This is a genomic window from Polaribacter sp. 20A6 (assembly GCF_011378915.1).
GTDB lineage: Bacteria > Bacteroidota > Bacteroidia > Flavobacteriales > Flavobacteriaceae > Polaribacter > Polaribacter sejongensis.
Map to the genome: position 1 here is coordinate 1 of NZ_WTPZ01000008.1, position 115,343 is coordinate 115,343.

General features: G+C 31.0%; 89 protein-coding genes and 1 riboswitch (1 of these 90 running past the window's edge). Of the genes, 39 read left to right on the forward strand and 50 right to left on the reverse strand.

What is annotated here, in order from left to right:
- The first annotated feature begins 353 nt into the window (after nt 1–353).
- The 6 genes from GQS57_RS15920 to hemG all read left to right on the forward strand — a co-directional run bounded on the left by GQS57_RS15920 (nt 354) and on the right by hemG (nt 12,115).
- Nucleotides 354–2,498 (forward strand): ATP-binding protein, encoded by a 2,145-nt coding sequence (locus GQS57_RS15920; RefSeq protein ID WP_165733856.1) that lies wholly within the window; start codon nt 354–356, stop codon nt 2,496–2,498.
- 252 nt (nt 2,499–2,750) lie between these two features.
- Nucleotides 2,751–2,876 (forward strand): hypothetical protein, encoded by a 126-nt coding sequence (locus GQS57_RS19015; protein ID WP_290247752.1) that lies wholly within the window; start codon nt 2,751–2,753, stop codon nt 2,874–2,876.
- Between the two features lie 89 nt (nt 2,877–2,965).
- A complete protein-coding gene (locus GQS57_RS19020; protein ID WP_165733857.1) occupies nt 2,966–6,688 on the forward strand; it encodes a sigma 54-interacting transcriptional regulator in 3,723 nt (1,240 codons plus the stop codon).
- Nucleotides 6,689–7,279: 591 nt separating this feature from the next.
- Nucleotides 7,280–9,169 (forward strand): T9SS type A sorting domain-containing protein, encoded by a 1,890-nt coding sequence (locus GQS57_RS15935; protein WP_240915502.1) that lies wholly within the window; start codon nt 7,280–7,282, stop codon nt 9,167–9,169.
- A gap of 2 nt (nt 9,170–9,171) precedes the next feature.
- A complete protein-coding gene (locus GQS57_RS15940; protein ID WP_240915503.1) occupies nt 9,172–10,641 on the forward strand; it encodes a hypothetical protein in 1,470 nt (489 codons plus the stop codon).
- Nucleotides 10,642–11,560: 919 nt separating this feature from the next.
- Nucleotides 11,561–12,115: a menaquinone-dependent protoporphyrinogen IX dehydrogenase gene (hemG, locus tag GQS57_RS15945; protein WP_165733859.1), complete on the forward strand. Its 555-nt coding sequence runs from the start codon at nt 11,561–11,563 to the stop codon at nt 12,113–12,115.
- A gap of 230 nt (nt 12,116–12,345) precedes the next feature.
- Here hemG and GQS57_RS15950 read toward each other — a convergent pair whose 3' ends face one another.
- The 5 genes from GQS57_RS15950 to GQS57_RS15970 all read right to left on the reverse strand — a co-directional run bounded on the left by GQS57_RS15950 (nt 12,346) and on the right by GQS57_RS15970 (nt 16,166).
- Complete coding sequence (locus tag GQS57_RS15950) at nt 12,346–14,418, reverse strand: hypothetical protein (RefSeq protein ID WP_165733860.1); 2,073 nt, start codon at nt 14,416–14,418, stop codon at nt 12,346–12,348.
- 287 nt (nt 14,419–14,705) lie between these two features.
- Nucleotides 14,706–15,110, reverse strand: a complete 405-nt coding sequence (locus tag GQS57_RS15955; protein WP_165733861.1) for a thioesterase family protein — start codon at nt 15,108–15,110, stop codon at nt 14,706–14,708.
- A 79-nt stretch (nt 15,111–15,189) separates the two neighbouring features.
- On the reverse strand, nt 15,190–15,579 hold the full coding sequence (locus tag GQS57_RS15960) for a NifB/NifX family molybdenum-iron cluster-binding protein (RefSeq protein ID WP_165733862.1): 390 nt from the start codon (nt 15,577–15,579) through the stop codon (nt 15,190–15,192).
- Nucleotides 15,576–15,755 carry a DUF5320 domain-containing protein gene (locus GQS57_RS15965; protein WP_165733863.1) on the reverse strand — a complete coding sequence of 60 codons (180 nt, stop codon included), beginning with the start codon at nt 15,753–15,755 and terminating at the stop codon, nt 15,576–15,578. Before GQS57_RS15965 ends, GQS57_RS15960 begins: the two co-directional genes overlap by 4 nt.
- A 3-nt stretch (nt 15,756–15,758) precedes the next feature.
- Nucleotides 15,759–16,166, reverse strand: a complete 408-nt coding sequence (locus GQS57_RS15970) for a DUF134 domain-containing protein (protein WP_165733864.1) — start codon at nt 16,164–16,166, stop codon at nt 15,759–15,761.
- A 155-nt stretch (nt 16,167–16,321) separates the two neighbouring features.
- On the opposite strand from GQS57_RS15970, the gene GQS57_RS15975 reads away from it, so the two are divergent.
- The gene (locus GQS57_RS15975; protein WP_165733865.1) at nt 16,322–17,281 is read left to right on the forward strand and encodes an L-threonylcarbamoyladenylate synthase; all 960 of its coding nucleotides are present in this window, start codon (nt 16,322–16,324) and stop codon (nt 17,279–17,281) included.
- Between the two features lie 24 nt (nt 17,282–17,305).
- Nucleotides 17,306–18,976: an RluA family pseudouridine synthase gene (locus GQS57_RS15980; RefSeq protein WP_165733866.1), complete on the forward strand. Its 1,671-nt coding sequence runs from the start codon at nt 17,306–17,308 to the stop codon at nt 18,974–18,976.
- On the opposite strand, the gene GQS57_RS15985 is transcribed toward GQS57_RS15980, so the two are convergent.
- On the reverse strand, nt 18,973–19,509 hold the full coding sequence (locus GQS57_RS15985) for a hypothetical protein (RefSeq protein WP_165733867.1): 537 nt from the start codon (nt 19,507–19,509) through the stop codon (nt 18,973–18,975). The two genes, GQS57_RS15980 and GQS57_RS15985, sit on opposite strands and share 4 nt — an antisense overlap.
- 73 nt (nt 19,510–19,582) lie before the next feature.
- Nucleotides 19,583–20,209, reverse strand: coding sequence for a leucyl/phenylalanyl-tRNA--protein transferase (gene aat / locus GQS57_RS15990; RefSeq protein ID WP_165733868.1), 627 nt, complete (start codon nt 20,207–20,209; stop codon nt 19,583–19,585).
- 123 nt (nt 20,210–20,332) lie between these two features.
- Between aat and GQS57_RS15995 the strand changes: the two genes are divergently transcribed.
- Both GQS57_RS15995 and GQS57_RS16000 read left to right on the forward strand, forming a co-directional pair.
- The gene (locus GQS57_RS15995) at nt 20,333–20,956 is read left to right on the forward strand and encodes a YqaA family protein (RefSeq protein WP_165733869.1); all 624 of its coding nucleotides are present in this window, start codon (nt 20,333–20,335) and stop codon (nt 20,954–20,956) included.
- A gap of 30 nt (nt 20,957–20,986) precedes the next feature.
- Nucleotides 20,987–21,232: a DUF1456 family protein gene (locus GQS57_RS16000; protein WP_068449322.1), complete on the forward strand. Its 246-nt coding sequence runs from the start codon at nt 20,987–20,989 to the stop codon at nt 21,230–21,232.
- Nucleotides 21,233–21,394: 162 nt separating this feature from the next.
- Here GQS57_RS16000 and GQS57_RS16005 read toward each other — a convergent pair whose 3' ends face one another.
- Together GQS57_RS16005 and GQS57_RS16010 are read right to left on the reverse strand one after the other, a co-directional pair.
- Entirely contained in the window at nt 21,395–21,766 is a 372-nt protein-coding gene (locus GQS57_RS16005) for a DUF3127 domain-containing protein (RefSeq protein ID WP_165733870.1), read from the reverse strand.
- A gap of 5 nt (nt 21,767–21,771) precedes the next feature.
- A complete protein-coding gene (locus tag GQS57_RS16010; RefSeq protein ID WP_165733871.1) occupies nt 21,772–22,632 on the reverse strand; it encodes a flavin reductase family protein in 861 nt (286 codons plus the stop codon).
- Nucleotides 22,633–22,827: 195 nt separating this feature from the next.
- Here GQS57_RS16010 and GQS57_RS16015 point away from each other — a divergent pair, with 195 nt between their 5' ends.
- Both GQS57_RS16015 and GQS57_RS16020 read left to right on the forward strand, forming a co-directional pair.
- Complete coding sequence (locus tag GQS57_RS16015; RefSeq protein WP_165733872.1) at nt 22,828–23,979, forward strand: HAMP domain-containing sensor histidine kinase; 1,152 nt, start codon at nt 22,828–22,830, stop codon at nt 23,977–23,979.
- Nucleotides 23,980–24,235: 256 nt separating this feature from the next.
- Nucleotides 24,236–29,011, forward strand: coding sequence for a T9SS type A sorting domain-containing protein (locus tag GQS57_RS16020; protein ID WP_165733873.1), 4,776 nt, complete (start codon nt 24,236–24,238; stop codon nt 29,009–29,011).
- Nucleotides 29,012–29,216: 205 nt separating this feature from the next.
- Here the strand turns inward: GQS57_RS16020 and GQS57_RS16025 are convergent, their stop codons facing one another.
- From GQS57_RS16025 to greA, 3 genes are all read right to left on the reverse strand, one after another.
- Nucleotides 29,217–29,552 (reverse strand): hypothetical protein, encoded by a 336-nt coding sequence (locus GQS57_RS16025; RefSeq protein WP_165733874.1) that lies wholly within the window; start codon nt 29,550–29,552, stop codon nt 29,217–29,219.
- A gap of 22 nt (nt 29,553–29,574) precedes the next feature.
- Nucleotides 29,575–29,964: an HIT family protein gene (locus GQS57_RS16030; RefSeq protein ID WP_165733875.1), complete on the reverse strand. Its 390-nt coding sequence runs from the start codon at nt 29,962–29,964 to the stop codon at nt 29,575–29,577.
- Between the two features lie 306 nt (nt 29,965–30,270).
- Complete coding sequence (gene greA / locus GQS57_RS16035; protein WP_165733876.1) at nt 30,271–30,744, reverse strand: transcription elongation factor GreA; 474 nt, start codon at nt 30,742–30,744, stop codon at nt 30,271–30,273.
- Nucleotides 30,745–30,938: 194 nt separating this feature from the next.
- Here greA and GQS57_RS16040 point away from each other — a divergent pair, with 194 nt between their 5' ends.
- The 3 genes from GQS57_RS16040 to purE are packed head-to-tail and all read left to right on the forward strand — an operon-like array spanning nt 30,939 to nt 33,115.
- Nucleotides 30,939–31,358, forward strand: a complete 420-nt coding sequence (locus tag GQS57_RS16040; protein WP_165733877.1) for a Rieske 2Fe-2S domain-containing protein — start codon at nt 30,939–30,941, stop codon at nt 31,356–31,358.
- A 58-nt stretch (nt 31,359–31,416) separates the two neighbouring features.
- Nucleotides 31,417–32,580, forward strand: a complete 1,164-nt coding sequence (locus tag GQS57_RS16045; RefSeq protein WP_165733878.1) for a 5-(carboxyamino)imidazole ribonucleotide synthase — start codon at nt 31,417–31,419, stop codon at nt 32,578–32,580.
- A gap of 55 nt (nt 32,581–32,635) precedes the next feature.
- Complete coding sequence (gene purE, locus GQS57_RS16050) at nt 32,636–33,115, forward strand: 5-(carboxyamino)imidazole ribonucleotide mutase (protein WP_165733879.1); 480 nt, start codon at nt 32,636–32,638, stop codon at nt 33,113–33,115.
- A 69-nt stretch (nt 33,116–33,184) separates the two neighbouring features.
- On the opposite strand, the gene GQS57_RS16055 is transcribed toward purE, so the two are convergent.
- On the reverse strand, nt 33,185–35,677 hold the full coding sequence (locus GQS57_RS16055) for a LamG-like jellyroll fold domain-containing protein (RefSeq protein ID WP_165733880.1): 2,493 nt from the start codon (nt 35,675–35,677) through the stop codon (nt 33,185–33,187).
- Between the two features lie 164 nt (nt 35,678–35,841).
- Here GQS57_RS16055 and GQS57_RS16060 point away from each other — a divergent pair, with 164 nt between their 5' ends.
- Nucleotides 35,842–37,857 (forward strand): M3 family metallopeptidase, encoded by a 2,016-nt coding sequence (locus GQS57_RS16060; protein WP_165733881.1) that lies wholly within the window; start codon nt 35,842–35,844, stop codon nt 37,855–37,857.
- A gap of 96 nt (nt 37,858–37,953) precedes the next feature.
- On the opposite strand, the gene GQS57_RS16065 is transcribed toward GQS57_RS16060, so the two are convergent.
- The 10 genes from GQS57_RS16065 to GQS57_RS16110 form a co-directional block, all read right to left on the reverse strand.
- Complete coding sequence (locus GQS57_RS16065; protein WP_165733882.1) at nt 37,954–39,162, reverse strand: exo-beta-N-acetylmuramidase NamZ domain-containing protein; 1,209 nt, start codon at nt 39,160–39,162, stop codon at nt 37,954–37,956.
- A gap of 9 nt (nt 39,163–39,171) precedes the next feature.
- Nucleotides 39,172–40,638, reverse strand: a complete 1,467-nt coding sequence (locus tag GQS57_RS16070) for a glycosyl hydrolase family 18 protein (RefSeq protein WP_165733883.1) — start codon at nt 40,636–40,638, stop codon at nt 39,172–39,174.
- Nucleotides 40,639–40,692: 54 nt separating this feature from the next.
- Nucleotides 40,693–42,384, reverse strand: coding sequence for a glycoside hydrolase family 3 protein (locus GQS57_RS16075; RefSeq protein ID WP_165733884.1), 1,692 nt, complete (start codon nt 42,382–42,384; stop codon nt 40,693–40,695).
- 9 nt (nt 42,385–42,393) lie between these two features.
- Entirely contained in the window at nt 42,394–43,500 is a 1,107-nt protein-coding gene (locus GQS57_RS16080; RefSeq protein ID WP_165733885.1) for an acyltransferase family protein, read from the reverse strand.
- Between the two features lie 14 nt (nt 43,501–43,514).
- The gene (murQ, locus tag GQS57_RS16085; protein ID WP_165733886.1) at nt 43,515–44,336 is read right to left on the reverse strand and encodes an N-acetylmuramic acid 6-phosphate etherase; all 822 of its coding nucleotides are present in this window, start codon (nt 44,334–44,336) and stop codon (nt 43,515–43,517) included.
- Complete coding sequence (locus tag GQS57_RS16090; protein ID WP_165733887.1) at nt 44,326–45,783, reverse strand: sodium:solute symporter; 1,458 nt, start codon at nt 45,781–45,783, stop codon at nt 44,326–44,328. The genes murQ and GQS57_RS16090 overlap by 11 nt, the downstream gene beginning before the upstream one ends.
- Nucleotides 45,784–45,834: 51 nt before the next feature.
- Nucleotides 45,835–47,844: a T9SS type A sorting domain-containing protein gene (locus GQS57_RS16095; RefSeq protein ID WP_165733888.1), complete on the reverse strand. Its 2,010-nt coding sequence runs from the start codon at nt 47,842–47,844 to the stop codon at nt 45,835–45,837.
- 8 nt (nt 47,845–47,852) lie between these two features.
- Entirely contained in the window at nt 47,853–48,356 is a 504-nt protein-coding gene (locus tag GQS57_RS16100) for a hypothetical protein (protein ID WP_165733889.1), read from the reverse strand.
- 190 nt (nt 48,357–48,546) lie between these two features.
- On the reverse strand, nt 48,547–50,043 hold the full coding sequence (locus tag GQS57_RS16105) for a SusD/RagB family nutrient-binding outer membrane lipoprotein (protein ID WP_165733890.1): 1,497 nt from the start codon (nt 50,041–50,043) through the stop codon (nt 48,547–48,549).
- Between the two features lie 11 nt (nt 50,044–50,054).
- Entirely contained in the window at nt 50,055–53,243 is a 3,189-nt protein-coding gene (locus tag GQS57_RS16110; protein ID WP_165733891.1) for a SusC/RagA family TonB-linked outer membrane protein, read from the reverse strand.
- A gap of 375 nt (nt 53,244–53,618) precedes the next feature.
- On the opposite strand from GQS57_RS16110, the gene GQS57_RS16115 reads away from it, so the two are divergent.
- Nucleotides 53,619–54,368, forward strand: coding sequence for a DeoR/GlpR family DNA-binding transcription regulator (locus GQS57_RS16115; protein ID WP_165733892.1), 750 nt, complete (start codon nt 53,619–53,621; stop codon nt 54,366–54,368).
- A 47-nt stretch (nt 54,369–54,415) separates the two neighbouring features.
- Nucleotides 54,416–56,038: a glycoside hydrolase family 10 protein gene (locus GQS57_RS16120; protein WP_240915504.1), complete on the forward strand. Its 1,623-nt coding sequence runs from the start codon at nt 54,416–54,418 to the stop codon at nt 56,036–56,038.
- Between the two features lie 145 nt (nt 56,039–56,183).
- On the opposite strand, the gene GQS57_RS16125 is transcribed toward GQS57_RS16120, so the two are convergent.
- Nucleotides 56,184–57,449: a glycosyltransferase family 4 protein gene (locus tag GQS57_RS16125; protein WP_240915505.1), complete on the reverse strand. Its 1,266-nt coding sequence runs from the start codon at nt 57,447–57,449 to the stop codon at nt 56,184–56,186.
- Between the two features lie 162 nt (nt 57,450–57,611).
- On the opposite strand from GQS57_RS16125, the gene lpdA reads away from it, so the two are divergent.
- Nucleotides 57,612–59,012 (forward strand): dihydrolipoyl dehydrogenase, encoded by a 1,401-nt coding sequence (gene lpdA, locus GQS57_RS16130; protein WP_165733893.1) that lies wholly within the window; start codon nt 57,612–57,614, stop codon nt 59,010–59,012.
- A gap of 38 nt (nt 59,013–59,050) precedes the next feature.
- On the opposite strand, the gene GQS57_RS16135 is transcribed toward lpdA, so the two are convergent.
- Nucleotides 59,051–59,659, reverse strand: coding sequence for a DUF4230 domain-containing protein (locus tag GQS57_RS16135; RefSeq protein ID WP_165733894.1), 609 nt, complete (start codon nt 59,657–59,659; stop codon nt 59,051–59,053).
- Nucleotides 59,660–59,770: 111 nt separating this feature from the next.
- Between GQS57_RS16135 and GQS57_RS19025 the strand changes: the two genes are divergently transcribed.
- From GQS57_RS19025 to GQS57_RS16190, 10 genes are all read left to right on the forward strand, one after another.
- On the forward strand, nt 59,771–60,994 hold the full coding sequence (locus GQS57_RS19025) for an acyloxyacyl hydrolase (protein WP_240915506.1): 1,224 nt from the start codon (nt 59,771–59,773) through the stop codon (nt 60,992–60,994).
- A 67-nt stretch (nt 60,995–61,061) separates the two neighbouring features.
- Nucleotides 61,062–62,363, forward strand: a complete 1,302-nt coding sequence (locus tag GQS57_RS16150; RefSeq protein WP_165733895.1) for an anthranilate synthase component I family protein — start codon at nt 61,062–61,064, stop codon at nt 62,361–62,363.
- 30 nt (nt 62,364–62,393) lie between these two features.
- On the forward strand, nt 62,394–63,710 hold the full coding sequence (locus tag GQS57_RS16155) for a serine hydrolase (RefSeq protein ID WP_165733896.1): 1,317 nt from the start codon (nt 62,394–62,396) through the stop codon (nt 63,708–63,710).
- A gap of 16 nt (nt 63,711–63,726) precedes the next feature.
- Nucleotides 63,727–63,963, forward strand: a complete 237-nt coding sequence (locus GQS57_RS16160; RefSeq protein ID WP_306772168.1) for a hypothetical protein — start codon at nt 63,727–63,729, stop codon at nt 63,961–63,963.
- A 1-nt stretch (nt 63,964) separates the two neighbouring features.
- Nucleotides 63,965–64,426, forward strand: a complete 462-nt coding sequence (locus tag GQS57_RS16165; protein WP_165733897.1) for a hypothetical protein — start codon at nt 63,965–63,967, stop codon at nt 64,424–64,426.
- Between the two features lie 40 nt (nt 64,427–64,466).
- Nucleotides 64,467–65,777: a tRNA lysidine(34) synthetase TilS gene (tilS, locus tag GQS57_RS16170; RefSeq protein WP_165733898.1), complete on the forward strand. Its 1,311-nt coding sequence runs from the start codon at nt 64,467–64,469 to the stop codon at nt 65,775–65,777.
- 18 nt (nt 65,778–65,795) lie between these two features.
- On the forward strand, nt 65,796–67,178 hold the full coding sequence (locus tag GQS57_RS16175) for a TlpA disulfide reductase family protein (protein ID WP_165733899.1): 1,383 nt from the start codon (nt 65,796–65,798) through the stop codon (nt 67,176–67,178).
- A gap of 366 nt (nt 67,179–67,544) precedes the next feature.
- Complete coding sequence (locus GQS57_RS16180) at nt 67,545–70,124, forward strand: phosphoenolpyruvate carboxylase (RefSeq protein ID WP_165733900.1); 2,580 nt, start codon at nt 67,545–67,547, stop codon at nt 70,122–70,124.
- 103 nt (nt 70,125–70,227) lie between these two features.
- On the forward strand, nt 70,228–70,611 hold the full coding sequence (locus GQS57_RS16185; RefSeq protein WP_165733901.1) for a hypothetical protein: 384 nt from the start codon (nt 70,228–70,230) through the stop codon (nt 70,609–70,611).
- A gap of 30 nt (nt 70,612–70,641) precedes the next feature.
- A complete protein-coding gene (locus tag GQS57_RS16190; RefSeq protein WP_165733902.1) occupies nt 70,642–72,177 on the forward strand; it encodes a YifB family Mg chelatase-like AAA ATPase in 1,536 nt (511 codons plus the stop codon).
- A 4-nt stretch (nt 72,178–72,181) separates the two neighbouring features.
- On the opposite strand, the gene GQS57_RS16195 is transcribed toward GQS57_RS16190, so the two are convergent.
- The 3 genes from GQS57_RS16195 to ahcY form a co-directional block, all read right to left on the reverse strand.
- On the reverse strand, nt 72,182–73,024 hold the full coding sequence (locus GQS57_RS16195) for a DMT family transporter (RefSeq protein WP_240915507.1): 843 nt from the start codon (nt 73,022–73,024) through the stop codon (nt 72,182–72,184).
- 121 nt (nt 73,025–73,145) lie between these two features.
- The gene (locus GQS57_RS16200; RefSeq protein ID WP_165733903.1) at nt 73,146–73,952 is read right to left on the reverse strand and encodes a DNA/RNA non-specific endonuclease; all 807 of its coding nucleotides are present in this window, start codon (nt 73,950–73,952) and stop codon (nt 73,146–73,148) included.
- A 527-nt stretch (nt 73,953–74,479) separates the two neighbouring features.
- A complete protein-coding gene (gene ahcY / locus GQS57_RS16205) occupies nt 74,480–75,793 on the reverse strand; it encodes an adenosylhomocysteinase (RefSeq protein WP_165733904.1) in 1,314 nt (437 codons plus the stop codon).
- A 62-nt stretch (nt 75,794–75,855) separates the two neighbouring features.
- On the opposite strand from ahcY, the gene GQS57_RS16210 reads away from it, so the two are divergent.
- Nucleotides 75,856–76,482: a 4'-phosphopantetheinyl transferase superfamily protein gene (locus GQS57_RS16210; RefSeq protein WP_165733905.1), complete on the forward strand. Its 627-nt coding sequence runs from the start codon at nt 75,856–75,858 to the stop codon at nt 76,480–76,482.
- A 68-nt stretch (nt 76,483–76,550) separates the two neighbouring features.
- On the opposite strand, the gene GQS57_RS16215 is transcribed toward GQS57_RS16210, so the two are convergent.
- Nucleotides 76,551–76,901, reverse strand: a complete 351-nt coding sequence (locus tag GQS57_RS16215) for a DUF983 domain-containing protein (RefSeq protein ID WP_165733906.1) — start codon at nt 76,899–76,901, stop codon at nt 76,551–76,553.
- Nucleotides 76,902–76,995: 94 nt separating this feature from the next.
- On the opposite strand from GQS57_RS16215, the gene GQS57_RS16220 reads away from it, so the two are divergent.
- The 5 genes from GQS57_RS16220 to arfB all read left to right on the forward strand — a co-directional run bounded on the left by GQS57_RS16220 (nt 76,996) and on the right by arfB (nt 80,805).
- Nucleotides 76,996–77,871 carry a helix-turn-helix domain-containing protein gene (locus GQS57_RS16220; protein WP_165733907.1) on the forward strand — a complete coding sequence of 292 codons (876 nt, stop codon included), beginning with the start codon at nt 76,996–76,998 and terminating at the stop codon, nt 77,869–77,871.
- Nucleotides 77,872–77,946: 75 nt separating this feature from the next.
- Complete coding sequence (locus tag GQS57_RS16225; RefSeq protein WP_165733908.1) at nt 77,947–78,669, forward strand: geranylgeranylglyceryl/heptaprenylglyceryl phosphate synthase; 723 nt, start codon at nt 77,947–77,949, stop codon at nt 78,667–78,669.
- Nucleotides 78,670–79,063: 394 nt separating this feature from the next.
- Nucleotides 79,064–79,696 (forward strand): nicotinamide riboside transporter PnuC, encoded by a 633-nt coding sequence (pnuC, locus tag GQS57_RS16230; protein ID WP_165733909.1) that lies wholly within the window; start codon nt 79,064–79,066, stop codon nt 79,694–79,696.
- Entirely contained in the window at nt 79,657–80,337 is a 681-nt protein-coding gene (locus GQS57_RS16235; protein ID WP_165733910.1) for an AAA family ATPase, read from the forward strand. The genes pnuC and GQS57_RS16235 overlap by 40 nt, the downstream gene beginning before the upstream one ends.
- 63 nt (nt 80,338–80,400) lie before the next feature.
- On the forward strand, nt 80,401–80,805 hold the full coding sequence (arfB, locus tag GQS57_RS16240) for an alternative ribosome rescue aminoacyl-tRNA hydrolase ArfB (RefSeq protein WP_165733911.1): 405 nt from the start codon (nt 80,401–80,403) through the stop codon (nt 80,803–80,805).
- Here arfB and GQS57_RS16245 read toward each other — a convergent pair.
- From GQS57_RS16245 to GQS57_RS16265, 5 genes are all read right to left on the reverse strand, one after another.
- Complete coding sequence (locus GQS57_RS16245; protein ID WP_165733912.1) at nt 80,802–81,773, reverse strand: phosphotransferase; 972 nt, start codon at nt 81,771–81,773, stop codon at nt 80,802–80,804. The genes arfB and GQS57_RS16245 overlap by 4 nt on opposite strands.
- 1 nt (nt 81,774) lies before the next feature.
- On the reverse strand, nt 81,775–82,686 hold the full coding sequence (locus GQS57_RS16250) for a nucleoside hydrolase (RefSeq protein ID WP_165733913.1): 912 nt from the start codon (nt 82,684–82,686) through the stop codon (nt 81,775–81,777).
- A gap of 108 nt (nt 82,687–82,794) precedes the next feature.
- Nucleotides 82,795–84,243 (reverse strand): SusD/RagB family nutrient-binding outer membrane lipoprotein, encoded by a 1,449-nt coding sequence (locus GQS57_RS16255; protein ID WP_165733914.1) that lies wholly within the window; start codon nt 84,241–84,243, stop codon nt 82,795–82,797.
- Between the two features lie 4 nt (nt 84,244–84,247).
- Nucleotides 84,248–87,508, reverse strand: coding sequence for a SusC/RagA family TonB-linked outer membrane protein (locus GQS57_RS16260; RefSeq protein ID WP_240915508.1), 3,261 nt, complete (start codon nt 87,506–87,508; stop codon nt 84,248–84,250).
- Nucleotides 87,509–87,571: 63 nt separating this feature from the next.
- A complete protein-coding gene (locus tag GQS57_RS16265) occupies nt 87,572–88,264 on the reverse strand; it encodes a DUF2064 domain-containing protein (RefSeq protein ID WP_165733915.1) in 693 nt (230 codons plus the stop codon).
- Between the two features lie 298 nt (nt 88,265–88,562).
- A riboswitch (TPP riboswitch) is annotated at nt 88,563–88,654 on the forward strand.
- Between the two features lie 120 nt (nt 88,655–88,774).
- Here GQS57_RS16265 and GQS57_RS16270 point away from each other — a divergent pair.
- The 3 genes from GQS57_RS16270 (at nt 88,775) to GQS57_RS16280 (ending at nt 92,501) form a co-directional block, all read left to right on the forward strand.
- Nucleotides 88,775–91,111 carry a TonB-dependent receptor gene (locus tag GQS57_RS16270; protein ID WP_165733916.1) on the forward strand — a complete coding sequence of 779 codons (2,337 nt, stop codon included), beginning with the start codon at nt 88,775–88,777 and terminating at the stop codon, nt 91,109–91,111.
- 305 nt (nt 91,112–91,416) lie between these two features.
- Nucleotides 91,417–91,608 (forward strand): hypothetical protein, encoded by a 192-nt coding sequence (locus tag GQS57_RS16275; RefSeq protein WP_165733917.1) that lies wholly within the window; start codon nt 91,417–91,419, stop codon nt 91,606–91,608.
- Between the two features lie 29 nt (nt 91,609–91,637).
- A complete protein-coding gene (locus GQS57_RS16280) occupies nt 91,638–92,501 on the forward strand; it encodes an RNA polymerase sigma factor RpoD/SigA (RefSeq protein WP_165733918.1) in 864 nt (287 codons plus the stop codon).
- 154 nt (nt 92,502–92,655) lie between these two features.
- Here the strand turns inward: GQS57_RS16280 and GQS57_RS16285 are convergent, their stop codons facing one another.
- On the reverse strand, nt 92,656–93,156 hold the full coding sequence (locus tag GQS57_RS16285) for a hypothetical protein (protein ID WP_165733919.1): 501 nt from the start codon (nt 93,154–93,156) through the stop codon (nt 92,656–92,658).
- A 370-nt stretch (nt 93,157–93,526) separates the two neighbouring features.
- Nucleotides 93,527–94,003 (reverse strand): Hsp20/alpha crystallin family protein, encoded by a 477-nt coding sequence (locus GQS57_RS16290; protein ID WP_165733920.1) that lies wholly within the window; start codon nt 94,001–94,003, stop codon nt 93,527–93,529.
- Nucleotides 94,004–94,384: 381 nt separating this feature from the next.
- Between GQS57_RS16290 and GQS57_RS16295 the strand changes: the two genes are divergently transcribed.
- The gene (locus GQS57_RS16295; protein ID WP_165733921.1) at nt 94,385–94,681 is read left to right on the forward strand and encodes a DUF4298 domain-containing protein; all 297 of its coding nucleotides are present in this window, start codon (nt 94,385–94,387) and stop codon (nt 94,679–94,681) included.
- Between the two features lie 194 nt (nt 94,682–94,875).
- On the opposite strand, the gene GQS57_RS16300 is transcribed toward GQS57_RS16295, so the two are convergent.
- From GQS57_RS16300 to pbpC, 14 genes are all read right to left on the reverse strand, one after another.
- Nucleotides 94,876–96,849: a DUF3857 domain-containing protein gene (locus GQS57_RS16300; protein ID WP_240915509.1), complete on the reverse strand. Its 1,974-nt coding sequence runs from the start codon at nt 96,847–96,849 to the stop codon at nt 94,876–94,878.
- An 88-nt stretch (nt 96,850–96,937) separates the two neighbouring features.
- Nucleotides 96,938–98,863 (reverse strand): transglutaminase-like domain-containing protein, encoded by a 1,926-nt coding sequence (locus GQS57_RS16305; protein WP_165733922.1) that lies wholly within the window; start codon nt 98,861–98,863, stop codon nt 96,938–96,940.
- 95 nt (nt 98,864–98,958) lie between these two features.
- Nucleotides 98,959–99,225: a heavy-metal-associated domain-containing protein gene (locus GQS57_RS16310; RefSeq protein WP_165733923.1), complete on the reverse strand. Its 267-nt coding sequence runs from the start codon at nt 99,223–99,225 to the stop codon at nt 98,959–98,961.
- A gap of 5 nt (nt 99,226–99,230) precedes the next feature.
- Entirely contained in the window at nt 99,231–99,596 is a 366-nt protein-coding gene (locus tag GQS57_RS16315) for a rhodanese-like domain-containing protein (RefSeq protein WP_240915510.1), read from the reverse strand.
- A gap of 5 nt (nt 99,597–99,601) precedes the next feature.
- Nucleotides 99,602–101,008 carry a rhodanese-like domain-containing protein gene (locus GQS57_RS16320; protein WP_165733924.1) on the reverse strand — a complete coding sequence of 469 codons (1,407 nt, stop codon included), beginning with the start codon at nt 101,006–101,008 and terminating at the stop codon, nt 99,602–99,604.
- Between the two features lie 83 nt (nt 101,009–101,091).
- On the reverse strand, nt 101,092–102,819 hold the full coding sequence (locus tag GQS57_RS16325; protein ID WP_165733925.1) for a SulP family inorganic anion transporter: 1,728 nt from the start codon (nt 102,817–102,819) through the stop codon (nt 101,092–101,094).
- Between the two features lie 103 nt (nt 102,820–102,922).
- Nucleotides 102,923–103,945 (reverse strand): Holliday junction branch migration DNA helicase RuvB, encoded by a 1,023-nt coding sequence (ruvB, locus tag GQS57_RS16330; RefSeq protein ID WP_165733926.1) that lies wholly within the window; start codon nt 103,943–103,945, stop codon nt 102,923–102,925.
- Between the two features lie 105 nt (nt 103,946–104,050).
- Nucleotides 104,051–107,986 carry a T9SS type A sorting domain-containing protein gene (locus tag GQS57_RS16335; protein WP_165733927.1) on the reverse strand — a complete coding sequence of 1,312 codons (3,936 nt, stop codon included), beginning with the start codon at nt 107,984–107,986 and terminating at the stop codon, nt 104,051–104,053.
- Nucleotides 107,987–108,058: 72 nt separating this feature from the next.
- On the reverse strand, nt 108,059–108,397 hold the full coding sequence (locus GQS57_RS16340; RefSeq protein WP_165733928.1) for a hypothetical protein: 339 nt from the start codon (nt 108,395–108,397) through the stop codon (nt 108,059–108,061).
- Nucleotides 108,398–108,600: 203 nt separating this feature from the next.
- Entirely contained in the window at nt 108,601–110,427 is a 1,827-nt protein-coding gene (locus tag GQS57_RS16345) for a M1 family metallopeptidase (RefSeq protein WP_165733929.1), read from the reverse strand.
- 67 nt (nt 110,428–110,494) lie between these two features.
- A complete protein-coding gene (locus GQS57_RS16350) occupies nt 110,495–112,126 on the reverse strand; it encodes a S8 family peptidase (protein WP_165733930.1) in 1,632 nt (543 codons plus the stop codon).
- A 4-nt stretch (nt 112,127–112,130) separates the two neighbouring features.
- Nucleotides 112,131–112,976, reverse strand: coding sequence for an MBL fold metallo-hydrolase (locus GQS57_RS16355; protein ID WP_165733931.1), 846 nt, complete (start codon nt 112,974–112,976; stop codon nt 112,131–112,133).
- Nucleotides 112,977–113,212: 236 nt separating this feature from the next.
- Complete coding sequence (locus GQS57_RS16360; RefSeq protein WP_165733932.1) at nt 113,213–113,374, reverse strand: hypothetical protein; 162 nt, start codon at nt 113,372–113,374, stop codon at nt 113,213–113,215.
- 115 nt (nt 113,375–113,489) lie between these two features.
- Nucleotides 113,490–115,343, reverse strand: the 3' portion of a protein-coding gene (pbpC, locus tag GQS57_RS16365) for a penicillin-binding protein 1C (protein ID WP_165733933.1). It continues 495 nt past the right edge of the window; the window shows 1,854 of its 2,349 coding nt (coding positions 496–2,349); its start codon lies off the right edge, out of view; the stop codon is at nt 113,490–113,492.

Below are 115,343 nucleotides of genomic sequence, written 5' to 3' on the forward strand. Positions count from 1 at the left end.
GACCTTCAAAATTATCCATATATCAATGTTTTAAAGCTATAAGATACGGAAACTAAATGACTAACTCAATAAAATTAATTTAGCTAATAAGATCAATTAAGGATACTAATCGTAAATTATTAATTGGAATTATTAAAGATATCACAAAACGTAAAAAAGCCAAAATAGAATTAGTTAAGTTTAGAAATGAGGTGGTTAATTCTAAAAACACTAAACTACAATGAATGAATAAACTATTTATTGGAAGAGAGTTAAGAATGAAGGAACTGAAAAAGGTAATTAAAGAATTGAAGTTAAAAAATGATGAATAAAATTAATAAAAACATAAAAAGAACCTTTTAACTTTGTTAAATATGAAACGTAGTGCTTTTTATTCTTTTTTTAAAAAACCTATTGTATTGGGTTCTATAACTTTTATAGTACTACTTGTAGTTACGCAATATATAGCGTATCAAAAGTATTTATTAAATGAAAATGAGCAAAAAAAAGAAGTAAATAATAGAGTAGATTTAATTAAAGAAAAACTACAAACCTTAGTAATGTATAGCTACTCTGCAACAAAAACACTAGAGTACATTGTTGAAAGAAATGGAGTGCCAAACGATTTTGATAACATAGCTATAGAGTTATTAGATAGAAACAAATATTTTAACGTTGTAGAACTTGTTGATAGTAATGGTGCTATTACACATGTTTATCCGTTAAAAGATAATGAAGTAATTGGTTATAATATTATAAAAAGCATTGAAACTAGTAGTGGTGCGCTAGCTACTATAAAAAAGAAAGATTTTTTTATTGCTGGTCCAATTCGTTTAAAACAAGGTGGTGTCGGTATGGTTAGCAGACAGCCTATTTTTATTGAGAACAAATTCTTAGGGTTTTCTGCCGTAGTTACTACCTTATCTGCTTTTTTTAATGATTTAAATATAGATACCGTTCTTGATAATAGTTATACTTATCAATTATCAAAAGTAAATAACGTAACAGGTGAAGAAAATTATTTTTTAGATGAAGATGTAACGTTGTTTAAAGAATATGCTGTTCCCATAGAAATATCATCTGGTGAATGGAAACTATATGTAATACCAACAACAAAAACATTTGATATAGCAATAGGTTTTGCTATATTTGGTTTAATTATTACCTTTTTAGGCGGCTGGAGCGTTTGGTATTTCACAGGGCAATCTATACGTCTAAACGAACTAATTAAAGAGAAATTACTAGAACAAGAAGCACAATTAAAATTAGTTCATGAAACCTCTAGCGCACAAATAGAAAAAAGTGAATTGTTGTATCGTAGTCTTACTTCTAACGCGCCAGTTGCTATTTTTAATACAGATAAGCTTGGTGCTTTTACGTATGTAAATGAAGAATGGACAAAGTATTCTGGAATAAATCTTGCCGAAGCTTGTGGTTTTGGTTGGCAAAAGGCAATTTATCCCGATGATAGAGACAGAGTAACTAAAGAATGGCAAGAAACCATTGTAAAAGATACCGAGTTTAAATCAGAACTTAGATTTCAAGATAAAAAAGGTAAAATTACTTGGCTTCAAGCAAAAGCTGTTAAACTTGTAGATGCAAATAATAACATGTATGGCTATATAGGTATTGCATCAGACATTACAGAAAGAATTAATTACGAAAAAAAATTACTAGTTTATAAATACGATTTAGAAAAACAAGTGGACTTAAGAACCAAAGAGCTTCATGATAGTAAAGAAGCCTTGCTAAACCTTCTAGAGGATATAAATTTTCAATCGACTCAACTAGAGAAAGAAAAAGTAAAAGCGCAGTCGGCAGATTTAATGAAGTCTGCCTTTTTAGCAACCATGTCGCATGAATTAAGAACACCAATGAATTCGATAATTGGTTTTACAGGAATATTATTAAAAGAATATCCAGGACCACTAAACCAAGATCAAAAAAAACAACTGTCTATGGTTAAAAACAGTAGTAAACACCTATTAAGCTTAATTAATGATGTATTGGATATTTCTAAAATAGAAGCTGGAAAATTAAAAGTATCTTATTATCCTTTTAATTATTTAAAGACCTTAGAAAAAACAATAAATTTCTTGTTACCACAGGCATCTAAAAAAGGACTTACCATAAATTCAGAAATTTCTGAAATAGATATAACTATAAATAGTGATGAACGAAGAGTAGAACAGGTATTACTTAATTTACTATCTAATGCTATAAAATTTTCATATAACGGCACAATACTAATTAAGGTAGATGTGGTAGATAATTTAATTATTACTCAGGTAATTGATCAAGGTATTGGTATGGATAAAAAAGATCTTAATAAATTATTTATGCCATTTATACAACTAGAGGGAGGTTTAAGTAGAAGTCATGAAGGCATAGGTCTAGGTTTGGCAATTTGCAAAAGTTTAGTCGAGAAATTAGGCGGAACAATAAAAGTGCAAAGTGAAATAGATAAAGGAAGTAACTTTACATTTACACTACCTTCAAATAGTGATGAAAACAAATAACCTCTTAAAAACCTAAAAATTTAATAATTTATTTAATTTTAGTATATTTATAATTGAAGCATTTGGTAATAAGAACTCTATGTAGATTATTTTATGAAACAAACTATTTTAATAATTGAAGATAACGAGCAGAACATGTATATGTTATCTTTTTTGCTTAATCAAAATAATTATACCATAATTAAAGCATATAATTGATTAGATGGCCTAAAGTTTGCAAATGAAAATAATCCTGAAATTATTTTAATAGACATTCAACTTCCAGATATGGATGGTTATGAAATATGTACTAAACTAAGACATAACGGCCTACCTACAAATACAACTATCATAGCAGTTACATCCTATGCTATGGGGGCGATAGAGAAAAAGCAATAGAGGCAGGAGCGAATGGCTATTTAGAAAAACCCATAGATCCAGATACCTTTGTAAATCAAATGAAAAGCATTATTAAGACAAAATAAAAAATGAATAAAAAGACTATTTTAATAGTAGATGATACTTTTGAAAACCTCTACTTACTTAGAGTAATCCTTAAAGAAGAAGGTTATAACGTACTTGAAGCAACTAATGGTAGTGAAGGATTAGAAAAACTACAAAAAAATAGTAATGTAGATCTTATTATTTCAGATATTTTAATGCCTATTATGGATGGGTACTTGTTTTGTCAAGCATGCCAAAAAGAAAAGTTGTTTGAAAGTATTCCGTTTGTTTTTTATACCTCAACCTACACAGAACGTTCCGATGAAGAATTGGGCTTAAAATTAGGGGCTGCGCAATTTTTAAGAAAACCAATTGACCACGACGAATTACTTTTAACCGTAAACCATATTTTTAATAATAAAGAAGAGCATGAAGAGCGAGTAAAAAAAGAAAAGATTTCTGAAAATGAGGTTTTAAAACTCTATAGTGAGCGACTCATTAATAAGTTAGAGCAAAAAAGTTTAGATCTCGGTAATGAAGTTCTAGAACGAGAAAAGGCACAGAAATTATTAATACATAAAAATGAAATTTTAGATTTAATTTCTGTAAACACTCCTTTAAACGAAATATTTGATCAATTACTTTTAAATTTTCAATCTATATACCCAGATTATATTGGCTCTATTAGTTTGTTAGATGAAGATGGTAAACACCTTAATCTAGAGTCTGCACCTTCCCTACCGATATCTTATAGTTTAGCTATAAAAAGGCTTTTAATTGGTAAAAGTGCTGGTTCTTGTGGCACTGCTGCATTTACTAAAAAACCCGTGATTGTTGCAGACATAAGTACAGATAAGTTGTGGTTAGATTATAAAGACCTTGCATTAAAACACCATTTAAAGTCTTGCTGGTCTATTCCAATATTCTCAAAAGACAAAAAAGTATTAGGTACTTTTGCTATATATAGTAAGCATATAAAGGCTCCGTCTCTAGAAGATATTCACGAACTTAATTTTACGGTAAATTTAGTATACATAGCCATTGAAAAATCTTTAATTGAAGCAGAAATAAAAAAGAAAGATGAGTCTTATATAGCATTAATAGATCAAGCTAGCGATGCTATCATTTCCTACTCTTTAGATGGAGAAATACACCTCTTCAATAAAGCAACTTATATAAATTTAAGCTATACCAAAAGTGAGTTTTTAAAATTAAAAATTCAAGATCTAATTGTTGGAGACTTCATGCATAAAGCAAAGAATCACAATAAATTACTTTTAGGAGAAGCTGTAATTTTTGCTAGAAAACTTAAACGAAAAGACAGGTCCCTATTAGATGTAGAAGTGTCTGCAAAACTTCAAAAAGACGGTAAAATACTTGCCATTGCTCGTGATGTAACGAAACGTAAGGAAGCAGAAAGAAAGCTTAAAGAAAGTGAATACTATTTAAGGCAATCTCAAACAGTTGCCAATATTGGCTCGTATGTATTAGATTTAAATACTGGTATCTGGGAAGGTTCTGCAGTATTGAATAATATTTTTGGTTTCCCAGAGTCCTATGTAAAAACAATAGAAAGTTGGAGCCATCTTATTCATCCGGATGAGAAGGACGAGATGTTAAATTATTTTAAAAAAGGCATTGGAAGTAATGTAAGATTTAATAAAGAATATAGGCTGTTGAAGCCTAATACAAAAGAAGAAATATGGATACATGGTATAGGAGAGTGGATTTTTGATAAGGAAGGAAATGCCATAAAGTTAATTGGTACCATGCAAGATATTACCGAACGCAGAAAAGCAGAAACAGACTTAAAACTTGCTAAAGAATTTAATGACAAGCTAGTTATGTCTATGCAAGAAGGCTTACTAATTCTTGACATGTCTGGTAACATTATTAAAGTAAACGATTCTTTGTGTAAGCTTCTTGGCTACTCAAAAAAAGAACTTATTGGTTTAGAGTTTCCACATCCCTTTTCTAATTTAGAAAACTACGATAAAATTCAGGAATTAAAAGAAAAAGTAGCAAAAGAAGAAGCCCCTTTCTTTCAATTAGAATTAGTGAGGAAAAATGGCACACCATTTTTGGCCTCTTTTTTATCGGGTACTATTAAAAATGATAATGGAGATGTAATAGCTATTTTTACAACCATTAAAGATATCTCTGAAGAAGAAAAAGCAAAGAGAGTTTTAGAAGATAATGCCAAAAAATCATTAGAAAGAAAAAATGTTATTATTGAACTAGCTAGCCTAGTAGGTTCAGACTATAAAGACGCATTAAATAAAATTACTGCACTTTCTGCAAAAACATTAAATATAGAAAGAGGAAGTATTCATAAATTTAATAAACAAAAAACTGCAATGATCTGCGAAAAATTATACACTCGAAAAAGTGATGATTTTGAAAGCGGACAAGTACTTAGTAAAATAGGAAACGAAAGATTTTTTGATACCTTAATAAAAAATACAATAGTTACCGCTTCCCATGCCTTAACACATGAACTTTCAGCAGGGTTTCTTAAAGATTATCTTATTCCATTAAATATAAAATCTAAATTAAGTATTCCTATTCAAGGTATCGATGAAGTCTACGGAATTTTATGTTTCGAAGAAGTAGATAATACACATCTATGGACTACAGATGAAGAAGAATTTGCAACTTCTATTGCTAACTTAGTGTCTTTAATGATTCAGAGTGCAGAAAGAAAATTGGCAGAAAAATCATCTGTTTTAGCAAACAATCAACTTACAATAGCCAATAAGGAATTACATCGTTTACGTAACCAATTAGAACAAGAAAATGTATACCTAAGAAATGAGTTAGATCTAGTATTTAACTATGAAGAAATGATTTATGGTAGTAATGAGTTTAGTAATGTTTTAACAGAAGTAGAAAAGGTAGCACCAACAAATGCTACAGTTTTGCTTTTAGGAGAATCTGGAACAGGAAAGGAATTGCTAGCCAGAGCTATTCATAATACTAGTTTACGTAACAATAAGCCATTAATTAAAGTAAATTGTTCTGCAATTCCTAGAGAACTAATTGAAAGTGAATTGTTCGGACATAAAAAAGGGTCTTTTACAGGTGCAATTAGTGATAAAATAGGAAAATTTGAATTAGCAGATAAAGGAACTTTGTTTTTAGATGAAATAGGAGAGCTACCATTAGATATGCAACCTAAAATATTAAGATTTTTACAAGAGGGAGAAATTGAAGTTGTTGGTGGCACCACAGGATTAAAAAAATTAGATGTTAGAGTTATTGCTGCTACCAATCGAAATCTAAAAGACGCTATTGAAAAAAAGGAGTTTAGGGAAGATTTATATTTCCGTTTAAATGTGTTTCCAATAGAAGTACCTCCTTTAAGAGGTAGAAAAGATGATATTCCTTTACTGATAGAACATTTTGTAGATAAATTTAATAAAGCTTACGGAAAAAGTATTAAGTATATTACGGATGATGCAATGAGTCAGTTAAAAGCATATAAATGGCCCGGAAATATTAGAGAGTTAGAAAATCTAATTGAGCGAGCCTCTATTTTATCAAACACAGATACACTGGCTATCCCAGGTTTTGAGTCTTCTATACAAAAAGCAAAACCAATCAATAATAAAAACTTAAGTTTAGATGCTGTACAACGTAATCACATCATACAAGTACTAGAACAATGTAAATGGAAAATTAGTGGACCTCATGGAGCTGCAGTTGTATTAAATTTAAAAGCAAGTACCTTACGCGATAGAATGACCAAACTGAACATAAAAAAATAAATAAAATTAACGGAATACCGTGAATAAATGCATCTCATCTAAAACCTACACGGTATAGCAATTTTACCTTTATCCGTTAAAAAACAAATAACACCCACAAACAACTGAAAATCATTATTTTGTGTTTTTTTTTGTTTTTAAATGATTTTTGGCATTTAAATTGAAATCTGTTTTTAAAACATAATAATAACAATGGAAAACTATTGGTTTTAATACTTCCTTTAATTTTCTAGCTAATAAATCAAAAAATGAAGAAGGAAGTGCTTTGATACACTTTCTTTGTTAATTCTTATTATTTAATCCCCCATTTTTATTCCTTCAAAATTTTATGCAAACATCAATTCCCCCAGATGCAGTTTTTAAAAACCTTTTAAGCTGCAGTGCGCTATTATACTAACTACAACACAGTATATAACTAGCTTAACTAATTTATGGTAAAACCTTTTTTACTATAAATTAACTATGGCAATCTGCCATACATAGTACTAACCCCCAACCCCCTAATCCATGAGAAGTAAACACTTTCTTTTTTACTGCCTGCTTCTATTTAACTTTTTATGCAGTTATGCACAAATAGTAAATAAAGGCATATTGCAGATTACAGCATCTACAGATGTGTATTTTAAAAACGAATACACGAATAAAAGTACTGGAACCCACAAAAGCAACGGAAACCTTTATTTAAACAATAATTTTATAAATAACGGAACCACGACATCCGCATCAGGAACCACGTATTTTAAAAGCATCACAAACCCATTAGTAACTATTTCGGGTACTTCAAAAGCTATTAATTTTAATAATCTAGAAATAGATATAACAGCGACAAATACAAAAGGAGTATCTGTAGCAGATGGTTTTGCTTTAAATATAGTGAACTCCTTAAATTTAAGGAGTGGAGATGTTCGGTTAACTGGTGAAGCCCAACTTATTCAAACACATGTAGGTGCAGACGCAAATACAATAGGCTCTGGTAAGGTTTTAATAGACCAACAAGGATACGCCTCGGCTTATAAGTTTAATTACTGGTCGTCACCAATAAATAATAGTGGTGTATTTTCTTTAGTAAGTGGCAAGTTTGATGGTACAGATGCTAGTATTAATCCATTTAATCCGCAGGAAATGTTATTTAGCTCTGGTTCACCATACAATGGCTCACCATCGGTAGTCGATGGTAGCAATAACGTCAACACTGCATTGACCATAAACACCAGATGGATTTATAAATACTTACAAAGCGGTGGCTGGGTTTCTTTAAATAATAATAGTGGTTTAAATCCTGGTGAAGGCTATATTATGAAAGGAACAAATACGCTTTTGGTAGATCAAAATTACACCTATTATGGCGCACCAAATAATGGCGAGTATATAGTGCCAATAAATTCTGGAGAAGAATCTTTGTTAGGCAACCCATATCCTTCTGCTTTAGATGCAGATCAATTTATTAATGATAACATATTGCTTTTTGATACGCTTTATTTTTGGGTAGATGGAGGTTCAACCTCACATAATAAAACAACTTATTTAGGTGGTTATGCTATGCGTAATTTATCTGGAGGCACACCTCCATCGATTGCATTATCGTCCCCAGGAGGTTTAGGTAATTCCTCTAGTGTAGCACCACCTTCACAATATGTATCAGTAGCTCAAGGTTTTTTTGTTTCTGGCTATGCAAACGGGTCTATTGTTTTTAATAATTCGCAAAGGGCATTTAAAACAGAATCTTCAGAAGATGCCCATTTTTATAGAGCTGATGACACAGAAGTAAATACAAAAGAAAATAAAGCGATTGGTGCTGATAATCAATACATCAGATTAGGCTATCAAGATCCCGAAGGATTTCATAGACAATTACTTTTGGCTTTTTTACCAGATACTAGTGCAGATATTCACTATAATTTTGGCTATGATGCCATAATAATTGACAACAGAGCAGACGATCTATTTTTTGTAATTGACAACGACTTAAATAATACGTTCGCTATTCAAGGTGTTCATAATTTTAATAAAGCATTAGAGTTTCCTTTAGGATTATTTATTTCGGAAACTGGTTCTCATGAAATTATGATTGATGAAGTAGATAATTTTGAAAACACCATTTATTTAAAAGACAATGTTTTAAACACTACACATAATTTAAGCGATTCCAACTTTCAAGTGAATTTACCAATAGGAGAGTATTTAGATAGGTACTCTTTAGTTTTTTTACCCCAAGAATCTTTATCGGTTTCCGATGATAAACTCTTGAGTATAGGTGTTTTTTATGATGGTAATAAACACATTGTACTGAATAATACCGCTAGAGTTAAAATAGAAAGCATAAAAATATTCAACGTTCTAGGGCAAGAAGTTTTAGGCAGAAATAAAAATCTAAACAATAAAGATAAGCTGCAAATACCGTTTAACCAAAGCAAAGGAATTTATATAGCAAATATAAAAACGAGTAACGGCAAATTAACTAAAAAAATATTAAATTATTAATTATGAAAAATTTAAACTTAAAAATAGCCATATTAACAATAATAACGGTTATTAGCTTTAACTATAACGCCTTCTCTCAAGTTGGTATAGGTACAGTAACACCAGACGCTTCCTCTATGTTAGATATTAGTTCTACAGAAAAGGGTATGTTAGCACCAAGAATGACAACAGCAGAAAGAGTAGCAATAACAACCCCTGCTAATGGTTTGTTAGTCTACGATATTTCTGAAAATGCATTTTATTTTTATCAATCAAGTACTTGGGTAAAAATGAAGTCAGAGTCGGCTTCTAGAGTAAATCATAAAATAATCAAATCTGCAGCAGACTTAAGCGAAGAACTTGCAGCTGGCAGCGGCAATAAGTATTTATTAACCACCAATACATTATATGAAATAAACGGAACAGTTACTTTAGCACATTCCATCGATTTAAATAATGCCTATTTAATTGGTTTAGATACTAATGAAGATATATTAGTAAATTCTGGAGGAACTATGTTTGTAAGTTCTAAGGGAGGAACAATAAAAAGCTTAACGCTAAAGGCTTCTGGAGGAACTATTTTTAATATGACAGGTAATAGCACTTATAGTTTTGTTTTTAGAGATTCTATTGTTGTTAATTCTGCTTCTATAGGTACTATTGATGGCTATGGACTCGTATTTTTTAGTATCGTTCAGTTTTCTGGAAATACCACAGGAATAACATATAGTAATATTTCAGATTTGTTATTAAGTAATATTGGTTGGTTCTCTAACAACTCAGGAACCTATGAAACATTAACGGGAACTTTTGACATTGTAGAAAAACAAGGTGGATTTTCAGAGTTAAATGGAGCTGCTATTGGTTTAGATGTGAGTTCTAATCCCACAGTAGGGAAAGGTATATTAACAGGTGCCAGTTTTAGTGGTACTAGTACTCAATATGTAAAAAAATATACCGTTGGGTCTTATTCAGGATATAGTTTTAATAATGCATGGACCGTAGATTGCCCTGGGTTACCTGTAGAATCAGACCAAGTGGCATCTGGTAATATTTATTATAACGGAAGTATTACTAATGGATTTGGGCAAAGCCTATCTAATTATATCCCAATAAATTTGTCAGGAAATAGTAGTACAAACTCAACAACTGCAGTTAATTTATTAAGAATGTCTTCTCCTCAAGATAATAGATTAACCTATTTAGGACAAAAAACAAGAACGTTTCAAATAAATGCAACTCTGTCTGTTAGAGGTGATAATAGTATTGGTAATTATTATGCATTTTTTATTAGAAAAAATGGTTCAGAAACTTTAACGGAAACAAATACTTTAATGCGTGTTAATAATACATCAGATATTTCTAGTAACGCTATTTCCGGTACTGTAAAGCTAGCTCCAAATGACTATATAGAAATTTGGGGAAAACGACTAACTGGAAGTACTGGTAATACTTTAATATCAATATTTTCTTTAAATATGAATATCAAATAAAGTAGTAGTTCCTTAGTGTAAAGTATCTTCTATTTTAAAAATAAAATAGAAGATGTTTTTTTAGTTTTAGATAAGTGTAAACTTGACTTCTAAATTTATAAGACAATCATTTATATTTATATTATTACCTCAAAAATATTACTAATTTAGATCTGCTTCGGCTTGGGTGGTACTTATAATTTATTTGAGTGTTTTAAGCTTATAAGAAATTAACGGTATACCGTCAGTCAACTCTTTTTGTACTCAAATTGTACAATATATTGTTATCTAGTAGTTCTAAAAACTTTAAAACCTAAGAAACGAAACAACAAGTGCTTATAAATAGTTTTTTGCATTTCTATTGGCATTAGCTTACAAGAATACAAGGGCATAGCAAAAAGCACTAATAATATAAGTATATCCTAGAATAGTAATAAAATTTTTTTAATCGCAGTTAGGCCCCCAAACCTATTTAACAAAAAATCCCGATTCAATTGAATCGGGATTTTTATTTTTACTGACATTTGAAATCACGTAATTAAAAGAGGTAATCTAAAAAAAGGTCAACCTATACACATATATTATAGTCTTATAGACGGATAATCTTAAGGATATGGAAATCATTAAAGATTGAACCTAGATCAGAATAATGCTCTTAATTCAACAATTCTGGATTGTTAAGAATCAATTCTATCTTTTTTATTATTACAGTAATTTCATTCATTTGTGCTTCTATATTTCTAAAGAAGCTCCTTTAAACTTATTAGAAAGGCCTGAGTTTAACAACGAGTAGAGTCTTTTTTACTTTATCTACAGAAAGTGCTTCTTTATTTTTAAATAACAAAAAACTCCACTGAATTTTGTAAATTAGTAGTCTGTAAAACAGGAACATTTTGCTGTAATAAAGTAATAATTAAAAGCAAAGTGGCAAAAGAATGTTATGGAAAGAAAAATCGGAATTATTTACTCTTCTATAGACGGACAAACAAAAAAAATTTGTGAAGAACTAAGTGCTCATTTCAAGAAAGATCAAATAAAATCAGTACTATTTTCAATTGAGAATTTTAATGGTAATTTACCTGAATTTGACACTTTAATAATTGGAGCAAGCATTAGATACGGAAAACACAACAAACAAGTTTATGACTTTATCTTAAAAAACAAAGCGCAGCTTAAAGAGGTAAAAACGGCTTTTTTCTCCGTTAATTTGGTTGCAAGAAAAGAAGATAAAAATACTCCTTCTACAAATCCTTATCTCATTAAATTTATAAAAGAGATAAACTGGACTCCTGATTTATTAGAAGTGTTTGCCGGAAAATTAGATTATAAATCATATTCATTAATTGACAGGATTATGATTAAATTAATTATGAGATTAACTGATGGGCCTACAAAATCTAAAGAACCAATAGAATTTACAAACTGGAAAAAAGTAAACGATTTTGGTATTAAAATAAGTCAGGGTTATAAAAATATTACCAACTTAACTATTTAAAGTCGCTTTAAAATACTTTTTTAGTTTTTGACTATTATAATTATAAAAACAACATGTCTCTCCGTAGCTTTTGAGTACTTTATTTTGGTTACAGAATGTCCTTCGACAAGCTCAGGAAGACATTTAGATTTTCAATTGATTTAGCGATGACAGAATAAAGTTAAATTGGTACAACAAACACATTACCCTGTAAGTTTAATCACAAAGTAATGGTTTAATACATTAAAAAATTATTTCAATAATTCTGGAGTATTAAGAATCAATTCTATTTTTTTGATAATTACAGTAATCTGACTCAATTGTGCTTCAATATTTCTAAAATAAAGACTGATATCTCTATTTACCCAACTTTCAGAAATTACTCTAGCACCTAAGCTAATTCTTAAAACTGCACTCTGTATATCGTCTTCAAACTTTACGTTTACGGCCTGCCCAATATGACATTTTTGTGCTGCAAGTCTTACAACTTCTAAAGGAGCTCCTTCAAATTTATTGGAAAGATCAGAATTTAAAAGTGTATAAAGTTTCTTTACCTTATCCACAGGTAAAACTTCTTTATTTTTAAGTATGAAAAAAGGAAAAATAGTTCGGATATTTCTTATTCCAAATTCTTCGTTATTATTTGTATTTAAATTAGACTCATAACCATAAACAGGTTCTAAGAAAGCAGCCTCTTTAATAGAATCTTCTACAAAATTACAAAACATTTCTATCCCCATATTTCTATATAAAATAGGTGTTTTATAATATCTTTCCATCTCTACAATTGCAGCATTCCAACGCATATAAGATCCATAATTAAATCCGTCCGATAATTCTTTAGAACAAAACCAATTAACTGGCCAATCAGAATGATTAAAATATTGCGTTAATCCTTTAGGCAACTTCTTTTTGGCATCAGTAATTTGCTGACTCACACATTCCGGAAAAATTAATGCTCCAGAATACGGAGGTCCTGTAAAATATTTACTTCCAGTAATACTAACAATATATCCCTTATTTAAATAATTCTGAATGTCTGTAGGATCTAATCTTAACTGCGCAGCATCAATAATTACTTGCAATGAAAGGTCTTTAAGATCATCTATTTCTTGCATCATTTTTACACTAGGTGACTGATACCCTAATTTAGAATGATCCATCACGTGTAATACAACCTGTCTTCCTAATTTATGAGTTTCTGTAATTGCGGTATAAACTTCTGCATCTAATTTTTCAGTTGATTTTAAAGCTCCTTTTTCATCTCTAAACGGAATTTTAATCAAATCGACGTCTCTAAAACCTTCCAGTTTATCGCCTTTGTTCACTGGGAAATTTAAAGCTGTATTATTTTCGAAATGACATCCTTTTAATGCTGCTGGTACTCCACTGCCCGTTTCATCGGAAGCAACTAAAATATGTGTAATTTCTTTGTCGGTCACAATTTGACTAATAGCGGCTATTTGAAGTGATGAATCTGTACCAGAAGGAGAAAAAATAATTTCACAAGCATCATTTAAAGTGAAAATTTTCCTCAAATTACTTTTCAATAATTCAGAGAACTCAATCGCACTTTCTTTAAATCCATTTTTTAAGCTATTCTTAATTAAAATACTTCTAGCTTTATCCGTTTTATCAAATGCAAAATTAGACACACTCGTAGCAGTAGATGAGGCAAACGTAAAAGCTTCTGGTCTTGGAAATGGTCTGCAGCCATATTTATTTAATAAAGCTATTTCATCAATATTTAACCTATGGTCTCCTCCATCCATTAATAAATATTCTGTTGGTTTTGCTAGATTATCAACAATAGGTTTCCAAGATTTTTCAAATACTTTATTCCCTGTATTTAATCCATGAAACGCTTCTAATTCTTCATGCTCTAATAAAGATTCAGCACTTAGACTGTCTTCATTTTTAATCAAATTAATTAAAAAATAATCAACATTTTCTAACTTTTCTTTATCCTCTTTAGGTAATAACTTATAAAAAATTCTAGTTACTTCTAAGGCAGCAATATTACATAAAGAAGTATCTTTCTTCTCACTATCTAAAGACTTATACCAAAGCTGCCATTCTATTCCGTATCGTAAATAAACCAATGCCAAAACTGGGTTTCTTAGATATAAAGCACCAATTATTATCGATTCATTCGGAACAATTTTAAAAACTTTTGGTACCGTATTAGAAGTAATAATATTAATGTTATTTATTTTGGGCACTGTATTAAATCTCTTTAAAACATGAACTAGATAATTAATATTTTCTTTTTCAAATAAAGAAGTTCTTTTATATTGATCTTCTATCGCTATATTATTTGTCATAAGTGCTTTATTTTAAACGTTTATTACAACGTCGCTTTCTCTAATGAGAATATTTCACAGATTATTTAATCTGTAAATATTTAGTATTTTTTCAGTTGCAAAACTCTGAAAAAAAAGGGTTAATTAATGAATTACTTTGTTAATTTTTTATTTATATAAACTGTAATACCACAGAACTGTTTCAGTTTTTAACTCTGTATTATTAAATCAATTACAAAAAGAGACCGTATAGGTTTCTAACTAGAAATAATTAGCTTTTAAAATCAATTATTTTACACAGTTACATTTTAAAAATAAGTAGCTAATTTCTTTTCAATAAAACTTGGAATTCTTTTAGGCAAACGAGACTGAATATCTACAAAAACAACATCTAATTTAGCTTTACTTAGCAACTCATTTTGTTCATTTGTTATTTCAAATTCAAAACTGAAACGAACCTTTGGCATTTCTTTGATAATTGTTTTTATGGTAATCAACTCATCAAAGTGAGCTGGTTTTCTGTATTTTATATCAAAAGAAATTACAGGTAACATTATTTGATTTTCCTCTAACTTAACTTCATCTAAATCCAATTTCCGCAATAATTCATTGCGTGCTTGATGACAATAAATTACATAATTGGCATGGTATACATATCCCATTTTATCGACTTCCCCATAACGAGGTCTTAATTGAAAAAGATCAGTTATCATAACAATTCTGTTCTGGTTTCTCACCATTAAGTTGATGCCTCACCTTACGCTTTTTAATCTTTAAATAATGTAATAATTACTAATGATGACATGCATGTGCATGTCCTTTTTTATGTTTGTGATCATGACTTGCACAACTAACATCAGTATCAGAAATTTTTCCTTCAACAAATTCTAAAATTACGTCTGCAGATTTACCAGAACAACCGCGTACTACGCCAATACCAGCAACCACTAATTTACTCATTGCACTATCACCAATATTACCTGCCAACATAAATGTTACACACTCTTTTACTAAAACACTAACAATATTAGACTTACAACCACACTTACCATCCGACTCTAACAATTTTAAGTCTAAAATTTCATTTGTATTAGAAAAAGTATAGATTTCATAATACTTACATCTTCCAAAATGGTCTGCAACCTTGTTGTCTTTTGTTATTGGTATTGCTATTTTTTTCATAACGAATCATTTATTTTTACTATTATTCTCCTATTGTCTTTTTTACGTCTTCCTTTTCTAAAGGGCCTATTTTCTGTAGATTGATTAACATCAGATTTGTTTTTTCTACATTCCCCTAATTTCATTCCTGTTTTTGGTCCTAAACCTTGTGGACCATTGTTATCAAAATTCGGCATATTCTATTCATTTAGATTCACTAACTCATCTTTATCATTGGTAGGGCAATCACCACATCTTGTAGGATTTGTAACACCGTCAATTAATTTAAAACACGTTTTGCATTTGTACCAATCTTTTTCAAATTCGAAGTTCCCTCCTTTAATAACAATCGATTTACCCTCTACAAAACCTTGTGCAATTTTTTTTAAGGCACTGTTATAAATTCTAGTAAGCGTAGGTCTAGAAACCTCCATTTTTTCTGCCGCAGCATCCTGAGAAAGATTATCATAAATAACCAGCTTTACCGCCTCATATTCTTCATACTGCATATCGACATGCTCCGTATCACAAAACCGAATTCCAAACGGTTTAAAACCCAGCATTTTTGGTGGATGATTTACTTTTCTTTTCTTATGAGGTCTAGGCATCTCTTAAATTTTACACAAAGCTAATGAACCTACGTTCATAACAAAACAAAAACAGCATTAATTATCAAAAAAAATTAGAACTTTATTTCTTATCAAACTAACTAAACCTATTTGTGCTATTTTATAATTAAATTTGCGGTCTATAAGAATAATCAATGAGCATCATTTCTAAAGACATACAAAAAGCGATACAATTATTAACCAACGAAGAGCTGGTAGCCATACCTACGGAAACAGTTTATGGTTTAGCTGGAAATATTTTTAGCGAAAAGGCAATAAAAAGCATTTTTTCGACTAAAAAGCGTCCGTTTTTCAATCCATTAATTGTACACATTCCTTCTGTTGATGCTTTAGAAGGAGTTGTAACGCACATTCCTGAAAAAGCAAAGTTATTAGCAGCTGCTTTTTGGCCAGGATCTATGACTTTGGTCTTAAAAAAAGACAAAAATATTCCTGATATTATTACTGCAGGTAAAGATACGGTTGCTGTTCGCGTACCAAATCATCCTGTAACTTTAGAGTTATTAAGACAATTACCGTTTCCTTTAGCAGCACCAAGTGCAAATCCTTTTGGAAGTATCAGTCCTACAAAACCCGCACACGTAGAACGTTATTTTAAAGACGATATTAAAATGGTGTTAGATGGCGGTTCTTGCACAAACGGAATAGAATCTACCATTATTGGTTTTATAAATGATGAACCAATTATATACCGATTAGGCGCCTTGGCTTTAGAAGATATTGAAGCAGTTGTTGGTAAAATTATCATTAAAAATAAAGAAGAAATAAGTCCGGATGCTCCAGGAATGTTGGCAAGACATTATGCACCTGCTACTCGTACTTTTTTGGTTGATGATATTGCGAATGAAGTTAAAAAGCATGTTGGTAAAAAAATTGGAGTGTTACCTTTTAAAAACTCTTTAAACGATGCTTTACTAACAGAAATTATTTTATCAGAAAAAGGATCTTTGCATGAAGCTGCTTCTAAATTATATGATTCTTTACACGAATTAGATCATCTAAAATTAGATGTAATTATTGCAGAACGGTTTCCTGAACATGGTTTAGGAAAATCTATTAACGACCGTTTACAACGTGCAACTTTTAGCCTTTAATCTCTTAAATTTTAAATTTTAAATTTGAATTATTTCCAAAATTTTAAAGCGGATGTTTCTGGCATTGAACTTCCAGAAAAATTTACGTTTCCGTTTTATTATCAACCTCATCAGCTAGCAACCATTGCCACAAATGAATTGCAAGAATATTTAGAAAATCAGACAGATTTTGAACATAATTTTGGCCTAACAGAAGAGGAAAACGAATTGCCAATTGGTAAAATGTTTGGGGTTTTAGTAGTTAAAAACAAAAAAAATGAAATTGGTTATTTGGCTGCCTTTTCAGGAAAATTAGCAGATAAAAGTTTGCCTATAAAATTTGTTCCGCCTGTTTTTAACATGAGAACAGAAGGAAGTTTCTATATTAAAGGTGAAAAAGAAATAGACCAAATAAATGCGGAATTATCTCTTTTAAAAAAGGATAGAAGTTATTTAAAACTAAAGAAAACCTTTTTTAAATTATCGAAAGAAATTGAAGAAGACTTAACACAGGAAAGGAAAAAATTAAAACTTCAGAAAAAGGATAGAAAATCTAGAAAAACAAACGGACAAGCAACTTTAAATGAAGTTGATTTTAACAACCTCAACAAAGAATTAGTCCAAGAAAGTTTTAACGACCAATTTTATTACAAAGAACTAGTAGAATACTACGAAGATAAAATTGCAAAAAAAAGAAGTGAATTAACTCTTTTTGAAGACAAAATTGCAGCCTTAAAAAAGGATAGAAGAGAAAAGTCTAATTATTTACAACAAACGCTTTTTAGTAAATATGCTTTTTTAAATCAAGAGAAAAAGCTGCGTAGCTTATTAGATATTTTTAACAATCCAGCAATAAAACCACCTGCTGGTTCTGGTGAATGTTCTGCTCCTAAATTACTACAACATGCTTTTTTAAACGACTATACTCCTATTTGTATGGCAGAATTTTGGTGGGGAATTTCGCCAAACTCAGCTATTAGAAAACACAAAAACTTTTATCCTGCCTGCCAAGGCAGATGTAAACCTATTTTAGCACACATGTTAGATGGTATTATTATGGATGAAAATTTATTGTTAGAAAATTTAGCAGAAAAACAAGAATTAGAAATCATTTATGAAGATGACGTTTTATTGGTTGTAAATAAACCAACGGAGTTTTTATCTGTCCCAGGGAAAGATATTTCCGACTCTGTGTACACACGAATTAAAGAAAAATATCCAGATGCTACAGGGCCATTAATTGTACATAGATTAGACATGTCTACTTCTGGAATTTTATTATTAACCAAAACAAAAGAAGCCAATAAAGTTTTACAAAGTCAGTTTATAAACAGAACTGTAAAAAAGCGTTACGTTGCTTTATTAGACGGAAACTTAACCGAAGAAAGTGGAAAAATAAAACTTCCTTTACGTGTAGATTTAGACGACAGACCCAAGCAATTAGTAGATTTTGTACATGGGAAAAATGCTGAAACAGATTGGAAAATCATCAAAAGAGAAAATGGAAAGACAAAAGTCCATTTTTACCCAATTACAGGACGAACACATCAATTAAGGGTTCATGCTGCTCATATAAACGGATTAAACACCCCAATTGTTGGTGATGATTTGTATGGAAACAAAGAAAACAGGTTGCATTTACACGCAGAGTTTATAGAATTTTCGCACCCAACAACTCACAAGAGAATGAGCTTTACAGTGGCACCAGATTTTTAGAAAAACGAAAATCCGATTCCTAAAGAAACACTATTTAACCTGTTATTTTCGAATCCGATTATTCCTTTTCTATGAAAGTCTAATCGAACAACTGTGTTCCATCTTTCTTCTCCTGCAACTTGAGTTCCTATTCCTAAACCAAAATAATTTCCATCAGGATAATTGGATGAAGGCGTCCACATTTTCCCATATCTCGCTTCAACAAAAAAAGTGTCATCATCATTTTCAGTAATATTATACTTTAAACTTCCATACGTAGGAAAAGCACTTACAGCATAGTTCCAATGATAATCTAAACCTGTATTAAAAGCGATTGCTAATCTTCGCTTAAATTCGTAACCAAAACCAACTCTAAGAAATACTGCAGAAGGTACAATTAAAGGACCATTATCATCATCCGGACCTATTTCATAATTTTCATTAATTCCAAAAGTTAAATTAACATCTCCTGTAAAAAAAGGTCTTCCAAATTTCTCTTGAGACCAAGATTGTAATGCACATAATAGTACAATTAATACAAGTATTTTCTTCATAAAAAAGTTTTGATTATTAAAACATTAGCAATAATTATTCTTTTATTTCACTTTCTAAAAATAGTAAAAAAATTTAAGCCTTTAATATCTCTAAAAATGCATTTCTTTCAATTTCTCTTGCTCCCAAACTCGCTAGATGATCATTATACATTTGGCAATCTATTAAAGTGTATTCTTTCTTTTTAGCGAGATGAATAAATGCCAATTTAGAAACATTAGAAACTTTACTAAACATACTTTCTCCACAGAAAATATTGTTAATCTCTAAACCGTACAAACCACCCACTAATTGATTGTCTTGCCAAACTTCTATAGATTTAGCAATGCCTTTATGATGTAAATTAATGTAAGCCTGCTCCATATCATCAGTAATCCAAGTACCAAAACCATCACTCCTCTCTATATTTTTACAGTGGTAGATTACTTCTCTAAACGCTTTATTTTCTGTGATAGTAAACTCACCTTTATTAATGATTTTTCGCATCGATTTAGACACTTTAATTTCACCGGGAAACAACACCATTCTTTCCAACGGACAATACCAAACAATAGGTTCTCCTTCTGAAAACCAAGGAAAAATTCCATTTTTGTAGGCACAAATTAACCGTTCATCAGATAAATCTCCACCTAAAGCGATAATTCCATCATTTGTGGTAAATTCATAAGGTGGAAATTCAATTTTATCTGTAAGCCAAATCATAAAAATTTATTTGTTGCTAAATTAAGGAATTCATAAAAGAGTAGGAATATAAATTATTGTTCACTTTATAAAAATTAAGTCCTTATTTTTGTACTCTGTTTAAAGAAAAAGAGAAATCTAAAAATGGCAAAAAAAACAAAACAAAAAACAAAAACGCATAGAGCTAAACTGATGCACTCCTATTTCCATAGAACAGGGTTCTATATGTTTATATGGGAGAGTTTAAAGAAAGCTTTCTGGCCAATTGTAATTGTTGTTGCATGTTTATTTCTTTTTAACGAATATGTATACAACATCAATGATGGATTACATCATTTTACAGAAACGGTTTCTAGACTTACAGTTTTAATATTCTTCTTTGTTTCTGAAACCTTGTTAGGCTTAGTGCCTCCAGAAATATTTATTGCGTGGTCTAAAAAAACACCTGATCCAATATTAAACTTAGCAATTTTAGCTACTTTATCATATTGTGGTGGTTTAGTTTCTTACTTTATAGGTAAAACTGCATTAAGAATTAAATCTGTTAAAGAATATTTAGAAGTAAAAATGGCTAAGAATTTAAAAAACACTCGCAAATGGGGTGGTATTTTAATTCTTGTAGGTGCTTTATTTCCATTACCCTTTTCTATTGCTTGTATTGCTGCAGGAATGATAAAATATCCATTTAATAAAGTTATCTTTTTTGGTTTATTTCGTTTTATTAGATTTGCAATATATGCTTGGGCAATTTTTCAGGTTGTAGATTAAATTCAGATTAAAAATAATTATATTAGTATTATGGGATTAACAAATAATGACATTTTAAAAAAACTACGTGTAGCTCATAAATTACGAGATACAGATATTGTAGAAATTTGTGCTTTGGTAGATTTTAAAGTAAGTAAAGCAGAATTAGGAGCCTTGTTTAGAAGTGAAGAACACCCAAAATATGTTGAATGTCAAGATCAAATATTACGTAATTTCTTAAACGGATTGGTTGTTCATTTACGTGGACCGATGCCTAAAAAAGGTGAGAAGAAATAAGTTTTTATTTTTTAGATGTTTAGATTGCTTCGCTTTTAGACGCAAGAAACAAGACTAACAAAAAAATAAACAAACCTTTATAAAATATAAAAGAGAGATTTCAGTAATGAAATCTCTCTTTTTATTTGTCTTGATTTTTAATACTAAAAATCTTGATGCTATTTAAAACGGTAAATCGTCTGGCTCCTCATCTGTAACTTTAGATGCTGGCTGAAATTGATCTACTGGAGGCAAATTACCACCACCTGCAGCTGCTTGAGATAAATTCTCTATTCTCCACCCAACTATTGAGTTAAAATATTTAGCTTCACCTTGTGGGTTAATCCACTCTCTACCTCTTAAATTGATAGATACTTTTACATCTTGCCCAACTTTGTAATTGTTTAATAAATCAGTTTTATCTTGTTGAAACTCGATATTAATCATTTGCGGATATTGATCATCTGTTGTAACCACTAATTCTCTTTTTTGAAATCCGTTTGATCCAAATGTTTGAACGTCTCCAATTAATTTTACTTTACCAATAACTTCCATAATTTCTAATTTAATAAAAGTACTTTCCAAGCACTTTCTACATCATTCTTTTTTAAATACTCTTGGGCAAATGTATGTTTTTTTGTGGTTTCTAGTCCAATAAACTCTAAATGATCTTTCTTAAAGTTATTAACATCTACTTCTGTTGGCAATTGTTCAACATTACCTAACATCCCTAAATTATTACCCGTTAACACCGTACTATTCCGTATTTCTAAAGGTATTTTATCAACTCCAATACCTAAAGTACTTACTGGTTTGGGTATCTCAAAAAAACCATCTTTTGCTCTTGTGTAAAAATTACCTCCTGCTCTTGCCACCAAGTCTATTTTATGCTGATCTATGCTTCCATCAGCAGCTAAAACGTCTTCAGAAATATGTACTTTAACCACCTCACAAACTATTAAATTTCCAGCTCCACCTTCATCACCAGTAAAAATAACATCATTTACTTTGCATTCTAATTGTACTGGAGATTCTGCAACTCTAAATGGTTTTATAAGATCTGAAGGCAACATGGTAAACCCTGCTTTTTCAAACTCATTTACACCTTGCGGATATTCTGTACTACTTAAAGACATTTGCTGTACCATGGCATAATTCACCACATTTATAACCACTTCTTTAGTAGCCAAAACATTTTCTAACGTGTGTTTTGTAGTATTACCTTTTACCCTTCTGGCAGGAGAAAAAACTAATATGGGAGGATTTGCTCCAAAAATATTAAAAAAACTAAAAGGAGATAAATTCGGATTTCCATCGGCATCAACCGTACTTGCAAAAGCAATAGGTCTTGGTGCAATGGCACCTAATAAATAACCATGTAATTTTTGTGTAGAAATCTCTTTTGGATTGATAGATAGCATACTTATAAATTTTACTAAATGCCATTTAGAGCACAACTAAAAAGTTTAACGAAATAATATATCTTCGTTTGATACTTTTATCAGAATAAAATTTTGAAAAAAGTAAAAATGCTAACTGGCAAATATTATTTGCTTTGTAAAGATACTATCTAATCTTTAAATGAGTTATACAGAGGAAACCTTATATTTGTTTTGATGAACTTTTTTTCTAATACCCTTTTATTTAAACGAATTACCATTCTTGTTTCGTTTATTATAGTTTCTTTAATTTTATGGAACACCTATACTTTCTTTCAAAAATTTAAACAAGAAGAGCGTATTAAAATGGAAATTTTAGCAACTGCACAAAAAGAAATTGCTAGCGATACCAACTTAGATGCCAATGTAGATTTACCCTTAAAAATTATTGAGAATAACAATAATATTCCCATGATTCTGGTAAATGACAAAGGAGAAATAGAATATTTCCAAAACTTAGATTCTGTAAAAGCGTTAAATCCTAAATATCTAGAAAAGCAATTGATAGAAATGAAGGCCGAAAACCTACCTATTGAGGTTAGTTATAAAGGAAAAAACAAACAGTTTATTTATTATCGGAATTCAGATTTACTAAACAGATTAACGTATTATCCTATTGCGTTAATTTTAATTTTATTTCTATTTTTGAGTGTTATTTATATGTTTTACAGCTCTAATAAAGTTGCAGAAACCAATAAACTTTGGACAGGTATGGCCAAAGAAACAGCGCATCAAATTGGTACGCCTTTGTCTTCTCTTTTAGGATGGATTGCCATTTTAAAAATGGAAAAAATAGATGATAAATATGTAGAAGAAATAGAAAAAGACGTTAGCAGATTAAATACCATTGCAAATCGTTTTTCTAAAATTGGTTCTACACCAGAGCTTGAAAAAGAAAATGTAGTTGCCATAACAAAACAAGCTTTCGATTATTTAGAATCTAGAAGTTCTAAACAAATTTCTTTCTCTTTTACAACTTCAGACACTGAGATTTACACCCATTTAAACACAGAGTTGTTTGGTTGGGTTATAGAAAACCTCATCAAAAATGCTATTGACGCCATGTTAGGCAAAGGTCAGCTAGATCTAAACATAGAGAATACATCTAAAAAAATAAAAATTACGGTTTCAGACACCGGAAAAGGAATGCCGAAAAAACTATTTAGACAGATTTTCAAACCCGGTTTTACTACAAAAAAACGTGGATGGGGATTAGGTTTATCACTATCCAAACGTATTGTTTCCGATTATCATAAAGGGAAAATATTTGTGCAAAAATCTGAAATTGGAAAAGGAACTACTTTTGAGATTTTATTGAATAAAGTGTAGTTTTTTTCAACCCAAAACACAAATATCTTTCATAAAACGAGAAAAAAAAGCTTTAAAACACTACAAGCAGCTACTATTACTCTTTTTTTATCAGCAGAAATACCGTTTAAAGAAAGTAACTTGCAATTCGTCTAACCTATAAACCGAATCAAATAATAATATCCTAATTTTAAAGAGTCTTCTATAAATTTGTATCGCAATAGTTTAATTTATAACAATTTGCACAGTGTTATACAAATTTTAAAAGACTTATAAAATGAAACATAATTTACATAAAATATTTATCTGTATAGTTTTATTAACCATAACACAAGTTGGTTATAGTCAATTAAGTGATTTACATTTCCTTCCACCATTAAAGCAAGACACTAACAACCAAGCTATTCAGCAACAAACCATCTATTTATCTACACCAGAAACTTCAAGTTTCAATATAAAAGTATATAGAGGTACAAATACTACAGAAATTACTACTTTATCACTATCAAAAGCAACTCCCAAAACCTATAACCCAGGTAATGGAGACAACAATATAACCCTAGTAACCAATGCCAATACAGGAATCATTTTATCTAACAGTGGTTTGCGTTTTGAATCTGAAAATGGAGAAAAATTTTATGTGAATTATAGAGGTAGATCAGCTTCACAAGCGGCTTCAATTACCTCTAAAGGTAGAGCTGCTTTAGGTCAGAAATTTAAATGGGGAGGCGCTCCTATTGAAGCAAATCATAAAACTATGAGTGCTACATTAGGTATTATGGCTACTGAAGACAATACCCAAATAAAAATAAGTGGTTATAATACAGAATGTAAATTTAGAGCTACAAATAATGTAGGTGGAATTACTGATAATACTATTAATATTACATTAAACAAAGGTCAATCTTATGTGCTTGAAGCTGCAAAAGACGCAACCACAGCCAATATAGACGGATGGATTGGTGCCTCTATTGATGCTGACAAAGATATTGCCATTAGTAACGGAATGTTAAATTTTGGGGTAAACCCAAGTAGTGGAAGTAGAGATGCGGGAGCAGACCAACCTGTACCTGAAGACAAATTAGGAAAAGAGTATGTTTTTGTTCGTGGTAACGGTGGTACAACTAATGAGTTTGTAATTATCATAGGAACCCAAGCAAATACAGAAATTTATGTAAATAATGAGAGTACACCTTTTGCTACAATTGGTGTTGGGGAGTATGCAGAAATACCATCTTCTAAATATTCTGGTACTACATCTGGTAAAAACATGTTTGTATCTTCAACCAAAAACGTATATGCTTACCAAGTAATTTCAGGTAGTTCATCTATTATTACGGTAAGTTTAAATTTTGTAGCTCCTGTAAATTGTTTATTGCCTGACGCAGTGGATTATATTTCTAATATCGAAGATATTTCTGGAATTACGGCTTCAGGAGGTTTATACATTATAGCATCAACAACAACAGCTAATTCTAATATTGTTGTTACTGATGACAGTGGTGTAGTTGCTTTACCTACAGAAGAAGCCATTTCAGGTACAGCAGACTGGAAAACATTTTATATTACAGGACTTACAGGAGATGTATCTGTAAATTCTTCAGGTCCAATATCTGTAGGGTTTTTAGGGTTTAACGGTGCTAGAGGTATCGCTGGTTATTTTTCTGGGTTTGATACTGTACCAGTTACAGAATTAGCTATAACAGGTGGAGGTTGTTTACCAGGCGGTGCCATTGAAGTAGTTACTAAAAATTTTGAATCTTACCAATGGTATGACAATGGTGTTTTAGTCCCTGGTGAAAACGGACCTACATATACCCCAACAACATCTGGAGACTATTACGTACGTGTTTCTAAAGGAGGTTGTACCTATGATTCTCAACCAATTTCGGCTTATTATTGTAACCCAGATATCATTGTTAACAAAACTGCTGACAAGAGTGATGTTATGGAAGGAGAAAGCATTACTTTTAAAATTATAATAGAAAGTAAAGGTGTTAATCCTGTTACAAATATTAATATTTCTGATGTAATGCCTAATGGATTAACAGTTGTTAGTGCAAGCCCAAGTATTGGTTCTTGGACAACTCCTAATTGGACATTAGGAAATCTTACAAGTGGCCAAGTAGAAACAATTACAATTGTAGCAAAAGTAGATCCAATGACAGGAACTAACTCAACTGTTGCCAAAACAAATACAGCTAGAAACACACAAGATCAAACAGACAATAATATCACCAGTGATTCTCCTTCTGTTTCTTTTAACATCTTAAGAGATTATGATGGAGATGGTATAGCAGACATATATGATATTGATGATGATAATGATGGAGTTTTAGACACCACTGAAGGAAATAACGATACCGATAACGACGGTATACCAAATCAATTAGATTTAGATTCTGATGGAGATGGTTGCCCAGATACTATAGAAGCTAGTGTACCTACTGTATTAGGAAGTGCAAACGTAATTAATACCACCACCACAAATACGGCAGATGCTGTAGTAAACATTACAAATAACCCTGTTGGAGATAATGGATTAGCGGCTAGCCTAGAAACTAATGATAATACTACAACCTCTATAAACTATACATCAACCTACAATACGTATGCATTAGATAAAAACACAAATGTCTGTGGAGTTGCTATGATTACACAAGTATATCAAACAGCCACAGAACGTTGGATAGAAATTACCAATAGTCATGCTGTAAATATCATTGCACCAAATGCAACTATTATTGCGCTCTTTAAAAATACTTCTGGAGATCAAACAGGTAACACTCCTACTGCTTTTACTTCTAACACTAGTGTTATTAACCCAGGTGAGTCTATACTAATATCTGCAGGAACTGTTTCTAATAAGCTTTCTACAGCATCAGAAATAGTAAATATAAATGTAACCAATTTTGATGCTGCAAATGATATTTTAGCCTTAACAAGAATATCTAATACGAATGCTTGGGCATCAAGAATTGATGTGATAGCAGCTATAGAAGACAATACAAGCTATGTACGTATTGATGAAGTTTCTGCACCAAATAAAACTGCAGATGCAACAGAATGGGTTGCTTTTATAGACGATGACATTATTACTTATTCAGATGACGCAAATGATAATGCTATAGAACGTCATGCACACGATCCTTTATTATCTGAAATAGCTACTGCTAATGATGAAACCAATATAAAACCAGGTTTACATAGATTCCAATTTACAGACAGAACTACCGTATTAGGCAGTAGTGTTTGGACAAACGGATACCCAGATAGATCTAGAAATGTAAAGGTTTCTGAAGATTATAATCATACAGGTAAGTTAAGTGCTAGAAAATTAGAAGTTAAAGAAAGTAGTATTTTTACGATTACAGATAATCTATTAGTAGTTACAAATGAAATAATTATTAAAGATACAAACGATGAAATACGCTTAATTAGTTCAGACAACACTAATAAGGCACAGTTAATTCAAACACATAAAACAGCATCTAAAGTTACTGGAAATGGTAAATTATTAGTAGACCAAAACTCTACAGTACCAAGTAAGTACAGATACAATTATTTGAGTTCTCCTGTACGTACTCTTAATGCTACAACATTTACCATAGAAGATGTTTTAAAAGACGGTACAATACCAACCTCTGCAACTTCTGCAATTACAGACATTAATTTTGTGAGTGGGTATGATGGCAATACTACATCTCCTATTTCTATAGCAGGTTATTGGGTATACACATATGCAACAGGATCTAACGGAAGATCTGGTTGGACTCACAAATACAAAGGTGGAAACATTTCACAAACAGATGGATTTACTTTTAAAGGATCTGGTGCTGCGCAAAACTATACTTTTGTAGGTACGCCTAAAGACGGTGAATTAACAACTTATATTAGTGCTGGAGATTCTTATTTAGTTGGTAATCCTTATGCATCTGCAATAAGTGCTAAAAAGTTTATCGAAGATAATTTAGAAGTTACTAACGGTAGTTTATATTTTTGGGAGCATGTAGGAGAAGAAAGTTCTACAAATGGTTCTGAAGGCCATAATTATGGCGGATATGTTGGTGGATATGCTGTTAGAAACTTATCTGGAGGCGTTGCTGCAAACAGTGTAGTTGACAATAATAACAGTAATAATGGCACACCTACTTTGGGTAATGGATCTTATACAGAGCCAAAATCTTTTATAGCAATCGGACAAGGATTTTTTATAGAAGGAGACGATGTACTCTCTGGACCTATTGTTTTTAACAACAGCCAAAGAGAATATGTACAAGAAGGAACAAATTCTCATTTCTTTAAAAGTGAAAACAGAAAATCAAAAGCTAAAAAAAGCTTTACAAATACATTGCCAATTATTAAATTAGGAATGAGTTATACCGATGATAATAACGTCAATTTACATAGACAATTAGCTATTTCATTTAAAGACAATAACTCTTTTAACTTTGATAAAGGATACGATACTGAAATTTATGATGTAGGAACTACGGATATCTATTGGAAGTTTCCTAATACTAATGAAAAATATGTAATTACTGGTGTACAAAGTATTTCTGAAGAACTAGAAATTCCTTTAGAGTTGATTATTTCTAAAGATGGACAAGTAACAATTAGCTTAGATGAATGGAATGAAATTGACAGAAACATCTACATAACAGATAAATTAACAAGAACATCTTATTTACTTAATAATGAAAGTATTGTTTTAACACTTGCAAAAGGAACCTACACAGACCGTTTTGTACTTGCTTTTTCTGAAATTATTAAAAGCAAAGTATTAGGTATAGAAGATGCAATTTTAGAGAACAACGTTTCTATTTACTTAGATAATAACGCTAAAGAATTGGTAATTGATAACAACAGTAATTTAGAATTAAAAAAGGTAACTTTATTTAATTTATTAGGTCAAAAAGTGGCTGAATGGAATACAATTGAAACCAATACAATCCAAAATAGATTGAAAATTAATACTATTTCTAAAGCTATTTACATTGTAAATATTGATACAGAAAATGGAAGAGTTACTAAAAAAATAGCAGTAGAATAATTTATTTTTAGGAAATAAAAACTAATTTCTAAACATTAAAAAGCCTACTATATATAATAGTAGGCTTTTTAATTAGAAGCTATTTCCCGCTTTCTCTACTCGCTTTTATTGCCGAAAAAAATGGCAATAAAGAGCTCAAACATACCGTTCAATCAGGGCTAAACTTGTTTGCCAACTAATTATTTGTAATTTATACAGTATAGTTTTAAAGCAAGAAATCTAATATTTTATAAATACCAAAACCTAAAATCATTCCTATTAACATCCAATAAAAACGTTGTTTTTTGTCTGTTTTTACAATTCGCTTATCTAACAATTCTTCATTATTTTTCAATTCAAGTATAATTTCTTTTTTATCGAATTGTTTATAATTTGATTCTAATGTTAAATCGCTATATTTTAGTTTTACTTTATGCTTAATTCCAGAAAAAGAGAACTTCTTAGATATTATTTTTCCATTTAACAAAACACTTTCAACTCCAAAGAAAGAATTTAAAAACTCAATTTTATTAGATTCTATATTAAATTCAGCGTATTTCATTTTTAGTTAGAGTTATTAGTTTTTATTCAAATTTAGATAAAATACTTGCCGCCAAAGCAACAAACTCTTCATTTGTTAATTTTACTTTTTGATTAAATTGCATGTCTGCCATTGCATTTGTTGGCACTAAATGTACGTGTACATGAGGCACTTCTAAACCAATAACACTCATACAAACTCTTTTACAAGAAACTGCTTTTTCTAAAGCTTCTGCAACTCGGTAAGAGAAATCCATCAAACTTAAGTAATCTTCTTTAGACAAATCGAATAATTTGTTTTCTTCCTTTTTAGGCACTACCAATGTGTGTCCTTTTGCATTTGGGTTGATATCTAAAAAAGCAATATAATTATCGTCTTCTGCTACTTTGTAACAAGGAATTTCTCCTTCTATTATTTTTGTGAAAATGCTCATTTTGTTTATTGAATTGATTTATAAATTAGATCTCAACTGCGCTCGATCTTACAAACAGTAGTAAAGGTAAAAAAAGAATTCGGGTTCTAGCAATGCTAAAACCCGAATTTATAATTTAATATGCTATAAGAATGCTACTAACTTACAAATAAGTCTAGCCCTGATTAACTCCGCTTTAATATTACTTTGAGTCATTGAATGCTTCGCATTTGAAACAGCATCCTTTTTTTGTTTTTCTCAAAAAAAAAGATAGTCTTTCGACTCCGCTCAAGATAAATTCCAAGCAGGAAACAGCTTATAAAAAAATTATCTAGAAATGTTTACAATTTCGAATTTCATAATTCCGTTTGGTACTTTAATTTCTGCAACATCACCAACTTCTTTACCTAACAAACCTTTACCTATTGGTGAGTTTACAGACAATTTACCGTTTCTAACATCGGTTTCTGAGTCTGCAACCAACGTGTAAGAAAACTCCATTTTGTTAGCTATATTTTTTATTTTAACGATAGAGTGAATCAATACTTTAGACGTATCTAATTGAGATTCATCTATAATTCTTGCACTAGAAATAACGTTCTTTAACTTGGCAATTTTAAATTCTAAGTGAGATTGTTCTTCTTTTGCAGCATGATATTCTGCATTTTCACTTAAATCTCCCTTATCTCGTGCATCTGCAATTTCTGTAGTTACTCTTGGGCGCTCAACTTGCTCTAGTTGCACCAATTCATCTTTCAATTTCTTTAATCCTTCTGCTGAATAATAAGATATCTCGCTCATTTTTTTTTATTTTAATTTCTAACCTCAATTTAATAACTTCTTAATTTTATTAAAAACAAGTTGCTTTTACACTAAAAAAACCCAACACGGGTTTATATTAAAAAATCCCATTGCCCTAACAGGAATGAGATTGAATAACAAATATACAAAATATTTGTAACTTGCGAACGTTTTAAATAAAATGAAACTTTTGTATGATTAAAAAAATAGTATTATTCTGCTGCTTTATGATTGTTATGTCATGCTCAGATAACACCCAAATTAATGATTGTTTTTTAGATGTAAACGTCTCTGAAGTTTTAAATACGAGGCTTCCATCTTACCAATTATTAACTATTAATGGTACTAGCAAAACATATTCAATTGGTGGTAGGCAAATACATATTATTAGAAATAATGCTTCAGATTTTATAGCTTTTGATTTAGAATGTCCGGATAGAAACTGCAATGCACCCTTAGATATCATTACAAATGCGCCAATTATAACTTGTACTTGCCATGATAGAAATTATAATTATTTACAAGGTGGTAAACTAATTGGAGAAGAAGGTTGTGGCATGCTAATGTACACTGTTAACCTAATTGGGAGCGACGGGGTTCAAATAAGAAATTAAAATTGTAGATTAGTTAAATTGAGTTGCTTATTTTTGCCTAAACACAACAATTCTCAACGTGAAAAACTATTATTCTTCAGATTTTAAATTAGGCGTTCTTGGTGGAGGTCAATTAGGTAGAATGCTTTTAGCAGAAACTCAAAAATTAGACATTCATACTTCTATTTTAGAAACGAATAAAAATGCACCTTGTGCCGAAATTTGCAACACGTTTATGGTTGGAGATTTATTAGATTTTGATGCCGTTTACAACTTTGGTAAAACCGTAGATGTTTTAACTATTGAAATTGAAAATGTAAACTTAGATGCTTTAGACAAACTAGAGGATGAAGGTTTAACCATTTTTCCGAAACCGAAAGATTTACGCATTATTCAAAATAAAGCAAGACAAAAGAATTTTTATGTAGACCATGAAATTCCTACTGCAGAGTTTTCTCATTTTGCACATTCTACAGAGATTAAACATTCTTATGAAAATAATACGATAGATTTTCCTTTTGTTTGGAAAGCTGCTCGTTTTGGTTATGATGGTAATGGTGTTAAAATTGTTAGAAATATAGAGGATTTAGAATCCTTACCAAATGTTGAATGTATTACTGAAAAACTGATTCCATTTAAAAATGAATTGGCAGTAATTGTTGCAAGAAATGCAGATGGTGCAGTAAAAACCTACCCGGTTGTAGAAATGGAATTTCATCCAGAAGCAAACCAAGTAGAATATGTTATCTGTCCTGCAAGAATAGATGCTCAAGTAGCAGAAAAAGCGAGAGAAATAGCTTTAAAAGTAGTGAGCGATTTAGATTTTGTTGGTTTATTGGCGGTAGAAATGTTTCAGACAGTAGATGATAAAATCTTGGTAAATGAAGTAGCACCAAGACCTCATAATTCTGGACATTATTCTATAGAGGCAAGTTATACCAATCAATTTGAGCAACACATTCGCTCAATCTTAAATCTTCCGTTAGGAAATACAGATAGTAAAGTTGCCGGAATTATGGTGAATTTAGTAGGTGAAGAAGGTTTTTCTGGTGATGTAATTTATGAAAACATAGAAGAAATTCTAAAAATTGACGGAGTTACGCCACATATTTATGGAAAAAAAGAAACACGTCCGTTTAGAAAAATGGGACATGTTACTATTGTAAATAAAGATATTGAAGTTGCTAGAAAAGTAGCACAAGAAGTAAAAGAGACTCTTAGAGTGATTAGTAAAAATAATTAACAGTAAACAATATATCAGTTATCAATGATAACTGATAATTGATAATTGAAAAAATATGGTAGGAATAATAATGGGAAGTGATTCTGATCTTCCAATAATGCAAGAAGCAATTGACATTCTAGAGAGTTTTGATATTAAAATAGAAGTAGATATTGTGTCTGCTCACAGAACTCCAGAAAAATTAGTTGACTATTCTAAAAACGCACACAAAAGAGGTATAAAAGTAATTATTGCAGGTGCAGGTGGCGCAGCGCATTTACCAGGAATGGTAGCTTCTATGAGTCCGTTGCCAATAATTGGGGTTCCTGTAAAAAGCAGAAATTCTATTGATGGTTGGGATTCTGTTTTATCAATTTTACAAATGCCAGGTGGCGTACCAGTTGCAACCGTTGCTTTAGATGGTGCAAAAAATGCAGGTATTTTAGCAGCACAAATTATTGGTGCTTCAGACGAGCTTGTTTTAAATAAAATTATTGCTTACAAAGAAGAGTTGAAACTGAAAGTTGAACAAGCTTCTGCAAGAGTTAGAAAATAATTCTTTTTAAAATAAAAAAAACTCAGAATTTCTATAAATTCTGAGTTTTTTTTATGCCTCTAAAATAAACTAATTTGCAATTAATATTTTTTTATTCAAGCTGCTACTATCTTTCAATTTTACTTTTACAACATAAAACCCAGGTGACAAATTAGAAGTGTTTTTTTGCTGACTTCCTTTATAAGAAGCTACTTTTCTTCCCTGAACATTAAACAAAGAAACCTCATCAATATCATCTTTACTATTATTGTATATTACTATTAATTCTTTTCCAGCATCGAGATACACAGAAAGTTCTTTGGCTTCAATCTCAATAGATTCTTTACTTAGTGTTTTTAATTTGCTTTTAGAATAAACTACTTTAAATCTGGTATTATTTTCACCAACAGCATCAATAATAAAATCATATTCTGCTTGCTTTAAATCTACAGTTATTTCTTTTTCTGTATCTACCAAATAAATATTATAGCCTTCTTCTATTTGCTCTTCTTGAATACCTATAGAGTAATCCCCCATTTCATCTGCCACATACCCTACTCTAATTATTTTAGTATCCTCTTTTAAAACAGGTAAACCTTGTATGGTTGCCTTGTATACATCTTCTACAAATGAGTAAAAGCCCATAGATTTTTTCTCTACATCAAAAGGAGCATCATACAACCGATCAAAACTCTCTGTTGCTCCTTCTAAGAAACCTATTAATATTGTTTTTGTAATATCATTATGATTAAAAGTAAACCAAGAACGACCTTTCTTTTTTACATTACCATCATTATTAGTACTACTTCTAAGAAATTTTGTATTTAAACCAGCAACCTGATGTGTTGTTTTAAAGGTAATTTTTAAATTAGGGTTTGCACTTGTTGTTTTTATAAAAAAACCTTGCCCCGAACCTATAACACTATTTACTGAAGGAATTGAACCACCCGTTGAATTGTACTCTACATAATCTGCTTCTCTATTTTCACCTACATGAACCGAATTTTGATCCCAAAGGTACATCGTTCCCTCTATTTCAGTATTATCCGGATCTGCAACAACTAACTCCCAATCTATCGCTGCAGCATATGGGTTTCCAACTAAATTATCACCCTTTATAGACCACGCAGTTCCATCAAAATCTGTTCCTGCTAAATTTGAGGTATTGTAAATATCTACTTCTATATCACCTTTATTAATATTCCCTATAAAAGTTCTTAATTGTCCTCCCGTACTTTCATTACGAACAGCGTAGCCAATACCTGCATTAAAATCTGAAGTACCTGTAGAAACCCAATCTGAATTTGCAGCAGCAGCATCGAATTTATAAATAAGTGAAGCATCTGAAAAAACGGTTGCAATATTAGAGTCCGTACTAATTACAGGAGAACTCCAATATGAATAAAACTTATTACTGGCATAAGTTGGCGTAACTTTTTGAATATTAAACGTACCTGTACTTACAACTACATCTTTCTCTCTTAAAATTAAACTAGCATCATCTAAAACAGTAATAGTACCATTATTTGTTAAATCATAAGAAACTTCCATCGTTCCGCCTGCATTAACGGTTATACTAGCTCCAGTATCAACTATTAAATCCCCTACAACAATATGGGTTGCTATTTCTGGATAATTACTAGAAACTTGTATTTGTGCACTTTCTTTTTTTAATGAATTTGGTACAATACCACCAACCCAATTAGCCCCCGTATTCCAATCTACCGTAGCAGCTGTAGCACTCCAAATAATAGTTGAAACAGAAGAAACGGTCGCTTCAGAGGTAGTTGAATTGTCATTATTTAAATATGAAAAAGTATCTCCATCTAAGATAGCAACTAAGTCATCTGTACCTACAGTTGTTATAATGTCTGCTTTATAAGCATCTATTTCTGTAGGAGTTCTAACTCTATTCCAAAGCCTAAATCCCCATAAATATCCTTTAAAATAATTAGTCCCTGAATAACTTGTTAAAGCTGCTGATGTATAGAAATACTCAGAATTTAATTGACTCACCCAAGTTGCTGTGGGGCTAGGCAACCTAACATCTGCATCTTTATAGCCAAGTCTAACAGTGTTATGAGGTCCAAATTCATATCCCGAATTTTCACCAATTAAAGTACCATCTAAATAAAATTTTAAAGCAGTATTTTCATTAGCTCCCATAAGATTTGTAGTAGTATTAGCAGCTAAAGCATTATCTAAAACCATGGCAACATGATACCACGTACCTGCAGAAATAGCTTTTCTTAAAAAAGTACCTTCCCATCGTGGTGTATAATCGGCTCTATTATAGCCTCCAATAATTAAATATCCATTTTCTATATAAACAACAATTGCTCTTGTACCAGCCCCTTCTTTCATAATAAATTGCCTAGAAGTAACTGCATCTGCTTTAAACCATGTCTCGTAAGTTCTGTTGTTAGTTGTTGTACTATTAATGTTTGTTATATTAGTATTCGTAGCACCACCTACATTTATAAAATCATCTACACCATCAAAATAAAAGCCATCATTAGCTGTCTGTCCATAACTAAAACAAGTAATTAAAATTATTATTAAATTAATAAATACATTTTTCATAATTAGGGGATATTAAATATTCATCTAAAGGTAACTCTAAAGCAAACCTTAATTTGTAAAATCTCGATAAAGTTAATAGTTTCTTTGGTAAATGGAAGTTTTTATAAGGATATTAACTATAAAATTGATAGAATTTCTATCTTTGAACTATATACAAAGAACCTATGAATCCACTTTTACAAGATTTTAATACGCCTCCTTTTTCTAAAATTTCTAATGATGATTACAAACCTGCAATTAAAAAAGGGATTGAAATTGCAAAAGCAGAAATCGATGAAATTATAAACAATTCTGAGGCTCCAACTTTTGAAAACACAACAGTTGCTTTAGATTTTTCTGGTGAAAAACTGAATAAAATTACTAGTGTTTTTTTCAATTTGAATTCTGCGGAAACCAATGATGAGATTCAGAAAATAGCACAAGAAGTTTCTCCTTGGTTAAGTGAGTTTAGTAATGATATTACTTTAAATGAGGAATTATTTAAAAGAGTAAAATCTGTTTTTGATGCTAAAGAAAATTTAGATTTAACCACAGAACAAACCATGCTTTTAGAGAAGCAATATAAAAGTTTTGCTAGAAATGGTGCTAATTTAAAGGAAGACAATAAAATTAAACTACGTGAAATTGATGCGCAACTTTCTAAATTATCTTTAAAATTCGGAGAAAATGTATTAGCAGAAACGCATGCTTTCGAAATGCATTTAACGGATGAAAAAGATGTAGCTGGTTTGCCAGAAAGCGAAAAAGAAGCAGCCAAAGAAGTAGCAAAATCTAGAGATAAAGAAGGGTATGTTTTCACTTTAGACTACCCAAGTTACATTCCTTTTTTAACGTATGCAGACAACAGAGAATTACGTAAAGAAATGGCTATTGCTGCTGGTAAAAAAGGATTTCAGGATAATGAATTTAATAACGAACAAGTTGTTTTAGATATTGTTAATCTTCGTCAGAAAAGGGCTAATTTATTAGGTTATAAAACACATGCTCATTTTGTTTTAGAAGAAAGAATGGCAGAAACGCCAGAAAAAGTAATCGAATTTTCTAACAACCTTTTAGAAAAAGCAAAACCTGCTGCTTTAAAAGAATTTGAAAATTTAGAAAACTTTGCTAAGAAATTAGACGGAATAGATCAACTTCAAAAATGGGATGGTTCTTACTATTCAGAAAAACTGAAGAAAGAATTATTCGATTTAGATCAAGAAGCTTTAAAACCTTATTTTAAATTAGAAAATGTAATTGATGGTGTTTTTGAAATTGCCAGCAGATTGTATGATTTAAAGTTTGAAGAAATAAATAACATCGACAAATACCACGAAGATGTTAAAACATATAATGTAACAGATGCAGACGGAAATTTTGTATCGCATTTTTATGCTGATTTTCATCCTAGAAAAGGAAAAAGAAATGGTGCGTGGATGACAAGTTACAAATCGCAACAAATTAAAAACGGAATTAACGAAAGACCACAGGTTTCTATTGTTTGTAACTTTACCAAACCAACCGCAACCAAACCGTCTTTATTAACGTTTAATGAGGTTACCACCTTATTTCATGAATTTGGACATGCGTTACACGGAATGTTAGCAAACACCACTTATAACAGCTTATCTGGAACGTCTGTTTCTTGGGATTTTGTAGAATTACCAAGTCAGGTTTTAGAGAACTGGTGTTTCGAAAAAGAAGCATTAGAATTGTTTGCAAAGCATTACGAAACCGGAGAAGTTATTCCGATGAAATATGTAGAGAAAATTAAAGAATCTGCTAGTTTCCATGAGGGAATGCAAACATTGCGTCAGCTTAGTTTTGGTCTTTTAGATATGCAATGGCATGGACAAGATCCATCAGAAATAAAATCTATCAAAGAGTTTGAAAATACAGCTTTTGAAGATACAAAATTATATCCTGATGTTGCAGAAAACTGCATGAGTACTGCTTTTTCTCATATTTTTCAAGGAGGATATTCAGCCGGATATTACTCTTACAAATGGGCAGAAGTTTTAGATGCAGATGCTTTTGAATATTTCTTAGAAGAAGGGATTTTTAATAAAGAAGTAGCTACAAAATTTAAAGACAACGTACTTTCTAAAGGAGGAACAGAAAAACCTATGGAATTGTACAAACGTTTTAGAGGAAAAGAACCAAAACCAGATGCACTTTTAAGAAGAGCAGGGTTAATTTAATATTTAGTTTTCAGTCGCAGTATTCAGTTATTTACATACTGAAAACTGCGACTGAATATTTTTACTTTCTATCTTTTTGTATTTAACAACAAGTTGTTAATATAACACATACATTTTACGAACTTCCTTAAAAAAGGTCAAGTCATTTTGCCAACTTAATTGTATTTCTTCAGACGATAAACCTGCTTCAATTTGCTGTTGTAATTCTTTTGTACCTGCTAGCTTTAAAAAGAATTTATTAAAAAACTTTTCTTTATCAGCTGTTTGCGCATAAGATTCTATAAGCCACTCTAAATTTAAACTGCTTAATTTTTTATAAGTACGTAAATCTCTACCAAAACAAACTTCACCTTCGTGCTTTGGATGTTTTGCCCCAAAATTAGGTTGTGGTGTAAAACTAAAATCAAAAGAATCTTTTGCTAAAAATGGCGAACCAAAAATTTGAAATTGCATTTCTGTACCTCTACCTGCACTTACATTTGTCCCTTCAAAAAAACATAAACTAGGATACAAATTAATAGATTGTGCATTTGGTAAGTTTGGTGATGGTAAAATTGGTAAATCGTACTCAGAATTATGTGTGTAATTTTTTAAAGGAATTACTGTTAAATCACATTGAATTCCGTTTTCTAACCATTTTTCACCATTAATCATTTTTCCATACTCACCAATTGTCATTCCGTACACCGTAGGAACTGGATGCATTCCTACAAAGCTTTTTGCTTCTTCTTTTAACATCGGTCCATCTATATAATGGCCGTTAGGATTAGGACGATCTAGCACAATAAGCGGAATATTTAACTCCGCACAAACCTCCATAACATTATGCAAAGTAGAAATATAAGTATAGAAACGCACACCAACATCTTGTATATCGAACAACATAACATCTAAACCTTTTAAATGCTCATGAGATGGTTTTCTATTTGTGCCATATAAAGAAATAATTGGTAAACCTGTGGTCGCATCAATACCATCCTCTACATGTTCTCCTGCATCTGCCTTCCCTCTAAAACCATGTTCTGGAGCAAAGACTTTTGTGACATCCACACCTAAAGAAACTAAAGAATCTACCAAATGAACATTTGTATCACCTTTAAAGATAACACTTGTTTGGTTGGCAACAACCCCAACTTTTTTACCTTTTAATAAATCTAAGTATTCTACTGTTTGGTTAGCAGCAACAATAATTTTAACATCTTCTTTTACCTCAGTTAAATTAGTAATTTCAGTTTCCTTTTCTTTATTTGGCTTAGCACTGCAGGAAACTAAAACAAGAAATATTAGTATTATTAAATTTTTCATGATTGTAAATTATAAAGATGATTTTAAAATTTTTAATGTTGCTTGTTTTCCAGATTCATCAACAATTTTTAAGAAGTACACTCCATTTGAAAAATTAGAGATATCAATAGCTGTTTTTTGCAAACCGACTTCTTTAACTAATTCGCCTAAAGTATTATAAACTCCAATTTTAGCGAATTTTATATTTTTTTCATTTGAAATATGAATACTATTATTAGTAGGGTTAGGATATACAGATATGATGTCATTCAAATAAGAATTCACATTAGCAGTTGAGCCAAACTTAGTATTGATTAATTCCCAAAGCTCTGGTCTTGTTCCATCATAATTTAATGCCCAAATACCAACACCTCCTAAATTATTTTCTATTGCCAAATCGTATTTTTTTGAAATACTCAATTCATTATCTGCCCAAATCTGATTCCAATTTACACCATCATTCCAAGTATACCACGGAACCTCAAAATCACTGTTCCAAATCCAACCTCCATAAGCACTTGCATCTACAGAAGTATCTTTATATCTGGTTGATTTTACATGAGAAACTGTTGCTGACTCAGAAACATTGGTTTCAGTTTTCCAATGTTGACCATAATACGGAATTGCCATTACCAACTTTTCTGGATTGTCTGTAACAGGCACTTTATAAGTTCCTGTTTCTATAGTTCTTTTAACAAATCTTTTCCAAGAAGTATGATGAGTTAAAGGAGCTACTGGACCTGCATTAGCAGAAGATCCAGAAGTATAATCGTATGCCATTATAATTAAATAATCTACACTATCTACTAAATCATCCATAATCCAACCTCCCCAATTTACTGCCGGACCATCAAAAGAAACTTCTTTCCCTGGTAATTCTTGATGAATGTAAGCAGTTAAAGCAGCCATAAACGTGTTTAACTCAGCACCTCTATGCGCACTTGCTATTCCTTCAAAATCTATATTAACTCCATCTAAATTATACGTTTCAATTAAATTTTTAACATTGGTAAAAAAAATATTTTTCTTAGCCGTATTTGTAAACAACTCCCAAGCCACTGCATCTGCACCGTCTGCTCCACCAAAATTTACAACAGTCATTATCACTTTTGTACCTGCTGCATGTGCTGCATTAATCTCTGTAGTCCAAGGCCAACCTGGAGGTGTAGAAATAGCAGCATCTAATTGTACTCTAAAATCAAAACAAGCCAAATGCGTTAATAAATTATACTGAATATTATTGTGAGCGCCACTACTCTGCTCCCAGTAAGGTAAAAATCCAAAAACTTTTTTAGACAATGCTTTAGCACTTTTGCTTTGCAATGGAATAATTTCTGAAACAATTTTACCTGAACTTTTTTGATGTTTGGCAGAACCACCAAACTCTTCTGCTTGTAATTCATGAATTCCTTTCTTAATAATTTCTTGTGATAAAAGGCTATTACAAGAGAAAAAGACAAACAAGGAAAATACTGTGAAATGTAATAATTGTTTCATAATTCTTGGTTTTAAGTTTTAGTTTTTTACAATACAAATCTGTTTAAGTTATTTTTATTCTAAAATTTCAATTCCAGCACCTGCAATAAAATTTTCATTTAGCGATGCCGATAATTTCCCTTTTGTATCCTTATTCCCGATAATAATTTCTGCGGATACCTTTTGGGCTATATCTGTATTTTCATAAGAAATAATAGCTGCTTCTATATTTTCGAAGTCTAAGTTTTCTAGACTGTATTGACTTGCAAATACATCTAAAACAACCTTATTACTTTTTGCTATTTCTTCTATCTTTAATTTATCCTCATCCGATATTTTTTTAGTCAACCGGCTATTCAATCTATGGTAACTAACAATTACTTTATCATACGTTTTAAGTTTTATTAGCAATTCAGGCTGTTTTAAATCAGAAAAATCATCAACTTCTAAATGTGATTTTAAAGCGTTTAAAAAAGTAGCAGAACCTCCATCACCTAAACCTACAAATGCTATTTTTTTATTAGCATCCTTTTTAAGAGGAAGTATATTGTCATTCTTTAAAGCAGTAATGGCATCTATAAAAACAGCTTCATTTAAAACATCATTTGTATCATCATTTAAATCGCTGATAAGACTTTCTATTTCAATTGGTTTAAAATTATTTAAATCAACATCAAACTTAGACGCTAAAATCTTCTTTACAGAATGTGCCAATCTTTCTTCTGTCACCTCCTTATTATCATAAGCTTCTATAATTTTAGAAATTCCTTTAGAAACATCTTCCCCCATTAATAAAACATCATTCCCTGCTTTAAATGCCGCTAAATCTACATCACCAGGTTCTTTAAAAGTAGACACGCCTTTCATCTCTAATGCATCTGTAAATATTAACCCTTTAAATTGAAGTCTTTCCTTTAAAATATTGGTTACAATTTCGTGAGACAAAGAAGAAGGCAAACCATCGTTTTTTTCTAAACTTGGTACATTTAAGTGGCCAACCATAACACCTGCCATATTGTTTTTAAATAATTTTTTATACGGATACATTTCTACCGAATCTATTCGTTCTTTAGATAGCGTAACAGTTGGTAGCGTTTTATGAGAATCTTTATCGGTATCTCCATGTCCTGGAAAATGTTTTGCACACGCCAATACATTCTGACTCTGCATCCCTTCTGTATAAGCCAATGCTTTCTCTGTTACATTGTATTTATCCTCCGAAAAAGAACGCACACCAATTATTGGGTTTTTAGAATTTGTATTGATATCTACCACAGGAGCAAAATTTATATGAACACCTAAACGACTACAATGTTCGCCAATTTTCTCACCAACTTTCATTACCAAATCATTGTCTTGCACAGCACCCAATGTCATGTTATACGGAAACCTTGCTGTGCTATCTAAACGCATATTTAATCCCCATTCTGCATCCATTGCAATTAACAAAGGCACCTTAGAAGTAGCTTGATATAAGTTTGTTTGCTTTGCCTGCCTTACTGGTCCTCCTTGAAAAAACACCAACCCTCCAATACCGTGTTCTTTAATTATTTTATTAAGATCATCTGTATGCTGTTGGTCTTTATTAGAATAAGCTGCAATCATAAATAATTGCCCAACTCTTTCTTTTAAAGTCATTGTATTATAAATGCTATCTACCCATTTTGTTCGTTCTGTATTTTCTGATGATTTGTTTACAGTTTGTTTTTTATCGCAACTTAAAACAACGAATAATAAGACTAAGAGTGTAGGAATTAATTTTTTCATTTTTAGTAATTAAATTTTTATAAATATTTTATTTCTGTGTAATAGGTACACTAAACACCAGAAAAAGACAATATGAGCAATTGCAAAAAGAAGTGACCCATTCATATTTCCGGCAATAGGGACAAATATATCTTGATACAAATATTGTTTTGCTGATACTATTTCTCCTTTTGAATTGGTTATTTTTATTAAATAAATGATCGTTTTTGCATACAAACCAGAAAACACAAAAATGAATAAAGGATTTGTACCAAAATGTATAAATGGTTTAGACCACGTTGTATATTTTTTTTCGTCGATAATCCATATTAAAAATGCCAAAAATAGCATTGCCCATCCTGCGGAAAAGCAAACAAACGTACTTGACCAAAGCGATTTATTAATAGGAAATACAAAACCCCAAATGTAACCGAGCACAACAAGCCCAATTCCAAAGCTTAAAAGAGTTTTAATTTTAGTACTATTATCAGATCGTTTGCTTAAAACACCACCTGTTAGACTTCCAATAAGTACTGTTGCAATTGATGGTAACGTAGATAGTAATCCTTCCGGATCAAATGGGAAACCAAGTCCTTTCCAAATATGCTCTGGTCCAAATAAATACAAATCTATTTTACCTACTAAATTGGTTTGTGGACCATAAGGATTTTCAGGCATGAAGAAATATAAAATAGCCCAATAGCCAACTAAAATTAATACTGTTATATAGATTAGATTTCTTTTATTGAAGAACAAACAAAGAGTAGCACCAATACCATAGGCAATTGCTATTCTTTGTAATACCCCAAAATACCGAACCATTTCAAAATTAAATTTTGGGAATAAATTTAAAAACAATCCGATTACAAAAATTATTAAAGTTCTTTTAACAATCTTTTTGAGTGCCCTTTTATACTCATTTTCTCTAAAGTTTTTAAAAGCATAATGTATGGACACCCCCACAATAAATAAAAAGAAAGGAAAAACAGCATCCGTTGGTGTAAAACCATGCCATTTTGCATGTAACAATGGCCAATAAACATAAGACCAACTCCCTGGTGTATTCACCAAAATCATGGAAGCAATTGTAATACCTCTCAGAACATCTAATGCTATTAATCTTTCTTTTAATGCCATTTTTATAGAAAATATTATTTTACCGCTTCTTTATAAGCTTCTATAGATTTCCGAACACTTTTATGTTGTTTCAACAACTCACTTGCTAATTCTGTATCAATATTTAGTTCATCCATCACCATTTTTACACCTCTAGAAACTAGCTTTTTATTAGAAAGCTGCATGTCTACCATTTTGTTTCCTTTTACTCTACCTAGTTTTATCATAACCGTTGTAGAAATCATATTTAAAGCCAATTTTTGAGCAGTTCCTGCTTTCATTCTTGTACTTCCTGTTACAAATTCTGGTCCTACTACTAATTCTATAGGGAAATCTGCTTCTAATGCAACAGGAGAACCTTCATTACACGTAATACAACCCGTAACTATGTTCTGCTCTTTTGCTTTTTGCATACCTCCTATTACGTAAGGTGTAGTACCAGAAGCTGCAATTCCTATTAAAACATCTTTATCTGAAATGTCATGTTCTTTTAAAGTTTCCCAAGCTAATTCTGTATCGTCTTCGGCATTTTCTACTGCTTTTCTAAGTGCAATATCTCCACCAGCAATAATTCCGATTACCCAATTATCAGAAACGCCATAGGTTGGCGGACATTCAGAAGCATCTAACACTCCCAACCTTCCGCTTGTTCCTGCTCCAATATAAAACAGACGTCCTCCATTACTCATTTTTTCATGAATTACATCTACAAGTTTATGTATGGATGGAATTGCCTTTTCAATTGCTAAAGGAACCAATTTATCCTCCGTATTCATATTTGTGAGTAACTCTGTGGTACTCATCTGCTCTAAGTTATTGTAATCTGATGCTTGTTCTGTAGTTAATTTATTCGTCATTTTTGTTTCGTATAAGGATTAAACATAGTATAGTAAGGCATGCATTTAATAAAATGTTCATAAAACCTAAATCAAATGAAAACTTAACTTTAACTATGTAATTTATGTAATAAGTAAGTAATGGCATTAAAACACAGACATAAGGTACCGCTGTATCTTTTATTTTTATTTTAGTGAAAATACCCAACAGGTAAAGCCCTAATAAAGGACCATACGTATAGCCTGCCACTTTAAAAATTGTTGTAATTACGTCTCCTTTACTTCCTGAAAACAACATTATAATAATGAAGATTACAATAGAGAAAGCTAGTAAAACATAATTTTTAAGACGTTTTTTTTCTTTTGAATTTTTATGAGTAATATCTAAAAAGTCATGTGTAAAAGATGTAGTTAACGCCGTTAATGACGAATCTACACTAGAAAATGAAGCAGCCGTAATTCCTAAAATAAAACTGATTGCTGCTACTGTACCAAAACTCCCCAAAGAAAGCATTGGAAATAAGTTATCTGTATGAATAAATTGACCGTTTTCTGTTTCTAATTGAATTCCGAATTTTTCTGCATATAAATATAACATCACTCCTAAACCTAAAAATAAAAATTGTGCTAAGGCCAAGAATAAACTAAAGGTAAGAATGTTACGCTGCGCTTCCTTTTTACTTTTACAGGTTAATGTTTTTTGCATCATGTTTTGATCTAAACCAACCATGGCAACTGCAATTAAAATTCCTGAAATAAACTGTTTAAAGAAATTGCTACCAGAATTAAAATCCCAATTAAAAACCTTAAAATATTTATGATTTGTCACAGATGTAATGGTTTCCGAAAAACTTAAATTTAAAGAATCTTTAATGATATATATAGATACAACTGCTGCCAATAATAGAAAAAATGTTTGCAACGTATCTGTCCAAACAATTGTTTTAATACCAGATTTGTTTGTGTACATCCATATTAAAATCAATATGATAATTACCGTTAAGAAAAACGGAATATTCAACGCATCAAAAACAGCATATTGTAAAATTTTTGCGGCTAACAATAATCTTAAAGCAGCTCCAAACGATTGAGATATCAGAAAAAATAAGGAACCTGTTTTATAGGTTTTAGGACCAAATCTTGTTTCTAAATAACTATAAATAGAAACGAGTTGTAAATTGTAATAAATAGGAATTAACACATAGGTGATAAAAATATATCCTACTACATTACCAAAAACAAATTGTAAATAATAGAAATAATTATTACTTACCATTCCTGGAATAGAAACAAATGTAACACCAGACATTACGGCTCCAATCATTCCAAAAGCAACTACTTGCCATGGAGATTTTCTATCTCCGGTGTAAAAAGAATCATCACTTGTATTTTTTGAAGCAAAGTGAGATATTAACATTAATACTCCAAAATAAGAGATAATGATTAATAAAATTATGGTTGAATTCATGTACTTTATTGTTTAACGTTTTAAAATCTAAATCAGTCGATTAAAATATTTTTACTTTTTAATAATTCTAAAAACGGCTGTTTTATCTTCATTACTCACCACTTTTAATAAATAGATTCCTTTGGATAATTCAGAAATATTAATTTTATTCAAATCAGTTGTACTTTCTTTTAGTAAACGCCCATTTAAATTATAGATATAAAGCTTATTAATAACCAAGTTGATGTTTGCCTTTATATTTATGATGTCTGATGTAGGGTTTGGAAAAACACTTAATTGATTTTTAAATTGATAATCTACATTTGCCAAAGCAGCGTCTACCGTAATCTGAATACAATTGGTATTATTAACCTCATCACTTTCGGTTAATTTACCTTCATTATCAGCAGAAAATAGGATAAAATAAGTTCCAGCAGCTGTAATACTAGGAATGGTAAGAGTTTCACTCTCGTTTTGAGAAGTACTATCACTACCAAGATTAGAACTACTCTCTCCAAGTAAAATATCATTTTCACTCAAATCACAATCCGTAGATAAATAATAACCAAGATTAAAACTAGGTAAATTAGTAGCTAATTGAGATCCCGAATAAGTTTGCGTAGCAGTAACATTAATGTTATTTCCTGCATTTACAACCAATGGGCTCACAACTGTATTTATCACTTTTATATCTTCAGGTTCTACAGAACCATTTATTGTAATTTGTATGCAACTTACATTATTAGTCTCATCACTTTCGGTTAATTTATCTTCATTATCTGCGGAAAATAGAATAAAATAAGCTCCTGCAGTTGTATTGTTTGGTATGGTAAGAGTTTCACTCTCATTTTGAGTTGTATTATCACTACCTAAATTAGCACTACTCTCTCCAAGTAAAACATCATCTGAACTCAAATTACAATCAGTAGACAAATAATAACCTAAATGAATATTAGGTAAGTCTACAGCTAATTGAGACCCTGAATAACTTTGTGTCGCTGAAACCTCAATATTTTCACCTGCGTTTACTGTTGTTAAATTTACAAGTCCATTAGAGATTATAATATCTTCAGCAATTACTGCTTCTGAATATGTTGCTACAATATCATACGCACCTCCACTACCATCATCTGCATCTACAACTAAATAATACGTTTGTCCTGCAATACCATTTTCAAAAGTTGCTGAAGACGAACTTACAGCTCCTAAACAATCTGAAGGATCGCAGCTTCCTAAAATATAAACATCTAAATCTCCTGAAAAATTAGATAAACTTACTGTTATTGTTCCATCTGCCGTAGGAGTTATTTTATGAACTCTCTCCGGACCTGTTTCTGTCCAAGAGTTGCAACCGAAAGTAGAAACTTTTGAACCAGCCGTAGAGCTACTTCCAGAATAAGTAACACCATTACTTAGTTCTATTGCACTTGAGCAATCTAAACCTGGCGCTGGAGTTGTATCTGTATAACATGAAAACGCACTTATAGAAGTTCTAATGCTTGGTAATAAATCATAAAGATCTGTACCAGGACAAGCAGTTGCTCCACCATCTTTATGACCTGAAACATTGTTTAAGCTAAGTCCCGATGACGCATGATAACTAGCACCTGTTACATCTATATTTTTATCTGTTGCCTCCCAAGATATTATATTCTTTAAAGAAGTTAAGGCTTTTGCAGAAGGAGATTCTAAAGTAAAATCACCAATCATACAAACACCCATTGTACCCGCATTATGTCCGCTAAAATGTGCTCCTGCAACACCATTTCCTCTTCCTTCATAAATAACACCATTTCTATCAATTAACCAATTGTATCCAAGATCAGACCATCCGTTGGTGTTTACATGTAAATCCCAATAATACCTGATTTTTTCTGCATAATTAGTATTCGCTGGAAAAACAATTCCATCTCCTGTATGATGTACTATAATATGAGTAGGTGTTGTGTAACTTGGACTTGTTTGAGCAGGACGCGTACCATTTGTATCCCAACAAGCTCTTCCACAAAAGTCGGGTTGCGTACAATCTGCAAAACAAAAATACGATGACATCAAAACCAATAAGAATACTATTTTTTTCATAAAGAGGATTATTTTTCAAATGTGTATATTCTAAATATCACTTCACTTTTTGTTATTTTACTTGATTTAAATTGGACTTTTTGTACCGAATTTTTTAAATTTTGTGGCGAAAAGACTTTGCGATTTGGATTTTCGACATGCTCATTTTCCTTCAATTCTACCCAATCAGACCAAGCGTCATTTTCTAGAGTTTTATAAAAAACGGTGTAATCATCATTATATTTAGAATACGCTGAAAGCATAGCTCCTGATGTTGTTGATAAATCAACCTCTACAGGTTTTCCTATTATATTCTTTTGATCATCTTCCTTTGAAAAAGTTTGATCAATAACAAAAATATTATCTTCTTTGACAATGGAAACTTCATTGTTGTTTGGTGTAGTTAGTGTAGTAACCTTCGGCTTAACCTCCACGTTACTCTCCTCCACTTTTTTCTTAGAATTATCTTTACAATTACTTAGTAAAAGTAAAAGGATAATAAAGTAAGGTATTATTGATTTATGTTTTTTCATATGTATACAATCTTAATTATTATCCTCTTAAATAGTTATATATTAAAAATTAGTCCTCCTATATTTGACTTCAAATTACATTCTTTAAAATAAGGAGTGAAAATCGACTTTCATACCATCTCACCCCTTACTAGTTCAAAAAAATAAAAAAACAAACATTAAATTAATTATTGGGGGACTCGCTTTATAGTTAATTTTTATCCCACCACATTCTTGTGGTTAAAAGATCTCCTCCTTGTACAGCTATTGCAGCTTCAACATTGGTCGAATTATTTAATTTTTCGGATGCTGGATAAGGAAGTCTTCTAGGAATTTCTCCATTGGTAAGAGTTGCCGCAACATTTGCAGGTACTAAAGCTGGATATCCTGATCTTTTCCAGTTAGAAAAAGTTTCTAAACCATTACCAAAAGTTGCTACCCAATATTGCTCATTTATCATTTTTAAAGCTTGCGCTGGCACAAACGGATTAGCACTTAAATAATCATTTATTTGAGTAGTTGTAATATCTGCAGCACTTCCATACATAGATAAATATTGCATTGCCGCTGTTACACCTGCATTATAATGCGTTTCTACATTTGATGCTCCTCCAGCTAACCCCCAACGTTCTGCAGATTCTGCTAACATAAACTCTACTTCTGCATAGGTTTGAAAGAAAAAAGGCGCATCATAAATGACTATACCAGAACCTCCAAAAATGTTAATATTTGGCTTAGAATTTGCTTCACCCCTTGTTTCATCATTGATATCTTGTCCAAATTGTAGTGCAAAATCAGTATTTCCATCCACTGTAGATGCTAAAACAGAAACTCTTGGATCGTTTCTTGTTTTCATAAAATCCATGAAAGTTTTAGAAATCTTAACCTGTGTAGATGCTCTAGAAGTAAAACCTTTTGTTAACGGGTTTACGTTTGGTCCTCCATCATTTGCCGAGTTTTCGTATTGAATATATGCAATATCTTCATTGCTTGTCATTACACCTCCATCAATTGCTTTGGTTGCCCAAGATTTAGCAGCAGCTTCATCTACTTTTACCATTCGCAATGCTAAACGCAACATTAATGAATTTGCAAACTTATTCCATTTTGCAACATCACCAGAAAACATTAAATCTGCAGAACCAAAAGAACTTGTTCCGCCAGCACTTAAAGTTGCGGTTGCACTCTCTAAAGACAATAACATGTCTGCATAAATAGCACTTTGCTGATCATATTTAGGAAAACGAATTCCTTCTAAAAAACCTTTACCAGCTTCACTGTAAGGAATATCTCCATACACATCTGTAATTCTACTAAAAATTAATACTTTTTGCACTTTAGTAATTGCCAAATCCATCGTTGCTGTTGGCTCTGTACTTACCTCTAATTGCGCTTCTAAATCTACAATATTCTTAACCGTAGTCTTAAATTGCTCTTCAAATAACCAATGTGTATTTCCTTCTTTATATAAAAATGATGCATACGACGTATTATTTAAATGTTGTACGTTTTGCATTAAGTGAATTATATTCCAAAATAAATAGGCTACATAACTACTACCTCCCGTATATAACTGAACATAGGTGAATTTTGTAGAAGGATCTAATTGTACTGGCTTTGTTGGATTTACATTAAGCTCTTCGAAACCATCGTCACAAGCACTTAAAGTAAACATTATAATTATGAATGAAATAAATATTTTTTTCATGATCTGTTTTTTTAAAATTTAACATTTATTGCGAATCCATAACTTCTAGTTGATGGTGTTCCGAATCTTTCTATACCCTGAGAGTTTAAATTGTTTAATGAAGCTTCTGGATCTACATTATCTATTTTTTTAGAAATGTAAAATAGGTTTCTTCCTATTAAAGAAAGTCTTACATCACTTACAAAAATATTTTCTAACGTTTTTTTCGGTAAACTATACGCTATACTTAATTCTCTAAATTTTATAAAATCTGTACTGTACACAAACTCTTCTGAAATACCAGAGTTTTCCTCACCAATAAAACCATAATAAGTTCTTAAGTTTTCTGGTGCTACCGTCATTGTAAATGGGTTTCCTGTTGCATCATCTATACCAGATACCACTAAACCATCTTCTCTACCTTCTAATGTTTTTTCATGTAAACCTCGCATCATTAACTCTCTGTTGGTACCAGAATGAACACTTCCGCCAAACTTAGCATCAATTAAAAAGTTTAATGAAAAATCTTTGTATTTAAAAGAGTTAGAAAAACCTAAAGTATATGGTGCAACACCTTGTCCCAAAATTTTGTTTTCTCCCTGAATTGGTTTCGGAATAGAACCTGTTGTGTTATACATAATGTTACCATCAGCATCCCTCTTGTAAGAAGACCCCCAAATTACACCATAATTTTCGCCAACTATATGAGAAATAATTGCTGTTCTAGAACGCGTCTGGCTACCATCAACATTAATAGCAGTATCCTCATCATCTGTATGAACGATTTCACTGTCGTTATAACCAAAATTGAAAGAAGTGTACCATGAAAAATCTTCCGTTTTAATTGGAGTACCACCTATTAAAAATTCAAAACCTTTATTTTGAAGTTCTCCAATATTAAGAATTGACGATGTAAAACCAGATGATTGAGATGCAGAAGCACTTACAATATCATTAGTAGTTTGATTTTGATAATAAGCAACATCTAAATTTAAACGATTCTGAAAGAAACGTCCATCAAAACCTACTTCAAATTCATTCTTTTGAAAAGGAACTAAGTTAGGGTTAGGAATAGAATTACCATTTAATTGCCCAAAAGATTGTCCTTGAAAAGAACCTGTAATTGCATAATCTAAATTTAAACTATAAGCATTACTAGCTCCACCCGCAACTTGCGCGTAACTTGCTCTAAATTTAGCATAATTAACCTGTTCTGGTAAATCAAACAATTCGTTTAATAATAAACTCTGACTTAGAGACCAGTAAAAACCATTGTTTGGAGTTGTCTTTCCAGGAAAAGATAGTGTAGAAAACCAATCGTTTCTTCCTGTAAATGTTAAGTAAAAGTACTTGTCATAACTTACTTCAAAAGATCCATAAAGTGAATTTGTTTTTGTTTTAGAATATCCAAAACTTGGTTCTGGCAACGTTGTATTGTTAATATCTTCTAAACCTTCTACAATAAAACCTCTACCCAACGCACTTAAAGATTCGAAAGAAGATGTTCTTGTATTTGCTCCAATAATTGAGCTTGTAGAAATTTTTTCTGTTAAATCTTTATTAATACCTAACATTAAATCTCCATTAAACAATGTATACGTAGATTTTGCTTCTGTCATTTCACCAGCTGGTCTGTATGCTGTTCCAAAAGGAGTTACTCTTCTTCTACTTAAATCATAGGTATCTATACCTGCACGACCTGTTAAATATAACCAATCATTAAAATCATATTTTAAAGATGTAGATGCTGTAAATCTATTTTTCTTATCATCATTATTAAAAGCATCTGTTGCCCAATATGGATTAGAAATAAACTGACTTGGTTGAAACAATAACTCTGTACCTTCTTCATTAAAGCCTGGTTTTAAATCTGTAATATTAAGACTACTTGGCAACACATAGGCTACTGTATTTGCATTACCTGGTGTATCTCCAATATTAATACGATTATGTACTTTTTCAATAACATATTTTGCATTAACTGTAGATGTTAATTTAGGAGTAATATTTGCAGAAGCATTTAATGATATCGATTTTCTATTTAAAGTAGTATTCGGAAAAATATCATCATTATCTAAATTAGAAAAAGACAAACGATAATTATATTCCTCTCCTCCTTTAGATAATGCTACTGTATTTATAACTGTAGAACCTACGTTATAAAATTTATCTAGGTTATTTCCTGTATTTGAATAAGGTCTTTTAGTACCATCCCAATTATAAACCATTGAGCCATCTAACTTATCTCCCCAAGACTGTAAAGAACTTACAAAAGAATCATCAATTGCATTGGCTATATTAGAAATTTCAACTGGCTGACCGCTACCATCATACTCATAACCTGGTTTTAATCTATTATTTCCTTGTCCGTAAGTAGTTTGAAAATTTTGTAAATCAGTATTAATTTTATCAAAAGTAAAAGAACTAGAAAGCTCTACGCCCATTCTTTTTTGACCTTTTCCTGATTTTGTAGTAATCATAATAACACCGTTAGATGCTAAAGAACCGTAAAGTGCGGCAGCAGAACTTCCTTTTAAAACGGAAACACTTTCAATATCATCTGGGTTTAATGAAGAAATATCATCTCCTCCATCTCCTGTTCCATCATTGGTTGCACCAACTACAGAACCATTTGTGTTGTTAATAATAGGAATTCCGTCAATTACATATAAAGGTTGGTTGTTTCCTGTTAATGAACTTGCTCCACGAATAATTACCCTACTAGATCCAGCAGCTCCTCCACTACCTGCAGAAATATTTACACCAGCAACTCTACCTTGTAAAGAATTAACAGCACTTGTGCTTTTTACCGCAGACATATCTTCTCCACCAACTTCCGTTAAAGAATACCCTAAAGATTTCGCCGCTCTTTTAATACCAAGTGCGGTAACCACAATCTCATCTAAACCAGTAGCATCTGCTTCTAACGCTGCGTTTATAACTTGATTTTCTCCAGTTAAGGTTATTGTAACCGTTTTATAACCAAGATAACTAAAGGCAATTGTTTTTCCTTTTAAATCCTCAGCCTTAATAGAATAATTCCCATCAAAGTCGGTAACACTACCCTTATTAATTTGACTAATAAAAACGCTAACTTCCGGCAATGGTATTTCACTGCCTTTCTCTGTAACAACTCCCGAAATAGTCCTTAATTGAGCAAATGTACTTTGCACAATCAAAAACACTATCAAGGACAATGTTAGTTTGTAATTTTTTTTCATCTAGTTTGAATTTGAATTATTTAAGGTAAAGATATAAAAAAAACAAAAAGCTGCAAGTTAATTGCATGAATTTGCAATATTTAATAAAATTATTCGAAAAATTAAATATTTCAAGAAAAAAACACGCATCCATTGCGATTTCAAGAATTATTAAAAATTACCAAATAAGCACAAAATCAATCAATACAACAATAAATGAATGTATCACTAAGGAAAATGAACAAAAGCTACTCTATTTAACATTAATTGTAAATTAGTTAATTTTTGCGTTTTTAATTACAAAAACGCAAAAAAACGGCAAAAAAAATCATTTTAAATAAAAAGCATTTGCAAAATGGTTAAATAAAATCTTACTTTTGAAAAAATCATTTTTTTATGAAAAAGAAAGAGAGACAGCAAAAAGTAGTAGACGAAGTAAGTATTAACAGACAGGTTAGTTCCACTTTTTTGGCTGAAAAATTAAATGTTTCAGAAGACACTATTAGAAGAGATATAAAGGAGTTAGATAAAAAAGGACTACTAACCAAAGTACATGGAGGAGCAATTTCTACCATGCAAAAACTCTATCATTATAATGAAGATGTAATCTACAAAAGAGAAGAAAAAGTTGTTATTGCTAAGAAAGCAATTACTTTAGTAGAAGACGGAATGGTTATTATAATGAGTGGAGGTACTACAAATTTGATGTTAGCAAAATTATTTCCAAAAAATTTAAAAGCAACCATTTATACATATAGCTTACCAATTGCAATGCAATTGGCAGAACACGCAACTATTGAAACTATTTTTATTGGAGGTAGAATACAAAGAAACTCGATGGTAACAACCGGTATAGATGTAATTCAATATTTATCTAACATTACCGCAAATCTTTGCTTTATAGGCGTAAGCGCTTTTAATGCTGAACAAGGAATTACTGGCGAAGGCTACGAAGTTGCCTTGGTTAAAAAAGCAATGATTGATTCTTCTGAACGCAATGTCTACCTATCTACTTCCAACAAACTAAATATCAGGCTAAATTACGATATCTGTCCTCTTAAAGAAATTGATATTGCCATTACGGACCTAGAACTAGACGACCCTATATTAAAACCCTATATTGACTCTGGCGTAGTTTTAATGTAATTTTCATCAAGAAAGGAGCGATTATTAGAATAAATACAACAACATCAATGAAAATGCTTTTTTATAAAAACACCAAATCAATATATATTATTGTTTTATTTACTTTACTATTTATTAATTGTAGTAAAAAAGTCTATAATACAGAAATAAAAAAAGGCAATGAAACACAAAAAAACATTGAAATTGAAAAAAATGTTGATGTTGAAAAAATTATTGAAGCTAAAAAAATCATTGAGGTAAAAAAGCGGGTAGTTCCTGCTCCTGAAAGAGAATTTAGAGCTGCTTGGATTGCGAGTGTTGCTAATATAAATTGGCCAAGTAAACGTGGCCTTTCTAGCAAACAACAAAAAGAGGAAGCTATTAAATTATTAGACCTCCTTCATAAAAATAATTTTAACGCCGTTGTATTACAAGTTAGACCACAAGCAGACGCTATGTACAAAAGCGACTTAGAACCTTGGTCTTATTTTTTAACAGGAACGCAAGGCAAAGCGCCTTCTCCGTATTATGATCCTCTAGAATTTTGGATTAAAGAAGCACATAAAAGAGGACTAGAATTACACGCTTGGTTAAACCCTTATAGAGCACACCACACCACTGGAGGCGAAATAACCTCAGCCTCTATTGTTAGCAAACAACCAGAATTAGCTGTAAAACTAGAAACTGGTTTTTATTGGTTAGATCCAGGAAATAAAAAAACGCAAAACCATAGTTACAAAGTTGTTATGGACATTGTTGAAAGATATAATGTAGACGGAATTCATTTTGATGATTATTTTTACCCATATCCTTCTTATAACAACAACAAAGATTTTCCTGATGATAAAAGCTGGAAAGCATACTTAAACACTGGCGGAAAATTAAATAGAGATGATTGGAGACGAGACAATGTAAACCAATTCGTTAAAAGTATTTACACAAACATAAAAGAAACAAAACCTAACGTAAAATTCGGAATTAGTCCTTTTGGCTTTTGGAGACCTAATTATCCTGCTTCTGTAACTGCTGGTTTTGACCAATACAGCGAATTGTATGCAGATGCAAAACTTTGGCTAAACGAAGGATGGATAGATTACTTTACACCGCAATTGTATTGGCCAATTAATAGAATGGATGTTAGTTTTCCTGTTTTATTAAATTGGTGGATAGGAGAAAACACCAAAGAAAGACATCTTTGGCCAGGAATGAGTATTGGTAGAAAAAAAGGAGAAGAAGCCATTGACGAAACCATCAATCAAATTATGATTACGCGTGGAATGACCTCAAAATCTCCAGGAACGGTGCATTGGAGCATTGCCCCTTTAATTGATTCTCCAGAACTTACGGAAGCAATTTTTAACGGTCCTTATAAAAAACAAGCATTAACACCAAGTTACCCTTGGTTAAGTACAACAACGCCAGAAGCACCAATTGTAAATTATTCAAAAGAAAAAAACAACTTACAGGTAACCTGGACACATAAAAATATTGATAAAATTGCCAATTGGGTAGTGTATTATAAATACAACTCTAAATGGGATTATAGCATTCATGGTAATTTTACTAATTCACAAAATATCCCTTTAGTTAAGGTTGATGATAAAAATTCAAAAAGCGTTTTAAAAGCGATTGCAATAACTGCTGTTGATAAATTTGGAAACGAGAGTATTGTTAAGGAAATTAATTTATAGAAATTAAATTACCATTGTCAGTTCGAGCGCAGTCTAGAACTATTAGATTCCTAAAATTAGGTTTCGACTACGCTCAACCAGACATATTGCATTTAATTATGCAATTATAATATTTCAAAACAAGTACTAATCTCTTTAAAATAAATTACTGAATATTATTTTTAGCTTCAATCCATTTACTCATATATTTTGTGGCTTGTAACGTTTGGTGTTGCAACAAATTCCCTAAAAAATTCTGAGTTCTGTGTTGTTCTAAATTTTCTTGAATTTCTTTTATTTGATTGATAAAAAGCACACCTAACTTCTCTTTATCATATATTTCATTGATAATTTCAGCTCCTATTAATTGATAACTTTTCCACAAATTTTTATTTCTATATAGTTCTGCGGAAATCAATGCAAAATCAGAAAAATCATTTTCTACAAAACCATTCCAAGGAAATCTATCACACATTCCTTCTGCTCCAATTTCTGTAGTTACACTTGGCGTTCCACAAATCATTGCTTCTGTCAATTTTCCTTTTATCCCTGCCCCAAAACGCAACGGAGCTAAAACAATTCTCGCATTTCTCACCACTTCTTTAGCGTCCTCTGCAAAACCCTTAATAATAAAACCTTCCTTTTTATTATGTAATTGATTTATTTGCTGATTCGCATACGCACCATAAATATGAACTTCTGCTTTTGGAAGCAGCTCTCTAATTTCACTCCAAATTTCAGTTTTCAAAGTCAAAACAGCATCTACATTTGGTTTGTGAAAGAAATTACCAATAAAAACAAAGTTTGCTCTTTCTTCAAAAGATTTCCATTTTTCTTGTTGATGATCATCAATCTTATCTAATAAAAAAGGCAGATAATACAAGATTTTTTCATCAACCTTAAAAACAGATTTTAATAAATCCATTTCATAGGTAGAAATAATCAAACTCATGTCGCAACGTAAAATAGCCGCAATTTCTCTTTTTGCATCATCAGATTTTAATAATGCTTCTGTTGTAAATTCTTCTCCTTTTTTTAATTGTTGATGACGTGTTTTTCGCAGAAAATGTAAATCTTCCGTATCTAAAATCCGAATTGCATTCGGGCAATTTTCCGCAACACGCCAACCAAATTGTTCTTCCATCATAAAACGATCGAACATCACAATTGTTGGTTGTAACTCTTTTATAAAACCATCAAAAGAAGCATTGTTTAATTCAATAGAAACTTCATCAATCCCTAAAGAACTTAAACTTGTAGCTTTTTCACTTTTTTGAGCAGGAGAAGCAAAAGTTATTTTAAAATTATGTTTTAAAAACTGCTCAATTAATTGCATCATTCTACTTCCGGCAGCAGAAGAATTTGGCTCAACCCAAACATAACCAATAATTAAGACATGTTGTTCTGTCAATTCTTTCAAATCATTTTTCATTTAAAACCCTTTTCTTTTTAAAATTTATTTAGCTAAAATTTAAGAAATTCAGATTGGTAAAACTACTTATTTCTTACTTTATTCTATGAAAATATATGTATTTTTGTTCATCAATATAAGAAACAAAGCGAAAGGTTACACTTTACGCAAAAAAACGCAATCATGAAATACGATATTATTGTAATTGGATCTGGTCCTGGAGGATACATTTCTGCAGTTAGAGCATCTCAATTAGGTAAAAAAGTAGCAATTATTGAAAAATATTCAACTTTAGGAGGAACTTGTTTAAATGTTGGATGTATTCCTTCTAAAGCATTATTAGATTCTTCTCATCATTATTATGATGCTGTTAATCATTTTGACGAGCATGGAATTTCTGTTGAAAACCCTACGTTCGATTTTGGTAAAATGGTAGAAAGAAAAGCCAAAGTTGTAGAAACAACTACAGGAGGAATCACATATTTAATGGACAAAAACAATGTTGATATTTTTGAAGGTTTAGGTTCTTTTGAAGATGCAACACATGTAAAGATTACTAAAAATGATGGTTCTTCAGAAATAATTGAAGGAACTAATATTATTATCGCAACAGGTTCTAAACCGTCTACTTTACCATTTATTTCTTTAGACAAAGAGCGTGTTATTACTTCTACCGAAGCTTTAAAATTAACTGAAGTACCAAAACATTTAATTGTAATTGGTGGTGGAGTTATTGGTTTAGAGTTAGGTACGGTTTACAAACGTTTGGGAGCAAATGTAACTGTTGTAGAATACGCACCAAAAATTACACCAACTATGGATGCTGATGTTTCTAAAGAACTTACAAAAGTTTTAAAGAAACAAGGTATTAAGTTTGCTGTAAGTCATGGTGTTACTTCTGTAGAAAGAAATGGTGATGAAGTTATCGTAAAAGCAAATAACAAAAAAGGTGAAGAAGTTACTTTTACTGGAGATTATTGTTTGGTTGCTGTTGGTAGAAAAGCATATACAGAAGGTTTAGGTTTAGAAAAAATTGGTGTAGAGGTTAACGAACGTGGTCAAGTTACTACAAACGATCATTTACAAACCAACGTTTCTAATATTTACGCAATTGGTGATGTTGTTAAAGGTGCAATGTTAGCACACAAAGCAGAAGAAGAAGGTGTTGTTGTAGCTGAATACTTAGCTGGCGAAAAACCACATATCGATTATAATTTAATTCCTGGTATTGTGTATACATGGCCAGAAGTTGCTGCTGTTGGTAAAACAGAACAAGAATTAAAAGATGCAAAAGTAGATTACAAAGTTGGTAAATTTTCTATGAGAGCTTTAGGTAGATCTCGTGCTAGTGGAGATACAGATGGTTTTGTAAAAGTTATTGCAGATAAAAATACAGATGAAATTTTAGGAGTTCACATGGTTGGTGCACGTGTTGCAGATTTAATTATGGAAGCTGCAGTTGCAATGGAATACAGAGCATCGGCAGAAGATTTGGCAAGAATTTGTCATGGTCACCCAACGTACTCAGAAGCGGTAAAAGAAGCTGCAAAAGCTGCTTGGGATGGAAAGCCTTTAAATGCTTAATTAGTAAAATATATAATTTTAAAAATCTCGAAATACATTTATTTCGAGATTTTTTTTTGCGCTTCATTTTCTTCTAAAGCCGTATAATCTAGTTTCCATCCAATAGTTTCCACGATGTTTTCCATTAATAAAATGGCTTCTAAAGCTTCTTTATTTGCCAATTTTATTAAATTACTTTCTGGTATTTTATTCAACACATGTTCTTTTGCGTCTTTATTTAAACTGGTAAAATCTTCTGTACCAAACTTATTTAAATAACCATTTTTTATATCGTAAAACTTAATATCGCATTCAATAGAAACAACTTCTGGCTGTGGAAAATTTGATAAAACAATTTCTTTTTTTTCTGTATTAGCTGCCAGTTTAATTTTTCTGAAATCGAAACCAATGTGTGCTTTTGCCTGAATTAAAACAATCGCCTTCTTCTTACTGCTAAATCCCCAAAAGTTTTCTTTGGTATTTTCATGATGATAAATTTCAGAGAAATCGCCTTCTACAGTAATCAATTTAGACACTTTCTTTATTTTATCCAATAAAATAACTGATTGCTTTTCTACTAAATCCTTTTTCTTTGATACTGAAAATCGTTTCGATATCACATAGGAAATCCCTAAACCAATAATCAATCCTAAAATAATTAACTCCATAATGTAAATATACTACCAAAAAATAAATATAAAAAAAACATACTTGTCAATTCATATCAAGAGGCTTTTATCTTTCCTTTTTCTTTTTAAAAAGTTACTTACTTTTATAACATGAAAAAAAATATGCTGTTACTTTCTTTTTTAATGATTTTTTACAATCTGAATAGTCAAGAAAGTGAGACCCCAAAAACACAACCTTCTAAATTTTTATCAAACTTTTACTATAGTGTTAACTTTGGTGGTATTTTTTATCCTTTTTCTAATGATAACTTAATTGATGGTTATAAAACAGAAACCTTCAGTAAAAACTATTTTTCAGGAAAATTAGGTTTTGGGTATAAAATAAAAGAAAACCTAGCATTACAATTTGGAGTTATTAGACCTGCTTCTTGGTTTAAATATGACAATGTAAATAATATTGGTTATTTTAGAAGTGTGTGGATTAACGCCTGGTATTTATCTCTTAAAAAGAACATCAACATTACCAATAAATTATCTTTTTTTGGAGAATTAGGCGCTGCAAATGTTACAAGAAGTGGTTTTTCTATTGAAGACAAAGTAATTTATGACGATGCTCATTTTGGAAGTTTGCTCTATGGTTTTGGTTTCAATTATCAATTAAATGACCGATGGAAATTGGCTCTAAATGGAACCTTTTTTCCGAAATCGGATAAACACAATCAACCTTCTATTTCACAAGCCTCTGTTGGTTTTGAATACCACATTCAAAAAATACCTAAAGAGTTGGCTTTAGAATACGAAAATGACGAAAGATATTTCTTTCCAAAGAATATTTTACAAGTAAGTTACGGAACCAGTAAAATTGGTTTTGGAGCAAACCAATTTTTCGGGATGAGCTTAAAAGTGGGTAATTTCGAAAGTTTCGGAATTCCAGTTTTTTGGGTTGGAGACGTAAAAGCAGAAAATTCTTTTTCTATCACCTACCAAAGGCTTGCCTTTAGAACACAAAAACTTTTTTCTCTAGATTGGGGTGTTAGTGTTACCGCTTTTAACACGGAAGCCACCAATACAAATGTGTTTGCGTTTTCCATTTTCCCAACCATGCGTTTTTACTTAATGCGAAGAGATGGCTTTGACATGTACACCAATTATTCTTTAATTGGCCCAACTTACTTAACCAAAAGCAACATAGATAATTTAGAAACAGGCCCAAAAATTACGTATCAAGACACAATGGGACTAGGTGTTTTCTTTGGTAAAAAAAGAGCTTACAATGCAGAACTTAGAATTATGCATTACTCTAACGGAAATATTTTTACTGAAAATTCTGGGGTTGCAATTCCTATCCAATTTACAATTGGAAAAACATTTTAACATCAACATCAAATCAATTTAAAAATTTACATCTCAAAGAAATAAGAATTGTATTTTTGAAGCGAATATGCAAAGAACAACTCGCACTTTTACTGTTGATAACACTATTGAATTTAAAGATAATTTATTGTCTTGGGCACAACAATTTGAAACTGTTATTTGGTTAGATTCTAATAACTACCATCAAAAATACTCTAGTTTCGATGCCGCTTTAGCTGCAGACGATTTCACTTCTATTAAAACCGATTATTACAATGCGTTTGAGAAGTTAAAGGAATACCAAACCATTACCAAAGATTATATTTTTGGTTACATTACCTATGATGTTAAAAATGATGTTGAGCAACTTTCTTCCAAAAATTTTGATGGTTTAGATTTTGCCGATTTGTATTTTTTCCAACCTAAAAAGCTTGTTTTTATAAAGGGAAACTCTGTAGAGTTTCAGTATTTAAGAATGGTAGATGATGAAATTGAAAGTGATTTTGATGAGATTCTTAAATCTAAAAATCCAACAATCCAGCAATCTAAAAGTGACATCAAAATAAAACTACGAATTCACAAGGATGAGTATCATGCAAAAGTAACCGAAGTTTTAGAACATATAAAAAGAGGCGATCTTTACGAAGCTAATTTTTGTCAGGAATTTTATGCAGAAAATGCGGTTATAAATCCGGTTGAAGTATATAAACACCTCAACCAAATTTCCGAACCACCTTTTGCATCCTTTTTAAAATTAGATGACAAATATGCTCTGTGTGCTTCACCAGAAAGATATATTAAAAAAGAGGGCACAAAAATAATTTCTCAACCAATAAAAGGAACTGCAAAAAGATTGGTTAGCGAGTTTGATGACGCACAATTAGCCTTAGACTTAACGCGAGACGAAAAAGAACGTGCAGAAAATGTAATGATTGTAGATTTGGTTAGAAATGACTTGTCTAAAACCGCAAAAATAGGAAGCGTAAAAGTAGAAGAATTGTGCAAAGTGTATTCTTTTAAGCAAGTACATCAATTAATTTCTACGGTAGTTTCTGAAGTTGAAGAAAACACACATCCGATAGACGTGCTACAAAGTACGTTTCCGATGGGAAGTATGACCGGAGCGCCTAAAGTTTCTGCCATGAAAATTATTGAAGATTTAGAAGAAACCAAACGTGGTTTATACTCTGGAACGATTGGTTATTTTACACCAGAAAACGATTTTGACTTTAACGTAATTATAAGAAGTATCTTATATAATGAAGCCGAGAAATACATCTCCTACTCTGTTGGTGGTGCCATTACAGCACAATCTGTTGTAGAAAAAGAATATGAAGAATGCTTGTTAAAAGCAAAAGCAATGAAGTTTGCATTATTGAATTCTAAGTAAACAGTAATCATAAAATAATTAACAATAAATATGACAACATTTAAAAAAACAGCTACTTTACTGCTAATTGGGTTCTTATTTTTCTCACATTTTTCGATCGCTCAAAATGAAAAAATCACTTACGGAAATCCCTCTGAAGTGGGTATGGACTCACTTTACATTTACAACAAGGTAGATTCTATTATGAATGTTGGTATACAACAAGAAGCATTCCCTGGTGCCCAAATTTTAGTGGTAAAAGACAGTAAAATCATTTTTAATAAGACCTACGGTTTCCATACCTATGACAGCATTCAAGTAGTAAGTTTAGATGATATTTACGATTTAGCTTCTGTAACAAAAATTACAGGACCTTTACCTGCTTTAATGAAACTCCATTCTGAAGGAAAACTAGATTTAGACAGTCCTTTTAGCAAGTATTGGAAACCTTGGAAAAAAAGGAAAGACAAGAAAGAACTTACCGTTAGAGAAATTTTAGCACATCAAGCAGGATTAAATCCGTACATTATTTTCTTGAATGAAGTTTTAAAGAAAGATGGAAAAATCAAGTCTCGTTTTATCAAAAGTAAGGCAAGCAGAAGATTTAAAAATGAAGCTTACGAAGGACTTTATGTTAAGAATCGATTTAAAAATAAGGTCTTTAGACAAATTAATAGATCTAAAGTTTCTGATGTAAAAAAATATAAATATTCCGGATTAAGCTTTTTAATTTATCCTGACTTAATTTCAGAAATTACCAAAGAAGATTATACAGCGTATTTGCAAACCAATTTTTATGGTCCATTAGAAGCAACCACTTTAGGCTACAGACCAAAATCTAAAAATTTCAACAACTTAATTGTACCAACGGAAGTCGATAGCCTTTTTAGAAAAGGACTTACAAAAAACTGGGTTCATGATGAAAACGCAGCTCTTTTAGGTGGAATTTCGGGTAACGCAGGTTTGTTTGGTACTTCATTAGATTTGGCAAAAATTATGCAGATGTATGCCAATTACGGAATCTACGATGGAAAAAGATATATTTCTGAAAACACGGTACGAGAGTTTACTAAAATTCAATATCCAGAAAATGAAAACAGAAGAGGTTTAGGTTTTGACAAACCATTAATTGACAATGCTACATTATCTATAAAAGAGGCGTATCCTGCGCCAGAAGTAAGTCCAGAAAGCTTTGGACATAGTGGTTTTACGGGGACTTTTGTTTGGGCAGATCCTACAAATAATTTGGTTTTTATATTCTTATCAAACAGAGTATATCCCAATAGAAACCATAGAAATATATACAATCTAAATATAAGACCAAAGCTGCAGCAAGTGTTTTATAAAGCAATAAAAGACAATCAATAATTTTATTTAAATTTACATGATGATACCAAATCAAGAAGAACTTTTTCAAAAAACTTTAGACAGTTTAGACGAAAAACCAACAGAACAAAATATGTTTAACATGTTTTTAAAGTTATACCCAAAGGAATGGAAAGATTTAAAAATTACCTTTTCTAAATTTAACAGAAGTAAACAATTTGGTAGAACTATTCCGTTGCCAAAACCAGAAGTTTCTATCAGAAAAGAGATTCGTGCTTGGTTAAACAAACAATAAAATGTTTGATTTTATAGGATGTATTTTAGATACTTACTTAGACATCAAACATTGGTTTAAAACCAAAAAAAGAAGGAAGTATGAAAAAGAAAATAACCTCCCAAAAAGTATTGTTTGGCATCCAATGACAAAACCGTTGTTGATTTTCTTTATCATTATTACTCCTATTATCTTCCTATTTTCATTCTTCTTTTTTAATAATGAGAATAAAAAGAGAACTACAAAAAGAATGCTGGAAATTTCTAAACTTTTAGAAGCAGAAAAGAAACAATTTGGAAAATTTCCATCAGCATTAAAAGATATTATTAGAAACAACCCGTTAAGAAGCAATTTAACAACGGATTATTGGAAATCTACTTTTGTATATATCCCATCTAAAGATGGACAAAATTACCAATTGACTTCTTTAGGAGGAGATGGGAAATTGAATACAAAAGACGATATACAATACTCTTCAAATTAAATAACACTATCACATTTAAAATTGTTATTTTTGAGGTATAATGCTGAAAAAACTAGAGAACCACATTCATCAAAATCTTCCTTTTTTAAAGGATAAAAAGTTATTAATCGCCATTTCTGGCGGAATTGATTCTGTAGTATTAACACATCTTTTATCTGCTTTAAAGTTTGACATTTCTTTAGCACATTGCAACTTTAATTTAAGACCAATCGAGTGTGATAAAGACGAAGAGTTTGTAAAAACCTTAGGTAAAAATCTAAATACCGAAGTTTTTACAATTCATTTTAATACGTCAGAATTTGCCAAAGAAAACAAACAATCTACACAAATTGCTGCAAGAAACTTACGGTATGATTGGTTTAATGAACTTATAGAAAAACACCAATTCGATTATATTTTAACAGCACATCATGCAGATGATAATTTAGAAACTTTTCTAATTAACTTAACGCGTGGTGCCGGTTTAGATGGCTTAACCGGAATTCCGGAAATTAATGGAAATATTGTGCGTCCGCTTTTAAAATTTTCTAGAGAAGAAATTTTAGCTTTTGTAAAAGAAAATAATATTGCTTGGCGAGAAGACAAAAGCAATGCATCTACAAAATATATCAGAAATAAAATTAGACATCAAATTCTTCCCGTTTTAAAAGGAATTAACCCTAGTTTGCTAGAAACTTTTGAAAAAACAACGGCACATTTAAAGGAAAGTCAGCAAATCATTGAAGATAAAATTGGTGAAATATCATCAGAAGCCATCGCATCAGAAAATAGTATTTCTAAAATAGATATTTCTAAAATCGAAAAATTATCGAATCCGAAGGCTTATTTATATCAGCTTTTAAAAGACTATAATTTTACAGAATGGGACGATGTTGCTGATCTACTTTCTGCCCAATCTGGAAAACAAATTATATCTAAAACACATACTTTATTAAAAGATAGAAGTTTTTTATTACTTTCTAAAAAAGTTTTCTCTGCTGTACCCAAAATAACAATTGAGATAGACGAAAATACGACCATAATTACAGCACCTATCCATTTAAAAATTGAAGAAGTACAAGAAAAATCAATAGAAAATAAACAAACTATTTATGTCGATAAACAGCTTCTAAAATTCCCGTTAAAACTTAGAAGATGGCAAGATGGAGATTTCTTTTATCCATCTGGAATGACAGGAAAAAAGAAATTAAGCAAGTATTTTAAAGACGAAAAATTTTCGCTTTTACAAAAACAAAATACTTGGCTACTCTGCAATAATGACAATGCCATTATTTGGATTATTGGATCTAGAAAAGACAATCGTTTTAACAAAAACGAAGCTACAGATGAACTTTTAAAAATTTCAATATAAAATTAAACCAATAGAATTATGAAAAAACTACTACTATTAATTGCTTTTACAACAATACTATCTTGTAAACCAGAAATCGAAAAAAATATAGATTACGCTATTATTTCTGGTAAAATTGAAAATACAGATTCTAAAACAGCAATAATATATAACCAATTTACAAAGAATAAAATTGCTGATATAACCATTGCAGAGGATGGTACCTTTAGAGATACTTTAAAAATAACCACAGATTTGTACGCACTGCGTCAAGGTAAAAATTCTACTGAATTGTATCTTCCAAAAGGAAGCAATCTAAAAATTGAATATGATGCAACAAAAAAAGATTCTACTTTACAGTTAACCGGTAGCTATAGCGCTATTAACAAATACCTATCTGATAAAGTATTAGTTACAAAAACTGCAACTGGAGATCAAAAAGAAATGTTTTTAAAAGATGAAGCAGATTTTAAAACACACATATTAAAAATAAAAACTGCAGAAGAAGGGCTTTTATCTAAAGCATCTGATATTCCGGAAGACTTTAAACAAAACGAACTTAAAAACATCCATTACAACTATTTGTCTATTTTAAACAATTACGCTCCTTATCATGGATATTATTCTAAAGATAGAAGTTTTAAAACTTCAGAAAATTTCTTAGATGAATTAAAAAATATCGATTTAGAAAATGAAAATGATTTTCTATTCTCTGAAGGATATAGAAATATTGTAAGTAACTCAATAGCAATCAACGCAACAGAATTAGCTGAAAAAGATTCCATAGCCAATGACATTGCCTATTTAACATTGACAGCAAAAGTTGAAAGCAATCAAATAAAAAATAAATTATTATTTGACACCGCTAAATACGGAATAACCTACACAGACAATTTAGATGAGTTTTACACCCTTTTTGCGAACAATTCTACTGACGAAGAAAACAACAAAACAATTACAACTGCCTACAATAAATTGAAGGCTTTGGCTAAAGGAAGTATTTCTCCAAAATTTGTAGATTATGAAAATAACGCAGGTGGAACCACATCTTTAGACGACTTAAAAGGAAAATATTTGTATTTAGATATTTGGGCTACCTGGTGCGGACCTTGTATTGCTGAGATTCCTTCTTTAAAGAAATTAGAAAAAGAGTATCATGGTAAAAACATTGAATTTATAAGTATTTCTATCGATAAAACGAAAGACCATGAAAAATGGAAAAAAATGATTGTAGATAAAGAATTAAAAGGAATACAATTATTTGCTGACAATAATTGGGAATCTAAATTTGTTGAAGAATATATGATAAAAGGAATTCCTCGTTTTATATTAATAGACCCACAGGGAAATATTGTGAATGCGAATGCTCCAAGACCGTCTGATGAAAAATTAGTTGAAACACTGCAGTCTTTTGAATTATAAGCCTTAAGATTCTTAAAAAAACTTAAGAAATTGTCTAAAAAGGACTAAATGTTTTGATACTGATCTGGTTTCAAGATCTCTTCTTACTGAAATTCAACCTTCATAAGAATTTGAAATTAATTCAGATTGACAAAAATACTTTTTAGACAACTTCTTTTATAGAAAACTTACGAGCATAAAGATTTATGCAAACTATTTTTAATCTTATAAAAACAAAATTATCCAATAAGTTACAGAAAATAATGAATTCACGAAAAAGGAATGTAATTTATATCGTTTTCGCAAATAAAAACATGATTATTCATTAAAAAGTAGGTTTAATCATTTCCCTTTTTCGTAATTTTAATCCCGTAAAATCATAAGAAAATGAACAATTTACCTAAGCTAGATAGATTTAATGAAAACGTACTGTCTAAATATCAGATTTACAACAGTATTTTTTCAACGCTACCTTTTGACACCATAGACGATACTGGGGTTTTATTACCTCTTTTACATAAAGTTTGTAACAAAGGTTTTAAATTAGAAAAAAATCCTACAGAAATTGTAGAGCACTTTTTTGATAAATACCAAGACGAACCTTCAGAAAAAGAAAAATCAGATTTACTTTTTCGTTTTATTCAATTTATAGAACGTCAAGTAGTTTTATTTGATGCTGTAGAAGATGCTGCATATCCTATTGTAAATAATATGGATGGTTTTGGTACCCTAAGAAACTCTAAAGAGCTAGCGCTATTAAGTAATAAAAAAGACGAATTAAAAAAGCATTTAGAAGACTTTAAAGTACGTATTGTATTAACAGCACACCCAACACAATTTTACCCAGGGTCTGTTTTAGGTATCATTACAGATTTAGACAAAGCGATTCAAAATGATGATTTATTACTAATTAGAAAATTATTAGCTCAATTAGGGAAAACGCCTTTCTATAAAAAAGAAAAGCCTTCTCCTTTTGATGAAGCCGTAAGTTTAATTTGGTATTTAGAGCATGTTTTTTATCACTCTGTTCCTAAGATCTACAACTACATCCAACATCATATTTATGATGGTGAACCGATAGAAAATGAAATTATTGAACTTGGTTTTTGGCCAGGTGGAGATAGAGATGGAAATCCATTTGTAACTACTAAAATAACTTTAGATGTTGCAGAAAGACTACGTCAAACAATTTTAAGAAATTACTATAGAGACATAAGACGTTTAAAAAGACGTTATACGTTTGATGGTGTTCAGGAAATTTTTGCAAAGCTAGAAAAGAGACTTTATAAGCATGTTGTAAGAAGTTATACAAAAGTTAATTTTTCTCAAAAAATCTTATTAGAAGAACTATATGCTGCAAGAGAAATTATTGTAAATGATCATCAATCTTTATTTGTAGAAGAATTGAATGACGTTATCAATAAAGTTAGAATTTTCGGTTTCCACTTTGCAACTTTAGATATTAGACAAGACAGTAGAGTGCATCACCAAGCATTTACACAAATTGTAGAAGATTTACTTAAAACAGGAGATACCACATTCCCAGAAAACTATTTAAGACTTTCAGAAGAAGAACAAGTTGAAGTTTTATCTGTTGTAAAAGGAAGTATTGACCCAAGTATTTTAACAGACGAAACTTCTGTTAAAACCATAGAGTCTATTTATGCTTTAAAAGAAATTCAACAAAGAAACGGAGAACGTGGAGCAAACCGTTACATTATTAGTAACAACCAAAGTGCTTTACACGTAATGCAAACTTTTGCAATGCTAAACTTATGTGGTTTTGAAAACGAATTACCAGTAGATGTAATTCCGCTTTTTGAAACGGTAGATGATTTAGAAAATGCAGAAGAAGTAATGAGAACTTTATACACCAATAAAGTTTATAGACACCATGTTGCAAAAAGAAAAAACAAACAAACTATTATGTTAGGTTTTTCTGATGGTACAAAAGATGGTGGTTACTTAATGGCTAACTGGGGTATTTTTAAAGCAAAAGAAGCTTTAACAAGAATCTCTAGAGAATTTGATATTGAAGTAATTTTCTTTGACGGACGTGGTGGACCACCAGCACGTGGAGGAGGAAAAACGCACCAGTTTTATGCTTCTTTAGGCCCAACAATAGAGGATAAAGAAATACAATTAACCATACAAGGACAAACGATTAGTTCTAACTTTGGTACCTTAAACTCATCTCAATACAATCTAGAACAATTATTAAGTTCTGGTATTAAAAATGATGTTTTTACCAAAGATCAATTAAATGATAGCCATAGAGAATTAATAAACGACATGGCTGCCACAAGTTATCAAACGTATGTAGACTTTAAAAATCACGATAAATTTTTACCGTATTTAGAAAAAATGAGTACGTTAAAATACTATGCAAAAACTAATATTGGAAGTAGACCAAGTAAACGTGGAGGATCTGACAAGTTAGACTTTTCTGCATTAAGAGCCATTCCTTTTGTTGGTAGCTGGAGTCAGTTAAAGCAAAACGTACCAGGTTTCTTTGGAGTTGGTACTGCACTTAAAAAATACGAAGATGCTGGTAGATTTGAAGAAGTAAAAGAGTTTTATCACGCTTCAGATTTCTTTAGAACTTTATTAGAAAACAGTATGATGAGTCTAACCAAATCTTTCTTTGGTTTAACTTCTTATATGGCAGATGATGAAGAGTTTGGTGAATTTTGGACTCTAATATTTACAGAGTACGAAACCACTAAAAGACTACTTTTAAAGCTTACCGGAGAATCTGAATTAATGGAAAATTTCCCTGTAGGAAAAGCATCTATAGAAATTAGAGAACAAATTGTATTACCTTTATTAACAATTCAACAATTTGCTTTAAAGAAAATTCAAGAACTTCAAAAAACTGGCGGAAGCGCAGAAGAAATTGAAGTATATGAAAAAATGGTAATGCGTTCTTTATTTGGAAATATTAATGCAAGTAGAAACTCTGCTTAAAATAGTATCAAAAAATAATTTATATTTAAAATGCACTCAACTTATGAGTGCATTTTTTTTTGTGATATTAAAGTAGTATTTTTATAAAGTAAAATTACGTACTATGAAAAAATACAATTTCTTACTTTTAACTTTATTTGTTGGTAGTTTTTGTTTTTCACAACAACAAACTACGAACAATAATTTTATTCCAGTTAGTATTTACACCTCTTCTTTTCAGCTTACAGCTGATGATACTCCTTCTTACTCTTCCATAAACAAGGACTTAAATTTTAAAAAACAGTATAAATTTTCAACGGTTTCTTTTGAAGAAATTGATGATAACCAATTTTTAATTTCTACTGAAAACCTTACTACAAAAGCCACCAAATTTATCTATGACGATTATAAAAGTTATAGAGATGAAAACTTATTAAAAGGCTTTTTACAAAAACACGACCCTACAAGATGGGATCCTATTAATTTTAAGCAACCAAACCTTAATTAATTTTCTTTATCTTTAGAAAAAAGAAAAAGAATGCTTGTAAAAGTCTATGGCTCTGCCGTCTTCGGTATTGAGGCAACCACAATTACCGTAGAAGTAAATATTGATAAAGGTATTGGCTATCATTTGGTAGGTTTACCAGATAATGCCGTTCGTGAAAGTTCGTATCGAATTTCTGCTGCACTCAACAACAATAACTACAAACTTCCAGGAAAGAAAATTATCATTAACATGGCGCCTGCCGATATCAGAAAAGAAGGCGCTTCTTATGATTTAACTTTAGCTGTTGGAATTTTAGCAGCTTCTAGTCAAATAAAATCTGATCATATTGATGAATACATTATTATGGGAGAACTTTCTTTAGACGGAAGTTTACAACCCATACGAGGTGCTTTACCTATTGCCATAAAAGCAAGAGAAGAAGGTTATAAGTATTTAATTCTTCCGAAGGAAAATGCGAAAGAAGCCGCCATTGTAGATGATTTAAAAGTTTTAGGGGTAGAAAATATTTTAGAGGTTATCAATCATTTTAATGATGATCAAAAAATTGAACCTACCATTGTTGATACAAGAGCAGAGTTTTATAAAAACATCGATTTTCCTGAATTTGATTTTTCTGATGTAAAAGGACAAGAATCGATTAAACGTTGCATGGAAATTGCTGCTGCAGGCGGACATAATATTATTTTAATTGGTCCTCCAGGATCAGGAAAAACCATGTTAGCAAAACGATTGCCGTCTATTTTACCACCAATGACGTTACATGAAGCATTAGAGACTACAAAAATTCATTCTGTGGTAGGTAAAATTAAAAAGGAAGGTTTGCTATACCAACGTCCTTTTAGAAGCCCACATCATACGATTTCGAACGTCGCTTTAGTCGGCGGCGGACAATACCCTCGTCCAGGAGAAATTTCATTGTCTCATAACGGCGTTTTATTTTTAGATGAATTACCAGAATTTAAAAGAGATGTGTTGGAAGTTATGCGTCAACCCCTAGAAGACAGAGAAGTCACTATTTCTCGTGCAAAATTCACTGTTACCTACCCTAGTAGTTTTATGCTGGTTGCGAGTATGAATCCGAGTCCGAGTGGTTTTTTTAATGACCCAAACAGCCCGATGACCTCTTCTCCACAAGAAATGCAACGTTATCTCAGCAAAATATCCGGACCTTTATTAGACAGAATAGATATCCATATAGAAGTAACACCTGTTCCTTTTGCAAAACTGTCTGAAGAACGGAAAGGAGAATCATCCGTAGAAATTAGAAAACGCGTTACCGCATCTAGAGAAATTCAATCTGAGCGTTTTACAGATTTTGAAAACGTACACTATAACGCGCAAATGAGCGTAAAACAGATTCGTGAATTTTGTAAATTATCCGAAGAAAGTTTGACGTTGCTTAAAACAGCTATGGAAAAACTAAACCTTTCCGCGAGAGCGTATGACCGAATTTTAAAAGTGTCTAGAACAATATCTGATTTAGCAGCTTCTAAAGATATTTCTCCAGATCATATTGCTGAGGCCATACAATATAGAAGTTTAGACAGAGATGGTTGGTTGGGATAAAATATTAACTTCTTTTCCTCTTTAAATAGATATTATATATCAACCCAAACATAATTAAAAAGACTCCTAATATTGTCCATAAATTATAGATTTCTCCAAACCAGAAAGCTCCTATAGCAATCATAAAAACGACTTCTAAATATTTTAAAGGAGCAATTACATTTGTTTCGTGAGATTGCAATGCTTTGGTCATATATATCTGGCCAACATAGCCAAAAACACCTAAACTTAATAACAGTAACCATTCTAATGAAGTAGGGTTTTTCCAATTATTGATAGACATAATACCTCCAAAAACAAAAGCCATTACCATAAAGTAATTGATAATTACTAATGGGTTTTCCGTGTCTCCTATTTTACGAATTACCACAAAAATGACACCTAAAGAAATTGCGGATAAAAGAACAAATAGTATTCCTATAGAATTTACATCTACTCCAAATCCTTTAATAATTAATACTCCTGCAAATGATAATAAAAATAAAAACCATTGAACTGGTTTTATTTTTTCTTTTAAGAAAATAAGTGCCAGAATTGCCGCAAAAATGGGAGAAGTATATCTTAATGAAACCGCCGTACCAATTGCTAAATAATTTAAAGCCTGAAAAAAAGTTGTTAAGGAAATTACTCCTGCAAGCCCTCTAATAAACAACAGTTTTTTATTGTTACCCAGAATAGGAATCTTAGCTTTTAAAATTAATGGCACCGTAAAAAACAACGTACCAATAGATCTAAAAAACACAATTTGATAGGCACTAAAATCATTTAAGTATTTTACAACTGTATTCATTAGTGAAAATGCAATGACACTAAAAATCATATAAAAAATTGCCTTTGAGCTTTTCATAAAGAAGTACTTCTACTGTTTAGATTATAAGGGCACAAAAATAAGATTAAAATAAGGAAAACCACCTTTGATTGCTAAGAACCTTGCTTTAAAGTCTGAAAGATTTTGATTACTTTTTCTATTAAAAACTCCAACTTTTATAACTGCTAGAACTTTCTAATTTTTCTTCCATAGTGTCATCTAATTCCGCAAAGAAATCAATACCAGTTAACGCTTCTATTTCATCAACCGAAACTACAAATTTATACAAAGGCAATTTCGATTCTTTATGAGGCATTAAAAAAGCCAACATTTTAATTTTTCCGTTTGTTTTGTCTAAAATTACTTTATAAAACTGATTTGGTACAGCAACAGATTCACTTCCAATCGTTTTTAAATTGTTTTCTAAAACACCTCCTGTAATTACAAAAACACCATCATTTTTCTTTGCCCAATAACGTACTTTCTGTTCTAAACGATTCCAAACGCCTGCGTTAAATTTGTGTTCCTGAGGACTTATATTACTAGTTAAAAAAGTTTCATCGTGCGCTGCTTTGGTAAAACGTCTGTCTGCTGCCGGACATAAATGCCCTTTGTCGTAACCAGATTTTTTATAATTACGCCAATGTGCAGCTTTAGTTTTTACGGCATTGTCAATTTCAAAATAGGGTCTTTTGTAATTTGTAGTGCTTAAATCGGATGCTTTTAACTCATACGCAACCCATTCTGCTTGTTCGTATTTTTCGCTATACGATAATGAATAATTCTCGTGATGTACAACTTGATTTGTTGTGCTTGTTGGTAAGAAATATTGGTTTGTTGATGCTTTTGGCGTTTTACCGTTTTCTTTTATAGTATTTTCTTTTCTGGCATCTAAAAGCTCTTCAGAACCTAAAACAGCTACTAAAATGAGAATGGCTATTATGGATAGGAATTGTTTTTTCTTCAAGGTGATTGTTTTAAGTTGTAAAGGTATGAAAGAATGAGAAAAAAGGATTAGGACTTTATATGAGATTCCTCAATCGCCTAAAAAGGCTCATTTCGGAATGACAGAAAGAGAAAATAACAATAGTATTACTAAGAACTGTTCTTTAAAATAGTCTTCTTTTTTTAATACTAAAAGTCCGCATTAAGGATTGAACCTTTCGACTACGCTCAAGGCAGGCTCTATGTTTGAGCTCTTTTTTACTGTCAGTTCGAGTGAATTTTGAAGAATGAAAAATTTGTATCGAGAACAGAGGTAAAAAAGCGAGTAATGAAAGCCTGTTAAAACGCCCAAAAAAGCATAATTGTTATGAGATTCCTCATTAGTTTATCTCGGGCGAAGTCGAGAGAGCTAAAAAGGCTCATTTCGGAATGACAGAAAAAAGAAAAACCCTCTCAAGTTAATGAAAGGGTTTTGTGTTTATATGAGATTTCTCAATCGCCAAAAAGGCTCATTTAGAAATGACAGTTTTACTTTTTAGTTACTAATTATTAGTATCTATAGTGTTCTGGCTTATAAGGACCATCTACAGTTACACCAATATAAGATGCTTGCTCTTCTCGTAATTCAGTAAGCTCTACTCCTATTTTTGCAAGGTGTAATTTTGCTACTTTTTCATCTAAATGTTTTGGTAACATGTATACATCATTTCCGTAAGCATCAGCGTTTTTCCATAATTCGATTTGCGCTAAAGTTTGGTTTGTAAATGAGTTAGACATTACAAAACTTGGGTGACCTGTAGCACAACCTAAGTTTACTAAACGCCCTTCTGCTAATAAAATAATGTCGTTTCCGTTGATGTTATATTTATCAACCTGAGGTTTGATAGTATCTTTTGTATTACCATGGTTTTTGTTTAACCAAGCCATGTCAATTTCATTATCAAAGTGCCCAATGTTACATACAATAACCTTGTCTTTCATTGCTTCGAAATGACGACCTTGAATAATATCTTTGTTTCCTGTAGTTGTAATAACGATATCAGAATTACCAACAACAGTTTCTAATTTTTTAACTTCAAAACCATCCATTGCAGCTTGTAAAGCACAAATAGGATCGATTTCTGTAACCGTTACAATAGAACCTGCTCCTTTAAATGAAGCCGCTGTACCTTTACCTACATCTCCATAACCACAAACAGTTACTCTTTTACCTGCTAACATAATATCTGTTGCTCTACGAATTGCATCTACTGCAGATTCTTTACAACCATATTTGTTATCGAATTTAGATTTTGTAACAGAATCGTTTACGTTAATTGCTGGCATTGGTAAAGTTCCTGCTTTTACTCTTTCGTACAATCTGTGAACTCCCGTTGTAGTTTCTTCTGATAAACCATTGATTCCTGCAGCTAATTCTGGGTAACGATCCAAAACCATGTTTGTTAAATCTCCACCATCATCTAAAATCATGTTTAATGGTTTTCTATCTTCACCAAAAAATAAAGTTTGTTCTATACACCAGTCAAATTCTTCTTCAGTTAAACCTTTCCAAGCATAAACTGCTGTACCTGCTTCTGCAATTGCTGCTGCTGCTTGGTCTTGTGTAGAAAAAATATTACAAGAACTCCAAGTTACTTCTGCACCTAAAGCTTGTAAAGTTTCTATTAAAACTGCTGTTTGAATTGTCATGTGTAAACAACCTGCAATTCTAGCTCCTTTTAAAGGTTGCTCGTTTTTGTATTCTTCTCTTAAAGACATTAAACCTGGCATTTCTGCCTCTGCCAATAAAATTTCTTTTCTTCCCCAAGCTGCTAGAGAAATATCTTTAACTTTGTTTGGTACGTAAGCTATTTTTGTGCTCATATTATGTATATTTATATTCTAATTTTACGAACTGCAAAGTTACAACATCCATTTTAAAAATTATGGCTCTTTACAAAACATTAACTATCAGCAACACAACTAAAGTTTTCATATGGAAAATTGAGGAAACTATTGCCGAGTTAAAACAAGGAATCTCTTTAACAGAAAGCAATGAAGCTAGATTAGCCTCTATGAAATCTGATATCCATCAGAAAGGTTTTCTAAGTATTAGACACCTCTTAAAAGAAGTTGGTTTAACTGATGCTGATTTAATTTATGACGAACACGGCAAGCCTAACTTAACTAATGGACGTTTTATTTCTATTACACATTCTTTTGGATTTACGGGTATTATTTTTTCTTATGAGTCTGAAGTGGGAATAGATATAGAAAAACAGCGTGATAAAATTTTAAAAATAGCCCATAAATTTACACCTGTAGAAGAATATAAAACCATTGCAAATCATGATGCTTTAATTAGTAAACTAACCATTGTTTGGGGAGGAAAAGAGAGTTTGTATAAAATCTATGGAAAGAAAAAACTTCGATTTTTAGAAAATATTTATATTGATGATTTTAATTTTTCTGATGAAAAGACAACTGGTGAAATTAGATATGACGGAGAAGAAACTTCTTATACTATAGAATTTTTAGAATTTGAAGGTTTTACGTGCGTGTTTGCACACTAAAAAATTAAAATTGTACCATTACTAAAATTAAACTTTTTTTTAGATATCTTTTCAGAATCAATTTTTTATTAATCACTATAAAACATATAAATCCAGATAGACCTAGAAATTCTTAGATTAAAGGTACTTAATAATACAATCGTTGTAATTGCTAAAAGCGCAACAGTTATATAAGAGAAACCTAATATAAACTTAAATAAAACCATACCCGCTATCATTTCTGCTGATATAAGTGCATAAGTTACAAACATAGCTCCAAAAAAGAAACCTGGTTCTTTCTCGAATTTAAAATGACACTCACTACAAGTTGTATACATTTTAGGAGATCTAAGCAGAAGAAGATTCCCTAATTCACTATACATTTTCCCTTTTTTACAATTAGGACATTTACATTTTAACATATCAATTACATTTGCCATACTTTCTAATTTAATAATGTAACAAAATTAAGTAGATAAATCTGCATTTACCATATAGTATAATCACTATTTTTTGTACTTTTAGGACATTATTATGAAAATACCTGTTTTAAAAATTGATCAATTTCAAGAATCCGAATCGTTAAAGGATTTATATATAAATTCGTTCTCAAATCATATTGAGTTGAATAAGAAGTTAATTGACAAACCTCACAGTCATAATTTTTATTTATGTGTTCTTTTTACAGAAGGATTTGGTAAGCATGAAATTGATTTTAATTCTTACCAAGTAAACCCAGGCAAGGTTTTCTTTTTAAAACCAGGCCAAACTCATTCTTGGCAGTTTGATACTAAACCAGAAGGTTTTATCTTTTTTCACTCTCAAGAGTTTTACGAAATAAAGTTTTTAGATCATACCCTTCACTCCTTTCCTTTTTATTATTCGAATCAGAATCCGCCTTTCTTAGAATTGTCTCCATTAAAAATAGATGTATTAAAACTAAAATTTGAAGAAGTGTATGCAGAATATCAACAACAAAACTTGTTGAGAGAATTAAAAATAATAAATCTTATTAATAGTATTTATATAGATTTAACAAGGGCTTATACTGCAGATGTTAATTTAGAAAAACTCGTTTCTACTAGTTATTCTATGATACTTGAAAATCTAGAAAACTTAATACATCAACATTTTTATAAAGAGAAATTACCTAAATTTTATTCCAATCAATTAAACATCACCACCAAACACCTTAACAGAGTTGTTAAAAAAGCACTGAACAAAACTACAAGTCAATTAATTTCTGAAAGAATTATCTTAGAGTCGAAAAGATTAATTATTCATTCTGAAAATAATTTAGCTGCTATTGCAGAGACACTTCAATTTTCTGATTATGCCTATTTTTCTCGATTCTTTAAATCTAAAACAGGCTTTACTCCTATGGATTTTAGAAAAAAATATACTTTCTAAATAAGCCATTAGTACTACTTGTAAAAACAGATCACTTTAATATTAATCTGCTTGTAATTTCTTATTTTCGCAGTTGTGAATATTTATAAGAACATTTTATCAGCAAAAAAAGAACGCAAAAAATTATTAGCTGTTTTAATCGATCCAGAAAAGATTGATCTAAAAAACATCGCTTCTTTTTTTGAAAAAGTACATCAATCTATAACAACTCATATTTTTGTTGGTGGTAGTACAGATAAAGACAACGTAACGGATACAGTTGTTGCAGCAATTAAAAAAACAACGCATTTACCTGTTATTCTTTTTCCTGGTGATGTAAAACAAATCTCTCAAAAAGCAGATGGAATTTTATTTTTAAGTCTACTTTCTGGCAGAAACCCAGAGTATTTAATTGAACAGCAAATAAAAAGTGTTCCTTTTTTGAAGGATTCTTCTTTAGAGATTATTTCTACAGGATATATCTTAATTGATGGCAAGAAAGATACTGCTACCCAAAAAGTAAGCAACACAAAACCTATTGCTCAAGAAAACACCGAGCTCATTTTAAACACCGCTTTTGCTGGCGAATTTTCTGGTAAAAAACTAATTTATCTAGAAGCCGGTTCCGGAGCCACAGTGCCTGTGGACGCAAATATTATCACTCTTGTGAAAAATAATTTATCGATTCCTTTAATTGTTGGTGGCGGAATTCGTTCTAAAAAACAATTAGAAACCGCTTTTAATGCTGGCGCAGATTTAGTGGTTATTGGTACTGCTTTTGAAAATGATGAAGCGTTTTTTAATCAACTTAAAAAATAATACGCTATAATTTTTTCTCGCAGTTTGTCTTTTCGACGCAAGGAGAAATCCCATAACAGTGATCCCACAACACTGAACCACAAACTTGTCATTTCGAAGTATTGAGAAATCTCATAACAGTGATAACATAATAACAACCAAGCTTTATGTGATTTCTCCCAAAAGGTCGAAATGACAAAACTAGGTGTAGTAAAAACTGAACGTAAAAAGAAACCTCAACAATTGTCATTTCGAAGTATTGAGAAATCCCATAACAGTGATAACATAACAATTACCAAATTTCCTAAGATTTCCTCCCAAAAGGTAGAAATGAAAGTAGTTTTAAATGAATTCTACTTTTGCCTTTACTAATAAAAACTGAAAAGATTACATTTACAACATCAAATAAAACTAAATGTCAGAAATTATCGATTTCCTTTTCGGACAATACAAAACCTATTCTACTATAGATATTACTTTAGAGGTTGTTGCTATAATATTCGGTTTTTTATCGGTTTGGTACTCTAAAAAAAATAAAATATGGGTCTTTCCAACTGGAATGATTAGCACACTTATTTTTGTATACCTACTTTATAAATGGGAACTTTTAGGTGATATGATGATAAACGCATACTACTTTATTATGAGTATTTATGGCTGGTATATTTGGACGTATAAAAGTGATGGAGAAAATGAAACACCTATTTCTACCACAACTTTCAAAGAAAAAAAACAAAGTATTCTCATCTTTATAGCAACACTTATTTTTGTGTATGGCGTTTACAGCTATTTTGACAAATGGACAAGTTGGACTGCCTATGTAGACACCGTTACAACAGCTATTTTCTTTGTAGGAATGTGGTTAATGGCAAAACGAAAAATAGAAAACTGGATTTATTGGATTATTGGAGACATTATTTCTGCTCCTTTGTATTTTTATAAAGGGTTTACTTTTACGAGTTTTCAATATTTAATATTTACTTTTATAGCAATATCTGGTTATTTAGCATGGAAAAAGAACTTAAACAAGACCCAATTAACATTGTAAAAGTAGTTTTATTTGGACCAGAATCTTCAGGAAAAACTACACTTTCTCGTCATTTAGCACGTTATTACCATACGGTTTGGGCACCAGAATTTGCACGTGAATATTTACAAGAAAAATGGAACAACGAGCGTAAAACGTGCGAAAAAGAAGATTTACTTCCTATTGCCATCGGACAAATGAAATTAGAAAATTCTTTAGCAAAAAAAGCTGATAAAATTTTAATTTGCGATACCGATTTACTAGAAACAAAAGTATACTCAGAAGAGTTTTATGGTGGTTTTGTTGATGAAAGATTAAACGAAGCTGCAAGCGAAAATCAATACGATTTGTATTTATTAACGTACATTGATACGCCATGGGAAGAGGATGATTTAAGAGACAGACCAGAATTACGTTTAGAAATGTTTAATGCATTTGAAAAGTCCTTAATAGACAATAACAGACCTTATATTTTATTAAAAGGCGATAAAGAAACGCGCTTAAGGAATGCAACAGAAGTTATAGACAAAATAATTGCTAGTAAAAATGATTTGCATTCTTTCTCTGACTCTTTACAAGATGTAGACATGCATTTTATGCATCAAAACACAAATGATTTTGGCTCTCCTTTTGAGTATAAAAAAACAGAAAAAAGAAGTTAGAGAATAGCCCAAAGGAGCTCGTCTATTTTATTTTATCTATATTCTAACATCTATTTTTAGAACATGAACAAAGAAAACATACTAAAAGAACTTAATTTTAAAGCCATTAGAAGCTCTGGAGCTGGTGGCCAACATGTAAATAAAACATCTTCTAAAATTGAATTAACTTTCGATTTAGAAAACTCACTTTCTCTTTCTGATAACGAAAAAGAACTTTTAAAAACCAAACTTTCTTCTAAATTAACAAAAGAAAATAACCTCATCTTATTTTGTGAAGAATCTCGTTCTCAGCACAGAAATAAAGATTTAGCTATCAAACGTTTTTTAGAATTATTACGTGTCAACTTAATTCGTCCGAAAAAAAGAAGACCTACAAAACCAAGTAAATCTTCTGTTCGAAAAAATGCAGAAAAGAAAAAGAGAACTTCTGTAAAAAAAGCATTGAGAAAAAAACCAGGATTAGATTAATCAACAATTAATAATCTCGCTATTTCAAGTAATTCTTTCTTTTCATCTAAGGTTCTATCCAACGGAAGTTGGGCTAAACCAATTAACCTCCTCATAATTTCAATTCCTGTTATTTGTAAAAAAAGACGTTCATCTAACTTTAATGTATACGCTTTTTTAACATTGGAAATTAGTAGTTTATTTCCGGTTGCCATCACCATATGTGCAGCCATAACCCCCAAATCGAATTCTGGAAAACCTTTAAAACTAAATTCTGGGTCAATTACAAATACCTCATCTTCTTTAGTCATCCAACTACCAGGATAATAATCTCCATGTAAAAGAGTTGTTCCTTCGGATAAATAACGTTCTCCAACTAAAGTGATTTGCTCTTTTAATTTTTCATCATTTTTATAAGTTTGAGAAACTTTTTCTAATCCATCTTGAATCGTATCTAAAGAAAATCCATTATCCGTAGCAAAAGGTAAAACAAATATATGTTGATGATTTAAAGCTCGTAATTCTTTGTTTTCTGGGTACGTATTAGAAACATCACTTTTATGAATATTAGAAAGAGTATCTACCAAAAGTTGAATTGATTCCGTTTCAATAGCACGATTTTTATACACAAGACTCATGTCCTCGCAATTCCCTAAATCTTCTAAAATTAATACATAATTTTTTGCATCATAAGCAAGAACTTCAGGAATATGAGAAGTTACAGCAGGACTTTCAATGGCTTTATAAAACTGATATTCTACATCAATTCTATCTTCTGGTGCAGGAATATCTTGATATTTCTGTACAAAAGGACGCGATTGTTTTACAATAAAAGAACGCTGATTGGTTTTTACACGCAACACCACATTCATATTTCCTTCTCCTGGTTTTTCTATGAATAAAATTTCTTCAGACTCCTTTAAAAAATTGATTTCTAATAATAATTCTTTAATTATTTTAAACGATGAATTTATATCGATATATTTCATATTACAATTTATTAAGGTGGTTCCAAAAAGCCTTTTCCATTGCTTTTTTATCTAAATCTGTGTACACACCAATAGTTCTTTTTGTGTTTTCTTTTGGCGTTTGTAAAGGCGTTATTGTTGCAAATTCAGGGTTTATTAAAGCCTCAATAAGAGCAACATCCCACATTACCCATTTTTTCTTTTTAGGGTCTTTTTTTGTCCACCAACGATTATATGTATCCCAACGATTTACTAAGATATCTTTAATGCCGCCTTTTCCTTTTAACTGCTTATCTATCGTTTTCTTTTTAAAAACTAAATGCTGAGAAGTTGTTGCCGTCATTACATTAAACTCTAAATCTAACGTGTTTAAAAGTACATCCACTGCAAGTGGATCATTACCAGAATTGAACTCTTTTTTATTATATGTATTCGTTTTTACCGTATGCCAAAAACCCAGATAATTTACTCGGATTTTAGAAATGATAGAAGGATCTTCTAAAATTGCCGAAGCAACATTGGTACAAGAACCCAAAATAACCAAATCTAATTTTTCGTTACCTTTCATTTCGTGTACTTTTTCAATAATAAATTTAGAAGCTTCCGAAGGAGAAGGAGTTGTCATAGATGCTAACGGAACATTACTACCTAAAGGCAATTTAATCTTTGGGCGGTTCATCACTTTAATGATTTGCTCATTAATAACCTGACTTTCACCAACCGTATTATCAGTTGCTTGTGGAGATGTATGAAACTGTGCAGAAGTAATTCCTAAAAGATTAAAAGCTGGTTCATCTATAGCACGTACTAGCGCAAAAATATCATCTACTTCATTTGCGGTGTCTGCATCTATAATTAAATGTATCGGTTTTTGTTGTGCTTCTGCAAAGGCAGAAACCAGCAAGAATAATATAAATGTGTATATCGTTTTCATGTAATTTGTCATTATATAAGATGTTTTATATTTCGATTGTAAACCCACATTTTTAAAGTATAAATTATGGGTTTACCTTTCTTTATTTCTAATTTAAAGATTAAAAAATTAATCTTTTTCCCACCAACCTTTACTATTAATATTGTCTCCACCAATCCTTTCTGCAGCTTCTTTATAATTAGCGTTATTAGAAGCTTGTTCAGACTCTGGATACAGATAACGAACTGGGTAACGATCTTGATTAAAATTATCTGGACCAGCTACTAGATTAGGAATTCCTGTTCTGCGAACATTAAACCAAGCTTCATGACCTACAGAAATTAAACTCAACCATTTTTGAGTCATAATTTTTGTGATATCATCTTCACTTCCGTCTAAAGCAATAGCAGTTCTTGTAAAATAATCTGCAGGAATTTCTGTGTTATAATAAGCAAAACTAGCGGCAATTCCGTTTTGGTAATACATATTTGCATCACCAGAAATAAAACCTTTTACAACAGCTTCTGCCAAAGCAAATTGAGTTTCGGAATATTGCATGTATTGTGCATCTACGCCGTTAGGAGTATCTCTAAAAATACTTCCGAATAAAGAAATATTATTTAAGTCTACACCACTAGCGGCAATACTATTATTCGATTGTCCGTTTAATAAACCATGAAATTCTGCGGTTGTATTAGCAGTTGCATTTGTAGGTTTGTATAGAACTGCCATTCTAGGATCATTCCAAGATTTTAAAATTTCTTCTACAGTAATCGTCATAGTATGTTCATTATTAATACCAGAAGCAGCATTAAATAAAGGAAACTGATTTGGTGATGTACTTAAATAAGGAAGAACCGCATTATCGTTGTTAGATTGCATGATGTTACCGGAATCTGCCAAAGCTTGTAAGTCTGAAAAATCACTTAAACGCTTACTAATACGCATTAAATAACGGACTTGTAAAGAGTTGGAAAATTTTATCCATTTACTTAAATCTCCATTAAATAAAACATCACCTTCAATAATAGCATTGTTGTTTTCTAATGTTGCTGCAGCATTTTTTAAAGTCGTCAAAATACCCGTTTCAGGATCTGTATAAATACTTTCTTGCGTATCGTATTTAGGAGAAAAAACTCCATCAACAGCTCCTAAAGCTTCAGAATACGGAACATCATTCCATAAATCGGTAAGTTGAGAGAATAAATAACTTTTCATAATATCACCAACCGCATTATAAGCACTGTTTGTGGTTTCTGAATTTTGTATCGATTCTATGTCAGTAAGCAAACCAAAAATAGCATTCCAATACTCACTATTAGATCCCATTTCATAACGATCAATACGTTCAAACTCAATACTAGCCGAAAACTGGGCTAAATAATTGGCTTGTCTAAAACCTTGATTGTAGGCATTTAAATCTGAAGAAACCGAAAGAATATTGGTTAATAAAAATTGCGGAGCAACAGATTCTGGATTATTATTATTTGTATTAATTTCTTCGAAACCGTTAGTACACGCAGTAAAAAATGTACTAAAAACGAAGATTGCTAAAAATATATTTTTATAATTTTTCATTTTCTTAAAATTCAGTTTTAATACTAATTCCGAAACTTCTTGTAGATGGGTATGAGAAATCTTCAACACCCTGTGTTACACTTTGTCCTTGTAAAGCATTTAGCTCAGGATCAAAGTGAGGGTTTTCTGTAAATAAGAATAAATTACTACCTGTTAACCCAATTTTTATTTTTTGGAAACCAATTCTATTGACTAAGTCTTTATTAAACTTATAATAGATACTTAGTTGTCTTAATTTTAAATAAGAAGCATCATATAATGCACTTGCTTCATTACCACGATCAAAAAAGCTATTATTGTATGTTTGTGCAGAAACATTAGTAGTGTTTGCAACATACTGTGGAGCTGCATCTGTACCTATATTAACCACACCATTACCTACAATACCTGTTTCTCTGCCTATTAAAGTTTCTTTTAATACACCAGAAGTACTTCCTAAAGTTTTAGTTCTTGAAACGATTGTTCCACCTTGTCTCCAGTCGAATAAAAAGGATAGGTTTATATTTTTATAGGTGAAGTTGTTGTTAAAACCTATTTGAAAATCTGGATTATAATTTCCTAATAAGCGTAAATTAGGGTCTTGTACAGGTAAACCATTAGCATTATGAAGAATTTTTCCATCGATTTCTACAAAACCAGTACCAAACATATCTCCAACTCTACCACCTTCTTGTGCAATATAAAAAACACTATTAGAACCACCAGAACCAGAAAACACGTCTGCAGAACCTGTTACAAATTGATCTACTCCTTCTGGTAATTCTGTAACAATACTTCTAGAAATAGAAAAATTTACAGAACTTTCCCATTTAAAATCTTTATTTTTAATTAGAATACTACTCAATAAAATTTCTAAACCTCTCGTACGAACTTCTCCACCGTTTATATTAAAATTACCGAAACCACTTGCTTGAGAAATAGGACTAGATATAATTTGGTCTACACTCGTATTTTGATAAGCAGAAACATCTACTTGTAAACGATTCTTAAAAAACCAAGCCTCAATACCCGTTTCTAAAGCATTTAATCTTTCTGGTTTTAAATTGGAATTCTTTAGTACATTCTCATTGGTTACACGAAAATTGGTTCCGTAATTTTGATTTAATAAAAAGTTCTGATTGTTTTGATAAGGATCTGTATCATTACCAACACTTGCACCACTAAAACGAAATTTTAAGAAAGAGATTGCTTCTGGTAATGTCACTAATTTACTAATTACAGCACTTACGCCTGCAGAATAATATCCAAAAGAATTGTTATTGGCAGGTAAAGTACTACTCCAATCATTTCTATAAGAAACATCAAAATAAAGAGCATCTTTATAGTTTACATTACTAGTAGCATATACACTATTTATTCTTTTAGTAAACGTATTACTTTCTGCAACCAAAGCAGCTTTGGAGTTTGCAAGTGTAAAGATATCTGGAATAGCTAGTTGAGGTGCTAAAGTATAACTGTATTCAATTTCTTGATCAAAACGGTTAGCACCTGCACTTACATTGTATTTCCAATTTTCATTAATTACATCATCATAAGAGATTAATACATCTGTGTTTAATTCTTTAAAAAACACATTATCTTCTCTATAAGAACCTTCTAGATTTGCATTGGTACTTACAGCACGTCTAAATTCTCGCTTATCATTATAAGTATCTAAACCAGTACGTATAGTTGCAGTTAATTTGTCTGTAATATTGTAAACGGCAGCAGCGTTTCCTAAAAATCTGTTTTTATTAAAACTGTTGGTGTTTTCAAAAACAGTTAAATAAGGGTTTGTTAACCAGTTGTAGTTAATATCAAAATGCTGAGAACCTTCTTGCCCTGCTTGCCAATAATTTCTAAAAGAATTAATATTTGCTTGTCTACCTGTCCAATTAAAACCATAAAGAGGATTTTCATATCCGTATCCTAAATTAGGACGGTTTCCACTTCTTGTATTAATATAATTAACAAAAGCATTTACATGTAATTTTTTGTGCAGTTCTTGGTTTAAACTTATAGAAATACCATCTCTTTTTAAATCGGTATTTGGTACAATTCCTTCGTTTATTAAATTACTATACGAAAATCTACTACTTCCTTTATCTCCAGAAGAGCTAATAGCAATATTGTTTTGCTTCGTAATTCCGGTTTTAAAAAAATCACGTACATTATTAGGGTTAGAAACCCAAGCAGTTGGTGTAATAGGCGTTAAAGTTCCGTCTGCTAGTGTTCTTGCAATAACGTCTCCAGCACGAACTGTATTTCCGTTAATATCTAAAGATGGACTATCAAATTGGTTAATTAACAAACCTTGGTCTAAAAGTGGACCATAACTACTTAAACCACCATCGTTAACACCAGCACCAGCACCATTTTGAAATGAATACTGACCATTAGAACCACCACCATATACATTCTGATAATCTGGTAAGGTTAATAAAGTTTCTATGGTTAAAGAGCTATTAATACTAACACCTAAACCTTTTTTCTTTTTACCTCTTTTAGTAGTGATTAATACCACTCCGTTAGCAGCTCTTGCTCCATATAAAGCCGCAGAACCAGCTCCTTTTAAAATAGAGATAGAAGCAATATCATCTGGACTAATTTCAGACGCTCCATTACCATAATCTACTTCTTGTAACGAACCGTCGTTTACTAAATCGCTTGTAATTTGCTCATTACTAATAGGCACACCATCAACAACAAATAAAGGTTGATTGGAGCTGCTTAAAGAATTCTCTCCACGAATTACAATACGAGAAGAAGATCCTACACCAGAAGAACCATTGGTAACTTTTACACCAGCAACTTGTCCTGCAAGGCTATTTACCACGTTCGTAAGCGTAACTTCTGTAAGAGCCGCAGGCTTTATAGTGGTTACGGAAGATACTAAAGATTGTTTCTCTCTTTTAATTCCTAAAGCAGTAACAACAACTTCGTTTAATATTTCTTGCTGAAATGAAGCCGGAAATAATAACAATTTAACCACCGATTCTTCATTAGAACGCACATCTACCCTATCGGAAATAGTGGTTCCGTATGTTTTATTTCCATCAAAAATAACTTGGTAACCGTTTGCAGCGGCAATGGAATTAAAAAAGGCTTTACCTACTTCGTTTGTGGTCTTTTTTGCTTCGTAACCTTGCTGATCATTCACAAGCGTAACAGTTATATTTTTAATTGGTGCTTTGGTCTCATAATCTATAACGTAGACGACAAGATCTTCTTGAGCACTTAGGCTAATAGTAAATAGCGCAAGTAACCCGAAAAATAAATTCTTCATTAGTTTGAGTTAAAATGTATGTAAAAGAATAAGTCCTGTTTTTACAGGAAATTGTACTTATAATTAATTACAAACCAATGGAGGTCCTTTATTGTATAGGTGGTTTAAAGAAGCTTCTTTAAATTTTTGAAGAATGTATTTGCTTACTTTTAAAATTACTACTTGTAGGTTTTGTAATAATTTAAGTGCTTTTACTTTTAGAAAAGAAAGTGACGCAATGTTTTTAGAAATATCTAATTCTTCATCTAAATCGTATAAATAAGGAAGTGTAGCAGTTGCTATTTCTTTTTCTGATAAAAGTGTTTTTAATTCTTTATATAATGTTGATGATTCCCAAGGAAGTGAAAGAAATTCTGAGGCTTTAAATTGATCTTTACGTAAACCTAAAAGATAAAAACCACCATCGTAAGATGGACCAACAGGAATTTGATTGTTTTCTACGGATTCTATGGCAGCACGAAGATGCTTTTTTTCTAAACCTAAAGTATCGTTACCAACCGTTATAACATTATTATACCCTTTTTTAAAAATGTCTGAAACGGTATTTACATAACGTTCGCCAAAATTATTTCCTTTTTGATCTTTCTCTGTATAATGAAAATAGTCTACGCCTAAAGAACTAACTTTTTCTTTAATTAAAGCATTCAATTTGCTAGCCGTATCCTTTTTTTGAAGGAAAGGCTTACGTAAATTTTCGGCTTCTTGCGAAAGCGAAAAGATAAGAATAGCAGTTTTAGAATGTTTTAAATTGATCAAAAGTTTATTTTAAATTTTAGCAGTCGTAATATAATAGTTCAAATTACAAAAGCTAAAATAATATTTAATCTATAAGCTACTCATTTTTAGGTAAAACATTTTTTATTTTAAATTTTATTTTAGGAAATGTAATTGTATTTAGAAAATACTAAAACTTGGCAAATAGACTTAGCCCTGATTGCAGCGACATCCTTTTTTTGTTTTTCACAAAAAAAGATACAGCGAAAAGCAGGAAATAGCTTCAAAAAAAAATGCTTTTGTTATTCTTTATGTCAAAAAACTGAGGTAATTTTGCAACGTTCTCATAAAGGGGTGCTTTAAAAAGCTGAGATCATACCCAATGAACCTAGAACAGGTAATGCTGTTTAGGGACTTATAAAAGTCGATTCGGAGAAAAATGGAGTAATCTTAAAAGGATTGTTTCGTTTATTTTTTTCTGCAAGACTATTAATTATTCAATAATAAATACAAGAATAATTACCTCTTTTTATTCGTTTTAAAATTTTTAAAATGAAAAAAATTACCTTTTTTTTATTCTTGTTTGTAAGCTTACTTGCAAACGCCCAAACATTTACACTTAACGGAAAAGTGGTAGATGAAAACAACGATTCTTTACCAGGAGCAACTATTTTGGTAAAAGAAAACAATAAAGGAACTGCTACAGATTTTAATGGAAAGTTTAACGTAAATCTTGTAAAAGGAACCTACACAATTATGGTTTCGTTTGTTGGTTACAACACGGTTTCTAAAGAAATTTCTTTAACCAAAGATGATAAAATTGAGTTTTCTTTAATGCCAAATTCTACCGTTTTAGAAGAGGTTTTGGTTTCTGCAGTAAGAGTAAATGCAGATGTGCCTGTTACGTTTTCTAACCTTTCTAAAAAGGAAATTGCAAAACGTAATTTGGGTCAAGATATTCCTATTCTATTAAATTATATGCCTTCTGTGGTTTCATCGTCAGATGCTGGTGCTGGAGTTGGTTATACCTACATGAGCGTGCGTGGTTCTAACGGAGAAAGAATTAATGTTACCGTAAACGGAATACCTTATAACGATGCTGAGAGTCATGGTTCTTTTTGGGTAAATTTAAGTGATTTTGCTTCTTCTACAGAAAACTTACAACTGCAACGTGGTGTAGGTACGTCTACAAATGGTTCTGGTGCTTTTGGTGCGAGTTTAAATATTTTAACGGATGCGGTTTCTGATGAAGCTTCTGCAGAAATATCGAACTCTTTTGGTTCTTACGGAACCAGAAAACATACGGTAAAGTTTAGTAGCGGTATGTTAAATGACCATATAGAAATTGCCGGACGCTTGTCTAACATTAAATCTGATGGTTATGTAGACCGTGCTTCTGCCGATTTAAAATCGTACTATTTACAAGGTAGTTATACGGATGAAAATACATTGATAAAAGCGATTGCTTTTGGAGGAAAAGAAGTTACGTACCAAGCTTGGGAAGGTTTAACAGCAGATCAACTAAAAGAAGATAGAAGACAGAACCCTTATACGTACGAAAATGAGGTAGATGATTATGACCAAAACCATTATCAGTTGCATTGGAACGAGAAATTAAATAAAAATTGGTCTACAACTTTAGGGTTAAACTACACAAAAGGTGCTGGTTTTTTTGAGCAATATAAGGAAGAAAAAGATGCTGAAGATTATGGTAATTTAATTGTTGATGGAACGGATGTTATTGTAAGACGTTGGTTAAAAAATGATTTTTATGTAGTAAACTTTAATACAAATTACAAAACAGATAAACTGAATTTAATTTCTGGAATTTCTTATTCTAATTATTCTGGAGATCATTTTGGTGAAGTAATTTGGGGAGAAGATTTAGCACCAAACGTAAATATTAGAGATCGTTATTATTTTTCTGATGCTAAAAAAACAGATTTTTCAATATTTGCAAAAGCAACTTTTGATATTAGTGAGAAACTGTCTGGTTATGCAGATTTACAAGGTCGTTTTGTTAATTATAAAACCAAAGGAATTACAAACGATATTGTGCCTATTGATGTAGATGCAGATTTTAACTTCTTTAACCCAAAGATTGGTTTAACCTATAAAATTAACAACGATAATAGTTTATATACTTCTTTTGCTGTTGCTAATAGAGAACCGAATAGAAACGATTTTGAAGGTGGAGTTACCACACACGAAACTTTAAATGATTTAGAATTTGGTTATCGTTTAAAAAAGGAAATCATTAAATTAAACACCAACATCTATTATATGGATTATAAGAATCAGTTGGTTTTAACTGGTGCTTTAGATGATGTTGGAGCGCCAATAAGAGCAACCTCTGGTAATAGTTATCGTTTAGGTTTAGAAATTGATGCAGATATTACTTTAAGTGATGAGTTTTCTATAAAACCAAATATGGCTTTTAGCACCAATAAAAATAAAGGATTTGTTGCAAATATAGATGGAGATTTACAAGATTTAGGAAACACAGATTTATCATTTTCTCCAAATGTAGTTATTGGAAACATGTACGTTTTTAGTCCTACGGATAATATACAGGTATCTTTTTTATCTAAATATGTTGGTAAACAAGTAATGAGCAACTTTGGTAGCCAAATTTCTGATAACGATGTTTTAGATAGTTATTTTACTTCTGATTTAAATATTGTTTATCAAATAAACACAAACAAAGTTTTTAAGTCTATTGTATTTTCTGCATTAGTAAATAACATCTTTAACACAGAATATGTAGACAGAGGTTATTATTACACGTATGATTATACTGATAATGGAAATACAGTTACTGGTGACGGAGCTGGTTATTACCCACAAGCTACTAGAAATTTCTTAGTTGGCGTTACTTTAAAGTTTTAATAAAATTACCGTTTTTTAATCATTTTTGATTAAAAATGAACAAAAACAAAACAAAACGAGCATTTTCTATTGAAAATCGCTCGTTTTTTCGTATATTGAAAATTCATGAAAAACATTCTTATTTATATAAAAAATAACACAAGCATTTATAGTTTTGATTTTTGTCTTTTTAAAGATCATTCTAATAAATCAATCACGCCTGCTTTCTAGTTTTTCTATTTCATAATTTTTTTTTAAGAAAATTATACCCGTAATAATCTTCAACTTCATATTAAGTGTTTTTACACTTATTTAAAACTGTACATATGAAAATAATTAAAATACAAAGAAAAACCAAATATCAAAAATATTACTCCTCTGCAATGGGAACTTTAAATTCTAGAGTTACCTATATTCAAAAGTTTTTTTTAGGTATACCTATTAAAACAATCCATGAATACAGAGAAACGTATTACGGAGAAATGAAAACGTGTGATGATTGCAATTTATTTATTTAAAATTAATCTTTAAAAAACCGAAACAATATATGAGACAACTTAAAATTGTAAAACAAGTAACCAATCGTGACGCCAAATCTTTAGAAAAATATTTTCAAGAAATTAGTAAAATTGGGTTAATTACTGCTGATGAAGAGGTAGAATTAGCTTTAGAAATAAAGAAAGGAGACAACAGAGCATTGGATAAACTTGTAAAAGCAAATTTAAGGTTTGTAGTTTCTGTTGCAAAACAATATCAAGGTCAGGGTTTAAAGCTATCTGACTTAATCAATGAAGGGAATTTAGGCCTTGTAAAAGCTGCAAAACGTTTTGATGAAACAAGAGGTTTTAAATTTATCTCTTATGCCGTTTGGTGGATTCGTCAGGCAATTATGTCTGCTTTGGCAGAACAATCTCGTATTGTACGTTTGCCTTTAAATAAGATTGGTAGCATTAATAAAATACGAAAAATATATGCTCGTTTAGAACAAGGAGAACAGCGTATGCCTACCAATAAAGAAATTGCAAAGCAGTTAGACATGACAGAGGATGAAGTAGAGCAATCTTTAAAAAATTCTGGTAGACATGTATCTATGGATGCACCTTTTAAAGAAGGAGAAGATTCTAATTTATACAATGTATTACAGTCTGACGAGTCTCCAAGACCTGACAAAGACTTAATGAGTCAATCTTTATCCATTGAAATAAACAGAGCTTTAGACACGCTTTCTAACAAGGAAGCTAAAGTGATAAAAATGTTTTACGGCATTAACCTTCCAAGTCCTTATAGCTTAACCGAAATTGGGGCAACTATTGATTTATCTAGAGAGAGAGTCCGCCAAGTAAAGCAAAAAGCAATTAGACGCTTACAACATCAATCTAAAACACATCTTTTAAAAACATATTTAGGGTAAACCGTTTGCTTCCTTAATGAAATTACTTTTTAAAATCTCAAGCTTTTGCTTGGGATTTTTTTGGTTTAAAAAACAGAACTTAGTCTGACGACTGATATAAATTGTGTGTAAAGCAAGAAGAATTCGACCTAACAAAAAAAAAGACGAAAACCATTTAGTTTTCGTCTTCAACTTCACCTTCAGGTTTGATAAGTTTCGACTGATATTTTTCTAAAAACTTCTTTTGTCTCGCAATCATTTGCTCTCTTAATTTATCAATATCCATAAAGTCATTTCCAAAATTACTTCCAAAGAAATCATCATTAAAGAATTGTTTACTAAAAAGTGAATCTTGAGAAAAAACATCTTCAAATCCTTGATTTTCAAATCCTGAATAATTTGAGAAAAAACGTGATTTAAAAGATTGCATCAAACTATCTTTATCAGACAAAGAGAGATTACCGAACTTATCATTTGAAGACCAAGAATAAACACTATCATATCTAATTAAATTTCCGTTTTCATCAAATTCTTTATCAACTTTCCAAGTGCCTTTAGGCTCTTCAACTATATCCGTTTTATTATTTTCTTTTTCAACTTTTTTAGTTTCATTTGCTTGTCCTTTACAACTAATACTTAATAAGCAAACCATAAATAATAAAATATACTTATTCATCTCTTTACATTTTATGTTAAACTTAATTTTGAATTTGTTCTAAATGTTTTGAACAAACTACTAGTTTCTATCATTTTTAATCAATTTGTTTTGGTGGAATACTTTTGAATTTCGTTCGCCATTTTTATACCAAACACATTCCAAATAAATGTCATTATTAACCAAACCAAATATTGAATATTTTTTTTTAAATATATTTGATAACTGGCATTTTTGGTAAGGTAAATTTTCCTTTAACCGTTACCCATCCCCTGATTTAAAACTTCTTAGCATAACATTATAATTTTAAATAATTAAACTTATTGTTAAGAGGATGCTGAAAAAAATCAGCATCCTTCTTAATATTTTGCTCTAAAATTTAGTGAAACAATTATGAAATATTAATGCTTCTGGCAGGCTTTTGTTTAGCCTCTTCTTTTTTTGGTAAAAGAATATTTAAAATACCATTATCATAATTTGCATTAATCTTTTCATCGTTTACACTTTCCGGTAAATTAAAGGTTCTCTTGAACGAAGAATAACCAAACTCTCTACGAGTATAATTTTCTTCCTTATGTTCATTTTCTACCTTTGTTTCTGTAGAAATAGATAATACTTGATTATCAAGGTCAATTTTGAAATCTGATTTCTTTAGACCTGGAACTGCCATTTCAACCATAAAAGCATCGGCAGTTTCTTTAATATTTACTTTAGGCAAAGTAATTCCAGTATTAAAGTTTGAAGTGAATACTGATGGTAGGTCTCTATTAAAGATGTCATCTAACCAATTTGACAAAGTTGGGAAGTTTTGATTTGAATTGCTGTTCGCTAAACTTCCATTTTTAGGAACAGTTGCTAAATTGCTCATAATTAAAAAATTTAAATTAAACATTATTTCAAAGTTGAAATCTTTACGACTTCGATAATGTTTAAACAAATTAAATACCAAAATCAATTTATTGGTATTTATCGCAATTATTCAGTGTTATTTTGTCATAATTCCGAAAAATTGTCACATTTACTCACGATAAAACGACATATTTACATTTATAACATATATTAAAACTGGTAAAAAATAAAACTACCGAATAAAAAATTGATTAATTTAGTGCTTATCCAAAGTTAGTTGCATTTTTATTCACTTCAATTTTCCTTCGGAAAATAGCCGTTCTTAAAAATCACATCCATTCAATAACTTCACAAATCTAAAATTATAGATTTGTGAAATGAAAATAAAAAATATCTACTTATGAATAATATAATAGACCGAATTACAAAAATGGAAAACATATTAGACGAACTCACTATGGTAGTTGAAAAATCTGACAAAGCAATGAATGAACTTGTAGATTCTTTGAAAAACTTAAACACATTAAAAAAATATTATGAATCTCAATATATGAAAGATGTTATGGCAGACAAAAGAAATGAAGTCCCACAAGACCTTAAACGAGGCGTTTTGAGTGAAGATGCTGTTCATATGTTGCTTACCGATTTGGTTGAATTATCTAACAAAATGGAAAATTTGAGCAAAAAAATAAGATAATTTATATCTAAAGTTACACTGATAAACAGCAAACAAAATACAACGAACTTCAAATACCTTATAAAAATAATTTCGGTTTAGCGCTTAATCAAAGATCATTACAAACTCAACTATTCTTATACATCAACGATAGGTAATTTAAAAAACAAAAAAAGGGAACAAAATGCTCCCTTTTCTAAAATCTTGTAGTTTTATTATTCAGCTTCCAACAACAAAACAATTTTATTAAAATCTGCCGCACTATTAATGACTGTTCTGTACTCTTTATACATAGCAACTTCAATAATATTTTCTTTATAATATTCGTTAGCAGTTACTGTTAATGTGTTTCCTTTTAATTGATAAGAAGATTTAAAAAAGAACAATTCTTTTCCGTCTTTCACATAGGAATTGTTAATATTAATATCATCTAAATTGGTTATTTTATAACCATCAGGAATATGCAATGTTAATATTCTATTGTACCCTCTGTGAAACTGCCCTTCTAAAGGTAAAACCCTTTCTTTTTCTTGGTACATTTCTATTTGTTGTCCAATTAAATCACCTAACTTAAACAAGTATTTTCTTCCTGCTTTTTCTACAAAACCTTCCGTAGTAAAATCTACTTTTATCTGTAAAGGCTTAATTCCGAACAATTCAGCGTCTGCATTTATTAATTCTCTATTTAAAACTTCAAAATCATACGTCATGCTTTCTACAAAACTATCTACCAAGTCATTTCTAGCATCCTCACCCTGAATTAAATGCATAAAAGGCTGAATATTCATGGCATAATATCCGCTGAAAGCTCTATCTAAATGAACGGTATTTTCGATTAAATTATCTATATTAAAATCGATGGTTACTTTCATCACATCTAAAACCTCATCTACTTTTACAGGTTCTATATATGCAATTCTTCCTGTAACAGACTTCTGATCTCCAACAACACCTTCCTTTAAAAAAAATCCATAATTATCCGTTACATAAGGTATTGGAAAACCATATCTTGTTCCGGATGCATTTGGAGATAAATATTTTTTAGATGCAGGAAAATACAGTAAAAAGTCAGTTAAAAAATTAGTAGCCTCAAATTCTGGATCAAACTTCATTTCATTTCTATCGGTTGTTATCACCAATTCATGTGCTACATTTAAAGTTCTTAAAACAGCAATGTATAATTTAATAACGCCACTTTCATTAGCTATTTGTGTCTGTAAAATAAGGTCTAAATCTTGTAAATCTGGATTATACGTATCTTGAGAATACACAGTTGATTTTATATAAAAATCTAATTTTCTAATAATACTTTCTTGATCTGCATCTTTTGGCAACGCTAATTCTTTTATAAAATCATTCAGTAAACCCTTTGTTTTTTCTGAGTATTCCGGATAATAAGAAGCGTACACAGTTTCTGCAATACTGCTGTAAGAGATAACATCAACATCCATATTATCTACATTTTTATCCATTTTATAAACGATAAAACCTCTGGAGGCATTATAAGGTGCTTGATATTCATTTTCTAACTTTTCAACCTTAGCAACATGTAATTTATAATGTCTTTTCTCTGTATTTAAAGTATCTCTTTCTACATCTGGTAAATTATTATAGCTCTTAAATTTAAACAACAAATTACCCGGAGAAAACAAATCGAATTCTACTTGGTCTTTATAGTAAGTATCTTGAACATAAAACTTATTACCAGTATAACTTGGTGGTCTTTTTACCACATACATATACTCTATAAAGCTACCTTTTGTAATTCCTTCTAAAGCAAAATATTTATAAGTACTAACGGTTTCTTCGTCTTCTGCTGTAAGAATTTTAGATTTATCTAAGTTGATGATTTTTCCATCGGCAGTAATTACTCTCGCTTTATTTACTTGCATTTCTGCTTCCGATGAAAATGGCAAATAGATTTTATTAAACTCCTCGATTGCATCATCAGAATTTAACCATAAAACTTTGTGTTCTAAAAAGAATTCTACTAAATCATCCTCTTGAAAATAAAACTCTGTTACTGTCTTTTCTTTAACAGCAATCATATCTTCAGAAATTTCTTTATCTACTTTATAATTCGGATTTACCTCCCAATCATAGCTTTCGAAAAAGGGTTTTTCTTGAGCGTTTACAATCTGAAAAACACATAAGAAGGCTATTAATAGGTGAATTTTATTCTTCATCATTCGTTTATTTAAAATCATGTCTTATTTGTTATATGAAGTTCTGAAATAAATTCAGATTAACACATCATGATTATTAATCAATTTGTTTTTATTCTTTTTTTAAAACTATAATTTCTTTATAATTTCTTTCAATTTTTTGAATCTCTTTGTCTACTTCTTTTTGTTGTTCTGTTGATAAAACTAAGAAGTTTAACTCAATTTCATGATTATAAATTACTTCATTTACTTTTACTTGATAGGTGATTTCTGAAGTCAATAAATCATTAGAAACTGTTATTGATTCTGGTACATAGTCTACTTTATAACCTAACGGAATTTCTAATTTAGTAGTATACTTATAGTGTTTTTGATATTCGTATTCAATAGCATTTTTTCTATTTTTATCAGCTTTAAATAAAGAGATTTCTTTTTTTAAATTTAGATTGATATAAATTTCATCACCTAAATTCTTAGCGTAGTTATTAATTTCGAAATCATAATCTACTATAAAATTATCATCATAATGATATTTATTGGTTTCCTTAAAACTATTTATTTGAAAGCTATTGTTTCCTTTTTCAAATACGCGTTTATAAAACTTCTTCAACTTAGCTTCCGTATTTCCAGATTCTAGTGTATTAAAAATATCACTTTTTAAATATCCAGAAATTATCGTTTTTGAAGAACCAATAACGTTACCGTTTTCTATTTTGATATTACTAACATCTATAACAGCATTTTCTTTTGCTGCAATAATTGGCACTTTTTTTATCTTAAAATCTTTTCCGTAACCCACCAATGCTTCTTTTCCTTGAATAAAAGAAGTTGGCATTCCGAATTTAATATATCTACCAGTGGCATCTAAATAATAGGTTTTTCCATTGTTTTCGTAAGAAAGAATCATGTGATTGTCTACAACTGGCGTTGGAACTTCGATATAAGTATAAGGAATACTTCTGGTACCAATCCATGTTAAATTTCCTTTTACGCCTGCAATTTCTAACATTCTGTATAAAATACTCGAGTTGTCTTTACAATCTCCATACTTTTTTCTAAAAACATCATTCGATTCTCTTGGTATAAATCCACCTAAAGCATACTCAAAAGCAATGTATTTTATGTTTTGTTGTGTCCAATAATAAATAGCCTTTACCTTTTCTAAATCGGTTTTTTTATCCGCAGTAATTTTAGAAACCAAAGCTACTAATTCTTCACTTGGAGCTTCTGTATTTATATTTTCTACCATCGAATAATACCAGTTATACAAATCAGCAACTTCACCTAATAACTTCTTTTTTTCATTCTTAATTTTATAAGAAGTAATCACCGGAACTATATGTGGTAAAATGGTTTTATAACTTGGTGTATTAGACTCATATTCATATTTTGGTTGGTTATTTAGCACCCAAGTATAAATAATCGTCTTTCCTTTTTTCTCCTTACTGAATGTAATTTGTGCATCAGAAGTATTAAATTTCTTAAATTCTAGCGTTACATTTTCATCAGCAATAATGGTTATTTTGTTTTGTTCCACAGGAAAATAATCGCCAAAATAAAAAGGCATTAAAAAACGAGGATTTTTAATTTCTTGGCTATATTTTAACCTAGATTTTGATCCTTTTTTTAAGTTAGCATATACAAAGTTTAACAGTTTAGAATCATCATGAAAAGACTGATTCAATTCATCCTTTTCTGTAAATTTTTCTACCTTATTTTCTACATATTCTTTATTTACATAAGAAAAAGAGGAAGCCTCTATGTTCTTTAGTTCGAAAAAAGCAGAGAAATTTAAGGTGTTTTTAGAATTATACGTTGCGGCATCATTTAGGTACAAATCTTCTTCAATAAACTCTTGATGTATTTGTAAACTATCATTTACAACCCTTATTGTAATACTAGTTTCTTGTTGTAAACGGACCCTTCCATCTTCTGGATGCAGTTTCTGATACTTTAAATATTCAGCAGAATACTGAGCATTTAAGCTTGTTACAAAGAATGAAAAAAATGCAATGAAAACGGATTTAAAAATACTCAACCTTGTTTATTTTATTTTAATCTAAAATACGAAAAAGAGAGAACAAAAACCCAACTTAAGGTTCTTGTTCTCTCTTTTTTATGTGTTTTTTAACGTTAAGAATCCATTCTACCAACGGCACAACTCACAAAAGATTTTGCTTTGTGTACAATCGTATTTGCATCTCCAACTTCTGGATATCCTAATTTAGAAAGCTTTAATTTAATTTCTTCTAAATTTTCTTTTTCTGATGCAATAGAAACAATTGATTTTTCGATATCAATTTCTATTTCAGTAACACCATCTAAAGCTAACAAACCTTTTTTAATAGTAGCAGCACAACCACCGCATTTTAAGTTTTCTATTTGTATCTGAGATTTCATAATTTTTAATTTTCTTGTTTCCATTTGTTATATCCGCCTAAAACATTATAGACTTCATAACCATTTTCTTTAAGTATTTTAGTTGCTTTTATACTTCTTTTACCGCTTCTGCAATATAAATATACCGGTTTAGATTTATCTAATTGCAAAGCTGCTTTTTCTTTAAAATCAGCATCAAAATAATTTGCAAAAGTTGCTGTTTCTATAGCACCTTCATTTATTTCTGCAGGTGTTCTAACATCCATTAATTGAACTTTTTCTTTAGAAAGCAACTCTTTTAATTCTTGTGTAGACACAGACTTAACATCTTCTTGAGAATTACAATTTATAAAAAAGAAGCTCATGAATAAGAGGCAAAAAATATTTTTCATTATTTTTATTTTAAAGTTGATGGACAAACAGCTGCTGTTCTTTCTATGTTAGAATTTCTTATTGCAGCATAACCCCCTGCAACATCAATTACGTTGTGAATACCTCTTGCTTTTAATATAGAAGCTGCAATTACAGAACGATAACCACCACCACAATACACATAAAAATCTCCTTTTTCTGGAAACTCAGAAATATGATCATTTAAAAAATCTAACGGTGTATTTTTTGCTACAACTGCATGTTCACTTGCAAATTCACCTGGTTTTCTAGCATCAAAAACTACTGCATTTTCTTTTATTTTATCTTCTAAAACATCAACAGAAACAGACGTTAATGTATCTATTTCTTTACCTGCTTTTTCCCAAGCACCAAAACTACCTTCTAAATATCCTAAAACATTATCGAAACCAACTCTAGACAAACGGGTAATAGTGTCTTCTTCTCTTCCTTCTGGAGTTACCAACAAAATTGGTTGCTTAATATCTTTAATTAATGCGCCAACCCAAGGAGCAAAACCTCCATCAATACCAATAAAGATAGACTGCGGAATGAATCCTTTTACAAACTCTGTTTGATGACGAACATCTAAAACAATTGCACCTGTTTCATTTGCAATGATTTCAAAATCTTTTACAGATAAAGGTTTTTCACTATTTTTAATTACATCATCAATACTTTTATAGCCTTCTTTATTCAACTTTACATTTAAAGGAAAATAAGCTGGAGGAGGCAACAAACCATCGGTTACTTCTTTTACAAACTCCTCTTTGGTCATGTTTGCTCTTAACGCATAGTTGGTTTCTTTTTGGTTACCAATTGTACCTACCGTTTCTTTGCTTAAATTTTTTCCACAAGCAGAACCAGCTCCATGAGCAGGGTATACAATAACCTCATCGGCTAAAGTCATTACTTTGGTACGTAAACTATCAAACAAAAAACCTGCTAAATCTTTTTCAGTAACATCACTTTTTTGAGCTAAATCTGGGCGACCAACATCACCTAAAAACAAGGTATCACCGCTAAAAAGTGCATGGTCTTTTCCGTTTTCATCCTTTAACAAATAACAAGAACTTTCCATTGTATGACCAGGAGTATGTAATACTGTAATGGTAATATCTCCTACTTTAAAAACCTGATTATCTTCTGCAATAATTGCATCGAAATTTGTTTTTGCTGTTGGGCCAAATACAATCTGTGCACCTGTTTTTTCTGCCAAAGTAACGTGTCCGCTCACAAAATCTGCATGAAAATGGGTTTCGAAAATATACTTGATTTTTGCATCATTCTTAGCTGCACTGTCTATATAATCTTGTACTTCTCTTAATGGATCTATAATAGCAACTTCGCCATTACTTTCTATGTAGTAAGCTCCTTGAGCTAAACAACCTGTATAAATTTGTTCTATAATCATTTTTATATTTTTAACACCTACAAGTTTTCAAATCCTGAATTCACTTCAAAAATTATACTTATAGGATAAGTTATTAATTCTGTTTAATGATATGCTTGATGTATGTATTTAGCATATTTTTCTTGCTGTTTTCTATCGCCAGTTTTGTAGAATTTTACGGCATCATTAGAGCGCATAAAAAAGTGATTGATATCTATAATTGATAAAATTCCGCTTCTAAATAAATCGTCTCTTACTGGACCTTTTACGCCTGCTAATAAAAAAGTAATCCCTTTCTTTTTATAAAACTTAATACGTTCTTTTAACATTTCTACGCCCGTACTATCTACTCTATTTATACTTTCTGCATCTAGAACAATCAATTTTAAGGCATCCCCTTTTCTATATGCCATTTCATCTAACTTATCTCTAAAATAGCTAGAATTTGCATAAAATATTTGTGCATCAAACCTAAAAATTAAGACATCGTCTTCAATAATAACTTCTTCAAAACGACTTCTATTTCTGTAAAAATTAGAGTTGGGTACTTTCCCTAATTCCGCTACATAAGGTCTAGATGTTCTGTAAATTAATACAATTAAAGACAGTCCGACGCCAACAATAATACCAAATTCAATCCCTAATAATAACGTACCAATAAATGTGGCTAACATTAACCAAAAATCTAAATGATTTGCTTTCCATAAAAAAGCGGCTTCTTTAATATTTACCAAATTAAAAACGGCTACAATAATAATTGCTGCCAATACTGTTTTTGGTAAATGATAAAATAACGGCGTTAAAAACAATAGCGTAATAACTACCATTACAACAGAAATTAAAGCTGCCATTCCTGTTCTTGCTCCACTTTCTTGATTAATTGCAGAACGAGAAAAACTAGAAGTGGTTGGATATGCTTTAAACAACGACCCCACCATATTACTGATTCCTAAAGCTATTAATTCTTGATTGGGTCTTATTCTATATTCGTCCTGTTTTGCTTCTAACGATTTACCTATAGAAATGGTTTCTAAATACCCAACCATTACCAACGTAAATGCAATTGGTAATAATTCTCTTATTAAGTCGATATCAAACTCTGGAATTCCGAAAATTGGCAACCCAGAAGGAATATCTTTTACAATAGAAACACCACTTATAGAGCTTCCAAAAAACTTTAAAATTAGAATACCTAAAATAACTACAATTAAAGCACTTGGTATTTTTTTATTGATTTTTCTAAGGATCATAATGATTACCACAGAAATTAAACCTATAATAGTTGTTGGGTGATTAAAGTCGATAATCCTACCAAAAACATCTGCTACAACATACTGTAATTGATCACTTTGCACAAAGTCTACTCCAAATAAATTCCGAAATTGATTGAACCCGATAATTAGCGCTACCGCGGATGTAAAACCAGTTATAACAGGCTTTGAAAGAAAATTTACAATAAACCCCAAACTAAAAACACCCATTAAAAATTGGATTGCCCCAACCATTAAAGCTAACAAAATGGCTATTGAAATGTAACTCTCTGAACCTGCCAAAGCCAAAGTAGAAACACCCGTTGCTACGATTAAAGAATCCATTGCTACAGGACCTATTGCCACTTGTCTTGATGATCCAAAAATAGCATACATTACCTGTGGCATTAATGCACAATACAAACCATAAATTGGTGGTAAACCTGCAATTAAAGCATATGCAATTCCTTGCGGAATTAAAATAATACCAACAGTAATACCTGCCAATAAATCTCCCTTAAAAAGGGATGTATTGTAGTTTGGCAACCATTCTAAAATTGGTATTATCTTTTTTATGTTCATTAGCCCATCCTAACCTTCCCAAAGGGAAGGAATTCTTTCTTTTTTCTTTTTTCTCTTTTCTCTTTTCTCTTGTCTCTTGTCTCTTGTCTCTTGTCTCTAAAGATTAAAACAATTCTCCTTGACTTTTTCCTTTAGTTCTTCCTAAATGTGTGTACGCTAATTCGGTTACTTCTCTTCCTCTTGGAGTTCTCATGATAAAACCTTGCTGAATTAAAAAAGGCTCGTACACTTCTTCAATAGTTTCTGTATTCTCGGAAACTGCCGTTGCAATGGTACTTAAACCAACTGGTCCTCCTTTAAACTTATCGATAATAGTCATTAGAATTTTATTATCCATTTCATCTAAACCATGTGCATCTACATTTAATGCTTTTAAAGCATATTTTGCAATTTCTATGGTAATACTTCCATCTCCTTTTATTTGTGCAAAATCTCTTACCCTTCTTAATAATGCATTTGCAATTCTTGGTGTTCCTCTACTTCTACCTGCAATTTCTATGGCAGATTCCATAGAAATAGGAACTCCTAAAATATGTGAACTTCTTTGAATAATTGTGGTTAACAATTCTGTTTTGTAATAATGTAAACGACTGCTTATTCCAAAACGTGCTCTCATTGGCGCAGTTAACAAACCAGATCTGGTTGTGGCACCAATTAAAGTAAAAGGTTCTAAGTTTATTTGAACTGTTCTGGCATTTGGGCCAGATTCTATCATAATATCAATCTTATAATCTTCCATTGCAGAGTATAAATATTCTTCTACAATAGGACTCAATCTATGAATTTCATCAATAAACAACACATCACGTTCATCTAGATTTGTTAACAAACCTGCCAAATCTCCGGGTTTGTCTAAAACCGGACCAGAAGTAACTTTTATACCTACCTCTAATTCGTTTGCTAAAATATGCGCTAAAGTTGTTTTCCCTAGACCTGGAGGTCCGTGAAATAATGTGTGATCTAAAGCTTCACCTCTTTGATTTGCTGCTTCAACAAATATTTTTAGGTTATCTATGGCCTGATCTTGTCCTGTAAAATCATCAAAAGAAAGTGGACGTAATTTTTTTTCTACGTCTAAATCTTCGTTAGATAAATTGTCGTTTTCAGGATTTAAGTTTTCATTCATAACCACAAAGATAATTGAATTTAGATTACTGTTTTGTATGTTTTGTTACATAACAAAAAAAGCCTCTCCAAATAGGAAAGGCTTTTGAAATACACTGCTTAATTTTTATTTTTTTAAAATTTTACGCGTAAATGTTCCTTTGTTAGTTTTTACATTAACAATGTAAATTGAGGTTGACAAATTACCAACTTCTAAATTAATTTCTTCGTCTAAAACATTTGGGTTCCATGCTTTAATTTGCTGACCATACACATTAAATATCGCTACATCTTCTATAAACAGATTGTTCTTATTAAGTATTGATATTGCGTTTGAATCATTATCCATATAAACTCTCAAATTAAAATCTAACACCTCATCAGAAACAGATAATACTTTAACTTCATTAAAAGTGATAAAAAATCGATCTTTATAAGTTCCTTTTGATAATGCTAATTCAATCACCTCATCCGTTTTTAATTCTTTAGTGGTATCCTCTACCGCATCAAATAAATAAATTTTTCTATCAATATTTTCTAATTCATCTATTCTTAAAAAAACAGGTTCTTCAGAATCAACAAGAATTGTAAGTGGCACTTTTAAAGCATCACTAATATCCTCAACCCCTGCAATAACCAATTTTTTATTTTCCATTTCGTCAAAATCCCAGAATATATCTGATGATTGTACGTCTATCATTACACTTTCATAACCATAATCAAAAGTATAAGAATGATTTTCATTAAATGAAACACCTATTTGTCTATGAATTTTTAAATAGTCTTTATTAGTAAAATCCATTCCTAATTTTAAAATAGGCAGTGTACTATTAGCAACCTTCTTCTGTTGTCCTTTAAAAAAATGAGGTGCTGTTGCTTGATAACTTCTTTGTTTATTATTAAAGTTCACGGTTCCGCCATCTGTATCTGAGTAGATAAAAAATCCTTGCCCCATAGCAATATATCTTGTTGGTGAAGTATATGAGTAAGAATCCGTTAAGCCACTTGTACCTTCTACAACGCTAGTAGCAGCTGCTGCCATAGAAAAAGTTAATTGTGCATAGCCACCTTCATAACCACCTTTTATGTGGCCATTGTCTGTTGATTCTCCTGAGTGTTCCCAAAAATAAAGTGTACCATCAATAGTGTCTTCATTATTTAAAATAAATGCCTTACCATCTAAAGTACCTGCATACGGATTTCCAATAAGGCTATTTGTATTTCCTGATATATTAAATGATATATCTCCATCCAATGGACTTCCAGAAAATGTAAAATATTGTGAATTAGCACCTGTACTCTTCATAATAAATCCTAAACCTTTAGACAAGTAACCTGTTTCTTTTAATTGTACCCAGTCATTATCTGCTGCACTATTAAAATAAGTCCAAATCCAATGACTCGCTATTTGTATAGGGCTCGCAACAGCTCCATCGTAACCACTAACAAAATTAATATCTGATACCATTGAGCTAGCAGTAAGTTCCCCGTCAGCATCTTTCATTATTTTTGAAACTCGATACGTGTTTCCGCCAATAAACTCTACCACAGGTGATGACCAATAATTATACCTGAACACATTAGGAACCTCACTTTTTTGATTTATTAATAGTTTTCCATTACCGGTTACATTACGATTACCATCGTGCACTTGAATAAACTGTCCAGTACCTAAAATTCTAATTTGTGCATTTACATTAATATTGGTATTATTTAAAACGATTAATGGATTATTACCAACACTTAACACGTTACTGCCTTGTACATCTAATATTCTTGCATTTAAACTACCTGTAGAATGCTCGTAAGTTTCTTTAATAATTACGCTTCTAGATTTATCCGGAAAACCATTACTCCAAGCATATCCTGTACGAATAGTTGGACTTACTCTATGCAAGCCTAAACCACAATTAGTCTCATTAATTGGTGTTTTTACTTCTGATAAAAGCGGCGCATTAGCATGTCTTACAATTGCAGGAATTGGTGTTGAATCTCCAACAACTTCTATTGAATCATCAATAAAAGAAATCCATTCTGCTGCTGTATAAGTGGTATTTGCTTTTGTTATTTCATCAATACGTACTAATGATGTTTCATCACTAATACTTTTTACAACATCGTATCTGTTTTCCCATGCAGAGCCATTTACTGTTTTTGATAGAATTATAGTATCGTCTCCTCCAGCTAAATCGGTTACACTTGTATCTGTTACTTCTGTTGGGCTATTTATTAAATTAACTCCTGTTAATGATGCGACAGATTTTATTACCACAGAACCACCTGCAGGTATACTTGCAATTGTTAAATCCGCCGTAGGCGAAACCCCACTTGCAGAAGCAATACCTAAATCTTTAAATAAAACCAAACTTATATTAGTTACCGTAGTGGTACTAATATTAGTTAATTCTATGGCGTTACCTGATGCTGTTTGATAAACTTGACTGATAATTACAGGTAACAAACTACAACTTGGATCTTGTACCAAATGATCTTGACTACTCCCTAATAATTGACCACTATTAGTAGCTGCAACAGGAATACCTTTCTCATCTACATCACCCTTTAATCGATTATTACCAGCGACATCTGAAAAAGTAAAATTAGCACCTCCTTCTAATGCATCTGGGCAGCCATCTCCATCTGCGTCTGTATCAAACTGATCTATAACTCCGTCTAAATCGAGATCATATCTATCATCAATACCATCAGAATTAGAATCAACAAAATCACTAAGAGTTGGGTCTTTGTAATCTATAACTCCATTTTTATTAGAATCTGCAATTGGGTTTCCACTATATGCATTTTCTGCAGTATCTAAAATACCGTCGTTATCGTCATCTAAATCAATAATATCAATTACTCCATCTAAATCAGTATCCGTAGTATCACAAGCTAATACGCTACCATTTTGGCTATCACCAATGTTTTGTCCTGCTCCAGCACCAGCTGCTGATAAAGTTGGTATTCCTTGTGCATTTACTGCTCCGGTAATTACAAAATTAGCATCTAAATCTGTTTGTTTAACATTACCTCCACCTTCTAAAGCGTCCGGACAACCATCTCCATCACTATCTAAATCTAAATAATTAGGAATTCCGTCTCCATCAAGATCTCCAGTTCCTTCTACAGTATCTAAAATACCATCATTATCATCATCTAAATCATCTACATCTTTAACACCATCACAATCATTATCTTCACCTGCTTCAGAAATTGTTTGTGTGTTATTACTTGGGTCAGTATCTGGCTGAAATATGCCAGTGGCAGTAGCTGAAAAACTTATTGGAAATGAAGCTGTACTAACAGAAGCATTTACTGTTAACGTTACACTTTCACCTACGGATAAATTATCTACAGTCCACTTATTAGTGGTATTATTAAAACTTGCCGACAAAGGAGAAACACCTGCCTCAGAAAAACTTGCTGAGTTACTTGTTGCTGTCATACCTGCTGGAATATCAAAACTTACATCAAAATCTTTTGATAATTCAGTAGTAGATATATTGCTTATTGTTGTTATAAAATTAACTGTCGTAGGTGCACAAAAATCATCCGCAGAAATGGTAGAATTTGACACTTCTAAATCTGTTGCAGGTAGTAATATTTTTATGGCATCAAAATTATACGCTGTAAAAGCGATATCTGTATTACCAGATGTACTGTGCACAAAATTAGTTATTTGGTTAAAATTACTTGTTGTTATGCCAAAATCACTTAATTTAATAGAAAGCACTCTTAAATCTCTTGGAGTATCTATTCCAAAAATACTTGACACGGTACCTGTAGAAGGATTCACTCTATAAATAGTCCAATCTGTTTCTCCTACAACATCAACGTTTCCAAAAGTAACGTTGATCTCCACCCCCACTATATTACCCGCACTATCAATAAATTTAAATTTGTCGGTGTTACTAGGAGACCCTGTCTGAGTTACAACAATATCTGGCATCGAATCATTAATACTTACTGCTTGATTTATTACAATAGCATCATATATAATTACCTGCTTTTTAATATTAAAAAAATTTGTTGCTAATTCTAAACCACTACTACCATCTCTCACGAAAAAAGAAGGAACAATAGGGTTAAACGTTTTTATATAATCTGTTGCACTATTTTTTTGTGAAACTCCTCCCTAATTTGTTCCAATACCAATTAACTCTGTAGAATTATAATCAATAGAAGCAGGCATAGGAAATGAAACAAAAATTCCGCTTGTAAATGTTATATTATTTGCTGATAAAATTGCATCATTAACACCTGTAGAATATATTGCACCATCAACTTTAAACCCTAATAAATTATTAGAATCATCATAACCTACTTTGGGGTCGGTAGTTATACTTGATGTATAAAACCCTCCATAATCCCCATAAACAGTAGTTACAGGTTCTCCTTGGGCATTTAAAAAAAGGGGATTATAAAACAGACAAACTAAAGCCAGAAGGCTAAACAGATTTTTATAAGAACTCACAACTCTAAGGGGGTTTATTAATTATATATAATAGTAAATTTCACACACTAACATATAGCTATGAAGACATTGGTTTTAATATAGTTTTATAACTTTTGTGGGGGAGGCAATTATTAAAAACTTATTATCATTATTTTGCGAAAATAAATAAACAAAAAAGCCTCTCCAAATGAGGAAAGGCTTTTAATTTATCTTTAACATTCTTACTTCACTTCTAGAACATTATTCTCCAAATTAATATCTGCCATTAATCCGCTTTTATCAATAGTAACAGACTTTACAGCTTTAGTAACCGTAAAAGAGTACGTTGGTATTGCCCAACCCCAATCTTTTAAAATTGTTGCCGATGTTGGCTTATTACCTCTCATCATTTCAAGAGGAATATTAAAACTTTCTGAAGTTCCATCAGTATAAGTTACTTCAACATCCATAGGCATTGGCATTTGTCCAATTCTTTCTAAAGTAATTGTTTTATTATCTACAGATTTCACACCATAATCTATAGTATGTGTAGTTTGCGTCCATTCATTTAAATACCATCCTAAATCTAATCCAGCAGTTTTTTCCATAGAACGTTTAATATCGTTTGGTGTTGGATGTTTAAAGCTAAAATCGTTAAAATATTTCTTTAATCCGTTTGCTACATTTTCTTTACCAATAACATATTCTAACTGCGATAAGAAAATATTTCCTTTTGAATAACTCGCTGTACTATACGCCCAATTTGTATGATATCTGTCTGCATGTGTAGACAAAGATTCTTCATACCCTTTTGAAACAATAGATCTATAACCTCTGTAAGAACCTGCATGTGGGTTTTCTTTACCTTCATCTAAAATTAAGTTTTCTGCTTTGTTAGAAATATAAGATGTAAAACCTTCATCCATCCAAGGATGTAAACTTTCGTTTGATGCTAATAAAAACTGAAACCAAGTGTGTGCCATTTCATGTGCTGTAACTCCAAAAAGACTACCAAATTTACGTTTCCCTGTAATTAAAGTAGACATTGCATATTCCATTCCGCCATCTCCACCTTGTATTACCGAGTATTGTTTATATGGATATTGACCAACTTGCTCACTAAAATACGTCATTAATTCAGCCGTTTTAGGCTGTAAATCTTTCCAGTTTTTTAAATATTCTGCTTCTAATGTTTTCTTGTATAAAAAATGTAAATCGATTCCATTTTCCATTGTTAAAACATCGTGAATGTATTCTGGATCTGCTGCCCACATAAAATCATGCACATTTGGTGCTTTAAAATTCCATGATAATTTATCGCCTTTAGGCAAGTTTAATTCTTTAGAATCATCTTGGTAACCATGACCAATTTCTTGTGGATTTTGTAAATAACCAGTACCACCAACCGTATAATCTTTATCAATATGAATGGTTACATCAAAATCTCCCCAAACACCTTGAAACTCTCTTGCAATATATGGTGGCGTGTGCCAACCTTGAAAATCGTATTCTGCTAATTTAGGATACCATTGAGACATAGATAATGCAACTCCTTCTGCACTATTTCTTCCAGAACGACGAATTTGAACAGGAATCTGAGCATCAAAATCCATTTCTAAAGTAACTGTTTCTCCAGATTTAATTGGCGTATCTAATTGAACCTCTAAAATGGTCCCTACAGTTTCATGAGAAACGGCAACTCCATTTTGTTTTAAAGAACTAACTTTAATATAGCCAATTTCATTGGGTTGTAATTTGCTAATTCTATCTCTAACTCTTCTGTCTGGATCTTTAATGTTTAAAGACCTCATATCCATTTGAGAACCTGGTTGAAATGCATTAAAATACAAGTGATAAAATACTTTATCTAGATCGTCTGGAGAATTGTTTGTATAAACTAACGTCTGTTTTCCTTTGTATTGGTAGTTTTTTGCGTCTACATCTACATCCATCGTATAGTCTACATGTTGTTGCCAATATGTTTCTTTAGCCGAATAAGTAGTGTTTTCTATAACCTTACATGAGGTTAACATGATTAGCGACAATCCTAAAAAATAAATTTTTCTCATATTTATATTAATTAATGTTCAAAAAAAAAGCAGCATTTTAAAAATGCTGCTTTTAAAGTTTAATAAATTATTTTTTTCCGTTTACCATTCTATCTGCCATTTGTAATGCATTGTAAGCATTAACAACTCTACCAGAAACTGATAAATCTGAAAAAGGAACTAACTCTCCTTTAGGGTTTTCTCTTGACTGAGATCCTGGCTTAATTACCTCTAAATTAATTTTTACACCAGAATTCATCAAAATGTGTTTAACCTGGCTTGCAGTTAACTTAGGATAATAAGAACGTACCAAAGCAGCTACTCCTACAGCAGAAGGTGCCGCCATAGATGTTCCACTAAAGTGTTTATATTCATTTTCTGGTGTTGTAGAATAAATTTGCACACCCGGAGCAAAAACATCTACATTTACTTTACCATAGTTAGAAAAATTAGCTGGTAAGTTTTCATCATAACTAGAACTCATTGCTCCAATTGTTAAAACGTTATCAGAAACTTCTGTTAATAAATCTTTAGAATCATTAGGGTATGTTCTTTCCACATCAATATCCTTACCGTCATTTCCTGCTGCATTTACAATTAATACATCGTGCTCTGCTGCATATTTAATTGCGTCATATACCCATTCTTTATGAGGAGAATATCCTTTACCAAAACTAGTGTTAATTACTTTTGCTCCGTTATCTACTGCATAACGTAAACCTAAAGCAACATCTTTATCATACTCATCTCCATCTGGCACAGAACGTACAGCCATAATTTTTACATTATCTGCCACACCATTCACTCCTTTGTCATTATTTCTAGACGCTCCAATAATTCCAGAAACGTGTGTACCATGTGCTTCACTTTTAATTGAAACTCCTGGGTTTCCATTTCCATAACCTGGAGAATCATTAATATCGTCTGGGTTATCTCCTATTCTATAGTTAGTATATTCGTTATTTAATAAAGCGATAGATTTATCTAACTCCTTTTTAATTTCCTCTTGCGCTTGACTTAAAGAAGGCAAACCAAAACCAAACATTTGTTTTGCTATTGCAATGCTTTGTAATAAAGAAGGATCTTCGGTTGTAATTGCCGCAACTTCTATAGCACTATAATCGTCTTTACCAAAGTGTCTTGCTAAATTTTCATCTGCACCTTTAACACCACTTAACATTTGCTCAAAACGAGTTTTTGTCTTTTCAGCATTACCAACTTTAATGTCGTGTGCTGCTTGAATCTCTGCAACAACTTCTGGACTTTCTAAAGAAGGATTCTGTAAAATTCTAGCTGACTCCATGTTTTCTTTGTAAGCATCGCCTAAAAAGTTCCAACCATTAATATCATCTACATAACCATTTTTATCATCATCAATACCATTCCCTGCAACTTCTTTAGCATTTACCCAAGCCACATCTTTTAAGTCTTCATGACCTAAATCTGTTCCAGAATCTACAACACCTACAACAACCGTTACACTCTTTTTACCTTGTAAAAATTCATACGCTTTGTCTACAGACATTCCAGGAATAGAATCTTTTACCAAATCTAAATGTCCCCAGGTATTTTTTTGTTCTTGTGTTAATGGTGCTTTTTTAGCTACTGCTATTATTGCTACATCAGAACCATTAGGAACTGGAATGTTAGAAATTGATTTACAACCTGTAAAAACAAGTCCAGCAAAAGCTGTATATAAAATTGGTTTTAAAACTCTCATAATATTAATTAAATATATCTATAAATTTGTGTGTGTTCTTTAATCTAACTCCTTTTTCTGTATGCTGAACGGTACAAAGTTCATTATAAGCATCATGCTCTAAAAAAAGATAATATTCTTTATCTGCTGCTTGGTTTAAAAAAGCTGCTTTTTCTTTTAAAGTTAACAAAGGTCTCGTATCATATCCCATAACGTAGGCCAAAGGAATGTGCCCAATTGTTGGTAATAAATCTGCTACAAAAACAATTGTTTTACCTTGATAAGATAACATTGGTAACATTTGTTTTTCTGTATGACCATCCATAAAAAGGACATCAAAACCTATTTGGTCTTTGTAATTACTATGTATAAAATTTAATTGTCCGCTTTCTTTAATAGGATTGATATTTTCTTTAAAGAAAGAAGCCTTTTCTCTTGGGTTTGGCTCTGTTGCCCATTTCCAATGTTTATCATTAGACCAGAATTTGGCATTTTTAAAAGCCGGCTGTAAAATAGTTCTTTGTGCATTCCACTCTATAGCACCTCCACAATGATCAAAATGTAAATGTGTTAAGAAAACATCTGTAATGTCATCTCTATGAAAACCATGTTTTGCTAAAGATGTATCTAAAGAAAAATCTCCAAAAAGGTAATAGTAACTATAAAATTTGTTTGATTGTTTTGCTCCTAACCCTGTATCTACTAAAATTAAACGACCTCCATCTTCAATAAGCATACTTCTCATGCTCATATCTATCAAATTATTAGCGTCTGCAGGATTTGTTTTTTGCCAAATAGTTTTTGGTACAACACCAAACATTGCACCTCCGTCTAATTTAAAATTTCCAGTTTCTATAGGGTATATTTTCATTCTGTATAGATTAAAATCATAAATAATTAACTATAAAAATAATCAATTAAGACTTAATAAATCCACAATACTTAATAAAAGTATATAGCCAACAAAGATGGAAAAAATAAGATAAGTTTTTGTTAAGAAAGTCTAAAGATTACACCAAAACAACTAAAAAATGATTGCGTAATAGGTTTAAATTATTTTCTCTGAATCGAAAAAGGAAAATTATAACGGTATAAATAAAATTAGATCTATTTAGAAGTACTACTAAAATCCATTTCACTTAAAAATTTAGCCACTCTAATAATTACAAATACCAAAGCAACCAATCCTAAAATAACAAACAATAAATGATTATCTAAAAATGATGAGGGAGTTTCACCATTAATTGGAGTAGAAATTTGTAGCATCATAATATAGTAAAGTTTAGTTATATCAAAAATCTATAAAAATTAAACACAAACCCCTTACCCTTCGATAAAAAACTCTTTTCTTACGTTGATATGCACTTAATCTACTTTAAGTAAATTATTCTTTTACTGTTATTTGCTGATGAATTTCATTCCCAAAATTGTCTGTAGCCGAAATAAGATAGTTTCCAGTATTTAAATCCACTCCAAACTCATGCAGTTCTTTTGTACTCCCTAAATATTTACTATCTACATACCAATATAAAATAGCTTCACTATTTGCATGTGCTACTTTTAAAACAAGTTCATTTTTCTTTCCATCGAAATTCTTTGGTAAAAAAATGGTGCTTTTTTCCGTAGGATAAATAAATTTCATCGCGTTTTTTGCCGCACCTAAACAATCATTTCTAAATTTTGGCAACGGTTTATAAAACGGATTTTTATCCTTGTAATAATATTCCATTAAAGGAGGCAACACAAACCAAGATTTTTGTTTGATGTTTTCTAGTTGTTCACAAGAAGTGTTTACCTGATAATTTTCTGACGCATCTACATTTACCAAAACATGGTACGGACAAGGTGCTGCTTTTAAACCTGCATTCTGTACAAATTCTAATGATTTATCTTCACAATTTTGAGTTGCTCTATACCCACTTTGTGCACAAATTTCTATTTCAGTCATTTCATCAAAAGGTTTTTCAAACCATGTTGAATTTGGCAACTTATCAAAAACATCAAATAAGATAGGCGCTGCAGCTTGCACACCAACCAAACCAGGTCTTCCTTCTCCGTCTGCATTCCCAACCCAAACTCCTACTACATAATCTTTAGTAGTTCCTATTGCCCAAGCATCTCTAAAACCAAAACTTGTCCCTGTTTTCCAAGCAATTTGTTTAGAAGCATCAAAAAACTCCCAATTTTGATCTGCATTAGGTCTGTTTACATCTTTTAAACTCTCGAAAGTGAGATAAATAGAAGCGGCATCAAAAATTATTTTTTCTGATGATTTTTCTCCGAAATCTATTTTTTGATCCACATAAAAAGTAGGCTCACAAAATTCATTTTTAAAATACCTACTAGAGTTTTCTGAATAATGATTTACTGTAGATGCCATCGAAGCGTAACTTTTGCATAAATCCCACAAATTACTTTCCGCCCCACCCAAAGCCAATGTTAGCCCATAATAATTAGGGTCTTTCTTTAAATCTCTCAGTTCTAATTTTTGTAAATAATCATGAAACTTCTCTAAGCCAAAGCTTTGCAACATTCTTACCGTTGGTACATTTAAAGATTTAGATAATGCTAATTTTGCAGAAATTGCTCCAGCATATTTTTTATCAAAATTTTCTGGATGATAACTTCCAAAGTTTGTAGGCACGTCTGCAACCAACATATTTGGCAACAAATCTCCACTATCTAACATGGCTGTATATAAAAATGGTTTTAAAATACTTCCGGTACTTCTAGGTTTGTCTATAACATCTACATCTTTCTGATTCATTTCAGTAGTTTTAGAGTTGCCAACATAGGTTAAAACTTGCCTAGTATTTACATCTAAAACCAAAACAGAAATATTAAATATCTCATTGTTTTTTAATTGATTATAATGATTATTTACAATTAAATTTGTTTGATTTTGTAACCTTTTATTTATGGTCGTTTTTACAAACTTTCCTTTATTTTTTTTATTGATTTTCTGTAATAAATGTGGTGTAATTTGAGGAAGTGGATACGGTTTTTGTGGTAATTCTTCTAAAACAGATAATTCATACGTTAACGAGTCAATGATATTCTTATTCAGTAACTTTTTTAACAGTCGGTTTCTTTTCACCAATAATCGATGTTGATTTCTCCCTGGATAAATCAAATTTGGAGCATTGGGTAAAACAGCTAAAGTAGCAGATTCTGCCCAAGATAAATCGGATGCTTGTCTATTATAGTAACGCCAAGAAGCAGCATCTAAGCCTACAAC

Coding starts and splice junctions, on each gene's coding strand:
- GQS57_RS16110 (WP_165733891.1), bottom strand. CDS start 53,243: ATGAAAAAAAATTACAAACTAACATTGTCCTTGATAGTGTTTTTGATT.
- hemG (WP_165733859.1), top strand. CDS start 11,561: ATGGAAAGAAAAATCGGAATTATTTACTCTTCTATAGACGGACAAACA.
- GQS57_RS16180 (WP_165733900.1), top strand. CDS start 67,545: ATGAACAATTTACCTAAGCTAGATAGATTTAATGAAAACGTACTGTCT.
- GQS57_RS16065 (WP_165733882.1), bottom strand. CDS start 39,162: ATGAAAAATTTAATAATACTAATATTTCTTGTTTTAGTTTCCTGCAGT.
- GQS57_RS16160 (WP_306772168.1), top strand. CDS start 63,727: ATGATGATACCAAATCAAGAAGAACTTTTTCAAAAAACTTTAGACAGT.
- GQS57_RS16320 (WP_165733924.1), bottom strand. CDS start 101,008: ATGATTATAGAACAAATTTATACAGGTTGTTTAGCTCAAGGAGCTTAC.
- ahcY (WP_165733904.1), bottom strand. CDS start 75,793: ATGAGCACAAAAATAGCTTACGTACCAAACAAAGTTAAAGATATTTCT.
- GQS57_RS16220 (WP_165733907.1), top strand. CDS start 76,996: ATGAAAATACCTGTTTTAAAAATTGATCAATTTCAAGAATCCGAATCG.
- GQS57_RS16315 (WP_240915510.1), bottom strand. CDS start 99,596: ATGAAAAATATTTTTTGCCTCTTATTCATGAGCTTCTTTTTTATAAAT.
- tilS (WP_165733898.1), top strand. CDS start 64,467: ATGCTGAAAAAACTAGAGAACCACATTCATCAAAATCTTCCTTTTTTA.
- GQS57_RS16300 (WP_240915509.1), bottom strand. CDS start 96,849: ATGATGAAGAATAAAATTCACCTATTAATAGCCTTCTTATGTGTTTTT.
- GQS57_RS15955 (WP_165733861.1), bottom strand. CDS start 15,110: ATGATAACTGATCTTTTTCAATTAAGACCTCGTTATGGGGAAGTCGAT.
- GQS57_RS15970 (WP_165733864.1), bottom strand. CDS start 16,166: ATGCCTAGACCTCATAAGAAAAGAAAAGTAAATCATCCACCAAAAATG.
- GQS57_RS16345 (WP_165733929.1), bottom strand. CDS start 110,427: ATGAGAAAAATTTATTTTTTAGGATTGTCGCTAATCATGTTAACCTCA.
- GQS57_RS16350 (WP_165733930.1), bottom strand. CDS start 112,126: ATGAGAGTTTTAAAACCAATTTTATATACAGCTTTTGCTGGACTTGTT.
- lpdA (WP_165733893.1), top strand. CDS start 57,612: ATGAAATACGATATTATTGTAATTGGATCTGGTCCTGGAGGATACATT.
- purE (WP_165733879.1), top strand. CDS start 32,636: ATGGTAGGAATAATAATGGGAAGTGATTCTGATCTTCCAATAATGCAA.
- GQS57_RS15950 (WP_165733860.1), bottom strand. CDS start 14,418: ATGACAAATAATATAGCGATAGAAGATCAATATAAAAGAACTTCTTTA.
- GQS57_RS16020 (WP_165733873.1), top strand. CDS start 24,236: ATGAAACATAATTTACATAAAATATTTATCTGTATAGTTTTATTAACC.
- GQS57_RS16270 (WP_165733916.1), top strand. CDS start 88,775: ATGAAAAAAATTACCTTTTTTTTATTCTTGTTTGTAAGCTTACTTGCA.
- GQS57_RS16310 (WP_165733923.1), bottom strand. CDS start 99,225: ATGAAATCTCAGATACAAATAGAAAACTTAAAATGCGGTGGTTGTGCT.
- GQS57_RS15940 (WP_240915503.1), top strand. CDS start 9,172: ATGAAAAATTTAAACTTAAAAATAGCCATATTAACAATAATAACGGTT.
- GQS57_RS16075 (WP_165733884.1), bottom strand. CDS start 42,384: ATGAAAAAATTAATTCCTACACTCTTAGTCTTATTATTCGTTGTTTTA.
- GQS57_RS16185 (WP_165733901.1), top strand. CDS start 70,228: ATGAAAAAATACAATTTCTTACTTTTAACTTTATTTGTTGGTAGTTTT.
- GQS57_RS16290 (WP_165733920.1), bottom strand. CDS start 94,003: ATGAGCAATTTAGCAACTGTTCCTAAAAATGGAAGTTTAGCGAACAGC.
- GQS57_RS16165 (WP_165733897.1), top strand. CDS start 63,965: ATGTTTGATTTTATAGGATGTATTTTAGATACTTACTTAGACATCAAA.
- GQS57_RS15965 (WP_165733863.1), bottom strand. CDS start 15,755: ATGCCGAATTTTGATAACAATGGTCCACAAGGTTTAGGACCAAAAACA.
- GQS57_RS16000 (WP_068449322.1), top strand. CDS start 20,987: ATGGGATTAACAAATAATGACATTTTAAAAAAACTACGTGTAGCTCAT.
- greA (WP_165733876.1), bottom strand. CDS start 30,744: ATGAGCGAGATATCTTATTATTCAGCAGAAGGATTAAAGAAATTGAAA.
- GQS57_RS16155 (WP_165733896.1), top strand. CDS start 62,394: ATGACAACATTTAAAAAAACAGCTACTTTACTGCTAATTGGGTTCTTA.
- GQS57_RS16025 (WP_165733874.1), bottom strand. CDS start 29,552: ATGAAATACGCTGAATTTAATATAGAATCTAATAAAATTGAGTTTTTA.
- GQS57_RS15995 (WP_165733869.1), top strand. CDS start 20,333: ATGGCAAAAAAAACAAAACAAAAAACAAAAACGCATAGAGCTAAACTG.
- GQS57_RS16250 (WP_165733913.1), bottom strand. CDS start 82,686: ATGAAAACGATATACACATTTATATTATTCTTGCTGGTTTCTGCCTTT.
- GQS57_RS16285 (WP_165733919.1), bottom strand. CDS start 93,156: ATGAATAAGTATATTTTATTATTTATGGTTTGCTTATTAAGTATTAGT.
- GQS57_RS16255 (WP_165733914.1), bottom strand. CDS start 84,243: ATGAAAAATTATAAAAATATATTTTTAGCAATCTTCGTTTTTAGTACA.
- GQS57_RS16245 (WP_165733912.1), bottom strand. CDS start 81,773: ATGAAATATATCGATATAAATTCATCGTTTAAAATAATTAAAGAATTA.
- GQS57_RS16015 (WP_165733872.1), top strand. CDS start 22,828: ATGAACTTTTTTTCTAATACCCTTTTATTTAAACGAATTACCATTCTT.
- GQS57_RS16150 (WP_165733895.1), top strand. CDS start 61,062: ATGCAAAGAACAACTCGCACTTTTACTGTTGATAACACTATTGAATTT.
- GQS57_RS16030 (WP_165733875.1), bottom strand. CDS start 29,964: ATGAGCATTTTCACAAAAATAATAGAAGGAGAAATTCCTTGTTACAAA.
- GQS57_RS16100 (WP_165733889.1), bottom strand. CDS start 48,356: ATGAAAAAACATAAATCAATAATACCTTACTTTATTATCCTTTTACTT.
- GQS57_RS16135 (WP_165733894.1), bottom strand. CDS start 59,659: ATGGAGTTAATTATTTTAGGATTGATTATTGGTTTAGGGATTTCCTAT.
- GQS57_RS16090 (WP_165733887.1), bottom strand. CDS start 45,783: ATGAATTCAACCATAATTTTATTAATCATTATCTCTTATTTTGGAGTA.
- GQS57_RS16235 (WP_165733910.1), top strand. CDS start 79,657: ATGGAAAAAGAACTTAAACAAGACCCAATTAACATTGTAAAAGTAGTT.
- GQS57_RS16295 (WP_165733921.1), top strand. CDS start 94,385: ATGAATAATATAATAGACCGAATTACAAAAATGGAAAACATATTAGAC.
- arfB (WP_165733911.1), top strand. CDS start 80,401: ATGAACAAAGAAAACATACTAAAAGAACTTAATTTTAAAGCCATTAGA.
- GQS57_RS16080 (WP_165733885.1), bottom strand. CDS start 43,500: ATGGCATTAAAAGAAAGATTAATAGCATTAGATGTTCTGAGAGGTATT.
- GQS57_RS16105 (WP_165733890.1), bottom strand. CDS start 50,043: ATGAAAAAAATATTTATTTCATTCATAATTATAATGTTTACTTTAAGT.
- GQS57_RS16070 (WP_165733883.1), bottom strand. CDS start 40,638: ATGAAACAATTATTACATTTCACAGTATTTTCCTTGTTTGTCTTTTTC.
- GQS57_RS16195 (WP_240915507.1), bottom strand. CDS start 73,024: ATGAAAAGCTCAAAGGCAATTTTTTATATGATTTTTAGTGTCATTGCA.
- GQS57_RS15975 (WP_165733865.1), top strand. CDS start 16,322: ATGAGCATCATTTCTAAAGACATACAAAAAGCGATACAATTATTAACC.
- GQS57_RS16175 (WP_165733899.1), top strand. CDS start 65,796: ATGAAAAAACTACTACTATTAATTGCTTTTACAACAATACTATCTTGT.
- GQS57_RS16190 (WP_165733902.1), top strand. CDS start 70,642: ATGCTTGTAAAAGTCTATGGCTCTGCCGTCTTCGGTATTGAGGCAACC.
- aat (WP_165733868.1), bottom strand. CDS start 20,209: ATGATTTGGCTTACAGATAAAATTGAATTTCCACCTTATGAATTTACC.
- GQS57_RS19025 (WP_240915506.1), top strand. CDS start 59,771: ATGAAAAAAAATATGCTGTTACTTTCTTTTTTAATGATTTTTTACAAT.
- GQS57_RS16210 (WP_165733905.1), top strand. CDS start 75,856: ATGGCTCTTTACAAAACATTAACTATCAGCAACACAACTAAAGTTTTC.
- GQS57_RS19020 (WP_165733857.1), top strand. CDS start 2,966: ATGAATAAAAAGACTATTTTAATAGTAGATGATACTTTTGAAAACCTC.
- GQS57_RS16010 (WP_165733871.1), bottom strand. CDS start 22,632: ATGCTATCTATCAATCCAAAAGAGATTTCTACACAAAAATTACATGGT.
- GQS57_RS15985 (WP_165733867.1), bottom strand. CDS start 19,509: ATGAAGAAAATACTTGTATTAATTGTACTATTATGTGCATTACAATCT.
- GQS57_RS16095 (WP_165733888.1), bottom strand. CDS start 47,844: ATGAAAAAAATAGTATTCTTATTGGTTTTGATGTCATCGTATTTTTGT.
- GQS57_RS16360 (WP_165733932.1), bottom strand. CDS start 113,374: ATGATGCTACAAATTTCTACTCCAATTAATGGTGAAACTCCCTCATCA.
- ruvB (WP_165733926.1), bottom strand. CDS start 103,945: ATGAATGAAAACTTAAATCCTGAAAACGACAATTTATCTAACGAAGAT.
- GQS57_RS16275 (WP_165733917.1), top strand. CDS start 91,417: ATGAAAATAATTAAAATACAAAGAAAAACCAAATATCAAAAATATTAC.
- GQS57_RS16115 (WP_165733892.1), top strand. CDS start 53,619: ATGAAAAAGAAAGAGAGACAGCAAAAAGTAGTAGACGAAGTAAGTATT.
- GQS57_RS15960 (WP_165733862.1), bottom strand. CDS start 15,579: ATGAAAAAAATAGCAATACCAATAACAAAAGACAACAAGGTTGCAGAC.
- pnuC (WP_165733909.1), top strand. CDS start 79,064: ATGTCAGAAATTATCGATTTCCTTTTCGGACAATACAAAACCTATTCT.
- GQS57_RS16355 (WP_165733931.1), bottom strand. CDS start 112,976: ATGAAAATATACCCTATAGAAACTGGAAATTTTAAATTAGACGGAGGT.
- GQS57_RS16125 (WP_240915505.1), bottom strand. CDS start 57,449: ATGAAAAATGATTTGAAAGAATTGACAGAACAACATGTCTTAATTATT.
- GQS57_RS16120 (WP_240915504.1), top strand. CDS start 54,416: ATGAAAATGCTTTTTTATAAAAACACCAAATCAATATATATTATTGTT.
- GQS57_RS16060 (WP_165733881.1), top strand. CDS start 35,842: ATGAATCCACTTTTACAAGATTTTAATACGCCTCCTTTTTCTAAAATT.
- GQS57_RS16325 (WP_165733925.1), bottom strand. CDS start 102,819: ATGAACATAAAAAAGATAATACCAATTTTAGAATGGTTGCCAAACTAC.
- GQS57_RS16260 (WP_240915508.1), bottom strand. CDS start 87,508: ATGAAGAATTTATTTTTCGGGTTACTTGCGCTATTTACTATTAGCCTA.
- GQS57_RS16040 (WP_165733877.1), top strand. CDS start 30,939: ATGATTAAAAAAATAGTATTATTCTGCTGCTTTATGATTGTTATGTCA.
- GQS57_RS16280 (WP_165733918.1), top strand. CDS start 91,638: ATGAGACAACTTAAAATTGTAAAACAAGTAACCAATCGTGACGCCAAA.
- GQS57_RS16215 (WP_165733906.1), bottom strand. CDS start 76,901: ATGGCAAATGTAATTGATATGTTAAAATGTAAATGTCCTAATTGTAAA.
- murQ (WP_165733886.1), bottom strand. CDS start 44,336: ATGACGAATAAATTAACTACAGAACAAGCATCAGATTACAATAACTTA.
- GQS57_RS16005 (WP_165733870.1), bottom strand. CDS start 21,766: ATGGAAGTTATTGGTAAAGTAAAATTAATTGGAGACGTTCAAACATTT.
- GQS57_RS16055 (WP_165733880.1), bottom strand. CDS start 35,677: ATGAAAAATGTATTTATTAATTTAATAATAATTTTAATTACTTGTTTT.
- GQS57_RS15920 (WP_165733856.1), top strand. CDS start 354: ATGAAACGTAGTGCTTTTTATTCTTTTTTTAAAAAACCTATTGTATTG.